Raw genomic sequence first — 114,004 nt, forward strand, 5'->3', positions numbered from 1 at the left:
CACCGATGTAGGAGGCCGTCACGCGGGCGATGCGGCCGGCCGCCAGCAGGATGCCGAGGCCGCCGCCGTCCACCCCGCAGTTGTTCGACACCACGCCGATCCCCGTCACGCCGGTGGTGTAGAGGGCCTGGATCAGGACGTTGGGGATGCCGCCGAGCCCGAAGCCGCCGACCGCGAACGACGCGCCGTCCGACACGCCGGCCAGCGCCTCCTCCGCGGTCGCGACCACTTTGTCTCTCCGCACGACGCTCCATTCATCGGGAGTGTTCGCATAGTGAACTTTAGTTCACTATTATGATGTCGAGTATGCGTACGTGACCGCGCCCGTGTCAAAGGAGGGCCGATGGAGCCTGCGGGGACCCTCGAACGCGGCCTGGCCGTGCTTCGGGCGCTGACGGCTGATGCCGCCGGGCGCTCGCGCCCCATGCGGGTGCGCGCCACCGACCTCGTACGCGCCACCGGCCTGGCTAGGTCCACGGTCGACCGCGTGCTGGCCACGCTGGTCCACCTCGGCTACGTCCGCGCGGAGGGGCGCGACCTGCTGCCCGCGCCGCGCCTGATGGAGCTGGGCGAGGCGTACCTCGCCTGCGGCGGCCTGCGCGACCCCCTCGCGCCGCCGGCCGAGCGGCTCGCCGAGGAGCTGGACGAGTCCGTGTCGCTGGCCGTCCCGGACGGCGACGGGGTGCGCTTCATCGGCCAGTTCACCCGCCGGCGCACCATGTCGGTCGCCTTCCGGGTCGGCGACCTGCTGCCCGCCGACCGCTGCGCGGCGGGCCTGGCCCTGCGCGACCCCGCCGCGCCGTGGGCCGAGGACGACCAGCTCATCGAGCCGGGCCTGGTCGCGGTCGCGGTGCCCGTACGCGACCCGCAGGGGGAGGCGGTCTGCGCGGTGAGCGTCGTCAGCCACACCAGCCGGCACACCGCCGCCAGCCTGCGCGACTACGCGCTGCCCCGGCTGCGCGAGGCGGTCGCGGCCATGGAGGCGGCCCTGACCGAGCCGGCGCCCCGGCCCCCTCTGGCACCCGCCCCCGCGGACCCTTCTCGCGCCGCAAAGGACGAGTTGGGCGCGGGATACCTGCAGTCGCTGGCCCGAGGTCTCGCTGTGCTGGTGGCGCTCGGCTCGGCCCGCGGCGGGCTGAGCCTGGCCGACGCCGCCAAGATCACCGGGCTCCCGCGCGCCACCGTGCGGCGATCGTTGCAGGTCCTGGCGCGGCTGGGCTACGTGGCCTGCGACGACTCCCGCTTCGCCGTGCTCCCCAAGGCGATGGAGCTGGGCTACGCCGCCCTGTCCGAGCGCACGTTCGGCGAGGTCGTCCAGCCGCACCTGGCCGACCTGGTGGCCCGCGTTCACGAGTCCGCCTCGGTCGGGGTGCTGTCGGGCGACGACGTCCTGTACGTGGCCCGCGTGCCCACCGTGAGCATCATGACCGTCAACATCACGGTCGGCACCCGCTTCCCCGCGTACGCCACCTCGATGGGCCGGGTGCTCCTGGCCGACCAGCCCGAAGAACGGCTGGCCGCCATCGCGCCCGAGCCGCTGACCCGCCACACCATCACGGCGCCCGACCGGCTGCGGGCCGCCGTCCGGCAGGCCGCCGAGGACGGCTACGCGCTGGTCGACCAGGAGCTGGAGGAGGGGGTCCGGTCCATCGCGGTGCCGGTCCGGGGCCGGGACGGGCGGGTGGTCGCGGCCGTCAACGTCGCCACCCACGCCAGCCGGGCCACCCGCGCCGACCTGCTCCGCGACGTCCTGCCCGCGCTGGCCGAGACGGCCGCCAAAATGTCCGCCGACCTGCGGCACGTCCCCGTGACGCCCTGGACGACTTAGGACGTACCCGTCTGGTGACGGCGGCGGCCGGGTGCCGGGCCGGGACAGGACGGCGTTCGGCCGGGAACGGACGGTCCGGCTGGGGGGTGCTGTCAGCCCCTGCCAGTGAGCGCGTTCACCGGGTTCGATGGATCGCGAAAGGTGCGAATGGCGCGCCATTGACGAAGTCGTTGTCGGCCTGCGCGAGTGTCGATGCGAGAAACAGCAAGGAGAACGGTCATGCGGCAAGTGGTGATGCACACCGCCGGAGACGTCCGCGTGGAGGAGCGCGAGGATCCGAGGATCGTCGAGCCCACGGACGCGATCATCCGGTTGACGGCGACGTGTATCTGCGGGTCGGACCTGTGGCCGTACCGTGGCGTCGAACCCGCTGACCACCAGGTGATGGGGCACGAGTACGTCGGCGTCGTCGAGGAGATCGGCGCGGACGTGAAGAACGTCAAGGTCGGCGATTTCGTGGTCGGGTCGTTCGTCATCTCCGACAACACGTGCGAGATCTGCCGGTCCGGCTACCAGTCCCAGTGCGTGCATGGCTCCTTCGTGGCGCAGACGATCGGTACCCAGTCCGAGCGGGCTCGCATCCCCCACGCGGACGGCACGCTTGTTCCCACACCGGGGCAGCCGGATCCGGAGCTGATCCCCTCGCTGCTGGCCGCCTCCGACGTGCTCGGCACCGGCTGGTTCGGCGCCGTCGCCGCCGAGGCTGGCCCCGGCAAGACCGTTGCCGTCGTGGGTGACGGGGCGGTCGGCCTGATGGGTGTCCTGGCCGCCAAGCAGCTCGGCGCGGAGCGGATCATCGCGATGTCCCGCCACCCCGAGCGGCAGGAGCTCGCCCGGTTCTACGGCGCGACCGACATCGTCACCGAGCGGGGCGACGAAGGCGTGGCGAAGATCAAGGAGTTGACGAACGGGCTCGGCGCCCACAGCGTGATCGAGGCGGTCGGCACGCAGGAGTCCACCATGCAGGCGATCGGTGCGACCCGTCCCGGCGGGCACATGGGCTTCGTCGGGGTGAACTACGACGTCGCGATTCCCGGCATCGACCTGTTCTTCGCCGGCATCCACGTCCACGGCGGGCCTGCCCCGGTTCGCCGGTTCCTGCCCGAGCTGATCCAGCTCATCTGGGACCGCAAGATCGATCCTGGCAAGGTCTTCGACCTCACCCTTCCGCTGGAGGACGCCGCGGAGGGCTACACGGCGATGGACGAGCGTCGGGCCATCAAGGTCTTGCTGACCGTCTGAGGCGCGGTTGTGGCGGACGGCACCGCAGCGCCGACCAGGTCAGGCGACAGGTCTACGGTGGAGGATATGAGCAGGAAGGACGAGGTGCGGGAGTTCCTGATCTCCCGCCGGGCGCACGTGACCCTCGAACAGGCGGGACTGCCCGACTTCGGCGGCGAACGGCGCGTGCCCGGCCTGCGCCGCGAAGAGGTCGCCATGCTCGCCGGTGTCAGCGTCGACTACTACACCCAGCTCGAACGCGGCAAGATCCGCGGCGCCTCCGAGAGCGTGCTCAACGCCGTCGCGCGAGCGCTGCAACTCAACGACGTCGAACGCGAATACCTGTTCGACCTGGCCCGCCCCACCCCGACGACACCGGCCGCGCGCAGCCGGCGGCGGGCCAGGGCGTCGGTGCGGGCCTCGGTGCACCGGGTCCTCGGCAAGCTGGCCGTGCCCGCGGTCGTGGTCAACGCGCAGCAGGACCTCATCGCCGCGAACCTCATGGGCCGCGCGCTGTTCGCCCCGCACTTCGAGGCCGAGGAGCCGAACCTGGCCCGCTTCATCTTCCTCGACCCTCGCGCTCGAGATTTCTACGTCGACTGGCCCCTTGCCCGCAGTATGACCGCCGCGATGCTGCGACTCGAAGCCGGACGCGACCCGCTCAACCAGGAGCTCACCGCACTCATCGGAGAGCTCTCCACGCTCAGCCCACAGTTCCGCGCGGATTGGGCCGAGCGGGACGTGCACGAGCACCGCACCGGCCGGAAGGTCTACCGCCACCCCGAAGTCGGCGAGATCGACGTCACCTTCGACGTGTTCGAACTGCCCGGCGAGCCGGGCCTGTCCATCTGCGCCTACAGCGTCGAAGAGGGCTCACCGTTCGCTGACAGGTTCGCCCTCCTGTCCAGCTGGGCCGCCACCCAGGGGTTCGGGAGCCGGCAGCGCGTGACCGCGGCCCACGGTGAGGAACCGGCAGACAGCGCGGAACCGGCCGGTCATGCAGGCGCGAGAGGACTGACATGGCACTGATTCTGGTAACCGGGGCATCCACCGGGCTCGGGCGCGACACGGCGAACGCGCTGGCCGACGGCGGGCACGACGTGGTCATCCACGTCCGCAACCGGGCCCGTCTCACCGGCGCGGATGACACCGCCCGGTGGAAAGACGTCGTCATCGGGGATCTCGCCGAGCTGGCCGAGATCCACGACGTTGCCCGGCAAGCCCGCAGGTCCGGCCGCTTCGACGCCGTCATCCACAACGCCGGCACCATGCGGTCTCCCGAAGCGGGCATCGTCAACACCGTCGCGCCGTACATGCTGACAGTCCTGATGGACAAACCAGGCAAGCTCATCTACCTCAGCAGCTCCATGCACCGAAGCGGTTCCACCGACCTGCGCCGGCTGGCCACCGGCACCGCTTCCTACAGCGACAGCAAGCTGTGGGTCACCACGCTCGCGCAGGCGGTCGCGACGCGGTGGGAGGGAACCTCGAGCCATGCGGTCGACCCCGGGTGGGTCCCCACACGCATGGGCGGCGCCGGCGCACCGGATGACCTGGCAGCCGGACACCAGACACAAGTGTGGCTCGCCACCCACCATGACGTGCGCCCGGGCACCGGCGGCTACTGGCATCACCGGCAGGTGCAGACGCCACACCCCGCGTCGCAGGACGAAGACTTCCAAGATCGCCTCATTCGCGCCTTGGAGAGCCACACGGGCGTCCCACTCGTCTGACCGCGGACCCCGCCGCACCAGGGCCGGAGCGGGTCACCTCGGGCACCCGCGTTATGGAGCGATCGGCTCACCCGCGGCCGGCTTCGGCTTGCTGATCTGTCCTTCGGCGTCGACCACGACCACCTCGACTCCCTCAGCCGAGAACGGGGCCAGCGCGTCCTCCGAGGCTCCGGCGTCGGTCACCAGCGTCCAGGGCCGGGGGAGCCGGACCCAGGCGTGGAACGGACGTCGTCCGAGCTTGGCCGCATGCGCCAGCACGTAGGTCCTGTGGGAACTGCGCGCCATGAGCTCCTTGAGCCGGGTCTGCTGGAGGTCGGCCTCGCAGATCCCGCGGTCGGCGGTGACTCCGTCAGCCCCGAGAAAGACGCGGTCGAACGACATCCGCTCCAGGGCGGTCTCGGTGACGGGGCCGACGAATCCCTGGCTGAGGTGGCGCAGCCTGCCGCCGAGACACTCCACATGGAGGCCCTCGACGTCGTCGAGCTCTTTCAGCACCGTCAGGCTCGTGGTGGCGATCAGGAGCTGGGTGCTGGAGCGCAGTTCGTGAGCCAGCGCCGCGACGGTCGAGCCGGCGTCGAGCAACACGGACTCCCCGGCTCCGATCTGCTGCGCCGCCCACCGGGCGATTCCGCGCTTGGCCTCGAAGGCGTCACCGAAGCGCTGGCGCAACGAGTCCTCGGGGTGCGCGACGACGGCCATCGCACCGCCGTACGTGCGGGCCAGCAGCCCCTGCGCGGTCAGCCGGGCGAGGTCACGCCGGATGGTCGAGGACGTCACGTCGAACGTCGAGGACAGCTCCTCGACGCTGGCCAGACCACTGGTCGTGGCCAGACGCACGATCTCGGCGCGCCGACGCTCAGAGTTACTGGACAACGCTCCTCCTTCTCGGCTTGTCGTTCAACGCCCCGGGGTCAGACGGCCGGGCTGGGAGACATCTGGGCGGCCTGCCGCAGCGCCTCGATCATGCTACCGACCTCGGCGAGGCCCTTCCCGGCGATGTCGAAGGCGGTTCCGTGGTCCACGGACGTGCGGATGACGGGCAGGCCCACGGTGATGTTCACCCCGGCCTCGATGCCGAGGATCTTCACCGGGCCGTGGCCCTGGTCGTGGTACATCGCCACGATGAGGTCGTAGTCTCCGCGCCCCGCGACGAAGAACGCCGTGTCGGCGGGCAGCGGTCCCTGCACGTCGATGCCGTCGGCCTTCAGGACCTCGATGGCGGGAACGATCTTCTCGGCCTCCTCCCCGTACCCGAACAGGCCGTTCTCCCCGGCGTGCGGATTGATGCCGCACACGCCGATGCGCGGGTTGTCGATCCCGGCCCGCCGCAGCGCCTCGTGGCCGCGGCGAACGGTCCGTTCCACCAGGCCGGGTTCGATCTTCGCGATCGCGTCGATCAGCCCGATGTGCGTGGTGACGTGGATGACCCGGATCTTCGGTGAGGACAACATCATGGACACCTCGTCGATCCCGGTCAGGTGCGCGAGGAGCTCGGTGTGTCCCGGGAAGATGTGGCCGCCCGCGTGCAGGGCCTCCTTGTTCAGCGGTGCCGTGCAGATCGCCTGCACCTCCCCGGCCATCGCCAGTCCGCTGGCGACGCGTACGTAGTGGTACGCGGCCGCCCCCGCCACGGGGGAGACCTTCCCCCAGGGCAGATCCTCCGGCAGCAGCGCGAGGTCGATGACATTGACGCGTCCCGGCTCGAACACGGCATCGGCCACGGTGTCGACCGCCACGATCTCGGTGTCGATCCCGAGGATGTCGGCCGCCTGGCGCAGCCGTACGGCGTCGCCGATGACGACGGGACGGCAGAGCTCGGCGACGTGGGGGTCTTGGAGGGCGCCGACGATGACTTCCGGGCCTACGCCGGCTCCGTCACCCATGGTGACGGCGATGATCGGGGTGGCCGCGGTGCGCGGCTGTGCGCCGACGGCGGCGGTGGTGATGCTCACTTGGGGACCTTTCGCTTGGTTCTGGGGAGGGGCGGGGTCGAGGGTTGCGAGGGAGCGCGCGGCCAGGGCCCTGACGATCTCGACGAGCGAGTCGGCTCCCCCGAAGCTGCCCGGGCGGGTGACCACGGAACGGCCGTCGGGCGTCCGGGAGTGGACGGCTCCCGGGTGCACCTGTCCGACCGGTGTCAGTTCCCGCACCTGAAGGGCGTCAAGGACGCGCCGGGCGGTCTCGCCGCCGGTCAGCACGAGGTCCACCGTCCGCGGGGACGCGCGCACCGCGTCCGCGACGACCTCGGCCAGCCGCCGCGCGATGTCACGCGAGGCCGCCGGCAGGACGGCGCCGGCGGAGTCGAGGAAGGCCACGACCGCCCGCTCGCCGATCGGGATGCGGGGGAGGGGGTCCCGTCCGGAGGGTGTGCCGAGGAGCGCCGTCAAGGGTAGGGCCACGGGTACGGCTCCCGCCTCGACCAGTCGGCGGACCTGCTCGGCCGCGACCGGCTCGGCGCTGCCCACCACGACGAGCGGCGCCGGGCGGGCCACGTCGCCGTGCCGCGCGGTATGCGCAGGGACGGGCTCATGCTCCTCGATGGCTATCTGCTCGGTGGTCGTCTGCTCGGTGGCCGTGCCGAGACTCCGCAGATGACGCCCGAGCGCGTCGGCGAGTCCGCCGGATCCGACCAGCCGCACCGACGGCACGGCCAGCGCGGCACGCAGCACGGCGTCCAGATCGGCATCCGTCTCGGCGTCGCACAGCGCGATGTGCGAATCTTCGGCGCAGGAGGCGATCGCGCCGGAAAGGCGATCCGATCGCACGGTCGCGAGGTCCAGCACGCGGGCCGGAAGCGGCGCCAGGGCCGCCTCGACCGACGCCGGAGGGGAGACGCCGTCCACCGCCCAGGCGTTCGCACGGTGGAGGGCCACACCGGCCAGGTAAAGCACGCCGCCGCGTACCACCCGATCCAGGCCGGGCAGGGCAGGGGCGACGACGACGCCGGCCCCAGGCGCCATGAGCGCGGCCACCTCCGCCGCGACGTTGCCGCGCAGCAGAGAGTCGATCTTCTTGAAGACCAGCCGCGGACGCCCGGCCGAGGCCAGGGCGACCGCGGAACGCACCGCCGCGGTGGCCTCGGCGGGATGCCGGTGCCGGGAGTCGGTGTCGACCACCAGGATGTCGGCGGGGTCGCACTCGTCCCGCACGGCCTGGTGCGTGAGAACAATCCTCGTGCGTGTTCCGCGCATAACTATTCGCGCTGCCGACTCGGCCGCGCCCGAGAGGTCGTCGGCCACGATGAGGACATCGTGCGCGGCCGTGCTTCTCCTGGGCGTCAAGGAATCCCCCGATGTGTTCGATCTATGCACCTCAGACAGGCTTTCACTATCCCTGCGAACCCTCATGCGCGATCCGCTCCGGAGTGAGGCGTGCACGTCGGCGCAGCCTTCGTCTTGACTGGATGATGTCACAGCTTGCACAAAATGCGCTAGAGCTCTTGCGCGAAGCGCGCATGCGTGTAATGGTGCAGCAACGTCGTTGTGACGTGGGAAACATCCGGTCCTGGCAGGCGGCCGCTGAGAAGCGCACCGCTGAGGACGGTCCAGAAAGCGAGAAGCCCAGTGACTCATCTCGGAAGCGGCCCCCAGTACTCCCGACGAAGTCTTCTCCGTCTCGGTGCTCTCACCGGCGCGGCCATGACGTTGAGTCCCCTCGCCGCCTGCGCGGGACCGGGGCCCGTCCCCGGCGCCGGCTCTGGTGCCGGTTCCACCGCCGGTCCTGGCCTCACGCTGGCGCTCAACCGCTCGCTCGTGTCGCTGGACAACAAGCTCAACCAGTTCGATGCCGCCGTCAGCGTCCAGCGCGGCGTCCGCCAGGCGCTGACCTTCATCGATCCGAAGCTCACCGTGCAGCACGTCCTGGCCGAGAAGTTCGAGCTGACGGCTCCCACCGAGTGGACGGTCAAGCTGCGGGACGGCATCCGCTACTCTGACGGCAGCCCGGTCAAGGTCGAAGACGTCTCAACGGCCCTGCAGATGTACCAGAAGGTCCCCGGATCGTTCCTGGCCGGCCTGTTCCCCGAATGGCCGACGGTCACCCCCGTCGACGCGAGCACCTTCAAGCTCGTGACCGAGAACCCGGTGCCGACCCTCGACTACCTGATGGCGAACATCCTGATCACCCCCGCCGCCGCGAACAAGGCGGAGGAACTTCAGGGCGGCATCGGCTCGGGCCCCTACGTCGTCACCTCCGCGAACCGGGGCACCGGCGAGTACACGCTGCAGGTCAACGACAAGTACTGGGGCCCCGCGCCCGGGATCAAGACCGTACAGGTCAGGTTCCTCCCGGAGGAGGCCAACCGCGTCGTCGCCCTGCGCAGCGGCGAGGTCGACGTGATCGACGCGATCTCCCCCGATGCGATCAGCCAGCTCTCCGGTCTCGGCGACGTGGAGATCCAGCAGGTGCCGAGCACCCGCATCACGCAGCTCTTCTACAACTTCCGCAAGCCCTCCGGGCACCCCCTCGCCGACGCGCGCGTGCGCGAGGCGCTCAGCTACGCCATCAACGGCCCCTCCCTGATCAAGGACGTCTTCGCCGATTCGGTGACCCAGGCCCGGGGCGTGGTGGCCGACACCCTGACCGGGGCGGTGCAGACCGGCGAGTACGTCTACGACCCGCAGAAGGCCAAGCAGATGCTCGAGGCCGCCGGGGTGAAGGATCTCAAGATCAAGATCATCTGGGAGACCGGGGAGTTCGCCAACGACACGAGCGTCATGGAGGCCGTGGTGGAGATGCTCAAGGCGGTCGGCGTGCAGGCCGAGCTCCAGCAGTTCCAGCCGGGCGGCGACATCTCCAAGTGGCGGCAGGGCCGGGGCGGCGACTGGGATGTCCTCGGCAACGGCTACCCCGGCCCGACCGGGCTGGCGCTGACTCCGCTGCAGGGCATGTTCGCCGGCACGAAGGAGAAGGAGGCCACCCGGGACACCTACCACGGCTACGTGTTCCCCAAGATCACCGAGATGCTCCAGAAGGCCTCCCGGGAAACCGACAAGACGGCCCGGGACGCCCTGCTCGCCACCACCCAGAAGGAGATCTGGAACACGTGGCCCTGCATGTGGGCCTTCGTCCCCAAGACCGTCATCGCCCGGCGCAAGCGGGTGCAGAACGTACTGCTCAGTCCCACCAACTCCTACGACCTGGCATCTGTCCGGCTGAATGGATGACTCGTGGTCCGATATGTCGCCCAACGTGTCGGGCAGAGCCTGCTGGCGATCTTCCTGACCGTCTCCACAGTCTTCGTCCTCGTACGGCTGGCGCCAGGGGATCCGGCCGCCGCCTACGCCAGCCCCCTGGCCACCACGGCGGAGCTCGAACGCATCCGCGTCCAGTTCGGCCTGGACAAACCGCTGCTACAGCAGTACGGAATCTTCGTTCGTGACCTGTTCAGCGGCAACCTCGGCACGTCCTTCTCCTTCCAGGCCCCCGCCCTGGACGTCGTCCTCAGCCGGATGCCGTACACCGTCATGCTCGCGGTGTCCTCCATCCTGTTCGCCGCGGTCGTGGCCATCCCGCTCGGCGTCTGGATGGCGCGGCACGCCGACACCGCCCGCGAGCTGGGGGCCAACGTGGCCATGATCGCCGGCCAGTCGATGCCGGAGTTCTGGAGCGGCATCATGCTCCTGACCATCTTCGCGGTGCTCGTCCCCGTGCTGCCGGCATCCGGTTTCACCAGCTGGGGCGGCCTGGTGCTGCCGACCTTGACGGTCGGCATCCTGCAGATCGCGCTGATCTCCCGCCTGGTGCGCCGGGAGATGGGGACCGGCTTCGCGGCTCCCTACCTGACGATCGCCCGCTCCCGCGGCATCTCCGAGCGCGGCCTGACCTGGCGCTACGCCATGGGCAACTCGGCCGTCCCGGTGGTGACCGCGCTCGGCACCCGGTTCGCCGCCATGCTCAACGGCGTGGTGGTGGTCGAGGTCGTCTTCGCCTGGCCGGGTGTCGGATCGCTCGTCGTGCGCGCGCTGGAAACCAGGGACTATCCGCTGATCCAGGCGACCGTCCTGGTCACGGCCATCCTGACGGTGGCCGTCCAACTCCTCATCGATCTGGCCTACCCGCTGCTCGACCCGCGGGTACGACTCGGGAAGGCGGTGGCCTCATGACCGCCATGGAGGCCGGCCCCGCCGACGGCTTCAGGGACCAGGACGTCCCGGAGCCCCCCGCGCGGCCCAGCGCGGTGACCGCCAAGGATCTCGCGCGATCCGCGGCGGTCCGCCGCCGCAAGGGCGCGCGGCTGAAGCTGTGGATCGGCTCGGTGTGCGTGGCCCTGGTCGTCGTGCCCGTCGTCCTGGCCAACGTGCTGCCGATCCCCGGGCCGGAGGAGCAGAGCCTCGGCCTGCGCCGCCTGCCACCGCTGACCGGCGGGCACCTGTTCGGAACCGACCAGCTCGGCAGGGACCTTCTCTCCCGGGTCCTGCACGGTGGCCAGGTCTCGCTCACCGTCGGGGTGCTGGCCATCGTCGTGTCCGGCATCATCGGCCTCATCGCCGGCGCCGCGGCCGGATTCTTCGGCGGCTGGGTCGACACCGTGGTCTCCCGCCTGCTGGAAGCCCAGCTCTCGCTGCCTCTGCTGTTGATGCTGCTGCTGGTCGTCGCGCTCTTCGGCCCCTCCATCCCGGTCATCACCTTCGTGATCGCGATCGCGCAGTGGCCGGAGGTGGCTCGCCTGACCCGTTCCCTGGTGCTCGTCGAGCGGGAGAAACCCTATGTGGCCGCGGCCCGGGTGCTCGGCCTGCGCCGCGTCACCACCCTGCTCCGGCACGTGCTGCCCAACGTCGTCAAGCAGGCCACACTCGTGATCCTGCTGCTGCTGGCCCAGGCCGTGCTGCTGGAGAGCGCGCTGAGCTACCTGGGCGCCGGTCCGCAGCGCCCGTTCGCCACCTGGGGCCGCATCATCTCCGACGGCCAGGACTACATCACGACGTCGTGGTGGCTGGTCACGCTGCCCGGACTGGTCATCGTGCTGCTCGTCGTCGGAGTCAACCTGCTCGGAGACGGGCTCCGGGACCGCGTACGCAGGCGGAAAGGGAAGGTGAGCCGAGCATGACAGCCGAGTTCGACGAGGCTGATCGTCCCCTGCTGGAGGTCGAGGACCTGCAGATCGAGCTGATCACCGAAGCCGGTATCGTCCGCGCGGTCGACGGCGTCAGCTTCCTCATCCGCCAGGGCGAAACCGTGACGATCATCGGTGAGTCCGGATCCGGCAAGTCCACCACGGCCATGGGCATTCTGCGGCTGCTCCCGCCGGAGCTGGCGGTCCTGTCCGGCAGAGCCCGCTTCCAGGGCGTCGACGTCGTCGCCGACCCGCGCGCGGCGCGCAAGGTACGCGGGCGTACCGTCTCCCTCATCCCGCAGGATCCGATGACGGCGCTCAGTCCCGTCCACACCATCGGGCAGCAGCTCCGTGAGGCCGTTCGGCTGCGGCACCGCGGCCTGTCCAAGTCGGAGACCATCGCGCGATCCGTCGACCTGCTGGCCAAGATGCACATCCCCGATCCGGAGTCCCAGCTCCGCAAATATCCGCATCAGCTGTCAGGCGGCATGCTGCAGCGCGTGCTCATCGCGCTCGCGCTCGCCGGGTCGCCCGTACTGCTCGTCGCCGACGAACCGACCTCCGCCCTGGACGTCACCGTCCAGGCAGGCATCCTCGACCTGCTGCTCGAAGTGCAGGAGAACACCGGCATCGGCATCCTCATGATCACTCACGACATCGGCGTGGCCCGGCTCGTCTCCGACCGCATCCATGTCATGAAGGACGGGCGATTCGTCGAGTCCGGCGAGGCCGAACAGATCGTCGACGCGCCGGGCAACCCGTACACCAGGAAATTGCTGACGGCGGTCCCGCGGCTCGGCCCGTGGGACGAGGACGGTGAGTCGCCGGAAGCGCCCCTCGACGACGGGTCGCCCGCCGACCCGGTGGCACTGGGAGAATCCCGATGACCGATGACGCGTTCCTCGAGGTCGACGGCCTCGTCGTGGACTATCCCGTCGCGCACGGCTTGTTCCGCGCGGTCGACGACGTCAGCTTCACCGTCCGGCAGGGCGGCACCCTGGCCATCGTGGGGGAGTCGGGCTGCGGCAAGTCCACGATCGCCCGGTCGATCGTACGGCTGGTCAAGCCCACCGCGGGCCGCATCGTGGTGGGCGGCACTGACATCGCGGGGCTGAGTGAGAAACAGCTGCGCCCGATGCGCACCCGGGTACAGATGATCTTCCAGGACCCGTACGGATCGCTCGACCCGCACCTGTCGGCGGAGGAGATCGTCGCGGAACCGCTGCGGGTGCGCGGAATGCGTGACAGACGCGCACGGGCCAAGGAGGCGGCCAGGCTCATCGACCAGGTGGGCCTGCCCGCCACGGCCCTCGAGCGCCGCCCGCCGGAGTTCTCCGGCGGCCAGCGCCAGCGCATCGGCATCGCCAGGGCCCTGGCTTCGCGACCCGATCTGCTGGTCTGCGACGAGGCGACGAGCGCTCTGGACGTGTCCGTCCAGGCGCAGGTCCTCGCCCTGCTGATGAAGATCCAGGCCGAGACCGGTCTCACCTATGTCGTGATCTCCCACAACCTCGGTGTGGTCAGGGAGATCAGCGAGGACATCATCGTCATGAGCAAAGGGCGCCTGGTCGAGTCCGGCCCGACCCGGAAGGTGCTGGCCGCGCCGGCCCACCCCTACACCCGCGCCCTCCGCAGGGCCGCGCTGGACCCGTCCGCCATACGCGGGCGCAAGCCGCGCGATCTGGTGCGGGCCCCGTCCGCCAATCAGTCCGCCAAGCAGTCCCCCGGGACACCCGTTCAGCGAGGAACCGACCGATGACACCTTCCGTACCGGCGGCGACACCGGCGGCGACACCGTCCGGGGCGCGCATCGGGCTGTCCAGGCTGGTGCTGGGCACCATGACGTTCGGCGACACGGCCGACGCGAAAGAGGCCGCGCGCATGCTGGACGCGGCGCTCGACGCCGGCATCACCGGGGTGGACACCGCGAACGTCTACGCGGGCGGCGCGACCGAGTCCATCCTGGGACCGCTGCTCGCCACCCGGCGCGACCGGGTCGTCCTCGCCACCAAGGCCGGCATGCCCCATCCGGACGCGGGCGATGACGCGCCGTTGTCCGCCAAGGCGTTGCGGGCGAGCCTCGAAGGCAGCCTGCGCCGCCTGCGGGTCGACCACGTCGACCTGTTCTACCTGCACCAGCCCGACCGCCGCACGCCGCCGGCCGAGACGCTCGGCGCCGTCGCCGAGTTCGTCGCCGAGGGCAAGATCGGCGCGCTCGGCGTCTCCAACTACGCGGCCTGGCAGATCGCCGAGCTCAACCACACCGCCGACGCCGTCGGCGCGCCGCGCCCGGTCGTCGCCCAGCAGCTCTACAACCTCCTGGCCCGCAGGGTGGAGGAGGAATACCTGGAGTTCGCGCAGAGCACCGGCCTGACGACCATGGTCTACAACCCGCTCGGCGGGGGCCTGCTCACCGGCCGGCACACCTTCGAGCAGGACCCTTCCGCCGGCCGCTTCGGCGACTCCAAGCTCGCCCCCATGTACCGGCAGCGGTACTGGAACCCGGTGCTGTTCGAGGCCGTCACCGCGCTCGGTGAGATCGCCGCGCAGTCGGGCACCCCCCTCGTCGAGTTGTCTCTGCGGTGGCTGCTCCATCGCGACGGCGTGGGGGCCCTCCTGCTCGGCGGTTCCAAGGTCGAACACCTCCGCGCGAACATCGCGACCGCCGCGGCGGGACCCCTTCCCGAGGACGTCGTGGCAGCCTGTGACCGCGTGGGCGCGGCGCTGCGCGGCCCCATGCCCGCCTACAACCGATGAGAGCCGACCACCGAGGAGAAGGCCAGCCGTGAGCATCACCGACTTCACCGCCAGGATCCGCGCCCGGCAACCCGCACTGGGCTACTGGTCCGTGCTCGATTCGCCCGTGTCCACCGAGCGCATAGCGCGCCTCGGATACGACTACGTGTGCCTGGACGCCCAGCACGGACTGCTGGGCTACTCGGGGTTGCTGAGCGGCCTGACCGCGATCGACGCGGGCGGCGTGTCCGCGGGCCTGGTCAGAGTCGAGGCGAACAACCCCGCCCCCATCGGCCGTGCCCTCGACGCGGGCGCCGCAGGCGTCATCGTGCCTCTCATCGACACCGCCGAGGACGCCGCGGCCGCTGTCTCCGCGACCCGCTATCCACCGAAAGGGCGCCGCTCGTACGGCCCGATGCGCTCCGCGCTCCGCATCGGACCGCGCCCCGCGGACAGCGACGCCACCGTGCTGGTCCTCGCCATGATCGAGACGGCACAGGGGCTGGCGAACGTCGAAGCGATCTGCGCCACCCCCGACCTGGACGGCGTCTACGTCGGCCCGTCCGATCTGTGCCTGGCCCTGGGCGGCGCCTTCCCCGGCGACCCCGCGATCGCCTCCCAGTTCGAGGACGCGCTGGTCACGGTGCGTGAAGCCGCCAGGTCCGCCGGTATCGCCGCCGGCATTCACACCCCCGACGGCGGGACGGCCGCCAAGCGCCTGGCCGAGGGATACACCTTCGCCACCATCGCCTGCGACCTCGTCCACCTCGAACAGGCCGCGAAGTCCCACCTGACCGACGCCCGAGCCCAGTCTCGCCAAGGAGAGCAGTGAGCCAGTCCCCGACCTCCGTCCCCGATCACCTGCCCATGGACGGCCTGATCCGGGTTCGCGACGACGATCCGGACCGCCATGACGCGTACCTGATCGCGCCCGCCGTGCAGAACCACGCGGCCAACCTCATGTCGCTGCACGACGGTGATCTCGGCTGCGTGTGGTTCGGCGGCACGCAGGAAGGCGTCTCGGACATCTCCATCTGGTTCTCCCGGCTGCAGAAGGGCGCGGACACCTGGTCCACGCCCACGCGGCTGTCCGACGACATGACTCGTTCCGAGCAGAACCCGGTCCTGTTCCCCACGCCCGCCGGAGAGCTGTGGCTGCTGTACACCGCCCAGCACGCCGGCAACCAGGACACCGCCGAAGTCCGCCGTCGCATCTCCCGAGACGACGGTCAGACCTGGGGGCCTGTGCACACCCTCTTCCCCGCCACGAGCCGCGGCGGCGTCTTCGTCCGGCAGCCCGTGCTCGTGCTGCCCTCCGGCCGATGGCTCCTGCCCGTCTTCAACTGCGTCACCACGCCGGGCAGGCGCTGGGTCGGCGACCGTGACACCAGCTCCCTCATGATCTCCGACGACGAGGGACGAACCTGGCGCGAACAGCTCGTCCCCGACAGCACCGGCTGCGTCCACATGAACGTCCACCTCCTGGCCGACGGCACGCTGCTCGCGCTGTTCCGCAGCCGCTGGGCGGATTCGATCCACGCCAGCCGGTCGGAGGACGAGGGCGTGACCTGGAGCGCTCCCGCCGCCACCGAACTGCCCAACAACAACTCCTCCATCCAGTACGTCACACTGCGTGACGGCCGGCTCGCGCTGGTGTTCAACGCCAGCAGCGCGGCCGACGCCACCGAGCGGCGAGTCTCCCTGTACGACGAGATCGATGACGAGGGCCTCGCCGCGACCCCGGCGACCCCGGTCGACGAAGAGCCGGCACCAGCCGGGAGCGATGAGCGGACCGCGTTCTGGGGCGCTCCGCGCGCGCCCATGACCCTCGCGCTGTCCGACGATGGTGGGCGCACGTGGCCGATCCGCCGCGATCTGGAGGTGGGCGACGGCTACTGCCTGACCAACAACTCCCGCGAGGGTCTCAACCGGGAGTACTCCTACCCGTCCATCCAGGAAACCGCCGACGGCGACCTGCACATCGCCTTCACCTACCACCGCCGCGTCATCAAGTACGTACAGGTACGACCCGAGTGGGCCGCCCGCGCCGCGGGCGTCTGACGTGTCGACGGACACCACGCCAGACCGCCACGCCGCGGAGCAGCCGCAGCACGCGGTGGTGACCGGGGCCAGCTCCGGCATCGGCCAGGCCATCGCCGCACGCCTGCTCCGCGAGGGCTGGAAAGTCACCGGGATGAGCCGTACCCGCCCTCCGGAGCACCGCCAGGACAGCCCGGCCTGCTCGTGGATCCAGGCCGACCTGACCGACCTCGACCAGTTGGCCGACGCGTCGGCCGCGGTGGGCACCGTCGACGCCGTCGTTCACGCGGCGGGCCTGCAACGCTCCGCACCGCTCGGACGCCTCTCGGCACCGGACGGCGCCCTCATGTGGCGCGTCCACGTCGAGGCCGCGAGCGTTCTGGTGAACGCCCTCGCCGGCGCGATCCGCCCGGGTGGCCGCGTCGTGCTGATCGGAAGCCGCACGATGGCGGGCGCGGTGGGCAAGAGCCAGTACGCGGCGACCAAGGCCGCGCTCGTGGGCCTGTCCCGTTCCTGGGCCATGGAACTGGCCCCGCGTGGCATCACCGTCAACGTGGTCGCCCCCGGCCCGACGGACACCCCCATGCTGCGGGACCCCGGACGGGCCGCCACGCCGCCACGGGTCCCGCCGCTGGGCCGGTTCATCAGACCCGAGGAGGTCGCGGGACTGACGGCCTTCCTCCTCGGCCCGGAAGGAGGCGCGGTCACCGGCCAGCACCTGGTGATGTGCGGCGGCGCGTCCCTGTGAGCCGGCGGCTCCGTCTCCTGGGCTAGCGGCTCCGTCTCCTGGCCTAGCGGACCTCCACCTCCGTGATGCGGGTGTAGTCGTTGGCGCCGTTCGAGGCCAGGGCGACGATGCGGACCGCGTCCGCCGTGACCGCGGTGAAGTCCGAGCGCACGCTGCCCGCGGTGTTGCCGCGGACCTGCGCGACCGTCTGCCACTGGCCGTTCAGCCCCGCCTGGACGTCCCAGTCGCGCAGCCCGACGCTCGAGGACGGGTAGCGCTCGGTGTTCAGGGTGTAGAGGTCGACGCGGGAGATCTGCTTGGGGCCGCCCAGCGCGATCGACACCGTGTCCGGCCAGGCCCTGGCCGTGGCGTCGTTCCAGCCGTTGCCCCCGGCCCAGCCGTTCGAGCCGGCGTCGCCGTCGGCAATGCTGCACGGCGGGTAGTTCGCGTTGGTGTGCTGGGACGAGGCGGTGACGGGACGGCGCAGGGCGAGATTGCCGCCGTTGTCGAGCTGGTCCAGGGTGACGACCTGGACGGGGACCGACAGGGTGCGGTCCGGCGTCTTGAGGCGCAGCGCGTACTCGCCCTCCGGCGTGGCGGGCGGCACGGCGATCAGCAGCTTCGCGCCGAGCTCGTAGCCGGGCGGCAGGTAGCTGGTCAGCATCGAGCGGGAGGCGGACAGCGGCGCTGTCATCTCGACCGACATGGTCGCGTACGACGGCTTCCTGGCGTCGCTGCGCATGCCGATCTCGAGCTTGGCCGGGCAGGCCGGGTCCACGCCGAGCGGGGCCACGACCCGGTCGGCGCCCGCGATGGGGGTCAGCCTGCCGGTGCCCTTGGAGGTGCCCGATCTGACGGTGAGCGACGGGTTCGACGGGGGCTCGGAGGGATCCTGTGCATAGGCGGCGGCCGGGGCGGTCAGGACGACGGCGGAGGCGGCCAGCGCGGCGGTGAGGAGTCGCATGATCGGTCCTTCCTGTCAGAGCGCGTGCAGGCCGGGCACGCCGTCGAGGGTCACGAGGCTGGCCCTGGTGGAGACCGGCGCGCCGGGCCGGTCCACGTACGGCACCACCTTGAAGTCCGCCCGCCACTGGCTCCTGGTGACCTCGCAGGAGACGTAGCCGCGCTGGTAGCTGGAGAAGCGGAGATGCGGGTTGACCGGGTCGGTGCCGCCGGCCGGCAGGCCGGTGTTCGGGTTGCCGTTGCCGCCGCTGCTGACGGAGGTCCCGACGAACTCCACGCCGACAGTCTGCGAGGAGGGGTCGTCGAAGTTCGCCTTGAGCTCCCCGGCCAGGTTGTAGTGGATGTCGCCGGTCAGCACGACGGGGTTGCTGACCTGCCGCTCCACCATGCCGTTCAGCACGCGGTCCTTGGCGGCCTTGTAGCCGTCCCAGAGATCCATGCTGAGCTTCTGCGCGGGCCCGGCGTCGTAGTCGAGCTGGATCATGGCGATCTGCTGGGCCAGCACGTTCCACTTGGCGCGGGACTCGCCCAGGCCGTCGAGCAGCCACTTCTCCTGCTCGGCCCCGAGCATCTGGCGGGCCGGGTCGAGCCGCTCGGCGCAGTCGATCTGCTGCCCGTCGCCGCAGACCTGGTCGTCGCGGTACTGGCGGGTGTCCAGCACGTTGAACTCGGCCAGGTCGCCGAAGGAGAACCTGCGGTAGATCCGGGCGTCGGGCCCCTGTACGGCGGGCACTCTGATGGGCATGTTCTCCCAGTACGCGCGGAAGGCGTTGGCGCGGATCACCAGGTAGTCCTGCTCGGACACCTCGCCGCCGGGGCCGAAGCGGCCCGCCCAGTTGTCGAGCACCTCGTGGTCGTCCCAGGTGACGATCCACGGCGCCGCCTGGTGCGCGGCCTGCAGGTCGGGGTCGCTCTTGTAGAGGCCGTACTGGACGCGGTAGCGGTCGAGCGTGTCGCACTGCACCCGGAACTGCTCGGGCACCGGCGTGTTGCGGTTCCCGCCGGAAGGCACGATGCCGTACTCGTAGATGTAGTCCCCGAGGTGGAAGACGACGTCGGGACGCTCCTCGGCGAGGTGGCGGTAGGCGGCGTAGTAGCCGTCCTGCCACGACGCGCACGAGGCGAAGGCCAGGTGCAGCGACTCGGGGCTGCTGCGCGGCGCGGGCGCCGTCCTGGTCCTGCCGACCGGGCTGAGCTCGCCGCCGGTGCGGAAGCGGTAGAAGTAGTCGCGGCCGGGGCGCAGCCCCTTCGCGTCCACGTGGACCGAGTGGCCGTACTCGGGGGTGGCCCACGTGGAGCCGTACCCCGCGCGCCGGGTGAACGCCTCGTCCTCGGCGATCTCCCACTCGACCTTGATGTTGTTGTACGGCAGCCCGCCCAGCGGTTCGAGCGGCCTGACCGCCAGCCGGGTCCAGAGGATCACCCGGTCGGGCAGCGGATCGCCGGAGGCGACGCCGAGCTGGAAGGGGTAGTCGCCGCTCACCGTGGCGGCTGCGGTCCACGGGTCGGCGAGGTCGGTGCTGAACGCCAGGGCTAATGCGCTCAGACCGAGGAACGAACGGCGCGTGTGCATGCTGCTTCCTCAGATGGGGGGCGAAAGCCCTCACTTTGTAGCAAGCAGGCAAGCTTGTAACAAGACTGAAGTTAAAAATCACACACAAACGTGTTACAACTGGGCGACCTCGACCCGCCGGTGCCGGTCGCGCAGGCGCTGCAGCATCTCGGCGGGGGCGTTGGCGTCGACCACGATGACGTCGAAGTCATCGAGCGGCGCGACCCGGTGCAGCGCCACCCTGGCCAGCTTCGAGCCGTCCACGGCCAGGATCCGGCGGGTGCCCGAGCCCAGCATCGCCCGCTTGACCAGCACGATCTCCTGCTCCTGGTGGAAGGCGTACTGGTCGGAGACCGCGGAGGTGGAGACCACGACCACGTCCGTGCTGACCGCCTCGACCGCGTCCACGCAGCCCAGTCCGAGGAAAGAGTCGTGTGTGGCATGGTACTCACCGCCGAGCGCGATGAGCCGGATGTCGGGGGTGGCCGCGAGCAGCCTGATCGCCTCCAGGAAGTTCGTCAGCACGGTCAGCGGCGCGAGCTCGCCCAGGTGGCGGGCCACGGCCAGGGCCGTGGTGGAGTCGTCGAGCATCACGGAGCTGCCCGGCTCGATGAGCCCGGCCACCACCCTGGCGATCGCGTCCTTCTCCGCGGTGTGCGCCGTGAGCCGGTAGGCGATGTTGCTCTCCCAGACGTTGGAGGCCTGGGCGGTGGCGCCGCCGCGAACCTTGCGCACCATGCCCTGGCGCTCCAGTTCGTCGAGGTCGCGGTGCACGGTCATCACGCTCACGTCGAAGCTCTCCGCGAGCTCCGTCACCGTGGCCGAGCCACGCCGCACGATGTGCTCGGCCATGTCCCGCCACCGAGCGGACTTACCGGAGGTGTGCTGCCGCGAATTCACCCTGAGCCCTCACCCTTGCCTGGACGGTTGCGGATCCTACTCTTGACACTCTTCTCGGGCGACTCGTACTCTCCCGACATCCCTCATTTTTAACAAAATCGGCTGTTAACTTAACAGGCCCGTCATTAAAACGTTCGTATCGGCTCCCCCAGCGCCGGGCGAGGAGACATGACATGACCGATCTGCGTGACGCCCGACTGAGCCGGGTCCAGTTCTTCCGCATGATGGGTGGCCTCGCCGTGGCCGCGGCCGCCACCGCCTGCTCGACCAAGCCCGAGACCACCGCCACCACGGGTGGAGGGACCGCCGCCGCCGGGGTCGACCTGAAGTTCCTCGGCGTGGCCGACCAGAAGGCGCCGATGGACGCGCTGCTCGCCGCCTACCAGAAGGTGAAGCCGGAGGTGCGGCTCACCGCCTCCTTCGCCCCCACCGACCAGGTGCAGACCTCGGTCCGCACCCAGCTCGGCGCGGGCAACGCCCCCGACCTGCACGTGGTCTACCCGGGCAACGGCAGCGCGATGTCCATGAGCCAGATCGCCAAGGCCGGGCTGCTGGCCGACCTGTCCTCCCAGGCGTGGACGCAGACGATCCCCGCCGGGTTCAAGCCCGCCTTCCAGCTCGACGGCAAGACCTACATCTACTCCGCCGGCTCGTCGGTCATCGGCGCCGTCTACAACAAGAAGGCGTTCGAGAAGGCCGGCGTGGAAGCGCCGCCCACCACGTGGACGGAGTTCCTCGCGGTCTGCGACAAGCTGAAGAAGGCCGGCATCACGCCGATCGCGCTGGGCGCGCAGACGCCGTGGGTCACCCAGCTGATTACGTACGCGCTGGTGCCCTCCACCGTCTACGCCAAGGACCCGACGTTCGACGACAAGCAGCTCGCCGGGCAGACCTCCTTCGCCCAGTCGGGCTGGCGCCAGGCCATGGAGATGTACCTGGAGCTGCAGAAGCGCGGCTTCTTCAACGACAAGCCGAACGGCACCACGTTCGAACAGCAGATCTCCATGGTGGCCACCGGCAAGGCCGGCATGGCGATCCAGGTGTCGGCCGTGCTGCCCGACTTCCGCAAGGCGGCCTCCTCGCCCGACGACCTGTCGATGTTCCCCGTGCCGGGCGCGGACGACGCCAACCAGGTGTGGATCCCCGCCGGCGTGGTCGTCGGCCTCGGCGCCAGCGCCAAGGGCCAGCACGTCGAGGAGGCCAAGGCGTTCATCGACTTCCTCGGCAAGCAGGAGAGCATCAACGCCTGGGCCAAGGCCATCGCCGCCATCCCGCTCACCCAGGACTCCTCCTCGACCATCGACCCGGCCGTCCAGTCGTTCCTGCCGTTCACCAAGGACCGGGCGGTGCCGTTCATGGACCAGCGCTGGCCCAACGCCGAGGTGCAGCCGGTGCACTTCGCGGTGATCCAGGAGCTGCTGGCCGGCAAGTCGACCATCGACGAGGCACTGAAGAAGATGGACGAGGCGTACAAGAAGTGACTTCCCTGACTGTCCAGCGGCGCTCGGCCGTCTCGCGGCGCAGGCGGCGCTTCAGCGCCAACTCGCCGTCCTGGCTGTTCGCCGCGCCCGCCCTCGTCGTCTACGCGCTGGTCGTGCTCTACCCGGCCGCGGCCGGCGTGGTGTACGCCTTCACGGACTGGAGCGGCATCGGCCAGGACATGTCCTTCGTCGGCCTGGCCAACTTCGGCGCGCTCCTGGGCGACGAGCAGGCCATGGGCTCGATCGGCAACACGCTGCTGCTCACCGTGGCCATCGTGGCCGTCCAGAACGGCGTCGGCCTGCTGCTGGCCCTGGGCGTCAACGCCAAGCTGAAGAGCCGGGCGCTGCTGCGGGTGATCTTCTTCGCGCCCGTGGTCGTCAGCCCGGTCATGGTGGCGTTCCTGTGGAAGTACGTCTACAACCCCGACCCGTCGGCGGGCCTGAACGGGCTGCTCGGCCTGAGCGTGGACTGGCTGGGCGACCCGTCGGTGGCGCTGTGGTCGATCGCCGGCATGGTCGTGTGGCAGTACGCCGGATACTCCATGGTCATCTTCCTGGCCGGACTCGAAGGCGTGCCGAAGGAGCTGCACGAGGCGGCCATGATCGACGGGGCGGGCACCTTCCAGCGCTTCCGCTACGTCACCTGGCCGCTGCTGGCCCCCGCCGTGACGATCAACCTCATGCTCTCCACGATCGGCGGGCTCAAGCTCTTCGACCAGATCTTCGCCGCCACCAACGGCGGCCCCGGCTACGCCACGGAGACCCTGTCCACGGTGCTCTACAAGCAGGCGTTCGTGTTCGGCAAGTTCGGCTACAGCACCGCGATCGCGCTGGTGCTCGCCCTGTTCGTGGCGGCCGTCTCCCTCGTCCAGGTCTACTACCTGCGCAACCGGGAGGTGTCCGCATGAGAAGGACGTTCCTGCTGGAGATCGTGATGATCGCGGCGGCGGTGGCGTTCCTGTTCCCCGTCTACACGCTGATCTCGCTGTCGCTGAAGGACCCGGCGCAGATCTCCCAGACGCCGCTGGCGCTGCCCGACCCGCCCACGCTGGACAACTTCGGCAAGGCGTGGTCGGCCGCCGCGCTCGGCCCGTCCCTGGTCAACAGCACGGTGATCACCGTGGCCAGCCTGGTCCTGCTGATCGCGCTCGGCTCGTTCGCCTCCTACTTCCTGGCCCGCGTGCACAGCAGGCTCGGTTACGGCCTGTACATCCTCTTCCTGCTGGGCATCGTGCTGCCGTTCCAGCTCGGCATGATCCCGCTCTACGAGCTGGTGACCGACCTGGGGCTGATCGGCACGCACGCCGGGATGATCCTCTTCTACACCGGCATCCAGCTGCCCTTCACGGTCTTCCTCTACACCGGCTTCATCCGCGCGCTGCCCCGCGAGTACGCCAGCGCCGCCCAGATCGACGGCGCCTCCCACCTGACGGCGTTCACCCGGGTGGTCTTCCCGCTGCTGCGGCCCATCACCGGCACCGTGCTGATCCTCAACGCCGTCTTCATCTGGAACGACTTCTTCACCCCGCTGCTCTACCTGGGCGGCTCCGGGTTCGAGACGGTCCCGGTCAGCGTCTTCGCCTTCGTCGGCCAGTACGTCTCCGACCACGGCCTGGTCTTCGCCGGGCTCGTCCTCGGGGCGCTGCCGATCGTGCTGGTCTTCCTGGTGCTGCAGCGTTACGTCATCAAGGGCTTCTCCAGCGGGCTCAAGGGATGACCGTCTTCGACGTGCTCCGCGAGCCGCCACGGGAGTTCTCCCCGGCGGCCATCTGGTGGTGGAGCGGCGAGCCGCTGCGCCGCGACCGGCTGCGCTGGCAGATGGAGCGGCTCGTCGCCGGGGGAGTGCGCAACCTCGTCATCCTCAACCTGGCGCCGTCGGGGCCGCTGTTCGGCTCCGACGCCGACGACCCGCCGTTCCTGTCGGAGGCGTGGTGGGAGCTGCTGGACGGCGTCTGCGCCGACGCCTGCGAGCTGGGCGCGTACCTGTGGTTCTACGACCAGCTCGGCTTCTCCGGCGCCGACCTGCAGGCCCGTCTCGTCCAGGAACGCCCGGAGTTCGCCGGGCAATGGCTGGCCCCCGACGGGACGGTCTCGACGCGCGGCTTCGACTACCTGTCCCGCGAGGCGTGCGCGGTGCTGCTCGACCGGGTGCACGGCGAGTTCGAGCGGCGGGTCGGCCACTGGTTCGGCACGGTGATCGCCGGGTCGTTCCAGGACGAGCTGCCGACCGTGCCCACCTGGTCGGCGACGTTCGCCGAGGAGTACGCGGCCCGGCGCGGCCGGCCCTTCACCCTCGACGCGCCCGACTGGCACGCGTACCAGCAGACCCGGGCCGAGCTGGCCGAGGAGGCGTTCTTCCGGCCGCTGGCCGCCTGGCACGAGCGCCACGGCCTGCTCAACGGCTGCGACCAGCAGGACCCGGCCCGCGCCGGGCATCCCGTGGACGGGGTCCGGCTCTACGCCGACTACGCGCGTACCCATCGCTGGTTCGGCGCGCCCGGCTCCGACCACCACGGCGACGCGCGCCTGCACTCCTCCCTCGCCCACCTGTACGGCCGGCCGCGCACCTGGATCGAGGCGTTCCACTCCAGCGGCTGGGGCGGCACCCTGGAGGAGACCTTCGACTGGCTGCTGCCCTGGTTGCGCGCCGGTGCCAACCTTTACAACCCGCACGCCGTCTACTACACGACCCGGCGCGGCTGGTGGGAGTGGGCGCCGCCGTCCACCGACTGGCGCCAACCCTACTGGCGGCACCACCGGGTCTTCGCGGACGCGGTGACCCGCCTGTGCGCGGCCCTGTCCCTGGGCCGCCACGCCTGCGACGTCGCGGTGCTCCTGCCCACCGCGACGTCGCAGGCCGGAACCGGGCTGGACGGCGTCGGCGCGCAGGCCGCGCGGGCGCAGGAGGTCTACCGGGAGCTCGTGGGCGACATGGCGTGGTTCGCGACCGTGCCGGGGGCGCTCGACCGGCTCGGCCTCGACGCCGACGTGATCGACGAGGACTCGGTGCGGCGCGCGGACGTGCGCGACGGGCGGCTGGCCGTCTCCACCGAGGCGTACCGGGCCGTCGTGCTGCCCGCCGTGACCGTGCTCGACGAGGACGTGGCCGCGCGGCTGAAGGAGTTCGCCGCCGGCGGCGGGCTGCTGGTCGCGGTGGGGGCGGTCCCCGACGGGCTCCCGGCCGTGTCCGTGGAGAGCGCCGAAGGGATCGGGGCGGCGCTGGCCGGGCTCGAACGGCGGGTCGAGGCGCCGGTGCCGCCGCTGGTACGCGAGATCGGGGAGACCACGCTGGTGTTCCTGACCGCCGCGTTCCCCATGGCCAGCAGGATCGGCGTGGGACGGCCCGAGGAGCGCGGCGTCGAGCTGGGCTGGCTGGACGCCGCCATCGACTTCGACCCGTCCCGGTACGCCCGCGAGATGCGGGTGAAGGTGCGGGGCGTCTCGGGGACGCCGCTGCTGGCGAGCCCGTTCGGCGGGGAGCCCCGGGCGCTGCCGTGCACCACGGACGGGGACGCGCTGGAGGTCGTCGTGCCCTTCGACGACGGGCCCGCCGCACTGCTGATCTTCGACGGGACCTCCCGGGTCCCGGAACCGCGCCCGAGCTTCCCGCATGAGGTGGAGCTGGGCGAGGAGTGGGACGTCGAGCTCGTGCCGACGCTGGACGACACCTGGTCGGACTTCGGCAGCCGCGCCGTCGTCGAACGCTGGACGCTGCGCACGCCGGACGGCGAGCCGGTGCACGTCACGTTCGAGCCCAGGGGCGAGCAGCGGGTCGGGGCCGGGCCGTGGACGCCGTCGGTGTGGTCGCCGTCGCGCGGGCTGCGCAAGGACCCGATCCACCGGGAGACCCTCGGCCCCAAGGGGCACGTGCCCGTGGAGTTCCTGGCGTTCGGGACGGTCGGGGCGGGGGAGGAGGCCCGCTTCCGCAGCCTGCTCACCGTGCCCGCCGACATGCCCGAGGACGGCCGGCTGGCGATCGGGGCGGGCGCGGCCAAGACCGCCTGGCTGGACGGAGAAGAGCTGCCGCTGGACGACTCCGGATACGCGGCGGTCTCGCGCGCGCCGCTCGCGCCCGGCACGTACCTCCTGGAGCTGCGGTTCGTCCCCGACGAGGAGCTCGACCTGCGGGCGTACGCCTGCCTGGTCGCCGACCCCCGCGACGCCGCTCTGCCCGAGTGGATCGGCGGGGCCATGGAGACCACCGTGCACGTCGGCGAACCGCCGTACGAGCTGCTGCAGGTGGCCTCGACCTCGTACTGCCGGGTGCTGGTGAACGGGGCGGAAGCGGGCAGGCAGGGCGGGTTCGACCCGTACGAGGAGGCGGACATCCCCCGGGTGCGCCGCTACGACGTGTCCGGCCTGCTCCGGCCGGGCGGCAACACGATCAGCGTGGAGTCGGACGGCTGGGTGCTGGTGGACGGGCTCGCGGTCTCCGGTCCCGGCTGGCCGTCGCGGCCCCGCGTACGGCGGCGCCAGCAGGGCGACCCCGCCGCGCTCCACCTGCGGCCCCGGCCGCATCCGCTGCCCGAGGCGGGCTGGCTCGACGGGCGCGCGAGCGCGCTGCCCGCCGGGTTCGCGGTCCCGGGCGGGCAGGTCCCGGGCGGGCGCCCCGGCCGTCTCCTCCTGGACCCGCCGCCCGGCGTGACCGGCATCGAGGTGGACGCGACGGGTCCCGTACGGATCCACGGAACGGAGCTGGAGGTCACCGGGTCGCTCACCGGCCCGGTCCGCTTCACCTGCGGACCCGGCCGGATGCGGCTCGGCGACTGGGAGGAACGCGGCCTGTCCGGCTACAGCGGCGGTGTCCGCTACCGCACCACGATCACCGCCGCCGCCGGGCCCGGCGTGCTCGACCTCGGCAGGGTGCGCGGCACGGCCGAGGCCACCGTGAACGGCCGGCCCTGCGGGATCCGGGTGTGCTCCCCCTACACCTTCGACGTCCGGCTGGACGAGGGCGAGAACACGATCGAGATCCTCGTCCTCGGCACCCTGGGGCCGTTCATGGACGAGGCCAGCCCCACCCACTTCGTCTTCCCCGGCCAGCGCAGCACCGGCCTGTTCGGCCCCGTCCGCCTGCGCACGCCCTGACAGCGTGCTGCCAGGGTTTTGCCAGGACGGCCGGGGACCGTGAGGTCATGGACATCCGACTCGGAGTGGTACGAGGCCTCCAGTACGGCCTCGTCGAAAAGCCCGACACGTTCGCCCCGCAGGCCAGGGAGCTGGGCGCCGGGCTGGTGCGCGTGTTCTTCTACTGGTCGCAGCTCGAACCCGAGCCCGGCCGCCACGACTGGTCGGCGGTGGACGCCGTGCTCGACCAGTTCGACGACGACACCGAGCTCTGGTTCACGCTCGGCGCGGCCTCGCCGTGGGGCTCGACCCGCTCCACCGACCTGCTGCCCGCCTCGCCGCCGCTCGACCCGGCCGCCTACGCGGCGACGCTGCGCGCCCTCGTGACGCACTGCCGGGGCCGCGTGCGCTACTGGCAGTGCGAGAACGAGCCCTGCATCCCCCTGTTCTGGGCCGGCACGGCCGCCGACTACGTGGCCCACCTCGCCACCTTCCACCAGGCGGTCAAGAGCGCCGACCCGGACGCCGCCGTGGTGCTGGGCGGCTGCCCGCCCGGCGTCTTCTCCGCCTCGGACGAGCCCGACGCCGAACGGGACTTCTTCCTCCAGGTCATCGAGGAGGGCCGGGACGCCTACGACGTCTTCGACGTCCACCTGTACGGGGACCCGTACGTGATCCCCCGCGCGATCGACGACGTGCGCGCGGCCGTGGGGGACAAGCCGATCGTGGCCGGCGAGTACAACGGGCCGCTGCCGACGCAGTACCCCGAGGTGTTCGAGCACCTGGCGGAGGTGATCGAGGCCGGGGGCATGCAGCCGTGGCACCGCCTGACCGTCGAGGACCTCCACGAAGGGCGGCTCACCACCGAACCGGTGCGCGCCGCCATGAAACGGCTCTACGACCGGATGGCGGAGCTGCCGCCCACGCTCCAGATGTTCATGACCGGCTGCCCGCCGGAGCTCGAGGCCGAGCGGCACCGGATCAACGCCGACGACATCGTCATCAGGAACATGCTGGCCCTGTCGTCCGGCCTCCGGCTGACCGTCTGCTGGCAGCTCGGCCCCGACATGCCGGCGCCGCCCGATCCGTACAACCTCCTCCAGCTGATGTTCTCGAAGTTCCAGCTCATGGCCTTCGAGGGCGACACGATGTCCGTGCGCCACCCGTGCGCGGACGCGTTCGCCGAGCTGTCGTCGCGGCTGGCGGGCGCGACGGACGTGCGCCGCGTGGAGGTGCCGGAGCGCCCGGACGCCCACGTCTTCGAGCTGGTCGGCACGGGGGTGGAGGTGGCCTGGCTGCGCCCCTCGTCCCCCGAGCCGCCGGCTCTGGTCTGGAACGGCACGGTCCTGGACGCCCGGCCTCAGTTCACGTACGCCCACAGGTCGTAGGTGGGGTACTGCGGGTTCTGCGGCTGGGTGGTGCTGCACCACCAGGTGCTCCACCGGCCGTTCTGCTGGCCGGACTGGCCGAACGAGATGCAGATGTCGTAGGGCAGACTGGAGTAGACCTTCTGCAGGGTCAGGTCCGCGTGCGCGGGTGCGGCCACGGCAACGGCGGGCACCAGGGCGGTGGCGGCGAGCAGTGACAGGGCGGCGAGTCGGTGACGCACCAGGTCTCCCATCTCGAAGGGGGCGGATCACCGTAAATTGCACGACGTGGTGATCCGCCGCCGCAACGGCGTCGCCCCCGCCCTTCCGGCGACCAGCGCGAATGCCCGTCACCGCGGTGAAATTTTCAGCGGGCGTCCGGCGGCCTCGCACCCGGCGCGGCTCAGCCGGCGAACAGGTAGTTGCGCCGGTGCGTGCTCACCCGGTCCGCCCGGTTCCAGCGGCCCCGGTGCCAGACGTGCATCCGGTACCCGCGCGCGATCAGTGAGCCCGCCACCTCGGCGGAGTCCCTGCCGTACCTGCCGAGGTGGCGGTCCTCGATCTCCAGCAGCAGAGCGGGCCGGTGCTGCTCGATGGTCCACTCCGCGCCCTTCAGCACCTCCGTCTCGCACCCCTCGACGTCCATCTTGATGAAGTCGACGCGAGGGATCTCCCGCAGCTCGCACACGCGGTCCACGGTGTACACGGGGACCTCGAGCGTCCTGGTGGCGGCGAAGGGGCCGGGATGCTTCAACCCCTCCTCCAGGTGCGCCCAGCCGTGGACGGGCAGGCCGAACCGGTACGGCAGCCGCAGCCGTCGGTATCCGGTGGACGAGCTCAGCGCGGCGTTGGTCACCCGCACGTTGCGGGCCCCGCTCGCCCGCCGCCCGGCCTCCAGGATCCGGTACGGCACCGGCAGCGGCTCGAAGCTGTGCACCTGCCCGGCCGGCCCGGCGAGCCTGGCCAGCGGGTAGGTGTACATCCCGTAGGCGGCCCCGATGTCGAAGCAGACCGCGCCCGGCCGGACGAACTCGGCCAGGCCCCGCAGTTCCGGCTCGCTGAGCGACACCGCCGCCCCCGCCCGCAGCATCGCGGCCACGGCTTCCACTCTCCTCATGCCGGTGACGGTAGAGACGGGGTGGGGAGCGGCGAATCCCTCTCAGGAGCGCAGTCGCGAGCCCCGGCGTGCCGCCGGAGAGGGATTGCCGGGTACGACCAGACCGCTCTCGTAGGCGAGCATCACCGCCTGCGCCCGATCGCGCAGGCCCAGTTTGGTGAAGATCCGGCCGACGTGCGACTTCACGGTCTCCTCCGCGATCGTCAGCTCTCCGGCGATCTCGGCGTTGGCCAGCCCGGCCGCCACCAGCCTGAGCACGTCCAGCTCGCGCGGGGTCAGCGCGTTCAGCCGCAGCGCCTCCCGCTCGTCGATGGGCTGCCGGGTCGCGAACTCCTCGATGAGCCTGCGGGTGACGGAGGGCGCGAGCAGCGCCTCGCCGGCGGCGATCACGCGTACGGCGGTGATGAGGTCGGCCGGCGGCGCGTCCTTGAGCAGGAAGCCGCTGGCCCCGCCACGCAGCGCGGCGTAGACGTAGTCGTCGATGTCGAAGGTGGTGAGGATGAGCACCTTCGGGCCGCCGCCCGCTCCGGCGATGCGCCGGGTGGCCTCCAGACCGTCGAGGTGGGGCATGCGCACGTCCATGAGCACGACATCCGGTCGCAGATCGCGCGCCGCCGTCACCGCCTCCAGGCCGTCCGCGGCCTCTCCCACCACCTGCAGGTCGGGCTGCGCGGAGATCAGGGCCGCGAACCCGGCCCTGATCATCGCCTGGTCGTCGGCGACCAGCACCGTGATCATCCAGCGCCTCCTTCGGCGACGTCGCGGAACGTTCGTCTTCGCCCTGCGGCGACCTCGTGGTTCACCCGGCCGCCTGCCGCGGCAGCCGCGCTCGTACGGTGAAGCCGCCCGCGTCGGTCGAGGCCGCCGTGAGGTCGCCGCCGAGCACCGCCACGCGCTCGCGCATCCCGATCAACCCGAGTCGCGAGCCTGGCTGCGTCGTGCCGGACACGTGCCGGGGAGGCTCGTTGTCCACGGCGAGCGACACCGCGTCCGCCTCGGTGCGGACGGACACGGTGGTCCTGGCTCCGGGCGCGTGCCGTACGACGTTGCTCAGCGCCTCCTGGATGATCCGGTAGACGGTGACGGACTCCACGGGAGAGAGTGACGGAGCGGGGCCGGAGACGGTGAGCTGGACGGGCACGCCCGCCCGGCGCACCGATTCGGCCAGTGCGCCGAGATCCTCCAGCCCGGGCTGCGGCACGGTCCCCGGTCCGTCGTCCGAGCCCCGCAGCGCGCCGAGCAGGTGCCGCATGTCGCGCAGGGACTCGCGGGCGGCCGCGTTGATGGCCGCGAACTCCTCCGCGACCTCCTCGCTCACTCCGCCGCCGATCCGGTAGGGCGCGCTGGCGGCCTGTACGGCGATCACTGACATGTGGTGGGCCACCACGTCGTGCAGTTCCCTGGCGATCCGCGCCCGTTCCTCGAGGATCCGGCGCCGCCCCAGCTCGTCGGCGACGCGTAAGGTGGCCAGCCGCCCCATGCGCCTCGCGTGGCCGAGGACCACGGCCAGCAGCAGGGCCAGTGTCCAGGCCAGTAGCCCTCTGGACAAGCGGTCCGGCGCCATGTCCTGCGGCACGCTCATGGCGACCCCGGCCGCGAGCGTGATGGCGACGGCGATGATCGTCACGCGCCGTGCCGATGACAGCGCCAGCACGTACATGACGGGGAGCTGGGCCAGCGTGTGATCGAGCAGCCACGGCTGCGGCACGATCGAGCTGTGCAGCGCCAGCCCGAGGCCGGTGATCAGAGGCATGGCGACCACCATGGCCGCCCAGGCGGGCAGCGGCCGGTACCACGCCATGAGCACGGGTCCGGCGAGCAGGACCGCGGCCGGGACGGAGAGCACCCCGAACCCGGCGCTCACGGCGTAGAACGGCACGTTGAAGATCAGGACCGCCGCGGCCATCGCGGCGAACGTCAGGCGGCGGAGCATCGGCCGGCCTGTACCCGGCGCCGGAGGCACCCGGACGTGCCACGCCTCCCTGAGCACCCCCATGAATCCCACCTTATGGGCTGCAGGCGGGCGAAGCCGTGGCCGCGGTTCCGCCCGCCTGGGGCTCAGAACTCCACGCCGCCGGCGATCGGCGGGTTGAGCCGGGCGAAACCCTCCTGACGCCGGTACGGGAAGTAGGGGTACGCCGCCGTGGTCGCGCTCGCCGCGTCCAGCCGGGCCACCTGGTCCGGCGCCAGCTCCCAGCCGATCGCCCCCAGGTTCTCCTGGAGCTGCGACTCGTCGCGGGCGCCGACGATGACCGAGGAGACGGTCGGGCGCCGGAGCAGCCAGTTCAGCGCGACCTGGGGGACCGACCTGCCGGTCTCCGCGGCGATCTCGTCCAGGGCGTCCACCACCGCGTACAGCAGCTCGTCGGCCACCGGCGGTCCGAAGGCGGCGGTCCTGTGCAGCCGGCTGCCCTCGGGAAGAGGCCGGCCCCGGCGGATGCGGCCGGTGAGGCGGCCCCAGCCGAGCGGGCTCCACACCACCGCGCCGACGCCCTGGTCGTGGCCGAGCGGCATCAGCTCCCACTCGTAGTCGCGCCCGACCAGGGAGTAGTAGACCTGGTGCGCCACGTAGCGCGGGTAGCCGTACCGCTCGGCGGTCGCCAGCGACTTCATGAGCTGCCAGCCGGAGAAGTTGGAGACGCCCACGTAGCGCAGCTTGCCCGCCCTGACCAGGTCGTCGAGCGTGGACAGCACCTCCTCCACCGGGGTCGCCGCGTCGAAGGCGTGCAGCTGGAACAGGTCGATGTGGCCGGTGCCGAGGCGGCGCAGCGCGTCGTCGACCGCCTTGATCAGGCGGTGCCGGGAGGTCCCCGCGTCACCGGGGCCATCGCCCATGGGCAGCCCGGCCTTGGTGGAGATGAGCGCCCGGTCGCGCCGTCCCTTGAGCGCCTGGCCCAGCACCTCCTCGGACGCGCCGTCGGAGTAGACGTCGGCCGTGTCGAACATCGTCACCCCCGCGTCGAGGCAGATGTCCACCAGCCGCCGGGCCTGCGCCACGTCGGTGTCGCCCCACGCGCCGAACAGCTCGCCCTTCCCGGCGAACGTGCCGGCGCCGAAGCTCAACGTCGGGACCTTGAGCCCGGACGCCCCCAACTGCCGATATTCCATGAAAAATCACTCCTTAATGGGTCTGTCGTCCCCTTAAGGTAGCACGCTAACGGGAAAGCTGTTTCATTATGAGTGGCGGCGCCGGTGGAAGGAGAGGGAGGCGAGGCAGAGCAGCACGGCCCACACCGCGCAGTAGCCACCGAAGAGAGCGCCGCCGCGCTCGGCGAACAGGGCGCCGGCGGTCATGCCGATCGCGCCCGCCGCGGCCATCGCCGCGCACGACCACAGCAGCGCCGCCAGCGTCCGGCGCGGCAGCGGCCGCCGGAAAGGAATGAGGGAGGCCAGCACGACGGCGGCCATGAGCAGGCCGGCGGCGGCGTTGGCCCACTGGGCCCGCGCGACCTCGCCGGGCCCGTACTCCAGATAGGTCTCCGGGGCCACGCGCGGGCCGCCGGTCACGCCGATGCGCTCGGCGAAGGCGAAGTGAATCTTGGACGCGACGTAGAGCAGCGTCCAGGAGGCCGCTGCCCAGACGGCCCATCGGCCGGTCCAGGTGATCATGTCACGATCGTGCCGGTCGCCCGGGCAGCGGCGGATCCCCGTGACGAGCGAGCGCCCTCACTCTCACGGGGGAGACGGCTCCTTACGCCTCGATACCGGCCTCCTTGGCGGCGCGGTCGATGGCGGCCAGCTCGTCGTCGGAGAAGTCGAGCCGGTCGACGGCGGCCACGTTCGCCTCGAGCTGCTCGGGGCTGGAGGCGCCGACCAGCACCGACGTGACGCGCGGGTCCCTGAGCGCCCAGGCCAGGGAGAGCTGCGCCACCGTCTGCCCGCGGGAGGCGGCCAGCTCCGACAGCGACCGCACGAACGCCAGCACCTCGGGCGTCACCCGGTCAGGGGTGAGGAAGCGCGCCTCGGCGGCCCGCGAGTCGGCGGGGATGCCGTCGAGGTAGCGGTCGGTGAGCAGGCCCTGGGCCAGCGGCGAGTAGACCACGCAGCCGACGCCCTCCTGCTCCAGCACGCCCAGCAGGCCGTGCTCGATCTTCCGGTTGAGCAGTGAGTACGACGGCTGGTGGATCAGCAGCGGCGTGCCCAGCTCGCGCAGCAGCCGGGCGGCCTGCGCCGTGCGCTCGGGCGAGAAGTTCGACACGCCCACGTAGAGAGTGCGTCCCGTGCGGACCATGTAGTCCAGCGTGGCGACCTGCTCCTCCAGCGGCGTCTCCTCGTCGTCGCGGTGCAGGTAGAAGATGTCCACGAAGTCGAGGCCGAGCCGGGCCAGCGAGCGGTCGAGCGTGGCGAGCAGGTGCTTGCGCGAGTTGCCCTTGCCGTACGGGCCGTCCCACATGGGGTTGCTGCCCTTGGTGGTGACGACCACCTCGTCACGCAGCGACCGCGGCAGGAGCCGGTTGAACGTCGCCTCGGCGGCGCCGAACGGCGGGCCGTAACGGTCGGCGATGTCGAAGTGGGTGATGCCGAGGTCGAGCGCCTTGTTGAAGATGGCGCGCTGGCTGTCGAGGGATTTACCCCCGCCGAAGTTGTGCCAAAGGCCGAGCGACACGGCGGGGAGGAGGAGACCGCTGCGGCCGCACCTTCTGTACGGCTGGCGTTCGTAGTCCAAGGATTACCTTCCTGCGATTCCGGTGAGCGTGACGCCCCGGATGAACGTCTTCTGCGCCAGGAAAAAGATGACGAGGATGGGCAGCATCGACACTAGCGCGACGGCCATCATCTGGTTGTACTGGGTCACATACTGACCGTTGAACATGCCGAGCCCCTGGGCGAGGGTGATCTTCTCCATCGAGCGCAGGTAGATGGAGTTCTCCAGATACTGGTTCCAGTTGCCCACGAAGGAGAACAGGCAGATCGCCGCGATGGCCGGCTTGGCCAGCGGCAGCATGACGCTCCACAGGATGCGCAGCTCCGAGGCCCCGTCGATGCGGGCCGCGTCGATGAGCTCCTGCGGGATCGTGGTGAAGAACTGGCGCAGCAGGAAGATGTACAGCGCGACGCCGAAGAACTCCGGCACGACGAGCGGCAGATACGTGTCGACCCAGCCGAGCTTGGAGAACATCACGAACTTCGGCACCAGCGTGATCTCGCGCGGGATCATCATGGTCGCCAGCAGCGCCGCGAACATGAAGCCCGCCGCCCGCGCCCGCAGCCGGGCGAACGCGTACGCCGGCAGGATGCACGAGACGAGGTTGCCCGCCATGGACAGCGCGGTGATCACGATCGTGTTCATCAGGAACCTGGTGAACGGCAGCGACCCGGACCAGCCCTTGGCGTAGTTGTCGAAGTTGAAGGAGTCGGGCAGCCACTGCGGCGGGAAGGCCAGGTTCTCGGCGTCCGACTTGAGCGAGGTCGTCACCATCCACAGGAACGGCAGCAGGAACACCGCCGAGCTGATGGCCAGCAGGATGTACGCGCCGGAGCGCCGGATCCGTCTGACGCGCTCGGCCTGCTCCGAGCTCAAGGGCTTGCCGCCCGTGCGGGGGGAGCGCGCGGGTTTCACCGCGGTCTCGACGAGCATCGGCGACCTCACTTGAACTCGTAGTGCACCCAGCGCCTGGCCAGGCCGAACTGGATCGCGGTCACGGCGATGACCAGCACGAACATCGCCCACGACAGCGTGGCCGCGTACCCCATGTCGAAGTAGACGAACGCGTGCCGGTAGATGTAGAGCCCCAGCACCATCGTGGCGTTGCCGGGCCCGCCCTCGGTCATGACCAGGATGAGCACGTAGCTCTGCAGCGCCGCGATGAACCCGGTCACCACGTTGAAGAAGATGACCGGCGACATCATCGGCACGGTCACGCTCCAGAAGCGGCGCCACCACCCCGCCCCGTCGATCTCGGCGGCCTCGTAGAGCGTCTTCGGGATGCCCTGCAGCCCGGCCAGGTAGATGACGATCGTGTTGCCCGCGCCCCACACGCTCATCAGCACGAGCCCGGGGATGGCCCACTCCTGCGAGGCCAGCCAGCCCGGCCCCTCGATGCCGACCGACGCCAGCACCTTGTTGATCAGGCCGTAGTCGGGGTGCAGGATGTTCAGCCACAGCAGCGCCGTGGCCAGGCCCGACACCACCGACGGCAGGTACATCACGGTGCGGAACAGCCCCTGGAAGCGCAGCGGCTGGTTGAGCAGCAGCGCCAGCAGGAATGTGAACGACACGCCGAGCGCCACCGAGCCGAGGCCGTACTGCACGGTGTTCTCGATCGACTCCCAGAACTCGGGGTCGTTGAGCATGCGCTCGTAGTTGGCGAGCCCCACCCACGTCGGCGGCTTCAGCAGGTTCCAGTCCATGAAGCTCAGCACGACGGCGCCCAGGATCGGGCCCGCGCTGAAGAGCACGAACCCGATCACCCACGGCGAGACGAACAGGTGGAAGCGCCGCGCCTCGCGGCGCGCCAGCGTGCTGCGGGCGCTGACGGCGGTCATGCGATCTTGTTCTCGACCAGTACGGGCGTGACCTTGTCGGCGATCTCCTTCAGCGCGTCGTCCACGCTGACCTTGCCGAGCATCGCGCGCTCCCAGATGGGCTTGGCCGTGTCGACGACCTTCTTGTTGGCCGGCAGTCGCAGCACGCCGTCGTCGGAGGCGTAGTCGGCCAGGACCTCCTTGACCAGCTTCGCCGTCTCGTCGGGGATGCCGACCGCCTTGGCGTTGGCGTCCCAGGCGGACTGCCGGGCGGGCGCGGTGATCTGGCGGAACTTGTAGCCGGAGGACGACAGGAACTCGTGCATGTAGATCCAGGCGGCGTCCTTGTTCTGCGAGGAGGCCGTCATCACCAGCGCGCTGCCCACGGCCGGGGTGAAGCGGCCGGCCGGGCCCTTGGGGATGTGCGTGGCGCCCCACTTGAACGCCGTCTGCTTGGACAGCTCCAGCATCAGCCAGGCGCCGTTGATGAGCATGGCCGCGTGGCCGGTCTTGAACGGGTCGACCTTCTCCAGCAGTTGCAGCTCGGCCAGGCTGGGCACCGCCTTGTCCTTGACCAGCAGGTCCAGCCAGCGGCCCATGGCCTCCCTGGCCTTGGGCTCGTTGATCATCACCTTCGACTCGGCGGCGTCGAGGAAGCGGCCGCCGAACGGCATCAGGAAGACGGCGCCGAGGTCGGGACCCGGGGTCGGCATGGGGGAGAAGCCGTAGATCTTCTCCGCGCCCGACCCGCTGGTCATCTTCTTCGCCGTCTCGAAGAGCTTGTCGAACGTCCAGCTCTCGTCCGGGTGGTCGATCCCGGCCTTGTCGAACAGGTCCTTGTTGTAGAAGAGCAGCTTGGGCGCCATGTCGGTGGGCAGGCCGTACAGCTTGCCGTCGCGTTTGAAGTAGCCGAGCCCGCTCTGCGGGATGTCGTCCATGTCGAACTCGGGCGTCTTGGCGATGTACTCGTCCACCGGATGCAGCACCTGGTTGGAGATGAGGTTCTGCGTCCAGGAGTAGTGGTTGTAGAGCACGTCGGGCAGCGTGCCGCCGGCGGCCTGCGTCATGTACTTCGTCAGGAACTGGTCGAAGGGCGACGACTCGCGCTTGATCTCGATGTTCGGGTGGCGCTTCTTGAAGAAGAAGTCGAACTGGGCGTTGCGCACCTCGGTGACCGCGTCCGTGGTCATCGCCACCGTGATCGTCACCTTGGACGCCGGGTCGGCCACGTCCGTCTTCGGCCACGTCAGCGAGTTGTTGAGCTGCTCGGCCGCCTCGAACGGCCAGGCGTCGCTGCCCGGCCGGTTGGGGTCGATCAGCTGCGCCCCGGACTTGACCGGTGCCGCGGCCTGCTTCTGCTGCCTGGTGTCCGCGCAGGCGGACAGCACGGGCGCCGTCGCGGCCGCCACCGCCAGGGCCAGCATCTGGCGACGGTTCATCTCCATGGTGGGCCTCTCAAAGGAAGAGCTCGATAGAGGTCGGATGTATCAGCGCGTTGATGAGCTGGACCTGTGGCAGTCCGTGAGGCATGGCCGTACCGTAGACCCGGTAATTAACTTCGTCAAGAATTGAATTGAAAGCGCTTGCAACCTAGGCTCTAGCGCACTGTGAGGAGATCCGGACGCCTTGACCGGCGGCCGTGCCAGGTGTGGGGACGGCTGGTGAGCCGCGATCGACTCCTCCTATCTCTTCCTTTTCCCTGGAGGGCACGTGCCAAGCTGGACGTTCAGTGACGAGGACCTGGAAGCGGGGCTGACCCTCTCCACCGAGGGCGTGCTCACGCTGGAGGTGCGCCACCGCGAGCGGACGGTGCTGGAGCCGTCCAGGCTGGGCATCAGGACCGCCCATGCCGACCTGAGCAAGGGGCTCACCCTGTCCGGGATGTCCGAGCGGCGGGTCGAGGAGACCTACCGGACGGTCACCGGCAAGCGGCGCGAGCACGGCTACGAGGCCGGCGAGTGGACGCTGTCGTTCACCAAGGACGGGCACCGGCTCGACGTGCAGGTCCGCGTCGGCGGGCACGGCGTGGCCTATCGGTACGTGGTGCCGTGGACGGGCCCGGTCACCGTCGTGGAGGAGGCCTCCGAGTACGTCCTGCCGCCCGAGGCCCGCGCGGTGCTGCTCCCGTACGAGAACGGCCGCTGCGACTACGAGGAGATCCACCGGCACGGCACCGTCGCCGACGCCGAGCCCATCCTGTACGGCTACCCCTCGCTCTTCGAGACCGGTGGCTCCTGGATGTTCGTGACCGAGTCGAACCTGGACAGCGGCTACGCCGGCTCCCGCCTGCTCCTCGACGGCAACACGTTCCGGCTCGACCTGCCCGACCCGTACGTGACCGCCGCCAGCCCGCTCACCACCCCCTGGCGCACGATGATCGTCGGCGACCTGGCCACGATCGTGGAGAGCGACCTGGTCACCAGCCTCGCGGAGCCGTCCAGGGTCGAGGACACCTCCTGGATCAAGCCCGGGGCCGCCGCCTGGTCGTGGTGGTCCGACGGGCCCTCGACGCGCGACCTCGACGCCCAGAAGCGCTGGACCGACTTCGCCGCCGCGAACGGCTGGCCGTACCTGCTGGCCGACGCGGGCTGGAACAAGGAATGGATGCCCGAGCTGATCGCCTACGCCAAGGAGAAGGGCGTCGGCGTCTGGCTCTGGTCGCACTGGCAGCACGTGGACACCGAGCTGGAGCACCGCGAGAAGCTCGCGCTCTGGAAGGAGTGGGGCGCGGTCGGCGTGAAGATCGACTTCACCGAGTCCGACGGCCAGGACCGGATGCGCTGGTTCGACGCCATCCTGGCCGCCACCGCCCGGCTCGAGCTCATGGTGGTCTTCCACGGCGGCACGATCCCGCGCGGCACCGAGCGGACGTGGCCGCAGTTCATGACCGCCGAAGCCGTCAAGGGCGCCGAGTGGATCAAGCCGAAGCCTGGCAAGCAGCCGCTCTACCAGCCCGTCCACTACCTGTCGCTGGCCTTCACCCGCAACGTGCAGGGCCCGATGGACTTCACGCCGTGCACGTTCACCGGCGTGCGCACGATCTCGGCCGGGTTCGAGCTCGCGCTGTCGGTGATCTTCGAGTCCGGCGTCCAGCACTTCGCCGACGGCATCGAGGCCTACGAAGCCCGGCCGGAGGCCCTGCGGTTGCTGTCGGCCGTCCCCATCGCGTGGGACGAGACGCGGCTGCTGTCCGGCGACCCCGCCGACCACATCCTGCTGGCCAGGAGGAACGGCGGCGAATGGTACGTCGGCGCGGGCGTGTCGGGCGAGGCCCGCACGCTCACCGTGCCGCTCGACTTCCTCGACCAGGGGGAATGGGCGGCCGAGATCTACCGGGACGCCCCAGGCGACCGGATCCTCGCCGAGACGGTCACCGTCTCCGCCGGGGGCAAGCTCGACCTCGCCGTTCCCCCCAACGGCGGGTTCACGCTTCACCTGAGGAGAGAGGTCTCATGAACAAGCGCATCGGCGGCGTCTTAGCCGCCCTGGTGGTCACCGCCGCCGCAGCACTGCCCGCCGCCACTCCCGCCGCGGCGGCCGCCTGGACGCTGCGCTGGAGCCCGGATCCGGCGGACGACACCGTCGCAGAGGCGTTCGAGGGCATCGAGGACGACCGCGCCGACTCGCACTCCGGCGTCACGCACATCTACGTCTCCGGCGGCGCGTACCGCTTCGACATGCACACCCAGGACCGCGACGGCGACGACCGCCAGCGCAACGAGGTCAAGGGCATGCGGACCGGCGGCAGCTCGTACCTCAAGATCCTTGAGAACGAGACCTGGCGCATCAGCTACCAGATGTACATCCCGACCTCGCTGGACGCGACCAGCAGCTTCACCCACATCGCGCAGATGAAGGTGCCCGGCTCCGGCGCGCCGCTCTACACGATGTCGCTGCCGATCTCGGGCGGCACCCCCAAGATCAACGTCCGCTACTGGGACGAGGCCGAGCAGACCCACGAGGTCGGCAACACCAACCTGGAGCCGATCCAGGGCAAGTGGGTGGACACGACGTTCGAGTTCAAGGCCTCCGACAGCGGCTACCTGCGCTGGACGCTCAAGGACGGCTCCACCACGCTCGTCGACAAGCGCCTGGACAACACCGACCTGTGGCGGGGCGACGACGAGTACCTGCGGCCCAAGTGGGGCATCTACCGCAGCATCAACAGCTCCGGCCTGCAGAACACCTACCTCCTGGTCCGCAACCTGCAGGCCTACCAGCTCACCGGCGGCGGCAGCACCGACCCGTCCGCGTACGAGGCCGAGCAGGGCTCCTTCAGCGGCACCGCCCGCACCGCGTCCTGCTCCGGCTGCTCGGGCGGCACCAAGGTCGGCTGGATCGGCGGCGGCTCCGGCAACGCGGTCACGCTGAACGTGCAGTCCTCCTCCGCCGGCGCCCGGCAGCTGACGGTGCACGGGCTGGTGAGCGGTACGCGCAGTTTCCAGGTCAGCGTGAACGGTGGCTCCGCCCAGACCGTCTCGCTGACCGGCACGGACTGGAGCACGCCCGTCTCCACGACGGTCCCGGTGCAGCTCGCCGCGGGCGCCAACAGCGTCCGCTTCTTCAACGACGGCGCCAGCGCGCCCGACCTCGACAGGGTGACGATTCAGTGAGAAGGCACCTGGTGGGAGCCCTGGCGGCGATGGCGCTGCTCCTGCAGACGGCCCCGGCCCACGCCGTCGCCGCAGCGTCTCCCGGTGGGGCTCCCCGATGGGAGACCCGGTGGAACCCCAGCCCGTGGCGCGACGGCGTCAACGCGTTCGAGGCCCTGGAGGACGACCGGCGCGGCTCCCATCCCGAGGGCCTGCCGCACGTACGCGCGGAGAAGGGTGTGTGGCGGTTCGACGCGCACCTGGAGGACCGCGACGGCTCCGACCGCATGCGCAACGAGGTACGCGGCATGCGGGCCGCCGACGGCAGCCCGTTGGAGATCCGCAAGGACGAGACCTGGCGGATCACGTACCAGATGTACATTCCGGACACGCTGGACGCGACCACGAACTTCACCCACATCTGGCAGCTGAAGAACTCCGACGTCGGCACGCCGATCGCGCAGATCTCGCTGCCGGTCGTGAACGGCGTGCAGAAGATCGCGGCCCGCTACTGGACGCTGGAGGACAACAAGTCGCACGACTTCGCCACGGCCGACCTGGAGCCGATCCAGAACAAGTGGGTCACGACGACCATCGAGTTCAAGTCCGGCGACGCCGGATATATGCGGTGGGTGCTGCGTGACGGCCCGAAGAACGGCTCGCGGACGATCGTGGACCAGAAGGTCGAGAACATCGACCTGTGGTGGACGCAGGAGCAGTACAACCGGCCCAAGTGGGGCATCTACCGCAGCATCAAGAGCGCCGGGCTGCAGGAGACGTACCTGCTGGTCAAGGATCTGAAGGCGGAGCAGCTCGGGCCCGCGACGCCGCCGGTGAAGCTGCCGCCGCCGGACCGCGGCCCGGGGACGTACGAGGCCGAGCGGGCCGGCAACGTCTTCGAGGGCGCCGCCGAGCCCGCCTACTGCGCCGTCTGCTCCGGCGGGCGGAAGGTCATCCTCGTCGGCGGCAACGTCTACGACTACACCGTGGTCAGGGGCGTGCTGTCGGAGACCGCCGGGACCCGGCAGCTGACCGTGCACGCGCTGGTGGACGGCTCCCAGACGTTCTCGGTCAGCGTCAACGGCGGCGACGCGATCCAGGTGCCGATGACCGGCACCAAGGACACGGTGACCACCACGACGGTGCCGGTGGACCTGGTGGCCGGGGTCAACACGATCCGGTTCTTCGGTCTCACCGCCCGCGGGCCCGAGCTCGACAAGATCGTCATCAGATAGGTGGACCATGGCACATGACCTCAGCAGGCGGGCCGTGCTCGCGGCGGGCGGCGCGCTGGCGCTGTCCGCCGCGGGAGCGGTCTCCGCGAGCGCTTCGACGATCTGGCAGTCCCGCCTGGTGCGTTACGACCGGCAGGGGCGGCTGGCGTACGAGCAGGACGCGGAGGGCAACCGCATCCCCGACTTCAGCCATGCCGGCTACCGCAACGGCGAGCGGCCGATCCCGCACGTGCCTGTCGTCAAGACGATCCGCCCGATCGAGGGCGACAACACCGCCCATATCCAGGCGGCGCTCGACGAGGTGGCCGCGCTGCCCCGCGCGCGGCGCGGCGCCCTGCTCCTGCTGCCCGGCCTCTATCCGGTGGCGGGCACCCTGTACGTACGGGCGAGCGGCACGGTCCTGCGCGGCTCCGGCGACGGCGAGGACCCGGCCGGCAACACGATCATCAAGGCCACCGGGAACAACCCGAAGGACCGCGACGTGATCGTGGCCGGCGGCGCGGCGGGCGGCGGCTGGACGGGCGAGGTGCCCGGCACCCGCACCGACATCACCACCGACTTCGTGCAGGTGGGCGCGCGCGAGTTCGCGGTGGCCGACGCGGGCTCGCTGCGGCCCGGCGACAACATCGTGATCACCCATCCCTGCACCGAGGAGTGGCTGAAGGCCATCGACTACGGCGGCCACGACGTGGGACCGGCGTGGAAGGTGGGCGAGCACCCCCTCATCTACAACCGGTACGTACGCGAAGTTTCCGGAAATGTCGTGAAAATCGATGTCCCGGTCTTCAACCACCTCAACCGCGCCCTGTCCCCGTCCTTCCTCTACAAGTGGGACCGGGCCGGGCTGGTCACCCAGGTGGGCGTGGAGCGGCTGCGCGTCGACATCGAGTACCAGGGGGACCCGGAGCAGGACGAGGACCACGCCTACAACGCGATCGTCCTGCTGCGCACCGAGGACTCGTGGGTGCGCGACTGCACGATGCTCCACTTCACCCAGGCCGGGGTCGCCACCCAGGAGACCACCCGCGCCACGGTCGAGAACTGCCGGGCCGTCGACCCGGTCAGCATCGTGACGGGGAGCAGGCGCTACAACTTCAACACCTACGTCTACTCGCAGCAGGTGCTCTTCCGCGACTGCTACGCGTACAAGGCCAGGCACGCGTTCGTCTCCAACGGCCACAGCACGGTGTCGGGCGTGGTGTTCCTGCGCGGCACCTCGGAGTACGCGCTCAACTCCAGCGAGGGCCACCGCCGGTGGTCGCAGGCCCTGCTGTTCGACGGCCACAAGGACGTCGACCCGCACTACGACTACACGCTCGGGCTGTACAACCGCGGCCGGTACGGCACCTCGCACGGGTGGTCGGCGGCCCACTCGGTGGCGTGGAACTGCGACGTGTCGACCAGCAGGCTCATCGTGCAGAAACCGCCGACCGCCCAGAACTACGCGATCGGCTGCCAGGGCACGATCACCGGCGACGGGCCGTTCGCGCAGCCGGTCGGGTACATCGAGGGCGCCAACCAGCCCGGCCTCCTGCCGCCCTCGCTCTACCAGGCCCAGCTGCTGGACCGGCTGCGCCGGTAACGCGGACCAGGCGCAGCCGCCGACTGTCCGGGCGCTAGGGCGGCTGCGCCTACAACCTGACCCGCTAGCGGGTCAGTCGGAGCAGGCCACCCACGGGGACGTTGACCTGGGCGATGCCGGGGCGCAGGGGCAGGTTGCCCTCGGTGACGGTGCGGCCGCGGCAGTCGAGGATCGTGGCGTGGGCCGTACCCGAGTCGGGCACCCGCAGCAGCACGTCGGTGGAGGCGTCGCCGTTGGCCAGCCAGAGCGTGCCGGTGGCGGGCGCGGCCACCGGCATCGGCGCGTACCGGGCCGTGATCACCGTGTCGCCCGAGTGGGCCGTGACCTGCGGGTAGCCCAGGTCGGGCCGCGCGGGCTCGAAGGAGCCGCGCTGCAGCACCTCGGCGTGCTCCCGGAAGAAGCCCAGCCAGAACCGCAGCACCTCGCGCTGCTCAGGCGTCTGCGCGGTCAGGTCCACCGAGATCTGCGGCACCGAGAAGAGCACGTTGACGAGCTGCGTGGCGACGTGCTCGGGCCGCTCGTCCGGGTGCCACATCAGCATGTCCGCGTGCACGGCCAGGGGTCCCGCGATCAGCCGCAGGTCCACCGTGCGCTGCCGGTTGTGCGCCGGGCTGAGCGGGCAGTCGGAGGCGCGCACCATCGTGGCGTACGGCCACAGACCCGGGCTCACGTACGGCTGCCGCAGCTCGACCAGGCAGTCACGCGGCAGCTGCGCCAGGAGCCGGCGCACGCCCTCGTTCACCGTCCGGCAGTCGGCCTCGGGGCCGGGCTCGGGCGGGTCCTCCACGGCGAACTGGTCGATGAAGTCGATCTTGAGGCCGTCCATGCCCCACTCCGTGACCGCCCGGGTGAGGTGGCCGGCGATCAGGTCGCGGACGTGCGGGTAGCGGGGGTCGACGACGGCGGCGTTCATGTGCTCCTTGTACGCCAGCGTGTACCCCCGCACCTGCTCCCAGAGCGCCGTGTGGCGGCCGACGAACGGCAGGGCGTACCAGAGCAGGTAGGCCAGTCCCGCGCCCCGCACCTTGGCCACGTGTCCCGAAATATCGGGGAATGTGGTGGGGGATGGCTCCCACTCGCCGACATAGCCGTACCCGCGCCCCCGGTCGTCGCTGTGCCAGCCGTCGTCCACGATGATCGCCTCGCAGCCCAGCTCGGCCGCCGGCCCCGCCTGCCGCTCCACGCTCTCGGCGCTGACGTGCTGCTGCATGGCGTACCAGGTCGAGTACGCGGGCATCCGCGCCGCCCGCGGCACGTCGGCGACCGGGCCGTGCAGCGCGCGCCACCAGTCCGCCACCTCCGCCAGCGTGGTCGCGAAGTGCCGCCGGGTGAGGTCGAGCCGCAGCACGAGCCCCGTGTCCGGCTCGGCCTCGTGCTCCACCCAGAACCCGAACTCGCCGGTCTCCTCCACCACCCCGGTACGCGTCCGCACGGGCCTGACCACCTCGCCCGCGGCGTAGGCGCACAGCGCCACGTCACCGGCGCCCACCAGGCAGCCGACGGGCGCGTTCTTCTCCAGCGCCGCCACGCGGGGACGGCGCCAGAACGGCGGCAGCCCCCGGTGCTCGCCGCCGTCGGCGGCCCAGAACGCGGTCGCGTCCACGCACGGCACCCGCCAGGCCACCCGCACGTCCGCGGTCCGGTCGGGGACGACGCGCAGCTCCAGGACGCCCGGGGACGGCTCGGCGGCCGTGCAGGTGAGCACGGCCGCCGCCGAGCACTCGAACGCGAGCCCCGCGGCCTCGATCCGCACCTCCTCCGGCTGCTCGAACGCTCGATCGTGCGGCTGCCAAATGCCGGGCGCTGCGGTCACTCAGTCTCCCTGGAGCGCGAAGTGCTGCTGGATGGCGACCGCGGCGGCGCCGCGGGCCCACTGCTCGAACGATCGCGGGCGCAGCAGCAGGCGGCAGTCGGCGGCCGCGCCGAACGCCTGGGCCGCGAACGACCGGTTGAGCTGCTCCTCGAACAGCCCGTACGAGGCCAGCCCCGGCACGTCCCCGGTCACGATGATCCGCTCGGGCCCGAACAGGTTGGCCATCGCGGCCATGGCCAGCCCGATGGCGTGCCCCGCGCGGGCGAACACCTCGCGCACCGCCGGATCGCCCGCGTGGGCGGCGTCGATGGCCGCGTCCACGGTCAGCGACGCGTCGCCGGACGCCGCGCGCGCGGCCGCCAGCAGGGGCGCCGTGCCGGCGATGGCCTCGACGCAGCCGCGCCCGCCGCAGTGGCACTCGGGCTCGTCACCCCCGACGGGGATGTGGCCGATCTCCCCGGCCACCCCGTGCGCGCCGGCCACCACCCGGTCGTTGACCACCAGCCCGCACCCTATCCCAACCCCCACCGTGACCAGCGCGAACGACGACGTGCCCACCCCGTCGCCGAACCACTGCTCGGCCACGGTGAGCGACTTGACGTCGTTGTCGATCGTGACGACCAGGCCCGTGGCCTCGGCGGCCAGCCGCGCCAGCGGCACCTGGTGCCACTGCAGGAAAGGGGAGTAGCGCACCACCCCGTGGGCCTTGTCGACGTCGCCCGACACGGCCAGGCCCAGCGCGTGGCAGCGCTCGCCGTAGGCCGGGTCGGTGGCCAGCAGCTCGGCGACCAGCTCGGCCAGCGCCGAGACCACACCCTCGGCCGACGTCGTGGCCAGCGGGCGGTGCGCCGAGACCAGCGGCTGCGCGCGCAGGTCGGTGACCACGCCGATGAGCTCCTCGTGGGTGATCTTCACCCCGCAGAAGAACTCCCGCTCCGGCCTGATGGAGAGCGGGCTGGCCGGGCGGCCCGCACCCGGCGCCGTGCGCTCGGTGGCCTCCAGCTCCTCCAGGTAGCCCGCCTCGATGAACGGCCGGGCGGCCTTGGTGACGGCGGCGGACGACAGCCCGCTCCGCCTGGCGATCTCCACCCGGGAGACCGGCCCCTGCGTCAGCACCATGGTGAACACGGTCGCCGCCGCGGGGGTCGAGGTGAGCCGAGGGTGCATGAGTGCGATAGTAGCAGTAATTAACTTCGTCAAGAATTGAATTCGAGCGGGGTCGTGCCTAGGCTCCGGGGCATGCGATCGGTGACTTTCGACGCCTCCAGCCGCAGGTGGCTGCTGCGTACCCCGGGCACGAGCTACGTCGTGGCCCTCGCGGACGACGACGCCCCCCGCTGCCTGCACTGGGGCCCCGCGCTGACCGCCGAGCAGGCCGCCAGCCTCCCCGGCCCCACCACGTCCGGGGCCAGCAGCTTCGACAGCACGGCGGGCGAGGAGGAGCTGGTCTCCGAGGTGGGGGCACGGTTCGAGACGCCGTCGCTGCAGGTCGTCCTCCCGGGCGGCGACCGGGGGATCGAGTGGCGGCACGACGGCCACGACATTGACAGGGGCCACCTGACGCTGCGCTTCTCCGACCGCCGCCATCCGCTCCTGGTCGAGCTGCACTACCGGGTGCACGAGGACAGCGACGTGATCGAGCGCTGGACCGTGCTGCGGCCGCGGGTGCCGGTGACCGTGCTGCGGTGCGACTCGGCGGCCTGGAGCGTTCCGGCGCTGGAGGGCTACCGGCTCAGCCACGTCACGGGCGGCTGGAGCTCGGAGCACGCGCTGGGCCGTACCGAGCTGGCCGTGGGGGAGACGACGCTGACCAGCAGGCGCGGGGTGACCAGCCACCACGCGAACCCCTGGCTCATGATCGACGGCGGCGACGCGGGCGAGCGGTACGGCGAGGTGTGGAGCTGCGCGCTGGCCTGGAGCGGGAGCTGGCGCGTCACGCTCACGCGGACGCCCTCCGGGCGGGCGAGCTGGACCGGCGGGTTCGGCCACGAGGGCCTCACCTGGCGGCTGGAGCCGGGCGAGGAGTGGGTGACGCCGGTGTTCGCCGGCGTGTACGCGCCCGACGGGTTCGGCGAGGCCAGCCGGCGCTGGCACGACCACATCGCCAGGCACGTGCTGCCCCGGCCGGACGAGCCGCGCCCGGTCGTCTACAACGCCTGGGAGGCCGTCGGGTTCGACGTGAACGAGGCCAACCAGCGCGACCTCGCCCGGCTGGCCGCCCGGGCGGGCGTGGAGCTGTTCGTGATGGACGACGCCTGGTTCGGCGGGCGCACCGGCGACAGCGCGGGGCTCGGCGACTGGTGGGTCAACGAGGAGCGCTTCCCCGACGGGCTGAGCCCGCTCATCGACGAGGTGCACCGGCTCGGCATGCGCTTCGGCCTGTGGGTCGAGCCCGAGATGGTCAACCCCGACAGCGACCTCTACCGCGCCAACCCCGACTGGGTCCTGCACATGCCGGGCCGCTCCCGCACGCTGCTGCGCAACCAGCTCGTGCTGAACTTCGCCCGGCCGGACGTCGCCGACTGGGCGCACAAATGGCTGCACAAGCTGGTCTCCGAGCACGCCGTCGACTTCCTGAAGTGGGACTTCAACCGCGCCTTCACCGAGGCGGGCCGGCCCGGCGACCCGGACCAGGACCGGCTCTGGATCGACCACGTCAGGGCCGTCTACTCGATCATGGACCGGCTCCGCGCCGACCACCCGCACCTGCGCATCGAGGCGTGCGCGGGCGGCGGCGGCCGTACCGACCTGGGCATCCTGGCCCGCACCGACCAGGTGTGGGCCTCCGACAACACCGACGCCCACGACCGCATCGCGATCCAGCGCGGATTCAGCCAGGTGTACCCGGCCCGGGCCATGGCCGCCTGGGTCACCGACAGCCCGAACCCGCTCACCGGGCGGGCGGTCCCGCTCCGCTTCCGCTTCCACGTGGCCATGGCCGGGGCGCTCGGGCTCGGCGGCGACCTCGCCCGCTGGAGCGAGGCCGAGCTGTCCGAGGCGGCCGAGCTGGTGGCCGTCTACAAGGACATCCGGCCCGTCGTGCAGTTCGGGCGGTTGTGGCGGCTTCCGTACGGAGTGCAGTACGTGCACGGGGACCGGGTGGTGGTGCTCGCCTGGCACGGGCCCGTCGCGTTCGGCACGCCGATCGCCCCGCTCCGCCTGGCCGGGCTCGACCCGGACGGCCGCTACCGGGACGAGGACACCGGCGCGGTGCACCACGGCGCGGTGCTGATGTCCCGCGGCCTGCCGCCGCTGACGCCCGGGGGCGGCTACACCAGCGCCCTCCTGCGCCTGCGCGCCTGCTGACCCGTCGGATCACTGGGCCGGATCACCGGGTGACCTCCCGCCGCAGCTCCTCGAGGGACTCCTCCATCAGGCGCGGGAGCCGGTCGCCGTGCGCGAGCGCGGCGGACAGGACGCAGGAGACGACCACGGTCGTGTCGCTGTAGACCATCGACACGGCCCCTCCGCCGGTGTCGTACGTGGGCGGGACGGCGAAGCAGCCGTCCAGGGGCAGGTTCACCCCGATGACGCTCACCGTCATCCGGCCCGGGAACGCCTTCGGCACGAGCCACCTGAGCAGCCGGAACACCACCGCCGGGGCCTTGACGGGATAGCGGTCGCGCCGGTAGACGGCCATCCGCTCGAAGCTCGTCTGCTCCATGACCCCGCGCAGCCGCTCGCGCGCCGCGGGCTCGGCGCAGGGCAGGACGACCGGCATGGTGGTCGCGCCGTTGCCCAGGCCACCGTCGCGCAGGCGGCCGTTCAGGTTGAGCGGGAAGGAGACGGTCGTGCCCCGGCGGCCCGCCTTCCGCCAGTGGGCCGGGTTCCAGGCCCGCAGGGCGCCGGCCAGCACGGCCAGGCCGACCTGCGGGACGCTCGCGCCGGTCGCGGCGGCGATCTCGCGGAAGGCGGCGAGGTCGAGCCGCAGGAAGAACGTCCGCGCCCCCGACCTGCCGGTCCTGCCCGGGGGCGGTCTGAGCCGCGCCGACGGGGCCGCCAGCCGGGCCGCCGTGGCGAGCAGCCGTATCCGGGCCATGGCCGGCGCCCGCACCGCCACGTTCGGATCGGGCGCCGGGACGGTCCTGCCCAGCAGCACGGCCCGCGTCGCGATCCGGGCCGCCCCCACGCCGTCCTGGAAGGCGTGGTGCACGCGGTAGCACAGGATGTGCTCGTCCGCGGCGTACCCGTGCACGACCATCAGGCTCCACAGCGGGTGCTCGGGCAGCAGCCGGTTCTCCCTGACGGCGTCCACCACGGCCGCGCCCACGTCACGACCCGGCGCCACCCGGTACTCCACGACGTGGCAGGCCGGGTCGAAGGCGGGATCCGGCTCCCACTCCTCGCGGGCCAGCCGGTAGGTCAGGACCGGCGCCCGCGCGGCCGCCTCGGCGACCCGCCGCCGCAACTCCCAGGAGTCGGGGGCCGGGCCGGGCATCCGCGCCGCGAGGGCGATGTGCAGCCGGTGGTCTCGGGCCGAGCCGACCTCGCCGAGAAAGAGCCGGTCCGACCCGGTCAGCGGTACGGCCCCAGCAGCTCGCATGACCGGGCTAACCGGCCGTTTGCCGCGCGAGGTACGAACGGTGCGCCAGCCGGGCGACGTCGCCGACCGTCATCTCCATCGTGAAGTCGGAGGGGTCGATGTCCAGCCCGTGGCCGCCCAGCGCCGCCCGCAGTTCGAGCACGCTCATGCTGTCGGACTCGAGATCGTCCACGAACGTCGTCTGCGGGGTGACGGCCGCCGGGTCGACGACGTAGATCTCGGCGCAGTACTGGCGTACGAGCCGCAGGATGTCTTCCTCGGACAAGAGTCCTCGCCTCTCCGTCGGGGGTCTGTCGGGGGTCCCAGCATGTCGCCGCGTGGGAGGCCGGGGCGGCGCCGGAGTCCTCGTGTCCGGTCAAGAACGGCCCTGGACTAGTCGATCAGCGGGCCGAGCCGGGTCGCGACGTCCGCTCCGGCCTTGAGGGCGGCCCGGCAGCCTGGGACGGGGCGCGCCATGGTCACCCGCCGATGGTAGGAAAGGGCACCCGCCCGATGCCTCGTGCAACGCCGGGAGCAGGTAGAACGGGGGTGTGCGATTCGGCGTGCGGCAGTTTGAACTGTCCCTGATGCACCGGATGCGCGATCTCAACCCCGCGCGGGTCGAGGACGCGCTCCGGGTCATGGGCGCGACCAGGGCGGAGCTGCGGGCCGCGCACGCCCAGTGGACGAGGATGCTCCACTCGCCGAGGGCGCCGAAGACGCTCCGGCCGCTGCTCGGCCGCCCCGTGTACGAGGGCACGACCGCCGTGGGCAGCCTGACCTGCGGCGTGTCCCGCTGGGCCCTGCCGTCCTGGCCCGGCCTGGAGTTCGAGGTCCTGTACGGGCCCGGCGGCGAGACGTGGAACCAGTGGTTCGTCCGCCCCGGTGACCCCAGGACGCTGTCCTTCGCCGAGCTGGCGCCCTGGAGCTGCGTGGTCGCCGACGTCGCCGCGAGCTTCCCCGGCGCCGTCCATCAGGAGGGCCAGGCCCCGCAGCACTGGGCGGTCGACTTCGCCCACGGCGGCGCCACCTACCGCGCCCGGTTCGTCTACGGCCTCTGCCAGCGGATCGACGCCCGGTAGCCCGCCGCCTCCTCTTCAGAGATCATCGGCTGGGAGGCTTCGATGATCTCTGAAGAAAAGGTGACGAACATGCTCCGCGCCCTCGCCGTATCGGTGGCCGCCGGGATCCTCTCGCTCGGGGGATCGCCTCCGGCTCAGGCGGCGATCACCTGCCTGCCGGAAACGCCTGTCTGCCAGGAAGTCCGCGGGGTGCCCGGCGACCGCTTCTACTGGTTCGAGATCCAGCCCGCGCCGGCCACGGCCGTCTTCACCTTCATTGTGAACGATGTCCTGACCCCCGGCTCTCTGACGACGTCCACCTCCGGCACGGCGCTCGAAGGGGACTTCCGGCCCGCTGCGGTGCTGGTCAGCGGAGACGAGGTATGCATGCGCGTCAGCACCCTGAGCGGCGAGTTCTGCGCCACCACGCCGTAGCCCGGACAGTTCTTTACTGGTCTGTACAAAATCCGCTAGCCTCCTCCCATGGGCAGGCCACGGGAGTTCAGTGATCGGGCGGTCGTCGACGCCGCGATGGAGGTCTTCTGGGAGAAGGGGTACGAGGCGACCTCCACCCAGGACCTGTGCGAGCGCACCGGGCTCGGCCGCGGCAGCCTCTACAACGCCTTCGGCAGCAAGCACCGCCTCTACGAGGAGGCGATCCGCCGCTACGCCGAGACCAAGGCCGAGGCGCAACTGGCGATGCTGGCCGAGCCCGGGTCGGTGCGCGCCCGGCTCAGGGACCTCATGCTCGGCGTGATCGACGCCGACATGGCGGACCCGGGCCGGCGCGGCTGCCTGGCGCTCAACGCCGCCACCGAGGCCGGCGGGCGCACCGAGGCGGTCGCGGGGCTGGTGCGGCGGCAGTTCACCGACCTGGAGCAGGCGCTCCAGCGGCTGGTCGAGATCGGCCAGAGCACGGGCGAGCTGTCGTCGGACCGGTCGCCGCGGCAGGTGGCGCGGGCGTTCCAGAGCGCCTACTACGGCCTGCGCGTGCTCGCCAAGGTCACCGACGATCGGGCCGCCCTCCTCGACGTCGTCGACGGGGCCGTCGCCGCCCTGTAGCAGCCCCGGCCGCGGTTCATGGAGCCGCGGCCTTTTTGCCGCCCTAGTTCTGTACTGATCTGTAAAGAAAGAGAGCGAAGATCGATGAGGCTCAGTGTGCCCTCGCTGATGTGGTGCGTGTTCGGGATAACGACCGGCGAGTTCGTCATCGCCGGCATCCTCCCGGGCATCGCCACCGACCTGGCCGTCTCGATCCCGGCCGCCGGGCTGCTGGTGACGGCGTACGCCATCGGGATGATCGTCGGCGGGCCCGTGCTGACGGCCCTCACCGCCCGCTTCCCGCGCAAGCCGCTCATCCTGGTGCTGCTCGGGATCACGATCGCCGGGAACCTGGCCTCCGCGCTCGCCCCCGCGTACGGCGTGCTCTTCGCGGCCCGGGTCGTCACGTCGCTGGTGACGTCCACGTTCTTCGCCAACGCGATCGTCATCGCGGTCTCCACCGCCGCGCCGGGCAAGCAGGCGTCCACCGTCTCCAAGCTCGTCTTCGGCATGAACCTGTCGATGATCCTGGGCGCGCCGATCGGCACGTTCATCGGGAACGCCCACGGCTGGCGGGCCACGTTCCTGGTGGTCGCGGCGTGCTGCGCGGCCGGGTTCGCGCTGGTCGCGCGGTTGGTGCCGGACGTGCGCGAGCCGTCCGGCGGGGGCTCGGCCGTGAGCGAGCTGCGCGTCTTCCGCGACCGGGACGTGCGGCTCGCCATCGCGGTCACGGCCGTGGGCAACGCGGGGCTGCTCATGGTGTTCACCTTCTTCGCGCCCCTGGTCACGGACGTCAGCGGCTTCGCCGGAGGCGCGGTGGCGGCCCTGCTGCTGGTGTACGGGGTGGGCGCGGCCGTGGGCAACTTTCTCGGCGGCCGGCTGTCGGACCGGGCGCCGATGGCCGCGCAGCTCGGGCTGCTGGGTGTGCTCGCGGCGGTGCTCGTCCTCATGTGGGCCGGGAGCGGCAGCACGGCGGTGACGGCGGTCATGGTGTTCGTGCTGGGCGCGGCGGGGTTCGCGGTCATCCCCGGCATGCAGGCGCGCGTGCTGGCCACCGCCTCGGCGGCGCCCACCCTGGCGATGGCGGTGAACGCCTCCGCCTACCAGCTGGCCGCCGCGTTCGCCGCCTGGCTCGGCGGGCGCGTCATCGACGGCGGGCTCGGGCTGCGCTCCCTCTACGTCGTGGCCGCCGTGGTCACGGTGGCGGGCATCGCGGTCAGCTCGTACGCCTGGCGTCGCTCCCGCGTACCGGCCTGACCCCCGCGAAGGCGGCGTGGACGGCGTCGGCGATCTGGCGCTGGATCGGGTCGGCCTCCGGCCCGAACAGCAGGTCGTCCACCCGGGACACCGCGCCTGTGGCCGCCTCGAGCATGCGCGCGCCTTCGGGCGTCAGCTCGATCGTCGACGCCGACCCGGCGCGGGCCGTGCTGTCGCGCGCCAGCCCCGCCGCGACCAGCGCCTTCACCGCGGTGTGCACGCTCTGGACCGTCGTCCCCGACATCCGCGCCAGCTCGCTGAACGACACCCCGGGCACGCCGGATATGTGACCGAGCAGGCCCAGCCGGCTGACCGTGAGGTCGAGCGGGGCCAGGGCGGCGGCCAGCTCGGTCTCGATGCGGCGCGCCAGCGTGAGCAGGACGATCGAGGGGCTGGTCACGGGCGGACCGGGGCGATCGGCGTTCTCGGTGGTCACCCCACCAGTCTCCCGCACCCGCGCGGCCACGGCTGCGAGCGCACCCGCAGGAGTGGGAATCACTCGGAGGGACGGCACGGGGCGGACGCGCGGGAGAGTGCGATGACCGATTCGGCGATGGTGCGGTTCTACCAGGACAACGGCTACCTGCTGGTCAAAGGGCTGCTCGGCGCGGCGGAGGCGCGGGCGTACCGGGAGGAGTGTCACGCGGTGCTCGCGCGGCTGCGCCCGACGGACCCCACGTGGGGGAGCGCGCGGGAGATCGGCGGGGCGGGGACCGAGCTGCGGCACTGCCACGACGCGCAGTTCCACTCGGCCGCCTTCGCCCGGCTCATGGTGGATCCGCGCTTCACCGACGTCGCCGCGGCCCTGATGGGCTCGGAGAACGTGCAGCTCCACCACACCAAGATCTTCGTCAAGCCCGCCGAGAAGGGCTCGCCGTTCCCCATGCACCAGGACGCCGCGCACTTCCCGCACACCCGCCACACCATGGGTGCGGCGATCTTCCACTTCGACGCCGCGCCCGAGGAGAAGGGGTGCGTGCGCGTCGTGCCGGGCAGCCACCGCTACGGGCCGCTCCCGCACCTCGAGGCGGGCGGGTGGCACCTGCCGCTCGCGGAGTGGCCGCTGGAGGCCGCGGTCCCGGTCGAGGCGGAGGCCGGGGACGTGCTGTTCCTCAGCTATCTCACCGTGCACGGGTCCGGGGTCAACCGGGCGGACGAGGCGCGTACGACCCTGCTCATCCAGTACCGCGACCCCGAGGACCAGCCCGCCGACGACGTCCACCGTTCCCCGGGCCAGGGCATGATGCTCCGCGGGATCGACCCGACGGGATCGTGACCATTCCGTTATCGACCTCTCGTATCGAGGCGGGGGCGCCGCTCTCGTACGCCACAGAGGGAAGAACGGAGACGGTGAGATGAGCATCGACTACATCCGCGAACCAGCTGCATCGGGCGGCTCCGAACGATTCGGGCCGCCCTGGCAGGGCATCACGCTTCCCCGCGAGATCCTGGACCGGCACGGCGCCAGGATCCTCGACCCCTGGGGCGTCCCCCTCGACCCGGGCGAGCGCCGCCCCGACTCCACGGTCTACCGTTCGGACGTGCTGCTCTTCCCCGGGCAGGCGCTCCGCTCCGACGAGGTGGTCTCCTGGATCAACCGGGCGCTGTCCGGGATCCGGCTGGAGCTCTCGCCGGTCAGCGTCAGGCACGCCCGCGAGCGGGATTACGGGCGCGAGACCGTCTGGCTGCCCGGCGTGCTGGAGATCCAGAAGGAGGCGCAGGACGTCGACGTCGACGCCTGGCGCGCCCTCCGCGTCGTGCGCAGGGCGCTGCGCGCCGAGTCCGACGGGTGGCCGTTCAAGGCGGTGCTCGCCACGATCTCGCTGGACCACCTGTTTGTGGGCTCGGCCACGAGCGGCATCGGCTCGCTCAGCCTGGGCGGCGAGCCCGCCACCAGCGGCCACGCCGTGATCGAGGAGCCGCAGACGAGCGCCCGGCCAGGGTATGGACGCGTGCCCGTGACCGTGGTGGCGGGGCCGCCGCGCCGCAGGTCGCTCGCCCAGCTCGGCGGGCGCAGGATCACGGTGGTCACGCTGGACACCGGCGTGACGGAGCACCCCTGGTTCAGGCCGGTGACCGACCCCGACGCCTTCCTCACCGTCGATCCGGCCGGGCAGCAGCTCATCGAGGACTCCCACCCCGCCTACCAGGGCCGCGACGTCGCCAAGCTCGTCGGCTACGAGGACCTCGGCGAGCTGCCCAACCCGCTCATCGGCGTACTGAACTCCCACACCGGGCACGGCCTCATGCTCGCCGGCCTCGTCGCGCAGATCGCGCCGGACGCCCGCGTGCTCATGTACAAGGTCATGCACAGCGACGGCGTGGTCCCCCTCGAGGCCGTGCACGCGGCGCTCGACCGGCTGCTGGCGCTCATGGCCTCCGGCACCGCCGTGGACGTGCTGTGCTGCTCCTTCGGCGGCTTCTCCGAGGCGGGCGACCCGGCCATGCAGGCGCTGTTCGACAAGGTCAACCAGCTGCGGGCGCGCGGCGTCATCGTGGTCAACGCCGCCGGCAACTACGCCACGACCAGGCCGTTCTACCTCGCCGCGCTGTCCGAGACGGCCGTGCCCGGCCCGCCGCTGGCACCCATGCTGGGCGTCGCCGCCAAGAACCCCGACAGCACGATCGCCATCTTCAGCAACGAGCACCCCGCCGTCCGGTGGCGCGCTCCGGGCGCGATGGTGGTCAGCACGTTCCCGCCGAAGTTCAGCGGCGCCCAGAACGCGATGCTCACCACGGGCGAGCGCGCCTCGCTCGACTGCGACGCCGTGGGGCCGTTCTGCGGCTGGAGCGGTACGTCGTTCGCCGCCCCGATCGTCGCCGGCACCATCGCCGCCGAGCTCACCAAGACCCTCGGCCAGGTCGGCGTCGATCCCGTCCAGCGGGCCAGGCAGGTCGTCGACGCGATGGTCGACGACAAGGCCGTGCGGCCGGAAATCGTCCCTATCTGATGACCGGCGACCCCGCACTCGAACGCGCGCCCGCTCCCGGCCGGCGCCGCGACCGGCTGGCCGCCCTGCTGGTCGAGGCCCGGGAGGGCAAGAGCGGCGCGCTGGACGCCATCGTCGCCGAGCTGACGCCCGTGCTCTGGCACACCGCCAGGAACCAGGGCCTCAGCCCGCAGGCGGCCGAGGACGTCGTCCAGACGACCTGGCTGATCCTGCTGCGCCACCTGCACACCATCTCGGCGCCGGGCGCGCTGATCGAATGGCTCGTCACCACCGCCCGGCGCGAGGCGTGGCGGGTCAGCGCCTCCTCGCGCAAGGACGACCTGCCGGGCGACGACGCGTTCGAGGAGCTGCCCGACCCCGTGCTGACGCCGGACGAGCTCCTCGTGCACGACGAGCGGCGGCGCGCGCTCTGGCAGGCCGTCGAGAGCCTGCCCCAACGGTGCGCCGAGCTGCTCAGGATCATCGCCTTCGTGCCTCGTCCGCACTACGACGCCGTGGCCGCCGCTCTGGGCATGCCGATGGGCAGCATCGGACCCACGCGCGGCCGGTGCTTCGCGAAGCTACGCCGCCTGCTCGCGAAGGACCCCGATTGGAGCCCCCGATGAACACGGCCGACGGGACCGACCCTCCCCCCTTCACCGCCGAGGACCAGCTCCTCGTCGAGGACATCGCCGACGTCTACCGCACCGTCGACCCGGTCCCCGCCACGCTGGTCGAACGCCTGCAGTTCGCCCTGGCCCTCGAATCCCCCGAGCTGGACTTCGAGATCCTCCGCCCGCAGGAGGAGGCCCCGCTGCCGGCGGACGTCCGGGGCGGTGAGGACAGCCGTACGATCACCTTCGACAGCGAGGTCCTCACGATCATGATCAGCGTGACCGCGCGGGACGAGGACGCCGTGCGCGTGGACGGCTGGCTCGCGCCGCCGGGCGACCACCTGGTCGAGCTGCGCACCGGCGAGGGCCCGCGCACGGTCAGGGCCGACGACCAGGGCCGCTTCGTCCTGGACGCGGTGCCGCGTGGCCTGTCGCAACTCGTGGTGCGCCAGGGACTGGACGATCCGGCGCGGGCGACGATACTGGCGGTGACGCCCTCACTCATTCTCTGACCACCGCGAGGCGCGATTGCGGGACAGCGGGCGTGCAGCGTCGCTCCGGGAGCGAGTGGAACGCCTGCACCGGCTCAGCGTCGAGGCGACCGACGACGGCCGCCCGGCCCTGGCCGCCCGCAGACTCCGCCGGGCCCTCACCCTGCTCGAATCGGCGACTGCCGTCGGTTCCGCGGCCGAGGACCGCGACGGGTCTGCCGGCCTGGTCGCCCGGGTGCTCACCAGCCTCGCGCACGCCGAGGCCGAGCAGGGGCGGACCGAGCTCGGGATGGAGCTGCTCGACCGGGCCCAGCGCCGCGCGCCACCGGCCGAGCTGGCCATCGTGCACGCCCAGCGCGGCCTGATGCACCTGCGCATGGGCGCCGGCACCGAGGCGCTCCGGGAGCTGGACATCGCCGCGCCCCTGCTCGCCGACGGCGACCGGGTCGAGCTGGCCAGGGTGCTGCTCAACCGGTCGGTCATCCACCTCATGGCCGGCCGGATCCGCCTGGCCAGGGACGACGCGCGCCGCAGCGCGCAGCTCGCGCACGCCCACGGGCACGAGGTGATCGCCGCCAAGGCGCTGCACAACGACGGCTACTGCGACCTGCTGCTCGGCGACGTGCCGGCGGCGCTGGCCGTGTTCGCCCGCGTGGACCGGCTCTACGAGGACGTCAACCCCGGCTTCCGCCCGGTGCTCGCGCTCGACCGCGCCAGGGCGCTGCTGGCGGTCGGCCTGACGGACGAGGCGGGGCGCGTGCTCGACCGGGCCATCGACGGGTTCCGCAGGCAGCGCCTGATGCAGGACTACGCCGAGGCGGAGCTGGCCCGGGCGCAGTGCGCGCTCGACGCGGGCCGGTTCGCCGAGGCGCGCGCCCGGGCGCGGCGCGCGGAGACGCACTTCGGGCGCCGGGGGAGCACGGCGTGGGCGCTGCGCGCGGCACTCATGCGCCTGCGCGGCGAGGAGGCGGGCGCGGCGGGGCGGGTGGCCAGGCGGGCGGCGGAGCTGTCGGCGGGGTTCGCGGCGTTCGACATGGCGGACGACGCTGAGCTGGCCCGGCTGGTCTCGGTCAGGGCCCTGATCGCCGCCGGCCGCCTCCCCGAACCAACAGCCGCCGCGTCGGGAGGGGGTGCGGGGTCGCGGAGGGCGTCGTTGGAGGTGCGGCTGATGCGGCATCTCGCCGCCGCCGAGCTCGCGGGCGCGCACGGGGAGCGGGGCCTGGCGCTGCGCCGGGTGCGAGCCGGGCTGGCGCTCGTGCACTCGCACCGCGGCCGGCTGGGCAGCCTCGACCTGCTGACCGGCGTCGCCGCGCTCGGCGCGGACCTGGCCGCGTACGGGCTCACCACGGCGCTGGCCGGCGGGTCGGCCAGGCAGGTGTTCGCCTGGTCGGAGCGGTGCAGGGCGCAGGCGTTCCGCCACCGGCCGACGCGCGCCCCCGAGGACCCCGCGACCGCCGAGGCGCTGGCCGAGCTGCGCCAGCTCGCCGAGCGGATGCGCGCCGACGAGGCCGCGGGACGCCGGCGGCCCGGGCTGCGCAGGCGCTGCCTGGAGCTGGAGCAGGTGATCAGGGAACGCGGCTGGCAGCTCCCCGGCGTCGGCCCCGGCCTGGCCCCCGCTCCCGTCGGCGCGGTCGAGGAGGCGCTGGCGGCCGGCGACGATGCCATGGTCAGCCTGCTCAACGTCGGGGGCAGGCTGCTGGCGCTGGTGCTCGTGCGCGGCCGGTGCCACCTGTACGAGCTCAGCGCGTACGAACCGGTCGCCGAGGCCGCCCGCCGACTGGCCGGAGACCTCAACGCGCAGGCCGGACGCACCCTGCGACCCGCGCTAAGAGAGGTGATCGAGGCGTCCGTCCGGCGGCAGCTGGCGACCATCACCGACGCGGTCATGGCGCCCCTGCGGCAGGTGTTGTCCGGCGCGCGGGGGATCGTCGTCATCCCGACGATGGGCCTGTCCGCCGTGCCCTGGGGCCTGCTGCCCGACCTGCGCGGCCGCCCCCTGGTGGTGGCGCCGTCCGCGCTGGTGTGGCTGTCGGCCGGGCGCGGGCGGGCGCCGTACGGGCCCGACGGCCCGCCCGTCCTGGTCGCCGGACCCGGCCTGGACCACGCCGAGACGGAGGTCGGGCGGCTCGCGGCCGTGCACCCCAAGGCGCGCCGGCTCAGCGGCGGGCTGGCCACCGTGTCGGCCACGCTGGAGGCGCTGGACGGCGCGTCCCTCGCCCATTTCGCCGCGCACGGGCACCACGAGCGCGAGAACGTGTTCTTTTCCCGCCTGGACCTGGCCGACGGGCCGCTCATGGCGTACGACCTGCAGCGGCTCGGCAGGGCTCCCGGGCACGTCGTCCTGTCGGCGTGCGACGTGGGCCAGGCGGTGGTGCGGGCGGGGGACGAGCTGCTCGGCTTCACCGCGGCGCTGCTCCATCTGGGCACGTCCACCGTCATCTCCAGCCCCACCCGGGTGCCGGACCACGTCGCCGAGGCGGTCATGACGGCCTACCACCGGGGCGTGGCCGAGGGCGCGGCCCCGGCCGACGCGCTGGCGGCCGCGTCGGCGGGGGAGCCCGCCGCCACGTTCATGTGCTTCGGCGCCGGCTGATCATGGGAGGTTCGGCCGGGCAGCCGGAGCCCGCCCGGGTGGAGCGTTCCTAGGAGGCCAGGGCGGCGGTGATGGCACCCTCGACCGTGTCGTGCACGGGCACGTGGGCGATGACGCCGGTCAACTCGAAGAGCCGGGCGGGCATGCGCTGGACGGCGGCCAGGTGGACCGCGCCGCCGTCCTTGAGGCAGTTGGTGGCGCAGGTCAGCAGCACGTGCAGACCCGAGCTGTCCATGAACGGCACCTCCGACAGGTCGAACACCAGCCTCCCCGCGGGCGCCGGCTGGACCTGCGCGATGTACGCCTCGAGCTGGGCGCGGTTGGCGGCGTCCATCTCACCGATCACGGCGATCACGGTCACGCCGGGCAGTTGCTGGTGCGCCAGCCTCAGTCGCGGCATCTATGCCTTCACCGCTCTCGCCCGGCTTAAGTTGACCATCAATGAAGGATAATGCGCCGGAGACGTTGGCGATATCCCGGTTTTTCTTCAGTGACCGTGACCGTGACCGTGGCCGTGGCCGACGAACGCCGCGGCCGGTCGGCCCGGCGGCACCAGCCCCAGCGAGACGGCCGCCGCGACCACCGCGACGACGGCGCACAGCGTGAGCCCCGCGACGAAACCTCCGACGCCTCCCGCCGAGCCGGGTGCGAGGCTCGACGCGGCGACCGTCGAGACGGCGGCCACGCCGATCGAGCCGCCGAGCTCGTGGAAGGTGTTGATGACGCCGGACGCCACGCCGTTCTCGCCGGGCGGGATGTTCGCCATGGTCGTCGTGGTGGCCGTCACGAACGCCGGCCCGATGCCCAGCGCCGCCAGGACGAAGCCCGGAAGCAGCGTGGTGTACGCGCTCGCGTCCGGTGAGATGCGCGTCATCAGCGCCGCCCCCGCCGCGGTCAGCACGAAGGACGCCACCGCCACCGGCCGCCCGCCGATCCTGCCGATGAGATGCCCGCCGAGCTGCGCCCCGATGGTGATCGCGATCGCCACGGGCAGGAAGAGCAGGCCCGTCTCCAGCGCGCTGAACTTCAGCACGTGCTGGAGGTAGAGCGAGCTGAGGAAGAACAGCCCCAGCATCAGCCCCGTCGCCATCAGCATGACGAACGTCCCCGAGATCACCGGCCGCCTGGCCAGGGTCTCGGCGCGCATCAGCGGTGACCGTACCGACCGCTCGACCACCACGAACAGGACGTACAGCAGCACCGACCCGGCCAGCGGCAGCACCGTGCCCGCCGCGCCCCAGCCGGCGTCGCCCGCCGTCACCAGCCCGTAGATCAGCAGCGCCGTCGCCAGCGTGACCACCAGCGCGCCGGGCACGTCGACCCGCTCGCCCCGCCCGCGCGCGGGCGGCACCAGGGCGGGCACGGCCGCCAGCACCACCAGCCCGATGGGGACGTTGACGAAGAACACCCACGACCATCCCGGCCCGGCGGTCAGCACGCCGCCGACCAGCACGCCCAGGGCCGCTCCGGTGCCGCCGATGGCCGCCCAGACGCCGAGCGCCCGGCCGCGCCGCTCACCCGTGAAGGTGGTGGTGATCACGGCCAGCGCGGCGGGGGAGAGCAGCGACGCGCCGACCCCCTGCAGCGCCCGCCCGGCGATGAGCGCGGCGCCGCTGCCGGCCAGCCCGCACAGCAGCGAGGCCGCCGTGAACAGCCCCAGGCCCGCCAGGAGCGTGCGGCGCGCGCCCAGCGCGTCCGCGAGCCGCCCGCCGAGCACCATCAGCCCGCCGAAGCAGAGCGTGTACGTGGTCACGACCCAGGTGAGGGACTCGCGGTCGAGCGCGAGGTCCACGCCGATGGTCGGCAAGGCGACCTGTACGACCGTGATGTCCACGATCAGCATGAACTGGGCCAGGCACAGCAGCACCAGCACACCCCATCCGCCGGTGCGTCGCCCGGCGGGAGCCGTATCAAGGCTCATCGGATACCCTCCTTAACTTGAACACTGATGTTCAAGTTAGCACGCATGAACCATACGTGGGTAGGGCATGCTGAGGGCCCGCGGGAGCCCGCGGTCAGGGCCGGTAGGGTTACGGCCGGGTGGGGGCGAGCAGCGAGAGCATCGTCCTGGTCAGCACCAGCTCGACCTCCTCGGGCGCGAGCCGCCCCGCCTCACGCTCCTGCGCGGCGGCGTGGATGATCGAGAAGAACGTCGTCACCAGCCACCCCGACGGCAGGTCCGTACGGAACTCGCCCGTGCGCTGCCCGCGCACGATGAGCCGCTCCACCCGCCGCAGCGGCCTTTCGTGGTGCTCCCTGATCCGCTCCGTGGCCAGCACCCGGTCGGCGGCCAGGAACAGCCGGCGGTGCCGGTCGAGCACCTCCCACGACGAGCGCAGCAGCCGCGCCATGGCCTCGGGCGCGGGGGCCGTGTCGAGCGAGTCGTCCGCCAGCACCGCGTCCGCCACCTCGACCGCGTGGTCGAGCACCGCGTCCACGAGCGCCTCCCGCGACGGGAAGTGGCCGTACAGCGTCACCCTGCCCACCCCGGCGGCCTTGGCGACGTCCGCCACGCTGGCCGTGGGGTCGGCGCTGAGCAACCTGGTGCCTGCTTCGAGGATCGCGGCGATGTTGCGCTCGGCGTCCGCGCGCCGGGCGGGTACGGGCTGTCGTGCCGCGGTCTTGGCCATGCGACCAGCCTACGACGCCGCGCGGGTCACAGCTCCAGCACGTGGTCCAGCAGCGACTGCAGCGTGACCGCCCCCACCAGCCGGCCCCCGTCGACCACGGCCACCAGCGGGCTGCGCGTGCGCGCCATCAACGCCGCCAGCTCCAGCACGGTCGCCTTCAGGTCGGCGACCGGCAGCTCCTTCGGCTGCTCGGGCAGGCACTCCCGCACGGTCCTGCCCCCGAGCCGCCGCAGGAACAGGTCGGCGTGGGCCTCGTCCACCACCCGGGCCAGCGCCGGGTCGTCCTGGCAGTAGGCGGGCACCGCCAGCCGCAGCACCTGGGTGCCGGGCAGGATGCTGAGGGGGCGCCCGTCCGGGTCGACGAGGATGAGCCCCGGCAGGTCCTGCTCCGCCAGGAGCTTCGCGGCTTCCAGCGCCGGGGTGTCCAGAGTGACCGTCGGGAAGTCGACGGCGAGATCGCGTGCGCGCATCAGTGGCCTCCGGCGCCCAGCCTACGTCGCCCCCACCGCCGCCGGGTCGTCAAGGGCGCGTGGGGTTCGCGTCAAGGACGCGTAAATGCGCCGGCGTCACCCGGGCCTGTTACGGTAGTGCGCGGTGCGCCGGGAAGTCTGGTCGGCTGGGATTTCGGCTGGGGTTCGACGGGGGGAGGCGCTCTCGATGCGTGACCTGTGTGGCGGGGCCAGGTGATGAGCATGATGCCGTCGTTCTTGACCCGTTTCCGGCATCCGGCGCAGGTCGTGGCCGCCGGGTTCGTGCTGGCCATCGGGATCGGCACCGTGCTGCTGACCCTCCCGATCGCCACCACCGAGCGCGCGCCCGCCGACTGGGTCGTGGCCCTGTTCACCGCCACCTCGGCCGTCTGCGTCACCGGGCTGGTGATCGTGGACACCGAGTCGCACTGGTCGGTGTTCGGGGAGGTGGTGATCGCGGGGCTCGTGCAGGTGGGCGGGCTGGGGATCATGACGATGGCCACCCTGTTCACCCTGCTCGTCTCCGGCCGGCTCGGGCTGCGGGCCAGGATCGCGGCGCAGGCGGAGACCAAGACGCTGAGCATGAGCGACGTGCGCCGCGTCGTGCGCAAGGTGGTCCTGTTCAGCCTCGTGTGCGAGGTCGTCGCCGCCGTCGTGCTCACCGCCCGGTTCGCCATCGGGTACGGCGAGCCGCTGGCCCGGGCCGCCTACCTGGGCGCCTTCCACGCGGTCACGGCCTTCAACAACGCCGGGTTCGCGCTCTGGCCGGACAACCTCATGCGGTTCGTCGCCGACCCGTGGATCTGCCTGACCATCGCGCTCGCGGTCATCGTCGGCGGGCTCGGCTTCCCCGTGGTGTTCGAGCTGGCCCGCTCCTGGCGCCACCCGCGCAAGTGGAGCGTGCTGACCAGGGTCACCGTGGGCGTGAGCGTCACCCTGCTGGTGCTGGGCACCCTGGTCTTCCTGATGACCGAGTGGCGCAACCCCCGCACGCTGGGCGCGCTCGACGATCCCGGCAAGCTGCTGGCCGCGTTCTTCGCCGCGGTCATGCCGCGCTCGGCCGGGTTCAACACCCTGGACATCTCCCAGATGTACCCGTCGAGCTGGCTGGCCACCGACGTGCTGATGTTCATCGGCGGCGGCAGCGCGGGCACGGCGGGCGGGCTCAAGGTGACCACGTTCGGGCTGCTGGCGTTCGTCGTCTGGGCCGAGGTGCGCGGCGAGAGCCGGGTCAACATCGGCCATCGCAGGCTCCCCGAGGCCACGCAGCGCCAGGCCGTCACGATCACGGTGCTGGGCGTCACGCTGGTCGCCGCGTCCACGTACGTGCTGCTCGCGCTCACCCCGCACGGCCTGGACCAGGTGCTGTTCGAGGTGGTCGCGGCGTTCGGCACGGCGGGGCTGAGCACCGGCATCACCCCGAGCCTGGGCATGGCCGGTCACCTGCTGCTGACGGTGCTGATGTTCATCGGCAGGATCGGCCCGCTCACCATGGGCTCCGCGCTGGCGCTCAACCAGCGCTCCCGACATTACGAGCTACCCGAGGAGCGAGTCATCGTTGGCTGACAACAACCCCGTCGTGGTCATCGGCCTCGGCCGGTTCGGCACGTCGCTGGCGCTGGAGCTGACCCGGCGCGGCACCGAGGTCCTGGCCATCGACCACCGGCCCAAGGTCACGCAGAGCCTGGCCGGGCGGATCACGCAGATCGCGACCGCGGACGCCACCGACATGGAGGCGCTGCGCCAGCTCGGCGTGCCCGACTTCTACCAGGCGGTGGTGGCCGTCGGCGGCGACATCGAGGCCAGCATCCTCACCACGTCGCTGCTGGTCGAGCTGGAGATCAACGACATCTGGGCCAAGGCGATCAGCACCCAGCACGGCCGGATCCTGAGCCGCATCGGCGCCCACCACGTCGTCTTCCCCGAGCACGACATGGGGGAGCGGGTGGCCCACCTGGTGAGCGGGCGCATGCTCGACTACATGCAGGTGGACGAGGACTTCGCGCTGGCCAAGACCACCCCGCCCAAGGAATACGTCGGCGTCCCCCTCGGCCGCTCCAACCTGCGCCGCAAGTACGGCGTCACCATCGTGGCGGTCAAGGCGCCGGGCGAGGAGTTCACCTACGCCACCGCCGAGACCGAGCTGTCCTACGGCGACGTCGTCCTCGTCTCCGGCCGGACCGAGCAGGTCGAGCGCTTCGCCGAGCTGCCCTAGCGGAGCCGGCCGAAGAACTCGCGCAGGTCCGTCACCAGCAGGTACGGGGTCTCCAGCGCCGCGAAGTGGCCCCCGCGGCCGAACTCCGTCCAGCGCACCACGTTGTGCACCCGATCGGCCAGCGGGCGCACCGAGAAGTCCGTCGGGAAGACGGCCGCCGCGGTGGGCACCGTGCCCCGCTCCTTGGGCGCCCACGCGCTGAAGTCGTTGAACCGCTCGTAGTACGTGTGCGCCGTCGACCCCGCCGTCTGCGTGAACCAGTAGATGCTGACGTCGGTGAGGATCCGGTCGCGGTCCACGGCGTCCTCGGGCAGCTTCGCCTCGGGATCCGTCCAGTCCTTGAACTTCTCCACGATCCAGGCGAGCTGCCCGGCCGGCGAGTCGTGCAGCGCGGCGGCGATGGTCTGCGGCCGGGTGCCGTGCAGCTGCATGTACGCCCCGAGCTTGTCCTGCCACTCCCGCATCCCGGCCATCCGTGCCTGCTCGGCCTCGTTCAGCGAGCCCATCACGGCCGGGTCGGGGAAGGTGAGCAGCCCGTTGACGTGCACGCCGATGACGTGGTCCGGCGCGGCCCGGCCCATCAGGGGAGCGATGAAGGCGCTCACGTCGCCGCCCTGGACGCCGTACCGCTCGTACCCGATCCGGGACATCAGCTCCACGAGCGCGGCCGCCGTGCGGCCGTCCGTCCAGCCGGCGCCGGGCAGCGGGCCGGAGAAGCCGTAGCCGGGCAGCGACGGGATGACCAGGTGGAAGGCGTCCTCGGCGGCGCCGCCGTGCGCGACCGGGTCGGTGAGCGGGCCGATGACGTCGAGGAACTCGACGACCGAGCCGGGCCAGCCGTGCAGGAGCAGCAGCGGGGTGGCGTCCGGCTCGGCGGAGCGGACGTGCAGGAAGTGCACGTCCGCGCCGCCGACCGTGGTCGTGAACTGCGGGTACGCGTTCAGCGCCGCCTCCTGGGCGCGCCAGTCGAAGCCGTCGGCCCAGTACGCGGCCAGGTCGCGCAGGTAGCTGGTGGGCACGCCGCGCTCCCAGCCGGTGCCGGGCAGCTCGGGGGCCCAGCGCGTACGCCGGAGGCGGTCGCGCAGGTCGTCGAGGTCGGCCTGCGGGATGTCGATGCGATAGGGGGCGATGCCGTTGTTCGTCATGTCCGCGACAGTAGAAGGGATTGGTGACAGGTTCTGGCACCGATGTCCGGCAGAATCATCCTCATGTTGGAGACCTCGGCGCGGCTGCTCCGCCTGCTGTCCCTGCTCCAGTCGCGCATGGATTGGAGCGGCGCCGAGCTGGCCGAACGGCTGGAGGTCGGCCTGCGCACCGTGCGGCGCGACATCGAGCGGCTGCGCGAGCTCGGCTATCCCGTGGACGCCACCCCCGGCGTGGCCGGCGGCTACCGGCTCGGCGTGGGCGCCGCGCTGCCGCCGCTGCTGCTGGACGACGAGGAGGCGGTGGCCGTGGCGATCAGCCTGCGTACGGCCGCGACCGGCAGCGTCGCCGGGCTGGAGGAGGTCGCGCTGCGGGCGCTGGCCAAACTCCACCAGGTGCTGCCGTCGCGGCTGCGGCACCGGGTGAGCGCGTTCCAGGCGGCGACGGTGCCGCTGGCGGGCGCAGCGGCCCCGGAGGTGAACGCCGACGTGCTGGCCGGGCTCGCCGCCGCCTGCCGCGACCACCGGCGCCTGCGGCTGCGCTACCGGGGGCGGGACGGCGTCACGGCGCGCGAGGTGGAGCCGCACCGGCTCGTGCACACGCCGCGCCGCTGGTACCTGCTGGCGTGGGACGTGGCCAAGGAGGACTGGCGGACGTTCCGGGTGGACCGGATCGAGGATCCCCCGGGGGAGCCGGGAGCCCGGTTCACGCCGCGTGCGGTGCCCCAGGAGGACGCGGCCGCGTACGTCTCGCGCGCCATCACCTCCGCGCCCTACCGCTACCGGGCGCGCATCCTCTTCCACGCGCCCATGGAGACGGTCGCGCCGCGCACCTCGCCGGGGGCCGGGCGGCTGGCGGCGGTGGACGCGCGCACGTGCCTGTTCGAGGCCGGCTCCAACTCGCTGGAGGAGCTGGCGATCCACGTCGCGGCCAAGGGCTTCGACTTCGAGGTGCTCGACCCGCCCGAGCTGGTGCCGGTGCTGCGCGAGGTCGCCGACCGCCTCATGAGAGCAGGCTCGCGAGCGTAAGGTATGGGGACATGTCCGACGAACTTCCCATGACCGTGGACGAGGCCATCGCCGCCGAGCGATCCGGCCGGCACGTCAAATATCTGTACTTCTGGGGCCACCAGCCCGCCCGCGACGGCGGCGTCGGACCGGGCTGCCTCAGCCAGTGGTGGCCGGTCACCTTCACGGAGGACGGCCACACGTACGCCTCGGCCGAGCACTACATGATGGCGCACAAGGCGTGGCTGTTCGGCGACGGGGAGAGCGCGGACAAGATCCTCGAGGCCGGCCACCCGGGCGAGGCCAAGGCGCTGGGCCGGACCGTACGGGGCTTCGACGAGCCCACGTGGGACACCCACCGCTTCGGCATCGTGGTGCGCGGCAACGTCGCCAAGTTCGGGGCGCACGACGACCTGGCGGAGTTCCTGCTCGGCACGTCAGGCCGGGTCCTGGTGGAGGCGAGCCCGCTGGACCGGGTGTGGGGCATCGGGCTGGCGGCCTCGGACGAGCGGGCCGCGTCACCGGCCGCGTGGCAGGGCCCCAACCTGCTCGGCTTCGCGCTGATGGCCGCCCGCGACACCCTGCGCGCCCGCCGTCAGGAGGGGAACCGCAGGTAGCCGGGCGGCACGTGGTCGGCCAGCCACACCCCGTTGGCGCTGACCCGGAACTCGTGCCCGCCGGCGTGCATCGCCCCGGCCGCGACCACCAGCACCACGGGCACGCCCCGCCGGGCCCCCACCCGCGTCGCCGTCTCCCGGTCGGGCGACAGGTGCACGTGGTGCCGGTTCATGGGCCGCAGCCCCTCCTCCTTGATCGCCGCCAGGAACCGGCCCACGGTGCCGTGGTAGAGCACCTCGGGCGGCCGCACGGCGGGCAGGTCGAGATCCACCGGCACCGAGTGCCCCTGGCTCGCCCGGATCCGGCCGTCCTCGATCGCGTAGCGCCGCTTGTCGTTGGCCTCGACGACCTTCCACAGCTCCGCGGCGGTGATCGGGAACCCGTGCTCGGCCGCCGCCCGCAGCAGGGTGTCCACCGGCACCCACCCGTTCGGGTCCAGCGTGAGGCCGATGCGCCCCGGGTCGTGCCGCAGGTGCCTGGCCAGATATTTGGAAACGCGTATCAAGCGTCGTTCGTCCATCACCGCCATGATCCCGCGCCCGTCAACCGGGTTTCGACGTGGCTGTCCCCGGGTGTCGCAGCCCGCCTGCGACGTCCCGCAAAGTTACCTTTGACCTGGGGGAACTCCTTGCCGGGGGAAGGACAGGACAGACATGAGCCACACCGACGACTTCGTGCTGGACGTCACCAGGATCCGTGACCAGGTGCGCCAGAAGATGGACGAAGGTCCGATCACCGGCACCTTCGGGCACGACCCGCAGAAGGTCATCAACATCCTCAACGACGTCATCGCGACCGAGGTGGTGTGCTGGCTCAGGTACACCAGGCACGCCATCTCGGCCAAGGGGATCGACCGGGCGCAGGTGTCGGCGGAGTTCACCGAGCATGCCCAGGAGGAGCTGCAGCACGCGCTGCGCGCCGCCGAACGCGTGAGCCAGCTCGGCGGGGAGCCCGACTTCGACCCCGCCAGCCTCGTGCAGCGCTCTCACACCGACTACCAGGTCCCCGCCGACACCGACCTGCGCGGCCTGCTGGAGGCGAACCTCTGGGCCGAGCGCATCGTCATCTCCACCTACCAGGAGATCATCCGCTGGCTGGGCGAGGGCGATCCGACGACCCGGCGGCTCATGGAGTCGATCCTCGAAGAGGAAGAAGAGCACGCCGACGACCTCACCGATCTGCTCGGCGTCTAGGGCCGGGCGGCGGACGATGGCGGGCGAAGCTATGGACAGCCTGATCAGAACACCGGCCGCGCGCCCGCGCCGGCCGTTCGAGATCGACGTGGAGCCGCTGCAGCGGCGGCTGGAGGAGACGGTCGACGGCGAGATCCGGTTCGACACCGGCAGCCGCGCCGCCTACGCGCGGGACGCCTCCAACTACCGGCAGGTGCCCATCGGCGTCGTGGTGCCCTACACGCTCGACGCCGGAGTGGCTGCAGTGGCCGCGTGCCGCTCCCGCGACGTGCCGGTGCTGTCGCGGGGCGGTGGCACCAGCCTGGCCGGGCAGTGCTGCAACGTGGCCGTGGTGATCGACTGGTCCAAGCACTGTGGCTCGGTCGAGTCCGTGGACGTCACGGGCAGGCGGATCACGGTGCAGGCCGGCGCGGTGCTGGACGCGGTGAACCACGTGCTGGAGCCGGAGGGCCTGATGGTCGGGCCCCGGCCGTCCAGCCATCCGACCTGCACCATCGGCGGCATGATCGGCAACAACTCGTGCGGGGCGTCCGCGCAGGCGTACGGGAAGATGTCGGAGTCGGTGCTGCGGCTGGAGATCCTCACCTACGACGGCGTGCGCATGTGGGTCGGCCCGACCGACGACGACGAGTACGCTAGGATCCAGGCCGAGGGCGGGCGGCCGGCCCAGCTCTACCGGCAGCTGCGCGAGCTGCGCGACGACACCATGGAGCTGGTGCGCACCCGCTTCCCCAAGCTGGAGCGGCGCATCTCCGGCTACAACCTCGACCAGCTCCTGCCCGAGAACGGCTTCAACCTGGCCCGCGCCCTCGTCGGGAGCGAGGGCACGCTGGTGACCGTGCTGCGCGCCGAGCTGGCCGTGGTGCCGAGGCCGGCCGCGCGGTCGCTGGCGGTGCTCGGCTTCGAGGACATCTTCGCGGCGGCCGACGCCGTCCCCGCCGTGGCCGGGCACCAGCCGCTGGCGCTGGAGGCCATGGACGACCGGATGTGCCGGCTCGCCCGCCAGGAGCGCCCCGACGATCTCGCGCTCCGCGACCTGCCGGAGGGGCGGGGGTGGCTGCTGGTGCAGTTCGGCGGCGACACCGCCGAGGAGGCGCTCGAACGGGCGCACGGGCTGATGCGCGACGTGGGGCAGCACGCGACCCACACCTTCCTCGGCGACCCGGCCAAGGAGGACGAGCTGTGGCGCTGGCGCGAGGCCAGCCTGGGCGTGGAGGCGTACCCGCCGGAGGGGCGGGAGACGTACGAGGGCTGGTCGGACGCGGCCGTGCCGCCCGAGCGGCTGGGCACGTACCTGCGCGACTACGAGCAACTGCTGCGCCGCCACGGCTACGCGGACTCGGCGCTGTACGGGCACTTCGGACAGGGATGCGTGCACGGGAGGCTCCCGCTCGACCTGCACACCGACGACGGGATCGCCCGATTCCGGGCGTTCGCGGAGGAGGCGGCCGACCTGGTGGCCGCCTTCGGCGGCTCGCTGTCGGGGGAGCACGGCGACGGGCAGGCGCTGGCCGAGCTGCTGCCGCGCATGTACGGCGACGAGGTGGTGGAGGCGTTCGGCCGGTTCAAGGCCGTCTTCGACCCGCGCAACCGGATGAACCCCGGCAAGGTCGTCCATCCCAACCGCCTCGACCAGGACCTCGCCCAGCGGCACTTCTACCCGCTGGAGCCCCGGCAGAAGTCCTTCGACTACCAGGGCGACCACGGCCGGTTCGGGCACGCCGCCACCCGGTGCGTCGGGATCGGCAAGTGCCGCCAGGACACCTTCGAGGGCGGGGTGATGTGCCCTAGCTACCGGGTGACGCGCGAGGAGGAGCACTCCACGCGGGGACGGGCCCGGCTGCTGGGGGAGATGGTGCGCGGCGAGCTGATCACGGACGGCTGGCGCTCGGCCGCCGTGCGCGACGCGCTCGACCTGTGCCTGGCCTGCAAGGGCTGCCGGTCCGAGTGCCCGGTGAACGTCGACATGGCCACGTACAAGGCCGAGTTCCTGTCCCACCACTACCGGCGCCGGATCCGGCCCCGCGAGCACTACTCCATGGGCTGGATGCCGATGTGGGCGGCGCTCGCCTCCGCCATGCCCGGCCCGCTCAACGCCCTGGCGCACACGCCGGGCCTGTCGCGGCTGGTCAAGGCCGTCGCGGGGGTCGCGGCCGAGCGGGAGCTGCCCCGCTTCGCGAACGAGCGCTTCACCGACTGGTTCAAGCGGCGGGGCCCGGCGCGGCCCGGCACGCGGGGCAAGGTCGTGCTGTGGGCGGACACGTTCATGAACAACTTCGACCCGCACATCGGGCAGGCGGCGGTGAGCGTGCTGGAGGCGGCCGGGTTCGAGGTGCACGTGCCACCGGTGGCGCTGTGCTGCGGGCTGACCTGGATCTCCACGGGACAGCTCGGGGTCGCGCAGCGGGTGCTGGCCCGCAGCGTGCGCGCGCTGCGGCCGTGGGCGGAGTCCGGGATCCCGGTGGTGGGGCTGGAGCCGAGCTGCACCGCCGTGTTCCGCGCCGACGGGCCGGAGCTGCTGAACACGCCGGACACGCGGCTGCTGTCGGAGCGCACGCTGACGCTCGCCGAGCTGCTGGAGTCGCGGGCGCCCGACTGGCGCCCTGCCTCCCCGGGCGGGGAGGCGGTGGCGCAGGTGCACTGCCACCAGAGCGCCATCATGGGGTACGACGCCGACCGCGCCGTTCTCGACCGCTTCGGCATCCGCACGGAGGTCCTGGACGCGGGCTGCTGCGGCCTGGCCGGGAACTTCGGGTTCGAACGCTCGCACTACGACGTCTCGGTGGCCTGCGCGGAGGAGTCCGTCTGGCCCGCCGTCCGGGCGGCGGGCCCTGACCAGGCGATCCTCGCGGACGGCTTCTCCTGCCGCACCCAGATCGCCGCCTCCCGCACCGGCCGCCAGGCCCGCCACCTGGCCGAGCTCCTGGCCACGTCGCTGTCGCGCCCGGAACGCGGCTGAGCCACCCTTCCGTGGTGCTTCCTGCGGGCAGAGCGAGTACGCCGCCCGCGGGAAGCACAACGGAAGCAATCCGGTAGCGCTTTGCGCAACGGTCGGGTCCGTCCTGAAAGATCCTTTCACCTCTTCCTCATACGAGGTCACGTCGAATGTCCACATTCTTACGCTGGGCGCCAGTCCGTACCAGAACGCTGGCGGCGCTGGCTCTGCTCACCGTCCTGGGCTCGCTGCTCTCCGCGCCCGCCGCGTCCGCCAGCGCGGCGGGCGCGCCGATGCTGCCCCTGTTCGTCCGCAGGGCGAGCGACGGTCACCTGCTCGCCTACGAGCCCAAGGGCACCGGCGGCCTCCAGACCCCCGTCGACCTCGGCGGCGGCTTCTCCGCGGCGACCGCGATCATGCGCGCCACCACCTCGGAGAACGGCACCGGCAACGACCTGTTCTTCCGCCTGGGCGGCGAGCTCTACTACACCGCCGAACGCGGCACCTCGACCATGCCGGTCGCCTCGACCATGGACCAGTACAACCTGATCATGACCCCGGGCAACCTGGGCAGCAGCGCCTCGCCCGAGATCATCGCGCGGGATGCGGCCGGCGCCCTGTGGCTGTACCCGGGCCGCTCCGACGGCGGGCTCGCCGCGCGCGTGCAGGCCGGGACCGCCGGCTGGAACGGCATGGACGCCCTGGCCGGATACGGCGACTACACCGGTGACGGCAAGAACGACCTGCTGGCCAGGACCACCGCCGGCACCCTCTACATCTATCCGGGAACGGGCGGCGTCACCGAGAACCAGATCCTGGGCGCCCGCGTCAGCGCGGGCACCGGCTGGGACGCCTACACCGCGCTGGTCTCGACCGGCGACAACAACGGGGACGGCAAGGCCGACCTGATCGCCCGCGACTCCGCCGGCGCGCTCTGGCTGTTCAAGGGCACCGGCGTCGCCTCGGCCCCCTTCGCGGCCAAGGAGAAGATCGGCAACGCGGGCTGGAACGCCTTCAACGCCTTCTTCTGAGCGCACCCGTCCCCGTAACCAACGGCTGAAAGCTGACCATGTTCACCACCACATCTCGGCACCCTTTATCGGGCCCTTTATCGGGATGGCTTCGCGCTGCCGCCGCGACCCTCGCCTCCATCACCGTCCTCTCCGCGCAGGTCGTGCCCCTGCCGGGCGTAGGGCCGGCGGCCGCCTACGCCGCCGAGTACGACCTCGCGCACGCCGCGTCGGTGCGCGCGGCCCAGTGCCTGCTCACCACCGCACAACGCAGGGGCGGCCAGGACCTCAAATCCGTCGCCCGCGCCGGGCTGGGCGGCACCGACGACGTCCTGCTGCGCAACGCCGCCGACGACTACTGGGCCGACCCGCCGACCCCGCTGCACGCCGCCTTCGACAAGGACGAGGAGCGGACCGGGGCCAAGCTGGACGAGCTCAACGACCGGCACTACGTCTGGGAGGGGTCGCTCGCCGTCCCGCCCCCGAAGGGTTACACGGACGTCCAGTTCCAGCGGATCGACCAGAAGGACAACCCGTTCACCAAAGTGGGCCTGTCCACCTGGATCTCCAACCAGTACTGGCAGCACGAGGACGACTTCTACGCCGATCAGACCCCGCGGGCCGCCAAGGAGTCCGTGGACGCGGTCAACAAGATCGCCGAGGAGCGATACCCCGCCGGCGGCGAGGACGAGGAGGGGCGGCAGGCGTGGAAGGACCTGACCGCCGACCACCCCATGTACGCCGACGACGCGCGGGCCTTCCTGGAGCGCGGCGGCTTCCCGACCGGCGCGCCCGATCCGGACAGCATGGAGTTCCGGGTCGACGTCGAGAACCTCAAGGCCCGCTACGCCTCCTGCACCACCGCCAACCCGCCGGACCCGCACGAGGTGCTGAGCACCGAGTTCGCCGCCGCCTCGCAGGAATGGCAGCAGGAGGTCGACGGCCAGCGCGCCCAGCGTGACACCATCCTCAACGAGGAGGCCGGGGCCGCCGCCGACCTCCAGGTCGCCTCCCAGGCCCTGGGCGAGGCGCTGGGCCAGTCGATCATCGCCAGCCGGCTGACCGAATGGCAGGCGTACTGGCTCAAGCAGTCGCCGGACGACCTGTCCTACCCGAGCGCGGCGGAGTTCGCCAAGGTCAAGAACGACATCGTCAAGGCCCAGGCCATGGCTCTGGGCCGGGTGTTCGTCGCCTCGCGGGCCGCGCAGTCGGCCCAGCGGCACGCCACCGCCGCCGTCACGGCCCAGCAGGCCGCGTACGCGATCGCCGACGCCGCCGGGCTGCCACGGGGGCGCGGCCTGCTCTACGGACAGCAGGCCGTCTAGGTAGCCCGCGCCTCGGCCGCCGCCACGCAGGCCGTTTCCAAGGCCACCGAGACCGCGGGCAACGCCACCCGCGCCTCGGCCGCCGACAGCAAGACGCTGATGGCGCTGGCCGAGACGCAGGCGCACGCCTCGCGGGCGGAGTTCCGGCGGATGGCCGCCGAGGAGGCCGCCGCGCAGGCCAAGGCCGCCGCCGACGGCGCCGCGGCGCAGGCGGCTCTCGCGGCCGAGAACGCGACCAAGGCCAAGAACGCCCAGGCCAGGGCTGAGGCCGCCGAGCAGACGGCGAAGGCGGCGGCCGACGACGCCCGCGCCAAGCGGGAGATCGCCGAGTCCGAGCGCGACAACGCGGAGCGGCAGAAGAACATCGCCGCCGAGCAGCGCGCCAACGCCGCCGCCGCCGAGGCCAGGGCCGTGAGCGAACGCGCCAACGCCGCCAACGCGCTGAGCGCCGCCCAGGGCGCCGGCGCCACGGCGGCCGACAAGAAGGAAGTGGCGCTGGAGGCCGAGCGTAAGGCGGCCGCGGCCCGTACCACCGCCCTGGAGGCCGAGAGCACCCGGGACACCCTGCAGGCCAAGGCATCCGCCCGCGAGGCGTACGCCGCGGCCGCCGAGGGCACCGACGCCGCCGAGGGGGCCAGGACCGCCGCCACCCAGGCGCGTTCCGCGGCCGACCGGGCGACCACCGCCGCGACCAACGCCCGCGCCGCCGCCGACCAGGCCACCGCGGCCGCGTCCGCCGCCCGAGAGGCGGCCACGCGGGCCGAGGCCTCCGCGGCCCGGGCCAGGTCCGCCTCCGACGCGGCCCAGCGCGACGTGACGATCACCAACGCGGCGGTCAAGAAGGCCCACGCCGCGGCGGCCGACGCCATCAAGGCGTCGTGGGACGCGTCCATCAACGTCCGTGACGCCGAGCAGTACGCGGAGACCGCCATGGCCAACGCGGTACGGGCCAAGATGGACGCCGTCGTCGCCCGCAAGGAGGCCGACGCCGCGCACGTCAGCGCGGTCAAGACCGCCGGGTTCGCCTACGCCACCGCCCAGGCGGCGCTCGCCGCCCGCGACTCGTCCGTCCAGGTGATCAAGCCGGCCAACGACGCCATCGAGCTCGGCTCCCCGTACAAGGAGACCGACGCCTCGGCGGGCCTGGCCGTGCTGACCGCGCAGGCGTCCAAGACGCTGGCCGCCCAGCAGGCCGCCGTCGCCCAGGCCAAGGCCACCCAGGCGAAGAAGGCCGCCGCCGAGGCCGCGGCGCTGGCGGCCCAGGCCGACGCCGACGCCAAGGCGGCCGCCATCGCGGCGGCCGACGCGGCGGATTCCGCGGCCAAGGCCGTGGCCTCCCTCGCCCAGGCGCGGGCCTCGGCGGACGAGGCGGCAGCGGCGGCCAAGGCGGCGGTGAAGGCCGAGGCCAACACCGTCGAGTACGACCGCCGCGCCACCGCAGACGCCGCGGCCGCCGACAAGGCCGCCACCGCCGCCGAAGGCTACGCCGGCGACGCCCGCGACTCGGCCGACGAGGCCGAACGGGACGCCGCATCGGCCCGCGACGCCGCCAGCGCCGCGGAACAGGACGCCGCCACCGCCCGCGACGTCGCCTCCAAGGCGGAAGCGGACGCGACCGCCGCGGAGGAAGCCGCCAAGAACGCGCGGCAGAGCGCCGAGGAGGCGCAGGCCGCGGCGATCAGGGCCGAGGCGCAGGCCCGCCAGCAGACCCGGGACACCCAGCGCATCGCCACCTGGGACGGCGGCTTCGCGCTGACGGAGGTGGCGACCGACCTGACCGTGGACTCCTGGAACGGGTCGTGCACCACCGGCTGGGGCGGCGACGGGACCTGCGACATCGACATCCCGCTGCACATCCACGGGACGGTGTACTACAACCTCGCGACGTGCCAGATGACGAGCGCGACCGAAGCGGAGTGCACCCGCTACAACCTGCTCGTCAAGGACGTCGACTTCATCGAGCACCGCACGCTGCACATGGACGTGCGGAAGGTGATCCAGGAGTCGTTCAACAACCTGGTGCACGCCGTGCTCGGCGACTTCATCGACTGCGCCAACTTCAAGGCCTCGGGCTGTGCCTGGGTGGCCGGCGAGATCCTGGGCCCGGTGGTCATCGGCAAGATCGCGAAGAGCGTGTTCGCCTTCCGGAACTCCATCCGCACGGGAGTCGGCGCCGAGGAGGCCGTGGCGGGCCTGGAGGCCGAGGCCGGCCTCGACCAGGCGACCGTGCTCGGGCTCGAAGCGCAGGCGGTGCGCGAGCTCGAGGCGCTCGAGGGCGCCAAGGTCTCGCTCGGCAGCCTCAGAGCCGAGTTCGTGGAGTTGGTACGCCGCAGGGCGCTAGGTTGGGACGCGGCGCAGAAGGGATTCAGGAGAGCCGAGATGGAAACCGCACTCCGCATCGAGTCCGAGCGCGGCGTGCGGCTCAGCCGGTCCAACGGCACGAGCGAGGACTGGTTCGACCAGTACGGGCGGTCCTACGACGCGGTGGGCAGCGGTCTCACCTCGGAGTTCTTCGAGCGGAGCTGGCCGAGCCTGCAGGGCCAGATTCAGTCGCATCTGGGGAAGGCGCAGTTCGTGCCGGTCGACGTCTCTCTGCTCTCGTCCGCCCAGATCGCGACGGTGAAGGCGTTCATCGAACCGCTGGGACGCAACGTCTTCATCGTGGGTGGCTGATGGCGAACGACATCTTCGTCTCCGACGAGTACGCATGGACCGCGTCGTTCGGGGTGTTCGAGTGGGTGGTCGAATTCCTGCTGGAAACCATCGAGGACGCGGCCACCAGAGAGCACCTCTCGCTGGTCCTCAGCGCCGGTCTCGGAAGCGTCGACCTGAGAGGGCTGCCGGACGCCGGGCGCGCGCAGATCCTGCGAGCCCTGCGCGGGCCGCTGGTGCCGGCGGCCGAGTCGAGCCTCGCGCTCACCCAGCCCGAAGGTGCTCGGCGTTTCACCATCGGCCATGTCAAGGTCCTGGCCCTCATGGCCGAGGACGTGGCCGGCTCCGCCGGCGGAAAGGGAGCCACCTGAGCTGAGACCGGGGGCCGTCCTCGTCCCGGACGAGGGCGGCCGCCGGGCCGGCCGTCCAGGGCTAGCTTTCCAGGGCGGAGGCCAGGCGGCGGGCCAGGCCGGTGTTGCGCCGGTGGCCGATCCGGTGGACGGCCAGCTCCAGCGCCTCCCGCTGGCCCACCAGCACCACCCACGCCTTCGCCCTGGTCACCAGCGTGTAGAGGAGCTTGCGGCGCAGCATGATCCCGCCCGACTCGGCCACGACGGGCGCCACCACGAACGGGTATTCGCTGCCCTGCGACCGGTGCACGCTGATCGCGTAGGCGTGGGTCAGGTCGTCGAGCTCGTCGAAGCCGTAGCGCACCCGCTCACCGTCGTCGGTCAGGATCTCGATCGTGCGCTCCTCCTGCACGACCGCCGTCACCGTGGCGGTCTCGCCGTTGAAGACGCCCTTGTCGTAGTTGTTGCGGATCGGCATGACCCGGTCGCCCACCCGGAACACCGACGCGCCCGACCAGTGCTCCGGCTTGTCGTCGGCGGCCGGGTTGAGCTGGTCCTGGATCAGGCGGCCGAGCGCGGTGGCGCCCGTCTCGCCCTTGCGCATCGGGCACAGCACCTGCACCTGGTCGGGCTCGACGTTCTGCTTGCGCGGGATCGCCACCATCGCCAGGTGGGCCACCCGCCGCGCCACCTGGGCGGGATCGTCGAGCTCCTCGAACCAGAACCCGCCGCCGGCCGTCCTGACCGGGAGCCGGCCGGCGCGGATGCGGTGGGCGGCGTCGATGATGCCGCTGCCGCCCGCCTGCCGGAAGACGTGGGTGAGCTGGACCCGCGGGACCGCCTCGACGCGCAGCAGGTCGGCGAGCACGTCGCCGGGCCCGATGCTGGGCAGCTGGTCGCCGTCGCCGATGAGCAGCAGATGGCTCCCGGACGGCACGGCGGCGGTCAGCCGGGTGGCCAGGTGGAGGTCGAGCATGGACGCCTCGTCCACCACGATCAGGTCGGCCTGCGACGGCGTCTCGTCGAACAGCGTCTCCGGGTCGGGATCGGGCTGGCGGGCGAGCATCCGGTGGATGGTCATCGCCGGCAGCCCGGTCAGCTCCGACAGGCGCTTGGCCGCCTTGCCCGTGGGCGCGGTGAGCGTGACCGTGCCGCCCGCCGCCCTGACCGTGGTCGCGATGGCCTTCACCGTGTGGCTCTTGCCGCACCCGGGACCGCCCGTGATGATGGAGACGGTGCTGGTCAGAGCCATGTTGACGGCGGCCTGCTGGTCCTCGTGGAGCCCGGGGTCGTCGGGGAAGGCGCGCAGGGGGAGCGTCGAGCGGGCCCGCATGAGCCGGGCGATCTGCTCGGTCAGCGCCGCCTCCCGGCCATGCACGTGCTTGGCGTACGCCACCGCCTGGCCCGGCTGGCCCGGCGCGGCCTCCACGACCACCCGGCGGTCGGCCACGAGCGCGTCGATCATCGGGCGCACCAGCTCCTGGTCCTGCTCGATCAGCTCCGCCGTCTCCCGCACCAGCGCGGGCACCGGCACGAAGCAGTGGCCGTCGCGGCTGCCCGCCGCCTCCAGCCGGTCGAGCAGCGCCGCCTTGACCCGCTGCGGGCTGCGCTCGGGCACCCCCGACTGCAGCGCGATCTTGTCGGCGATCCGGAACGCGATCCCCCGCACCCGCCCGATCAGCCGGTAGGGGTCCGTGGCCAGCACCTCGTCGGCGTCCTGCCCGAACACCTGGTAGATCTTGGCCGCCAGCAGCGGGCTGACCCCCAGCCCCTGCAGGGTCACCATCAGCGCGGCGATCGCCTTCTGCTCCTGCCACGCCTGGACGATCTGCCCCTGCCGCAGCGGCCCGATGTTGACGACCTCGGTGAGCCGCTCGGGCTCGCTGTCGATCACCTTGAGCGTGGCCTCGCCGAAGTGGTCGACGATCGCGTACGCCAGGCGCGGCCCGATGCCCCTGATCAGCCCCGACCCCAGGTAGATCCGGATGGCCCGGACCGACGAGGGCACGATGCGCTCGCAGCCGCTGACCGCGAAGCGTCGCCCGTAGCGGGGATGGCGGCCCCACTCGCCGAAGATCCGCAGCGTCTCGCCGGGCTGCGCCCCCGCCAGCGCCCGCCCGGTGGCCACGAAGTCGGGCTCGCCGTCGGCGCTCATGCGCGCGACGGTGTATTCGTCCTCCCGGACGTAGACGAGCTGCTCGACCGACGCCTCCACACCGCAGATCCAACCACCTGGCACCGACAAGGTCACATGGCGGTCGGGTATGTCGCAGGTTCGGCGTCGCCCCACGGCTCGCCGTGCAGCGGGTGCAGCGCCCTGGTCTCGTCCAGCCAGATGAAGGCGTCGTAGCGGCCGCCCACCACCGTGGGCACGTAGTTGCCCCTGAGCTCCCGCTCGGGGTGGTACACGACGCCGACCGCCCGGTGCCCCATCGGCTCGTCGTACCAGGCGGGCCTGGACCACTTGGGCGGGACCACGAACAGCACCTCGGGCTCGACGACGGCCTCGTGCAGCAGCGCCTCCAGCGACGCGGGCCGCGCCGGCGGCACCCGCATGACGTGGTGCTGCGAGCCCCAGGCGGTCGCGGCCACCACGGACCCGCGGTGGGTGCCGAACCCCACCAGCACCGCGTCGTCGCCGTACCGCTCCCGGGCCAGCTGCCCGAGGTTGGTCATGCCCGCGGCGGCCATGTCCGTGGCGCGGGCGTCGCCCACGTGGGTGTTGTGCGCCCACACCACGCCCTTGGCGTCGGAGAAGTCCGCGAGCCGGGCCATGGTGTCGGCCATGTGGACGTCCCTGACGTTCCAGGACTCGGGGCCGCCGCGCATCATGGAGCGGTAGTAGCGCTCGGCCCCGGCCACGACCTCGGCGTTCTGGCGCGCGCTGAAGCCCTGCTCGTCGCCGGGCGCCGCGCGGACCACGGCCTGGAGCAGTTGCACGACCTCGTCCTCGCAGCCCTCCGGGACCAGCCGGGTGGCCAGGCCGTACTGCTGCGGGTCGTGGCCGTAGGACTCGAAGCAGTACAACGCGTCGATGACCGGCTCCATCTCGTGCGGCAGCCGGGCGGCGGCGTAGCGGCGCACGGCGCGCAGCGAGTCCCACAGGCTGTAGACGTCCAGGCCGTGGAAGCCGCAGCGCTCCTCGCGCGGCAGCGCGGCGTTGTAGCGCCGCAGCCACCGGCAGAACTGCACGACCTCCTCGTTGGCCCACATGAACGTCGGCCAGCGCTCGAACGTGTAGAGGGCCTCGAAGGGATCGGTGTCGCCGGTCACGGCCCGATGCACCCGTTCGCAGTCGGGCCAGTCGCCCTCGACCCCGACGAAACCGAATCCCTTCTCGGCGATCAGCCGGCGGGTCAGCTCCGCCCGCCAGGTGTAGAAGTCATGCGTCCCGTGGCTGGCCTCGCCGATCAGCACGAACCTCGCCTCGCCCACGCGTTCCATCAGCGGGTCGAGGTCCCCCGGGCCGGTCAGCGGCAGCGCCGAGCGGCGTACCTCGTCGAGAACCGTCATTCGTCCTCCTCCGCGAGCACGCGCAGGCATTCGCGGGCCAGCTGGAGCTCCTCGCGCACCTGCACCACCATGACGGGGACGGCCGCGTCGTACGCGCTGACCGACCCGTCGTCGTGGCGGTTGCCGAGCGAGGGAGGCTCGATGCCGAGCAGCCCGAGGCGGGCGCAGACGGCCTCGCGCACCTCGGGCTGGTCCCAGCCGATCTCCCCGGTGAACACCAGCGCGTCGATCCGCCGCAGCGAGGTGGCCGCGGCGGCGATCTCCCTGGCCACCCGGTGGCTGAACACCTCCAGCGCCAGCTCCGCGGCCGAGTCGCCCTCCCGCGCGGCCGCCACCAGCTCGCGCGTGTCCCCCGAGAAGCCGCCCGACAGCCCCAGCAGGCCGGAGCGGCGCTCCAGCCCCTCGCTCAGCTCATCCACCGTGAGATGGCCCGGCCCCAGCAGCCACATCAGCATCCCGGGATCCACGCTGCCCGAGCGCCGGGACATGGGCAGCCCCTCCAGCGGGGTGAAGCCCATCGAGGTGTCCAGGCTGCGCCCGCCCGACACCGCGCACACCGAGCAGCCGCCGCCCAGGTGCGTCAGCACGAGGTCCAGCTCCGCCGGCGGCCGGCCGAGCAGCTCGGCCGCCCGGTCGGCCGCCCACGCGTACGACAGGCCGTGGAAGCCGTAGCGGCGCAGCCCGTACTTCTCCCGCCAGGACAGCGGCAGCGCGTAGACCGCGGCCTCCTCCGGCAGGCCGGCATGGAAGGCGGTGTCCGGGCAGAGCACGTGTGGCAGGGCCGGCAGCTCCGCGCGGGCCGCGTCCAGCAGGGCCAGCGCCGGCGGCAGGTGCAGCGGCGCCAGGCTCGTCAGGCCCCGCAGCCCGTCGGCCGTCTCGTCGTCGGCCACGGTCGGGGTGCGGACGAGATCGCCGCCGTGCACGAGGCGGTGCGCCACGGCGCGGATGTCGCGCCCGAAATGCCCGCCGAGGAACGACGACAGCTCCCTCCTGGCCGAGCCGGGGTCGACGGCGCGCTCGGTGCGCACGCAGTCCAGCACGCAACCGCCCTCCACCAGGTCCAGGCGGAGGCTCGACGACCCGGCGTTGACAGTGAGTATCGCCGCCGACTCCGTCACCTGCTCGTCGATCGACACGCCCATGCCCGCTCGGCTACCCCTCATCCCAGGCGCAAAACGGACACCGCGCTTTACCGCCCTCAGAGATTGCCCCGTCTGGAGGTCGGGTAGTCGTGCGCCATGGACATCACCCTGAAGGTGAACGGATCGTCACATTCTGTGCACGTGGACCCTCGGATGTCGCTGCTCGACCTGCTCCGCGAACGGCTGGGGCTGATCGGCGCCAAGAAGGGCTGCGACCACGGCCAGTGCGGGGCCTGCACGGTGCTGATCGACGGGCGGCGGGCCAACTCCTGCCTGGCGCTGGCGGTGGCGATGGACGGCTCGGAGATCGTCACCGTCGAAGGGCTGATGGAGGGTGACGAGCTGCATCCGCTGCAGGCCGCGTTCATCGAGCACGACGCCTTCCAGTGCGGCTACTGCACGCCGGGGCAGCTCTGCTCGGCGGTGGGGATGCTGGGCGAGCAGGGCCCGAGCGCGATCACCGGCGATCTCCGCGAGGACCCCGGCCTGACGCCGGAGGAGATCAGGGAGCGCATGAGCGGCAACCTGTGCCGCTGCGGCGCCTACGTCAACATCGTCAGCGCCATCGCCGAGGTCGCGCCGTGAAACTCTTCGAATACACCAGGGCGGGCAGCGCGGCGGACGCGGTGCGCAGGTTCGGGCCGGGCGCCATGTACCTGGGCGGCGGCACCAACCTGGTGGACCTCATGCGGCTGGGCGTGGCCGAGCCGGACCGCCTGGTGGACGTCGGCAAGCTGCCGCTCGACGCCATCGAGCAGACCGGCGACCGGCTCCGCGTCGGCGCCGCCGTGCGCAACAGCGATCTGGCGCTCCACCCCCTGGTGCGCTCCCGCTACCCGATGCTGGCCCGGGCGGTGCTGTCCGGCGCCTCCGGCCAGGTGCGCAACATGGCCACGGTGGCCGGCAACCTGCTGCAGCGCACCCGCTGCCCGTACTTCCAGGACGTGACCCGGCCGTGCAACAAGCGCGAGCCCGGCTCCGGCTGCCCGGCCATCGAGGGCGACCACACGAACCTGGCGATCCTCGGCACCTCGCACGCCTGCGTGGCCACCCATCCGTCGGACATGGCGGTCGCGCTGGCCGCGCTGGAGGCCGAGGTGCACGTCACCGGCCAGGGCGGTGACAAGATCGTCCCGATGCCGGGGCTGCACCGGCTGCCGGCCGACGCGCCCGAGCGGGACACCGTGCTGGAGCCGGGTGACCTGATCACCGCCGTGGAGCTGCCCGCGCCGCCGCCGGGCGCCTCGCTCTACCGCAAGGTACGCGAGCGGGCGTCGTTCGCCTTCGCGCTCGTGTCCATCGCCGCCGTGCTCGACGTCCGCGACGGCACCGTCACCGGCTGCCGCATCGCGCTCGGCGGCGTGGCCCACGCGCCGTGGCGGGCCGAACGCGCCGAGCAGGTCCTCGTCGGCGGCCCGCCGACCGGTGAGGCGTTCCGCACCGCCGCCGAGGCCGAGCTGGAACAGGCCCGTCCGCTCCCGCGCAACGACTTCAAGGTACCGCTGACCCGCAATCTGATCGTCCGCACGCTTGAGGAGCTGACGCCGTGAACCGCGTCGAGGGCCGCGTCAAAGTCGCCGGGCTGGCCACGTACGCCGCCGAATACCCGGTCGAGGGAGTCACCTACGCCTATCCCGTGCAGTCGCGGATCGCCAAGGGCCGCATCAGGCGCATCGACGTCCGTGACGCGCTCGCCATGCCCGGCGTGCTGGCCGTGCTGTCCAGCGAGGACCCGCCCCAGTTGGGCCCGGCCGCCGAGGGTGAGCTGGCGCTCTTCCAGAGCAGGGAGATCGCCTACCGCGGCCAGTTCGTGGCAGCCGCCGTGGCCGACACCTACGAGAACGCCCGCGCCGCCGCCGACGCGATCGTCGTCGAGTACGAGCAGGACATCCACGACGTGGCCCTGCGCGCCGACCACCCCAACCTGTACCAGCCGGAGACCGTCAACCCCGGCTTCCCGTCCGACACCGTGAAGGGCGACGTCGAAGCCGGGCTCAACGCGGCCGAGACCGTCATCGACGTGACCTACACGACCCCCGTCCTGCACAACAACCCGATGGAGCCGCACGCCGCCCTGGCGCTGTGGGACGGCGAGGGCAGGCTGCTGGTGTACGACACCACGCAGGGCACGTCCGCGAGCCGCGACCTCCTCGCCCAGAGCCTCGGCGTGTCCAGTGAGCAGGTGCGGGTGGTGTCCCGGCACGTCGGCGGCGGCTTCGGCTCGAAGGGCACCTCCAGGCCCCAGGCCGTGCTGGCCGCCCTGGCCGCCAGGGCCGTCGGCCGGCCCGTCAAGATCGTGCTGACCAGGCAGCAGATGTTCGACGTCACCGGCTACCGCACGCCCACGATCCAGCGGCTGCGGCTCGGCGCGGACGCCGACGGCCGGCTCACGGCGCTGGAGCACGTGGCCTACGAGCAGAGCTCGACGCTGGTGGAGTTCGCCGAGCAGACCACGACCCCGACCCGCGTCATGTACGCCACGCCCGCGCTGCGCACGGCCCACCGGCTGGTCCGGCTGGACGTCGCCACCCCGTCGTGGATGCGCGCCCCCGGCGAGTGCCCCGGCATGTACGCACTGGAGTCCGCCATGGACGAGCTGGCCTACGCCGCCGGCATCGACCCGATCGAGCTGCGCGTCCGCAACGAGCCGGAGACGGAGCCGGACAGCGGCCTGCCGTTCAGCTCCCGCAACCTGGTCGCCTGCCTGCGCGAGGGCGCCCGCCGCTTCGGCTGGGACCGGCGCGACCCCGAGCCCGGGCGCCACCAGGAGGGCGAGTGGCTGGTCGGCACCGGCGTGGCCTCCTCCACCTACCCGGCCAGGCGCAGCCCGTCGAAGGCCGTCGTCACCATGCGGGAGGGCGACTTCCTCGTCCAGGTGGCCGCCGCCGACATCGGCACGGGCGCGCGTACCGCGCTGGCCGGGATCGCGGCCGGCGTGCTGGGCGTCGCGCCCGACCGGGTGCACGTCGAGCTGGGCGACAGCGACCTGCCGGAGGCCCCGCTCGCGGGCGGCTCCATGGGCACGGCCTCGTGGGGTTCGGCGGTCGTGCGCGCCTGCGAGCACCTCAAGGTGAACGGCACGGTGGGCCGCGCCGACACCACCGAGGAGGTCGCGCGGGACGCGGAGCTGGCCAGGCACGCGTTCGGCGCCCAGTTCGCCGAGGTGCGGGTCAACTCCGTGACGGGCGAGGTACGCGTGTCGCGCCTGCTCGGCGTCTTCGCCGCCGGGCACATCCTGGACCCGGAGCTGGCCAGGTCGCAGTTCATCGGGGGCATGACGATGGGCATGGGGATGGCGTTGATGGAGGAGACGTACACCGACGAGGAGTTCGGCGGCTTCCTCCGGCGCGACCTGGCCCAGTACCACGTGCCCGCCTGCGCCGACGTGGAGCGGATCGAGGCGGTCTGGCTGGACGAGGAGGACGACGACCTCAACCCCATGGGCAGCAAGGGCATCGGCGAGATCGGCATCGTCGGCACGGCCGCCGCCGTCGGCAACGCCGTGCACCACGCCATCGGCCACCGCGTGCGCGATCTGCCCATCACCCCGGCCAAGATCCTGCGGGCGAGGTTTTAGCGCGTCCCGCCAAGGAAGGAGAAGTCTTTCGTGCCGGAGGCGGGAGGCGGCGTGAAGAACGAGTCGGATCAGGAGCGCGCGGACCGGAACTTCGTGGAGCTCTTACAGGGCGCGCGCGTGGCGGTGACCGGGGTGCAGGTGCTGTTCGCGTTCCTGCTCACGGTGCCCTTCTCGGTCGGTTTCGGCAGGCTGGACCCGCCCGACCGGTGGCTGTTCTACCTGGCGCTGGTCAGCGCGGCGGTCGCGTCCATCTGCTACATCGCGCCGACCGCCCAGCACCGCGTGCTGTTCCGGCAGGGGCGCAAGGAGACCCTGGTACGGCGCTCCAACCTCTACGGCATCGTCGGCGCGCTCGCGCTGGCCGTGTCCATGGCGACGGCCACCATGCTCGTGATCGACTACCTGTTCGGCCCCGCGCTGGGCTGGACCACCGGCGGGATCCTGGCCGCGCTGGCCCTGTGGACCTGGTTCGGCCAGGCGGCGCTCAACCGCTCGGACGATCAGTCCTCCGACGGGAGCTCGGTGTCGTCGTCCGCGCGCTCGCGCGAGTAGGCGCCCCTCGCCACCATGTACGCCGCGACCGACACGGTGATCACCTGAGAGATGCCCGCCAGCAGCAGCGGCCCGGCGTTCGCCCAGGTGGGCCGGTGCAGCCACATGGCCAGCAGCACCAGCAGCACGCCGAGCACCTGCGGTTTGGTGCCCGCGTGCATGCGGTCCAGCGTGGTGCGGAACCGGACGAGCCCGGCCCCGGCCGACAGCGCCAGCGTCGCGCCCAGCAGCAGGCAGGCCGCCGCCGCAATGTCGAGCCAGCTCATCGGGACCTCCCCGAGAAGAAGCGGGCCAGCGACACGGACCCGACGAACCCCAGCAGCGACAGCACCAGCAGGATCGGCAGGTCCGAATAGTCGTCCCTGACCACGGCGAACGCCCCGACGCCGCACATGCACAGCGACGTCATCACGTCGACCGCGACCGCCCGGTCCAGCATCGTGGGACCGCGCGCCACCCGGTAGAGCGTGGCCGCCGCGGCGCATCCGAGCAGCCCCAGCGTCACGAGGTACACCACGGTCACGGCAGCTCCTCCCGGTCCCGCCGGGTGCCGAACGCCGCCACGATGCGCGACTCCAGCCCGGCCACGTCCGCCCGCACCGCCTCGGTGACGTCTCCCGGACGCCCCAGCACGTGCAGGTCCAGCTCGCGCTCCTCGGGGTAGGCCTCCACGACGAGACTGCCGGGCACGGTCGACAGCGCGACCATGATCATCACGGTCATGGACTCCGACGACGTGCGCAGCCGTACCCGGACGATCTGGGTGGGCGGCACGCCGGGCCGCACCACCCAGACCACCACCCGCACGGTCGAGACCACCAGGTCCCGGCCGAACCAGAGCAGGAAGTCCACCAGCGCCACCGGATGGACCCTGATGCCCGGGTCGAGGACGGGCAGCGGAAGCAGCCACGTCACCACCAGCGCGACCGCCAGCCCGCCCAGCACGTTGCCGGCCGAAAGCTCGCCCCACAACGTCACCCACACCACCGCCAGCCAGGCGATCAGTGCCAGCCGCGGCTTCACGGCCGCCCTCCGAGGACGGCCGTGACGTACGGCTCGCGGGCCATCAGCTCGGCGGCGGCCCGGTGCGTGAACGCCGACAGCGGCCCGGCCAGCACCGTGAACGACAGCCCCATCGCGACCAGCGCCGCCACCGCCGCCGTCAGCGTCCCCGGGACGGCCGTCGTGGTGACGGTCGGGTCCTCGCCGGTGTACTCCTCGCTCTCCACGACCGTGCCCGCCCGCACGGCCCGCGGGCCCCGCCAGAACGCCTTGCTCCACGTCTGGGCCACGGCGTACAGGGTGAGCAGGCTCGTCACCAGGCCCCCGGCCACGAGGGCGACGGGCAGCGGGCGGCCGTCGGCCAGGCCCGCCTGCACCAGCATCAGCTTGCCGAGGAAGCCGGACATGGGCGGGATGCCCGACAGGTTCATGGCGGGCACGAAGAACAGCACGGCCAGCAGCGGCGCGGTCGTCATCAGGCCGCCGAGCCCGTTCACCGAGGTGGTGCCGGTGCGCCGCTCCACCAGCCCGGTCACCAGGAACAGGGTCGTCTGCACGGTGATGTGGTGCACCACGTAGAAGATCGCCCCGGCCAGCCCGGCCAGCGTGGACAGGCCGACGCCGAACACCATGTAGCCGATGTGGCTGACCAGCGTGAACGAGAGCATGCGCTTGAGGTCGGTCTGCGCGACCGCGCCCAGCACGCCCGTCAGCATCGTGGCCAGCGCCACCCACATGAGCAGCGTCGACACCGGCCCGCCCGGGAACAGCAGCGCCTCCAGACGGATGATCGAGTAGACGCCGACCTTGGTCAGCAGGCCGGCGAACACGGCCGTGGCCGGGGCGGGCGCGGTGGGATAGGAGTCCGGCAGCCAGGCCGACATGGGGAAGATCGCCGCCTTGATGCCGAACGCCAGCAGCAGCGTCAGCTCCACCAGCAGCGCCACCTGCACGGGCAACGTGGCGAACCGCTCGGCGAGCTGCGCCATCGACAGCGTCCCCGTGGCCGCGTACGTGACTCCCAGCGCGATCAGGAACAACATCGACGAGGCCAGGGCCATCAGCGTGTACGTGGCGCCCGCCCGGATCCTGGACTCGGTGCCGCCGAAGGTGAGCAGCACGTACGAGCCGCTCAGCAGCAGCTCGAACGCCACGTACAGGTTGAACAGGTCACCCGACAGGAACGCGTCCGCCACCCCGGCCACCATGACCAGGAACGCCGGATGGAAGATCGCCATGGGGGCGTCGTGCTCCTGCGCGGCGTAGGCGTTGGCGACCGAGTACACCATGACGCAGAACGTCACCGCCGACGACACCAGCAGCACCAGCGTGGACAGGCGGTCGGCCACCAGGCAGATGCCGACGGGCGCCGGCCAGCCGCCCAGCTCGGTGACCAGCGGGCCGCGGGTGTCGGCGGCGACCAGCAGCAGCGCCGAGACGACGACCGAGATGGCGAGCGTGACCAGGCTGATGAGCGACTGCAGCCGGCGCAGCCGCCCGCCGATCGCCAGCTTCACGCCGGCGGCCAGGAGCGGCAGCAGCACGGGCACGCAGATCAGCCTCTCCACCGGGATCAACCCTCGCCTTCCGGCTCGGGCACGCGGCTCTCCACGGTCAGACCTCGCCTTCCGGTCCGGGCACGCGGCTCTCCACGGTCAGACCTCGCCTTCCGGTCCGGGCACGCGGCTCCTCATGGTCAGTCCTCGCCTTCCAGCTCGGGGTCCTGCGCGAGGGCCTGGCGTTCCCGCTCCTCCCTGATGGCCGCCCGCATCTGCCTGCGCGCCTCCCGCTGCCGTGCCTTGAGCTTTCTCCGCATCGCCCGTTCCCTGGCCGCCTGCTCCTCCCGCCCCCGCGTGTGCTGCTCGCGCAGCTGCTCGATGCGCTCGGCGTTGTCCAGGGCGGCCGCGTCCTCGCGCCGCCCCGCCTCCTCGAAGCGCAGGTGCACCTCCTCCTCGGTCAGCCCCTCCTGCCGCCGCTCGTGCATCCACCGTTCGAGCTCGTCGTGCACCCTGGAGATGCGCTGCTCCAGGTCGGCCTCCTGCAGCCGCTCGCGCTCGGCCTGCTCGGCCGCGAGCTTGGCCAGCTCGGCGCGCTGCTCGGCGACCAGCCGCCGGTAGGCGTCCCGCCGGGCGCGCACGGCGTCGCTCAGCTCGCCGCGCCGGGCGCGCAGCCGTACGCGGCGGTCCTCGGTGTCGTCCTGGACCTCGTCGCTCCCGGACAGCTGCCACGACCGGTGCGCCAGGGCCAGCAGGAACGCCGTCACCCCCAGGGTGATCACGATCGCGGTGAGCACCATGGCCTGCGGCAGCGGGTCGGCCCGCCCGCGGACGTCCACGAAGGGCGGGCCGCCCGGGTCGCCGCCCGCGGTGACGATCAGCAGGTTGACGCCGTTGCCCAGGAGGACGACGCCGGCCAGCACCCGTACCAGGCTCCGCTCCAGCAGGAGCGTGACCCCGGTGGCGACCATCGCGAAGCAGGCCAGGAAGGGCAGCAGGGTGACGGTCACATGCTCTCCTGCCGGTCCAGCTCGGCGCCGAGGGAGCGCAGGATGTCCTGGACCATGCCGACGACGGACACGTACACGCCGAGGTCGAACAGCAGCCCCGTGGACACGTGCAGGTGCCCGGCCAGGGGCACGTTCACGTCCAGGGTCAGCAGGTCGAGTGCCGCCCGCCCGAGCAGCAGCCCGATCAGCGCCGTGCCCGCCGACAGCGTGAGCCCGGCGCCCATGAGCACCCCGGCGTGCACCGGGAGAGCGGCGGCCAGCTCGTTCCGCCCGCCCGCCAGGTAGCGCACGGTGATCGCGAGCCCGGCCACGATGCCGCCGGCGAACCCGCCGCCGACCTCGCTGTGCCCGATGAACAGCAGGAACACCGAGAGCACCAGGACCGTGTGGAACGTCAGCCGGGCCACCACCTCGAACGCCAGCGCCCGCTGCCCGCGCGGCAGCGTGGCCGACAGCCAGCGGGTGCGCTCGGCGGGCGGCCCTGCGACCGGCTCGATGTGGTACGACCTGCGCCGCAGGAACACCAGGCTCGTCACGCCCAGGGTCAGCACGACGAGCACCGTGCTCTCGCCCATGGTGTCCCAGGCGCGCAGGTCGACGATGAGGGCGCTGACGATGTTCCTGGCGCCGGCCTGCGCGGCGGCCGCCTCCAGGTGCGCGCCGACCGGCTCGGCGGTCCGCGCGCCCATCGCGAGCATGCCCGCGCCGGTGGCCACCACCCCCACGGCCAGCCCGAGCGCCATCCTGAACGGGAACGGCAGCCGCCCCCTGACCGGGCCGAGCGGCAGCCGCCGCAGCACCAGCGCGAACATGACCAGGCTCACCGTCTCGGCCAGGAACTGGGTGAGCGCCAGGTCGGGCGAGCCGTGCGCCAGGAACAGCAGCGCCGTGCCGTACCCGGTGAGGCCGACGACCAGGGCCAGCAGGATGAACGCGCGGGCGAACAACGCCAGCACGGCCGCCGCCACCGTCAGGACGGCGACGACGGGCTGCTCGGGGCGCTGCCAGAGGACGACGGGCACGCCGAGGTGGGGCGGGCCGCCGGAGGCGAGGGAGAACACGCCGACGCCGACCGCGGCCAGCAGGGTGAGCGTCAGGTAGTCGGGCACGGACCCGCGCTGGATGAAGCCGGTGAGCTGGATGGCGAAGCGGTCGAGCCGCTGCACGAGCGCCCAGAAGACCTGCCCGGAATCGACCACGTGCAGCGCCGCCCCCGCCCTGGCCACCGGCTCCCTGGCCAGGAACAGCGCCACCCCGGCCGCCACCGACACCGCCGACAGCAGGAGCGGCTGGGTGAAGCCACCCCACGCCGCCAGATGGACGTCATGCCCCTTAATGCGAAATGTTCCGATATATCCAGAAAAGGCGGTGGCGAACCATCCGGCGAACGGCGTCAGGACCAGCCCGAGCAGCGACAGCAGCGCGGCAGGTCCCGTCATGGCCGCGGGCATGCGATGCGTCTGCCGCGCCGCCACCCCCGGCTTGTCGCAGAACGCACCCCACAGGAACCGCAGCGTGTACGCCGCCGTCAACGCCGACCCGGCCACCACGCCCGCCGGCACGACGGGCGCGCCCATGAGCGCCTCCAGCGCGGCCTCCTTGCCCGCGAACCCCGCCAGCGGCGGCAGCCCCGCCATCGACGCCCCCGCCAGCACCGCGACCCCGCACACCCACGGCATCGACCGGCCGACCCCGCTCAGCTCGCGCAGGTCGCGGGTGCCCGCCGCGTGATCGACGATGCCCACCACCAGGAACAGCGCGGCCTTGAACAGCGCGTGCGCCAGCAGCATGCCCGCGCCGGCCAGCGCCGCGCCTCCGTTGCCGGAGCCGAACAGCACCGTGAGGAAGCCGAGCTGGCCGACCGTGCCGTAGGCGAGCAGCCGCTTGAGATCCGTCTCGCGCAGCGCCCGCCACCCGCCCAGCACCATCGTGACCAGGCCGAGCGGCACCGCCACCGCCCGCCAGACCGTCAGGTCCCCGAGCGCGGGGCCGAGCCTGGCCAGCAGGTACACGCCGGCCTTCACCATGGCGGCCGCGTGCAGGTAGGCCGAGACGGGGGTGGGGGCGGCCATGGCGGCCGGCAGCCACATGCTGAACGGGAAGATCGCCGACTTCGACAGCGCGCCGGCCAGGATGAGCACGACGGCGACGGGGCCCGCGTGGGGCGGGTGCGCGACGATGTCCGAGACGCGGTATGTGCCCGCGGCCTGCCCGAGCAGGACGAACCCCGCCAGCATGGCCAGGCCGCCGAACGTGGTGACCATCAGCGCCTTCATGGCGGCCTGCCTGCTCAGCCTGCTCTCGGGGTCGTACCCGATGAGCAGGTAGGAGAAGACGGTGGTCAGCTCCCAGAAGACGTACAGCAGGAGCAGGTTGTCGGCCGCCACCAGCCCCAGCATCGACCCGGCGAAGCCCGTCATGAAGCAGCCGTAGCGCCCGAGCCCCTTGTCGTCCCGGCTGAAGTAGCGGGAGCTGTAGATCATGACCAGTGCGCCCACGCCGGTGACCAGCGACATCATCAGCACGGCCAACGCGTCGGCGCGGAAGGACAGCTCCAGCCCCAGCACGGGCGCCCAGGCCGCGCTCTCCCGCGGAGGCAGCCACAGCAGGACGGCGAGGAAGGCGATGCCCGGAGGAAGGGCGAGCACAGCCAGGGACGTGCGCCTGACCAGCCACGGAGCGCACACCGCCGCCACCGCGTGCAGGACCAGCAGCGACTCCATGGGCTCCTCGGGAGGGACTTTTCCGGCTACGTCCGCCAATCTCTCCCGGCACGGCATGCGCGCCCCGCAGGCGCGGCCGTGGTTGACCCGAACGACACCAGTCCCACACCGTGGTGTGGGACTGGAGGAACAGCGAACTCAGGCTTTGGCGGAGCAGGCGCCGGGCCGCGGCGGGACGACCGTGATCAGGTAGCGGTCGATCTGCTTCTCCACGCAGCTCGAACCGCCGCTGTACGCGGTGTGCCCGTCGGCGTCGTTGGTCAGCAGCACGCCCTTCGACAGCTGCGACGCCAGCGCCTTCGCCAGGCCGTACGGCGTGGCCGGGTCGCGGGTCGTGCCCACCACCACGATCGGCGGCGAGCCCTGGGCCCGCACCTTCTTGGCGAACCTGGTGCCCTTGACCGGCCAGTACGGGCAGCGCGACTCGGGGTGGTCGAGGCAGTTGATCGCCATGAGCGCCTCGTACCGGTTGTCGTAGCTGCCGTCGGCCCGCCGGCCGTTGTAGTCGTCGGCGAGCAGCAGCAGCTTCGTGCCGTCGCCCTTGAACGCGTCCGCCAGCGCGACCCGCAGCGTCGGCCAGTAGGCCACCGCGTAGAGGGCGTTCATGACGCCGGTCCGCGCGACGGCCTCGCTGACCTGCCGGCCGTCGTAGGTGTTGCGCAGCGGCGCCTGGTCGGCCCGCTTGTACAGCGCGTCCAGCCGCTTCCAGGCCGCGCTGACGGAGTGCTTCTTGAACGGGCAGTCCTTGGCCTTGAAGCAGTCGCGCATGAACGACTCGGTCGCCACCTGGAAGCCCTTGGCCTGTGACCGGGCGAACTCGATGCCGGTCTGGTTCGGGTTCTCGGCGCCGTCGAGCACCATGGCGCGGATCCTCGTGGGGAACAGGTCGGCGTACCTGGCGCCGAGGTAGGTGCCGTACGACCAGCCGAGGTACGTCAGCCGCCGCTCGCCCAGCGCGGCCCGCATCACGTCCATGTCCCTGGCGGCCTCGCCGGTGCCGACGTGCGCGAGGAGCTGCTTGCCCGCGTTCTTCGCGCAGGCGCCGGCGAACGCCTTGGCCCACTGCTTGGCCTGCTTGACCTCGGTGCGGTTGTCGGGCGTCGGGTCGGTGGCGAAGAGCGCGTCGAGGCCCAGCGTGCCGAGGCAGCGCACGGGAGCCGAGGCGCCCACGCCGCGCGGGTCGAAGCTGACCACGTCGAACCGCTGCCTGAGAGAAGGGGACACCATGGTCTTTGCGGCCTTCAACGAATCGACGCCGGAGATGCCCGGGCCGCCGAAGTTGAGCACGATCGACCCGATCTTCTTTCCGGTGGCGCGCAACCGGACCAGGCTGATCTTGATCTGCCTGCCGCCGGGCTTCGAATAGTCGAGCGGGACCCGCAATTTCCCGCATTCATATCCGTTGCCACAGGAGGACCAGGCCACCCGCTGACCGTAATAAGCGTCGAGCCCGCCGGGCCCGGTTGCCCGCGCCGGCCCGCCGAGACCGGCGGCGGCGATCAAGCCTGCGATGGCGGGCGAAATGATGGTGATTAGACGTCGCATGAATAGAACGTGAATGTGAAAGCTTGCGGCGGCCTTTAAGGGCGCTGGAATAGATCGTCTGCAAGCGTGAATTCGGGGCTCGCCCATGCGCCGCCCTCGACAAGGTAATCGGATGGTAGTGCTCGGGCGCCGAATCGCGCCGATCCCGTGTCAGGCGCGGGGACGTGTCGTACCGAACCCCGCCATCCCGGCCCCCGTTCCCATGCGCGCGCCGTGCCCTCGGTGATCCTCGCGCAAACCGGGGCCGGGTCATGAGGGCTTCCCGCTACGGTTGCGCGCGTGGAAATCGTGCGGCGAGGGGAGCGGGGCGATGGCTGAGCCGCCACGGGTGCCGCCGGAGATGTTCCGGTTCGCCACCACCGACCGGGCAGACCTGAACACCGCGGTCCTCTACGCCTTCGGCGAGGCCGGCGAGCGGCTGGAGACGGCGCTCACCGTGGAGGCGGCGCGGGAGCGGCTGCGGGCGGTGGGCTGGTACGCGCCGGTCGGCGAGCAGGAGCTGACCGCGACGCTCAAGCAGCTCGCGGGGTGGGGGCTGCTCGACGTCATCTTCAACCACGCCGGGAGCTTCGCCACCGCCGAGGAGTACGAGCGCAAGAACCTGCAGTACTCGCTGACCAGGCGCGGCGAGGCGGCCTTCGCCGGCGTACGGCATGCGATGGCGGTGCTGGCCTCCGCCGGCGCGCTGCAGACCGCGGTGCTCGACGCCATCGCCGACCGGCTGGGGGAGCTGGAGTCGCTGCTGCGCGACCCGGACCCCGGGCGCAACCGGCGGATCTTCGCGAGCCTGCGGGAGCTCGAAGGCCACCTCGACGGGCTGCGCGACAACACCAGGCAGTTCAACGGCGAGCTGCAGCGGCTGCTGCGCGTCGAGGGGACCGACCTCACCACGTTCCACGAGGTCAAGGGGGCCACCGTGGCCTACCTGCAGGAGTTCGTGAGCAATCTGGAGCAGCGCGGCGACGCCATCGCCGCCGCCCTGCGCGGGGTGGCCGGGCACGGGGTCGCCGTGCTGCACGCGCGGGCGCTCGACGGGGCCGACCTGCCGGAGGCGCCGGGCACGGATCACGTCACCCCGTGGCTGGCGGCGCGGGCGGCCAGGTGGGAGGGCCTGTGCCAGTGGTTCGCGCCCGAAGAAGGGCCGGATCACCTGGGGGAGCCGCGGATCCGCCGGCTCCATGACGTGGCGCGGCAGGCCATCGTGTCGCTGCTCCAGGTGCTCGACCGGATCACCGACTCCCGCCGCCGCTCCTCCAGCGCCGCCGCCGACTTCCGTACGCTGGCCCGCTGGTTCGCCGGCGCCCCGAGCGAGGACGACGCCCACCGGCTGTGGGACGCGGCGTTCGGGCTGGGCCCCGCCCGGCACGCGCACCTGGGGCACGCGGACGCGGAGCTGATCCCGGCCGGGGTGCCGTGGCGGGAGGCCGAGCCCGTGGAGGTGTCGGCGCTGCTGCGCTCGCGCGGGCGCACCGAGCGGATGGGCCGCACGGGCAAGGTGCGCGACGTCATCGCCCTGCGGGCCGAGCGCCAGGAACGGGCAGGGAAGGAGCGGGCCGAACTGGAGGCCGCCTGGTCGGCGCTGGCCACCACCGGCGCGACCCGGCTGTCGCAGCTGGGGGAGCTCGACCACGACACGTTCGGACGCCTGCTCGACCTGCTCGGCAGGGCCCTGGCCGAGCGGCCCGACTCGACCGGGTTCCGGCGGGCCGTGACCTCGGACGGGCGGGTGGAGATCGTGCTGCGGGCCCCGGAGGACGGCGCGGTGGCGGTGCTGCGTACGTCGGACGGCTGGTTCCGCGGCCCCGACTACCTCATCGACGTGCGCTCCCTAGGGCTCGCCCGCGTGGGCGGCTCCCCCGCCTACCACGAGCAGGCGGCGGGCGCATGAGCAGCCTGGCCAACCAGCTCGTCAGAGCCGAGAAGGAGGAGATCGCGCGGGCGATCAGGACCCTGCTCGGCCGGCCGCTCGTGTCCCTGCACGACGACGCCGCCGCCTTCGACCTGATCAGGAAACGGCGGCAGCCGCTGATCCAGTGGTTCGACTACTTCTGCGGCTGGCGGCTCGTGGTGGAGCCGCGCCAGGGGTACGCCCGCCTCGTCAAGGTCAGATCCGAGGCGAGCGCCACCCGGCCCGCCCGGCGCCGCCGCACCACCAGGGCCCCGTTCGACCGCCGCCGCTACACGCTGCTCTGCCTCTGCGCCGCCGAGCTGCTCACCTCGCCGGTCACCACGATCGGCATGCTCGCCCAGCGCGTGGTCCAGGCCGCCGCCGTGGAGGCGGGGGTGCCCGCGTTCGACCCGGTCAGGAGCGAGGAACGGGCCGCGTTCGTGGACGCGCTCAAACAGCTGGAGCACTACGGCGCGATCACGGCCATGGACGGCGCGACCGACTCCTACCTCGACGACGAGGACGCCAAGGTGCTCTACCGCGTCGACACCACCCGCGTGATCAGGCTCCTCGCCGCCCCGGTGCCCCCGTCCCGCATCGCCGCCGAGGGCGACGACCCGATGGGCCGGGTGCTCGGCACGCTCACCGCCGAGCCCCGCTACGGCGGCGACGAGCCGACCGAGACCCAGCGCAACCTGTGGGCCAGGCACTCCCTCATGCGCCGCCTCCTCGACGAGCCCGTCGTCTACCGCGACGAGCTGACCCCCGAGCAGTCGGCCTACGCCGCCTCGCTCACCGGCCGCCGGATCATCCGCCGCGCCGCGGAGGAGGCCGGGTTCGTGCTGGAGGAACGGTCCGAGGGCTTCCTGCTCATCGATGCCGACGCCACCGCCACGGACACCAAGTTCCCCGACGACGGAAGCCACGCCAAGGTGGCCGCCCTGCTCCTGCTCGACCTGCTCGTCTCCGCCGGCCCCGTCCGGGCCGCCCGGGTCGACGCCGAGGCCACGGAGCTGCTGCGCCGCTTCCCGCAGTGGGCCAAGGCGTACCAGTCCGACGGCGGCGGGCCGCGGCTGGCCGCCGACGCGCTGGAGGTGCTCGAACTGTTCGGGCTGGCCCGCCGTACGGGTGACCGGGTCGCCGCCCTGCCTGCCGCGGCCCGCTACCGGGTCGATCGCGGCACGGCCGTCCAGGAGGATTCATGACAGTCACGGAGCTCACCGCCGCACTCACCGCCGGCACGCGTGCCGCGCAGGGCATGGACGCCCGCTGGGTGCCCGTACGCGCGGGGATCCTGAACGTGTGGCGCTACTACGACGAGGTGTTCGAGTTCCACCGGGGCAGGCTGCTGCTGCGCGGGCCCAACGGCAGCGGCAAGTCCAAGGTGCTGGAGCTGCTGCTCCCGTACGTGCTCGACGCCAGCCTCAAGCCGAGCAGGCTGTCCACGTTCGGCGGCACCGAGCGCACCATGCACTGGAACCTCATGGGCGACGGCGCCACCGGCACCACCCGGGTCGGCTACGTGTGGCTGGAGTTCCGGCACGCCGACGGGCGCTGGTTCACGTGCGGCGCCCGGCTCCAGGCCACCGTCCACACCAAGAACGTCACCGCCGCGTACTTCACGACCGAGGCCCGCGTCGATGCTCCCGACGGCATCCGGCTCACCGGCGAAGGCGGCCAGCCCCTGACCAAGGCCCAGCTCGCCGAGGAGCTCGGCACGTCGGGCCAGGTCCACGAGTCCGCCGACGCCTACCGCGCCGTCGTGCGCCAGACGCTCTACCGGGCGCTCAACGAGCAGCGCTACGACTCGCTCCTCACCGCCCTGCGCCAGCTGCGCACCCCCAAACTCTCCGAACGCCTCGACCCGGGCCTGCTGTCCGACCTGCTGTCGAGCGCCCTGCCGCCGCTCGGCGAGGGGGAGATCCACGAGATCGCCGAGGGGTTCGAGCGGCTCGACCGGCAGCGCGAGGAGCTGCGCCTGCTCGACCGCGACGTCGAGGAGGCCGACCGGCTGGCGGGCCGCCAGCGCGGCTACGCGCAGCGCGTCCTGCGCGCCGCCGCGGCCGCGGTGACGTCCGCGGGCCACACCCTCGACTCGCTGGCAGCCGAGGCCAAGGCCAAGCGCGAGGCGCTCAAGGAGGTCGAGGGCGAGCTGAACGCCACGACCGTGCGGCTCGGGGAGGAGGAGGCGCAGGAGCTGGCGCTGGCGGCGCAGATCGACGGGCTCAAGGAGGGCGAGGCGTACCGGGCGGGCTCCGAGCTGCACCGGCTCCGCATGGAGGCGCAGGCCGCCCACGAGACGGCCGCCCTGCTCCGCGATCAGGCGGGGGCGGCGGCCCGCTCGGCCGCCGCCAAGCAGGAGCTGTCGGCGCTGGCCGAGGCCGCCGCCCGCACCGCCGCCGCGCTGTCGGAACGTTCCAGGACGGAGGCCCGCCACGCGGCCGAACGCGCGGGGCTGCTGGCCGCCCACGAGGAGTCCGACCGGGCCGGATCCGGCACGGATCCGGACGAGGGTGATCAGGCCGTTCGCGCCGCCGACGGGGCCGGCGCCGTGCACCGGGCTCGGGAGCTGCTGCGGGCCGCCGTCACCAGCCGCGCCGCCCAGATCCGGGAGGTACGCGCCGGAGCCGTCGAGCACCAGGAGGCCATCAACCGCCGCACCGCGGCCGAGCAGGACCGCGACCGCGCGCGCGACGACCTCGCCGCCGCCCAGGCCGCCCACGACGCGGCCGAGAGCCTGCGCGACGAGCGGGCCGCCAACCTGGCCGCCGCCCTGTCCGAATGGGCGGCCGGCTGCGCGCAGCTCAAGCTCGACGCGGACGAGCCGGCGGGCCTGGCGGAGCGGTTCGAGCAGGCCGACGAGCTGGTGGGCACCGCGCGTACGGCGGCGGCCGTGAAGCTGGCCGCCCGCGAGCAGCACCTGACCGGCCTGCGCGACAAGCTGCTGGCCGAGCGCGGTGAGCTGATCCGCGAACGCGAACGCCTCAACGACCGGACCGTTCTCGACCCGCGCGCCACGCACGCCCGCGACATGGCCGCCAGGAAGGGACGCCCGGGGGCCCCGCTGTGGCGGGCGGTGGCGTTCAGGTCGGGCCTCGACCCCGTCGCCCAGGCGGGCGTGGAGGCGGCGCTGGAGGCGGCGGGCCTGCTGGACCTGTGGCTGCGCCCGGACGGCGGGTTCGACGCGGGGGAGCACGACGGGTTCGCGGTGGCCGCGCTGGCCAAACCCGCGCCCGGCTACAGCCTGGCCCACGTGCTGCTCACGGAGGCGGACTCCCCGGTCAAGGCCGACACGGTGCTGGCGGGCATCGCGTTCGCGCCCAGCGCGATCGGCGTCGACCACCCCGCAGTCGTCGGCGCCGACGGCACCTGGCGGCTCGGACCCGCCGCGGGCCGCTGGGTCAAGCCCGAACCCTCCTACATCGGCGCCACCGCCCGCGAGCGTGCCAGGCGCCGCCGCGTCGCCGAGCTGGACGACCGGCTCGGCGAGCTCGCGGGCACGGTCGCCGAGTGCGACCACCTGCTCGCCGTGGTCGACGCCGACCGCGACACGCTGGCCGCCGAGCTGCGGCGCCGGCCCGCCCGGCGGCCGTACGCGGACGCGCTCGACGCGCTCGACGGGGCGGTGAAGAAGGTCGCGCTCCTCGAGGACCAGCTCAGGGCCTACGAGCAGCGCCTGCACGACCGGGAGAAGGAGGTCGGCAGGACGCTGCGGCGGCTCACCGAGCTGGCGGCCGGCCACGCTTTGCCCACCGCGCCGCCCGCGCTCGACAACCTCGAAGAGGCCCTGCGCACCGCCGAGACGACCGGCACCGCCTGGCACGACCGGCGCGCCGACGCCCGCGCCGCCGCGGAGCGCGCCCAGCACGCCGCCGAGACCGCCGGCGAATACCAGGACCTCGCCGTCAGGGCCGTCGAACGCGCCGAGGACGCCGCGGCGGGCGCCGTCACGCTGGCGGAGAAGCTCGCGGCCGTCGAGTCCACGGTCGGCGCCGAGCACCTGCGGGTGCTGGAGCGGCTCCAGGAGACGCAGGCCGCGTACCAGACCTGCCGCCGCCTCATCCGCTCGGTCAACGACGACCTGGCCCGCATGCACGCCCGGCTCGGCGAGCTCAGGGGCGAGCTGGGCACGGCCGAGGAGAAGCACGCCGAGGCGGGGCGGGTGCGGGACGAGGTGTCCGAACGCTTCCGCGGCCTGACGGCCGGGCACCTGGCGGTGGACGCGCGGGCGACGGTCGAGCTGGCGCGCGACGCCGGGGTGCGGGCCGTGCTGGTCTCGGCCAGGGACGTCGCCGAGCAGCTCGCGGCGGTGCCGTACGAGCAGAAGAACGTCAAGGAGGCGGAGGCGCGGCTGCTGGACGCCTTCCACCATGCCAGGGAGATCCTCGCCGACCGCGCGGACCTGGAGCTGACGCCCGACGAGGACGTCCAGCTGCTGACCGCCACCGTCGCCGGCGTCCGGGCGGGGGCCGCCGCCCTCAGCGAGGCGCTGCGCAAGGAGCGCGACGAGCGGCGCTCGGACATCACGGAGGCGGAGCGGGACCTGTTCGACCGGACGCTGGCCGGCGACACGCGGCGGCACCTCGCCGACCGGATCAGGCAGGCGACCGCGCTGGTGGAGGGCATGAACCAGCGCCTCGAACGCGTCCGCACCGCCTCCCGGGTGGCCGTCCGCCTGGTGTGGCAGGTCGATCCCACGCAGTCGCCCGGCACCCGGGCCGCCCGCGACCTGCTGCTGCGCGACCCGGCCGGGCTGGACGAGGCCGACAGGGAGGCCCTGTACGTCTTCTTCAGGGACCGGGTGGAGGAGGCGCGGGCCGACAACTCGTCGGCGAGCTGGGAGGACCAGCTCATGAAGGTGCTCGACTACACGGCCTGGCACCGGTTCGTGGTCAGGCTGGACCGCGGCGACGGGCAGGGCTGGCAGGACCTCACCAGGAAGCTGCACGGGGCGCTGTCCGGCGGGGAGAAGGCGATCGCGCTGCACCTGCCGCTGTTCGCCGCCGTGGCCGCGCACTACCAGAGCGACCCGGGCTGTCCCCGGTTCATCCTGCTGGACGAGGTGTTCGTGGGGGTGGACAGGACGAACCGGGGGCAGGTGTTCGACCTGCTGGTGAACCTGGGGCTGGACCTGGTGCTCACCTCCGACCACGAGTGGTGCGAGTACCGCGAGCTCGACGGGATCGCCGTCCACCAGCTCATCACCGGCGACGGGGACGACGCGGTGACGACCGCCCGCTTCGTCTGGAACGGCTACCGTACGGTCCCGACGGAATGATCACACGGTCCAGGGCGGGTTGGCGCCCGCGACCGAGCACGTCAGTGCCGCCACCCTTACCGCGAACTCGGCCGCCTCCACCGCCGTCCCGAGATCCAGGTCGTCCAGGCGGCCCCCCAGGAGGTCCTTGGCGGCGAGGCTGTGCAGGAGGCCCGCCGTGAAGGAGTCGCCCGCGCCGACCGTGTCCACCACGTTCACCTCCGGCGCCGGCACCGACGCGCGCTCGCCGTCCAGGGACACCAGCGCGCCCGCCGCGCCCCTCGTGACGACGATCAGCCGGGCGCCGGCGGCGTGCCAGGTGTCGCAGGCGCGCTCCATCGGCACGCCGGGCAGCAGGAAGTCGAGGTCGTCCGCGCTGAGCTTGAGGATGTCGGTCCACTCGCACCAGCGCGACACCGGGTAGTCGGCCAGGGAGGCGAGGCTGGGGCGGACGTTCGGGTCGATCGAGATCGTGGCGCGCCCGGCGGCCTCCCGCGCGAAGGCCTCCACCGCCGTCCGGCCCGGCTCCCTGGCCAGGGCGAGCGATCCGGTGTGCAGGCAGGCGACCGGGCCGAGGCGGTCCAGGTCCAGCTCGTACGGGGTCCACTGCCAGTCGGCGGTGCCGTCGGCGTAGAAGGTGTACTCGGCCTGACCGCCGGCGTCGAGGGCGGCGACGGCGAGCGTGCTGGGCTCCTTGGCGTCGACGGAGGCCGAGAGGTCCACGCCCGAGGAGGCGAGGTGGCGGCGGAACAGCTCGCCGAACACGTCGCCGGAGACGCGGCCGAGGAAGCGCGTGGGGGTCCCGAGCCGGGCCAGCGCCACCGCCGTGTTCGCGGGCCCGCCGCCCGGCAGCACCCGCAACCCCAGCTCCATCGCCTCCCCGCCGTGCTCGGCCGGCCCGGATATGAGGGGGTGGTCGCCGGGGGAGCGGGTGGTGAAGCCGTCGGCGACGCACTCGCCCAGGACAGCGATCATCGAGCCTGCCTTTCAGGCACGTTGCCGATTTGTTACGGCATGGGGGCATTGACGTTTCTCGGATGGGAGTCCATCATCGCAGCACAGCGGATGTCAACGTTGACATATGTCAACGATGACATCGGGTCCCCCCTGATAGGAACCGCCCATGAATGCAAAGATTTCGGCCGGACTCCTGGTCACCGCCCTTCTCGTCACCGGATGTGGCGGCGGGGGCGGGGGCGCCGGGCAGAGCTCATCCGCGACGCCCAAGGTCGGCCTCATCACCAAGACCGAGACGAACCCGTTCTTCGTGAAGATGAAGGAGGGCGCCCAGAAGTCGGCCCAGGCCAACGGCATGGAGCTGATGACCGCCGCCGGCAAGTTCGACGGCGACAACGCCTCCCAGATCACGGCCATCGAGAACATGGTCGCCGCCGGCGTGAAGGGCATCCTCATCACGCCGAGCGACACCAAGGCCATCGTGCCCGCCGTCAAGAAGGCCCGCGACGCGGGCGTGCTCGTCATCGCGCTGGACACGCCGACGGACCCGCAGGACGCCACGGACGCGCTGTTCGCCACCGACAACCTCAAGGCCGGCGAGCTGATCGGCCAGTACGCCAAGGCCGCCATGGCCGGCAAGCCCGCCAAGATCGCCACCCTCGACCTGGCCCCCGGCATCACCGTCGGCCAGCTCAGGCACGACGGCTTCCTGAAGGGGTACGGGATCGCGGAGGGCGACCCGTCCGTCGTCTGCTCCCAGGACACCAGGGGCGACCAGGCCAAGGGCCAGACCGCCATGGAGAACTGCCTGCAGAAGGCCCCCGACATCAACCTCGTCTACACGATCAACGAGCCCGCGGCGCTGGGCGCGTACACGGCGCTGAAGGCCAAGGGCCGCGAGAAGGACGTGCTGATCGTCTCCGTGGACGGCGGCTGCACCGGCACCAAGGCCGTGAAGTCGGGCGAGATCGCCGCCACGAGCCAGCAGTACCCGCTGAAGATGGCCGAGGACGGCGTCAAGGCGGTGTCGGAGTTCGCCAAGACCGGCAAGAAGGCCTCCGGCTACACCGACACCGGCGTCACCCTGATCACCGACAAGTCCGTATCCGGCGTCGAGGCCAAGGACACGGCCTTCGGCCTGGCCAACTGCTGGGGCTGACATGGCCGTCATGGAAGCGACGCTGCCGCGCCGCCTGATCTCCACACCCGTCGCGGGCCCGCTGGCCGCGCTCGTCCTGGCCTGCGTGTTCTTCGCGCTCAGGACCGACCAGTTCTTCACCGGCCCGAACTTCTCGCTGATCATCCAGCAGGTCATGGTGGTCGGCACGCTGGCCATCGGCCAGACGCTGATCATCCTGACCGCGGGCATCGACCTGTCCAACGGCGCGATCATGGCGTTCGGCGGGATCGTGATGACCAAGCTGGCCGTGGACAGCGGCCTGCCGCCGGTCCTCGCGATCGCCGGCGGGCTCGCCGTCTGCTCGCTGTTCGGGCTGGTCAACGGGTTGCTGGTGACACGGATCTCGTTGCCGCCGTTCATCGTGACGCTCGGCATGCTGAACGTGGTCTTCGCCCTGACCCACATCTACTCCAACGAGCAGACGGTCACGGACCTGCCGCCGGTGCTGACGTTCCTCGGCCAGACGTTCCAGGTCGGGCAGACGAACGTCACCTACGGCTCGCTGCTGACGATCCTGCTGTTCCTGCTGTTCGCGTACCTGCTCGGCTCCACGGCGTGGGGCCGCCACGTGTACGCGCTCGGCAACAGCCCCGAGGTGGCCCGCCTGACCGGCATCAGGACGAGCCGGCTGACCATCGGCGTCTACACGCTGGCCGGCTTCGTGTACGGCATCGCCGCCCTGCTGCTGGTCTCGCGTACCGGAGTGGGCGACCCGCAGGCCGGCCAGACCGACAACCTGGACAGCATCACCGCGGTCGTCCTGGGCGGGACGAGCCTGTTCGGCGGCCGTGGACTGGTGATCGGCACGCTGGTCGGAGCGCTCATCGTGGGGGTGTTCCGCAACGGGCTGCAGCTGATGGGCGTACCGTCGATCTATCAGACGCTCATCACCGGCATCCTGGTGATCCTCGCCGTCGCGGTCGACCAGCTCTCCCGCAGGAGGAACCGATGACGACCCCCGTGCTCCAGGCCCGCGGCCTGGTCAAGCGGTACGGCCACGTGACCGCGCTCGACGGCGCCGACTTCGAGCTGATGCCCGGTGAGGTGCTCGCCGTCATCGGCGACAACGGCGCCGGCAAGACCAGCCTCATCAAGGCGCTCACGGGCGCGCTCCAGCCCGACACCGGCGAGATCCTGCTCGACGGCAAGCCGGTGCGCTTCCGCGACCCGCTGGAGGCGCGCCGCCAGGGAATCGAGACCGTCTACCAGGACCTCGCGGTGGCGGCCTCGCTCGACATCGCCACGAACATGTTCCTCGGCCGCGAGATCCGCAAGCCCGGCATCCTCGGCAGCGTCTTCCGCATGCTCGACAAGAAGCGCATGCGCGAGGAGTCCGCCCGGCACATGGCCGAGCTCAAGATCGGGCTGCGCTCGCTCACCCAGCCGGTCGAGTCGCTGTCCGGCGGCCAGCGGCAGGGTGTGGCCGTGGCCAGGGCGGTGGCGTGGGCCACGCACGTCGTGGTCATGGACGAGCCCACCGCCGCGCTCGGCGTCAAGGAGTCCGGCCAGGTGCTCGACATGATCAAACGGGTCCGCGACGGGGGCACGCCGGTCGTGCTGATCAGCCACAACATGCCGCACGTGTTCGAGATCGCCGACCGCATCCACGTCCAGCGCCTCGGCCGCCGGGTCGCCCAGATCAAGCCGGGCGACCACAGCATGGCCGAGGTGGTGGCCATCATGACCGGCGCCCTCCAGGTCTCGGAAGGCAAGGCGGTGGTGGCGGACCAGGGCGCGGCGGAGGCTATCGGGTTGACCTGATGAGCGGCCACTAACATGGGCGCAATGCGGCGTCCGACGATGACAGATGTGGCGCGTGAGGTCGGCGTCACGGCGAAGACGGTCTCGCGGGTGCTCAACGACGACGGCCCGGTCGCCGTCGAGACCCGCGAGCGCGTCATGGAGGCCGTCAGGAAGCTGGGCTACCAGCCCAACCTGATGGCCCGCAACATGCGGGTCGGCGCGCGCGACGCCGCGATCGGCCTGGTCATCCCCGAGATGGGCAACCCGTTCTTCGGCACGGTCGCGGGCGGCATCGAGAGCGCCGTCCGCGCCCGCGGCCTCACCCTCATCGTCGGCAACTCCAGCGAGACCGCCGACCTGGAGCAGTCGCTGATCGCGACGTTCCTGGCCCGCAGGGTGAGCGCGCTCATGGTGGTCCCCTCGGCCACCAGCGACCACCGCCACCTGCGCAACGAACGCGTGGCCGGCCTGCCCATCGTCTTCCTCGACCGGCCGGCCGTCGGCCTGACCGCCGACAGCGTGGTCAGCGCCAACCGGGAGGGCGCCAGGGCCGGCGTCGCCCACCTGATCGCCCACGGCCACCGCAGGATCGGCTTCGTCGGCGACGTGCCCGCCGCCCTCTACACGCGCCGCGAGCGCTTCCAGGGTTATCGCGACGCGCTCGAAGGCGCGGGGCTGCCGTTCGACCGGGGCCTGGTGGAGACGGGTCACGACCAGGAGGCCGCGGCCCGGGCCACGATGCGGCTGTTAGCCCTCGATGATCCGCCGACCGCCCTGTTCGCGGGCAACAACCTGGCCTCCACGGGCGCGGTGGTGGCGCTGTCACGGGCCCGCCGCAGGGACGTGGCGCTGGTGGGCTTCGACGACCTGCCCCTGGCCGAGTGCCTGGACCCGCCGCTGACGGTCGTGGCCCAGGACCCGGCGCGGATGGGGGCCGCGGCGGCCGAGCAGGTGCTGGCGCGGCTGGACGGCGACCGCTCCAAGGCCCGCAGGACGCTGGTGCCCACCCGGCTGGTCGTCCGGGGCTCGGGCGAGCTGCCCGCCCCCAGGTAGCTAGCGGGGGTAGGCGCCGCCGTCCAGGCTGAGGACCTGGCTGGTCAGATAGCCGTTGCGGAGGACGGCCAGGGCCAGGTCGGCGACCTCCTCCGGCCGCCCGAAGCGGCCGACCGGGAGGTGGCTCGGGCTCGCCGTGGCCGGGAGCATCGCGGTGTCCTCGATCAGGGCGGGCGCCAGGGCGTTGACCGTCACGCCGTGCGAGGCCACGCGGGCGGCCAGGAAGTGGAGCATGCCGTGCAGGGCCGCCTTGGACGCGGCGTAGTGCGGGCCGACGATGCCGCCGGTGAAGGCCGCGATCGACGACATGAACAGCACCCGCCCGAACCCCCGCGCCGCCATCCCCGGCAGCGACTGCTGCGCCAGCAGGAACGGCGCGCGCAGGTTGACCGCCATCGTGCGGTCCCACGTCACCGCGTCCACCGCCGTGTACTCCTGCTGGATGGCATAACCCGCGTTGGAGATCAGCAGGTCGACGGGGCCGAGCGCGTCGGCCGTGGCACGCAGCAGGGCGACCGGGACCTGCGGGTCGGCCAGGTCGCCCGGGAGCGCGATCGCGTCCACGCCGGCGGCCCGCGCCCGCGCCACCAGGTCGTCGGCGTGCTCGGAGCGGGTGCCGTACGTGAAGGCGGTCCTGACTCCCGCGGCGATGAGACGGCGCCCGATCGCCTGCCCGATGCCGCCCGACGCGCCGGTCAGCAGTGCCACGCGGCCAGTGAGTTGGGTCATGTCACCCAATCTTCCCCGTGACTGAGGCGTTGACGGCACGTTGGAATGGGGCGTTTCCGTACGTCTTCCACTGTGTGCTCATGCGTAACTCGCGGTCCACCTGGGCGGTCTACGGTGCGCGCATGAGAATGCGCAGGTTACTCGCGAGTGTGCTGGCCGGAGTCGTCGCCGGCGGTACCGTCGCGGTCGTGCTGACCCAGACGACTCCCGCCACGGCCGAGCGCCGCGGCCAGGCACCCATCGTGATCGGCCACCGGGGCGCGAGCGCCCACCGGCCCGAGCACACGCTCCTGTCGTACGAGACCGCCATCGCCATGGGCGCCGACTACATCGAGCCCGACCTCGTCTCGACCAAGGATCACGTGCTGGTCGCCAGGCACGAGAACGAGATCTCCGGGACGACCGACGTGTCCGCGCACCCGGAGTTCGCCGACCGGCGCACCACCAAGACCGTGGACGGCCGGCCGATCACCGGCTGGTTCACCGAGGACTTCACGCTGGCCGAGCTGAAGACGCTGCGCGCCAAGGAGCGCGTCCCCGACCTGCGGCCGGACAACACTGCGTTCGACGGGCTGCCGGAGATCCCCACGTTCGAGGAGGTCGTGAAGCTGGCGCAGGAGCACGGCGTCGGCGTCTACCCCGAGACCAAGCACCCGACGTACTTCGACTCCATCGGCCTGTCGCTGGAGGAGCCGCTGCTGGACGTGCTCAACCGGTATCGCGTGCGCAAGGCGTACATCCAGTCCTTCGAGACCGCGAACCTGCGCGAGCTGCGCGGCAAGACCCGCCTGCCGCTGATCCAGCTGATCACGTTCGGGGGCGCGCCGTACGACTGGGTCGCCTCCGGGAGCACCCGCACGTACGACGACATGGTCAAGCCGGACGGGCTGCGCGAGGTGGCCTCGTACGCGAACGGGATCGGGGTGGACACCCGGCGCGTGGTGCCCCAGGACGCCTCGGGCAAGACCCTCGAACCGACCACGCTGGTCGCCGACGCGCACCGGCGCCGGCTGGACGTGCACGTCTGGACGGTACGGAACGAGAACTCGCAGCTGCCCGCCGACTACCGGCTCGGCAACCCGGCCAGCCCCGTCTACCCCCGGGCCACCGGGAACGTGATGGGGTGGCTGTCGAAGCTGATCGACCTGGGCATCGACGGCGCCTTCTGCGACGACCCCGCCATGGGCAGGGCCGTGGTGAGCGGACGGCAGGCGTAGGGACTCGTGGGGCGTCGGCCCTATTCCCCACCGAATCAGTGGGTACATTGGTCCGGTGAGGAACGACCAGCACGGCCTGGCGATGACCGGGGCCGGCGCCGCCGCGGCGCGGCACTACGACCGCGCGATCGACGAACTGCTGCACCTGCGGGTGGAGGTCGCCACCGAGACCAAGGCGGCGCTAGCCGAGTCGCCCGGCTTCCCGATGGGCAACGTCCTGAGCGCGTACCTCGGGCTGCTCACCACCGAGGTCGATGACGCGCGGAAGGCGCGGGCGCGGTTCGGGGCGTTCCGGGACAGGATCGACGAGTCGTCGCTGCTGCCCCGCGAGCGCGCCCACGTGGCGGCCGTGCAGGCGCTGCTCGACGGCGACTGGCTGACGTGCGGGCGGCTGCTCGGCGAGATCACCGTGGAGCACCCGCGCGACGCCCTGGCGCTGGCGGCCGGGCACCAGGTCGACTTCTTCACCGGCGACGCGCGCTCGCTGCGCGACCGGATCGGCGGGGCCTTGAACGCCTGGTGGGAGGACGACCCGCACTTCGGCCACGTGCTGGGGATGTACGCCTTCGGCCTGGAGGAGGCGGGGCACTACGACCGGTCGGAGGAGGCCGGGCTGCGGGCGGTCGAGCTGAACGCGCGCGACGTGTGGGGCATTCACGCGGTCGTGCACACGTACGAGATGCAGGGGCGGTTCGGGGAGGGGCTGCGTTACTTCGATGCGCGGGTCCCGGACTGGTCCACCGGAACGTTCTTCAACATCCACAACTGGTGGCACTACTGCCTTTTCGCGCTGGAGTCCGGTGACGAGGCGCGGGCGCTGGCGATCTACGACTCGGTGCTCGCGGGCGGGGAGACCTGCATGGAGCTGCTGGACGCCGCCGCCCTGCTCTGGCGGCTTCACCTGGAGGGCTCCGAGCAGCACGAGCGCTGGCGCGCTCTGGCCGACGCGTGGCCGGTCAGGGTGGCCGAGCCGTTCTACGCCTTCAACGACATGCACGCGGTCATGTCGTACGTGGGCGCCGGGCGGGTCGGGGAGGCGGAGAAGCTGATCGCGACGCGCGAGGCGTACGTGCTGGAGCCGCGTCCGGGCGTCACCAACCGGGACATGACGCTCCGGGTGGGCCTGCCGGTGTGCCGCTCGCTGGTGGCCTTCGGGCGGGGCGACTACGACGCGGTCGTGGACCTGCTCTATCCGATCAGGCACCGGGTGAACGAGTTCGGCGGCAGCCACGCGCAGCGGGACGCCGTACAGAAGACCCTGCTGGAGGCGGCCCTGCGGGCGGGGCGGCGGGATGTCGCGCGGGTGCTGGTGAGCGAGCGCGTCAACGTCCGGCCGTGCAGCCCGTACAACTGGCTCAAGCAGGCCGCCCTCGCCGATGAGCTGGGCGAACGGGGCGCCGCCGCGGCCGCCCGCCTGCGCGCCGGCGAGCTGTCCCGCAACGGCGGCCTGCGTGTCGGCGATCCGGCCTCGGACGGCGGCCGGTCCTAGCTGCGGAACTGTCGGAGCCGGCGGGTAGTGTTTCCGGCCATGGAACGGCAACTCACCCTGATGGTCGTACACGCACACCCCGACGACGAGTGCCTCAGCACCGGCGGCATCTTGGCACGCTACTCCGACGAGGGCATCCGCACGGTCCTGGTCACCTGCACCAACGGTGAGCAGGGTGACGGCCAGGGCGGCGTGAAGCCGGGCGAGGACGGCCACGACGACGCGGCGGTGGCCGAGCAGCGGCTTGCTGAGCTGCGCGAGTCGGTGTCCCACCTGGGCATCGACCACCTGGAGCTGCTCGGCTACCGTGACTCCGGCATGGAGGGCTGGGACGCCAACGCCCACCCCGACGCGTTCGCCAACGTGCCGGTCGAGACGGCCGCCGCCAAGCTGGCCGCGTTGATGGAGCACTACCGGCCCCAGGTGGTGGTGACCTATGACGAGACCGGCGGTGGCGGCTACGGCCATCCCGACCACGTCCAGGCCCACCGCGTCACGGTGGCGGCCGTTGAGCAGACCGGCATTCCCGACAAGTTCTATTACACGGCCATGCCTCGGTCCGGCATCAAGCAGATGTTCGAGATGATGCGGGCCAGCGGGGTCGATCTCGGCGACTTCCAGCCGTCCGACGACTTCGGCACCCCCGACGAGCGGGTCACCAGCGTCGTCGACATCGCGCCGTTCGTCGAGCGCAAGCTCAAGGCGCTCAGGGCGCACGAGAGCCAGGGCGAGAACATCTTCCTGCTCCGCATGCCCGAGGAGGTGCAGCAGCAGGCGTTCTCGCGCGAGGCGTTCGAGCGGAAGCTGTGCAAGGTGGACGCGCCCGATCATGAGGAGGACCTGTTCGCAGGACTGCGTGACGACTAGCCTCCAGAACATTATTCTGAGCCCTATGGGCACCCTCGTCAGTTATCAGCTCAAGGACTCCGTCGCCACCATCACCATGGACGACGGCAAAGTGAACGCGGTCTCGGTCCAGATGCTGACCGAGCTCGGCGCCGCCCTCGACCGGGCGGCCGCCGACTCGGCGGTCGTGCTGCTGGAGGGCCGGGAGGGGGTCTTCTCGGCCGGGTTCGACCTGAAGGCGCTCGCGGCGGGCGGCGACGGGGCCCTGGCGATGGTGCGGGGTGGGTTCGAGCTGGCGGAGCGGCTGCTGTCGTTCCCGACGCCGGTGGTGGCCGCCTGCACGGGGCACGCGGTGGCGATGGGCGCGTTCCTGCTGCTGTCGGCCGACTACCGGGTGGGCGCGGCCGGGCCGTACCGGCTGGTGGCCAACGAGGTGGCGCTGGGCATCACGATGCCGTACGCGGCGGTCGAGATCCTCCGGCAGCGGCTCACGCCCGCGTGCTTCACGCGGGCGGTGCTGCTGGCCGAGACGTTCTCGCCCGACGACGGCGTGGCGGCCGGGTTCCTGGACCGGGTGGTGGAGCCGGCCCGGGTGTCCGACGTGGCCCGCGAGACGGCCGAGGCGCTGACCGGCCTGAACATGAGGGCGCATGCGGCTACGAAGGCGCGGGCGCGGCGGCGGACGCTGGAGGCGATGCGGGCCGGGATCGCGGAGGAGCTGGGCCCGGGGGCGAGCTGGCCGCCGGCGTAACGGGACGCTCTTGTTTGCGGGGCCTTTGCCTGCCGGGTGGCCCAGTGGGGTGATCAGCGCGCGGCCTCGGAAGTGACGGCGCGGCCGAGGAAGGCGAGGAGCCGCTGGTGAGCGCTGGCGTCGGCCGGGGCGGGCAGTGCGGGGCCGAACATGCCCGGCCGGCGGAAGGCGTCGAAGTCCATGCCGCGCATGACCGCCAGCAGTTCCTCGCAGGAGCGCTGGTCGACGAGGTGCTCCTGGCGGGTGGCGAGTGCCAGGTCGGCGCCGTGCACGAGCACCTCGGTGAGGTGGATGAGCGCCGCCATCGGCCCGGGTACGGTGCCGAACCCCAGACGCACGCTCGTCTCCAGGGCCCCGGGCCGGTGCCAGGCCGCGCGGTCGAGGTCGGCCGCGACGGCGAAGGCCCCCTGCGGATCGGTGCCCAGCCAGTCGGACTCGTGATCGGCCCCCGCCTCGGTCCCGGTGAGCTCGGCGGCGAAGATCCGCATGCCGCCCACCAGGTGGTTGAGCTCGGTGCGTACGTCCCACTCCGGGCACGGCGTGCCGGCTCCGAGCCGGTCGGGCCCGATTCCCTTGACGATGGCGGCCGTCATGTCGATGGCCCGGTCGATCTGGTCGATGACGCTGCTCATGTCGTTCTCCAAGGGATGTGGGGGCGTACCGTCTCGCTCTAAAGCAGGCTGCGACTGCGTTAAAGCGCAATCTAGAGCCGCAGAAGCCGCAAACGCAAGTCTTAACTGCGTTAAGGTGGCGGCATGGAGGAAGAGCGACAGGCGGCCCGCCGGCCCGGTGGTCGCAGCGCCCGCGTCCGGGCAGCGGTGCACCAGGCCGTCACCGACCTCATCGCCGAACGCGGCTACGGGAACTTCACGGTCGGCGAGGTCGCGGCCCGCGCCGGCGTGGCCGACACCAGCGTCTACCGCCGTTGGGGCAACCTCGAGGCCCTGCTCATGGATGTGGCGATCACCTGGCTGACCACGCAGTCGCCGATCCCCGACACCGGCAGCCTGGCGGGCGACCTGCGCGCCTACGCCGCCAACGTGGCCCGCGACGTCACCGGCCCCGACGGGCCGGCGGTGCTGCGCCTGGTCATCGCCCTGTCCACGGCGGGACAGGACGGCCTGCGGGCGCGCGACGCGTTCCTCGCCGAACGCTCCCGCCAACTCCAGGTCATGCTCGACCGGGCCCGGGACCGGGGCGAAGACCCGCCGGACGTCCTGGACGTCCTCGACCACATCCTGGCCCCGATGTACATCCGGATCCTGTTCGGAGCGGGCCCGCTCACCCCCGGCTACGCCGGCACGCTGGTCGACCGCCTCCTGTCCCACAAGTGATGATTCCTACAGGTGCGTGCGGGGCGTGCACGGCGAGGTAGCCGGCCCGGCCGCCGGCCACGGACGGGCTCACCCCGTACGGCGCGCAGAGCGCCAGCTTGGCGACCCGGTCCGGCTGGTCGAGCGCCACCCGCAGGGCGATCCCCCCGCCGAGGGACAGCCCGGCGATGGCGACCGGGCCGGTGGTGCACGTGTCGAGGAACTCCCGGAGCCAGGCCGCGTACCCGATCAAGGTGGGCTCGGTCGTCCCCAGCGGGGTGCCGCCGAAACCGGGCAGGTCGGGTGCGGTCACCCGGGCGTGCGCGGCGAGCGCCGTCCAGACCGGCTCCCAGGTGAGGCGGGCGCTGTCCAGCCCGCCGCCGTGAAGGAGCACCAGTTCGGGGCCGTCGCCCGCTCTGTAGGCCCGGACGAGCGAACCGGACACCGTGCACACCATCTCGTCATGCCGCATCGGGCAATCCTGCCCGGGACGCCGCCGGCTCGCATCCGCGACTTCACCGGTCCGGCATCGGCGGGCCCCGCCAGACAGGCGTCCGCGCGCGAACCGCACCAGGGCACGTAGCGGCGGGCGCGGCCCGGCTCAGCAGGGCCTGCCTGCCGTTCTTCAGGTCCGGCGAAGGAGCGCGGACGCCGCCTCGACGCTCGCGACGACGTCGAGCCGGCCCCAGCGGACAGGCCAGGAGAAGCGGCGGTCGACGGTCCAGGCCAGGACGGCGTCGAGGCCGCCCGGGGAGTTCAGGCGGTCCTCGTCGGCGATCACCAGGGCCGCGGCAGGGCCGACGGCGGGGTCGGCGATGGCGCACCACGAGGAGTCCGCCAGGGGAAAGGCGTCCGACCGGAACATCCCGTGCAAGGTCGCGTAATCGTCGTCGAGCGGACTCCGTTCACTGTCGAAGTAACGGCCGAACGCGAAGTCGCCCAGCACGGCACCGGTGAAGGCGCCGACGAAGCGGAGCGTCTGCGCGCCGATCAGCGCGAGCACCCCGTCCGCGCCCCACAGCACCGCCTCTGTCCCGTCCGGCGCCTCGATCGACCCGACCCGGGCCGGTTCGTCGCCCAGCGACCACACCTCCGCCCGCCCGTCCGCGGTCAGGCACGCGCCGAAGTCCCCGGCGCTCTCCCAGGCCCAGGGGCGCTCCTGGCCGTCGTAGAAGTACCGGCCGACGCGCCTCGTGGTGGCGATGGGCAGGTGGTACTGGTGGCGGCCGTGCGCGTCGTGAACGTCGACACCGCCGCCGTCCTCCACCACGACCGCCAGCCGGGCCTCGGCCCCGCGCATGCCCCAGTGCAGCGACCCCTCGGCCTGGGCCACGGGGTCGCCCACCGGCCGCCCGGTGTCGGCGTCGAAGACGGTCAGCCGGCGCGGGCGGCCCGGCGTCAGCGCGGCGGCGTACCGGTCGTCCGGGCTCCACGCGACCGGGCCGGCGGTCAGCGCCAGCCAGCGCATCCGCCCGCCCGGGAGATCGACCA

At 72.1% G+C, this 114,004-nt stretch carries 100 protein-coding genes (2 of these 100 only partly in view); 58 read left to right on the top strand and 42 right to left on the bottom strand.

What is annotated here, in order from left to right:
- Positions 1-244, bottom strand: the 5' portion of a protein-coding gene (locus tag ACIHFD_RS11350; RefSeq protein WP_397366698.1) for a CoA transferase subunit A. It extends 506 nt beyond the left edge of the window; 244 of the gene's 750 nt are visible here — the first part of the coding sequence; its start codon is at positions 242-244; its stop codon lies off the left edge, out of view.
- A 99-nt stretch (positions 245-343) separates the two neighbouring features.
- Between ACIHFD_RS11350 and ACIHFD_RS11355 the strand changes: the two genes are divergently transcribed.
- The 4 genes from ACIHFD_RS11355 to ACIHFD_RS11370 all read left to right on the top strand — a co-directional run bounded on the left by ACIHFD_RS11355 (position 344) and on the right by ACIHFD_RS11370 (position 4,782).
- Complete coding sequence (locus tag ACIHFD_RS11355; RefSeq protein WP_397366699.1) at positions 344-1,828, top strand: IclR family transcriptional regulator C-terminal domain-containing protein; 1,485 nt, start codon at positions 344-346, stop codon at positions 1,826-1,828.
- Positions 1,829-2,047: 219 nt separating this feature from the next.
- Positions 2,048-3,070, top strand: coding sequence for a zinc-dependent alcohol dehydrogenase family protein (locus tag ACIHFD_RS11360; RefSeq protein ID WP_397366700.1), 1,023 nt, complete (start codon positions 2,048-2,050; stop codon positions 3,068-3,070).
- A 66-nt stretch (positions 3,071-3,136) separates the two neighbouring features.
- Positions 3,137-4,078 (top strand): helix-turn-helix domain-containing protein, encoded by a 942-nt coding sequence (locus ACIHFD_RS11365; protein ID WP_397366701.1) that lies wholly within the window; start codon positions 3,137-3,139, stop codon positions 4,076-4,078.
- Entirely contained in the window at positions 4,069-4,782 is a 714-nt protein-coding gene (locus ACIHFD_RS11370; RefSeq protein ID WP_397366702.1) for an SDR family NAD(P)-dependent oxidoreductase, read from the top strand. The genes ACIHFD_RS11365 and ACIHFD_RS11370 overlap by 10 nt, the downstream gene beginning before the upstream one ends.
- 51 nt (positions 4,783-4,833) lie before the next feature.
- Here ACIHFD_RS11370 and ACIHFD_RS11375 read toward each other — a convergent pair whose 3' ends face one another.
- Positions 4,834-5,655 carry a DeoR/GlpR family DNA-binding transcription regulator gene (locus ACIHFD_RS11375; RefSeq protein ID WP_397366703.1) on the bottom strand — a complete coding sequence of 274 codons (822 nt, stop codon included), beginning with the start codon at positions 5,653-5,655 and terminating at the stop codon, positions 4,834-4,836.
- A gap of 38 nt (positions 5,656-5,693) precedes the next feature.
- A complete protein-coding gene (pdxA, locus tag ACIHFD_RS11380) occupies positions 5,694-8,063 on the bottom strand; it encodes a 4-hydroxythreonine-4-phosphate dehydrogenase PdxA (RefSeq protein WP_397366704.1) in 2,370 nt (789 codons plus the stop codon).
- Positions 8,064-8,420: 357 nt separating this feature from the next.
- Here pdxA and ACIHFD_RS11385 point away from each other — a divergent pair, with 357 nt between their 5' ends.
- Genes ACIHFD_RS11385 through ACIHFD_RS11425 form a run of 9 tightly spaced genes read left to right on the top strand, consistent with a single transcriptional unit; the run spans position 8,421 to position 17,360 of the window.
- Positions 8,421-9,947 (top strand): ABC transporter substrate-binding protein, encoded by a 1,527-nt coding sequence (locus tag ACIHFD_RS11385; protein ID WP_397366705.1) that lies wholly within the window; start codon positions 8,421-8,423, stop codon positions 9,945-9,947.
- 3 nt (positions 9,948-9,950) lie between these two features.
- Positions 9,951-10,886 carry an ABC transporter permease gene (locus ACIHFD_RS11390; RefSeq protein WP_397366706.1) on the top strand — a complete coding sequence of 312 codons (936 nt, stop codon included), beginning with the start codon at positions 9,951-9,953 and terminating at the stop codon, positions 10,884-10,886.
- The gene (locus ACIHFD_RS11395) at positions 10,883-11,830 is read left to right on the top strand and encodes an ABC transporter permease (RefSeq protein WP_397366707.1); all 948 of its coding nucleotides are present in this window, start codon (positions 10,883-10,885) and stop codon (positions 11,828-11,830) included. The genes ACIHFD_RS11390 and ACIHFD_RS11395 overlap by 4 nt, the downstream gene beginning before the upstream one ends.
- Entirely contained in the window at positions 11,827-12,723 is an 897-nt protein-coding gene (locus tag ACIHFD_RS11400) for an ABC transporter ATP-binding protein (protein ID WP_397366708.1), read from the top strand. Before ACIHFD_RS11395 ends, ACIHFD_RS11400 begins: the two co-directional genes overlap by 4 nt.
- Positions 12,720-13,595, top strand: coding sequence for an ATP-binding cassette domain-containing protein (locus ACIHFD_RS11405; protein WP_397366709.1), 876 nt, complete (start codon positions 12,720-12,722; stop codon positions 13,593-13,595). Before ACIHFD_RS11400 ends, ACIHFD_RS11405 begins: the two co-directional genes overlap by 4 nt.
- Entirely contained in the window at positions 13,592-14,593 is a 1,002-nt protein-coding gene (locus ACIHFD_RS11410; protein WP_397366710.1) for an aldo/keto reductase, read from the top strand. The genes ACIHFD_RS11405 and ACIHFD_RS11410 overlap by 4 nt, the downstream gene beginning before the upstream one ends.
- Positions 14,594-14,621: 28 nt before the next feature.
- Positions 14,622-15,404 (top strand): HpcH/HpaI aldolase/citrate lyase family protein, encoded by a 783-nt coding sequence (locus ACIHFD_RS11415; RefSeq protein WP_397366711.1) that lies wholly within the window; start codon positions 14,622-14,624, stop codon positions 15,402-15,404.
- Entirely contained in the window at positions 15,401-16,633 is a 1,233-nt protein-coding gene (locus ACIHFD_RS11420; protein WP_397366713.1) for an exo-alpha-sialidase, read from the top strand. The genes ACIHFD_RS11415 and ACIHFD_RS11420 overlap by 4 nt, the downstream gene beginning before the upstream one ends.
- Before the next feature lies 1 nt (position 16,634).
- The gene (locus tag ACIHFD_RS11425; protein ID WP_397366715.1) at positions 16,635-17,360 is read left to right on the top strand and encodes an SDR family NAD(P)-dependent oxidoreductase; all 726 of its coding nucleotides are present in this window, start codon (positions 16,635-16,637) and stop codon (positions 17,358-17,360) included.
- 43 nt (positions 17,361-17,403) lie between these two features.
- On the opposite strand, the gene ACIHFD_RS11430 is transcribed toward ACIHFD_RS11425, so the two are convergent.
- The 3 genes from ACIHFD_RS11430 to ACIHFD_RS11440 all read right to left on the bottom strand — a co-directional run bounded on the left by ACIHFD_RS11430 (position 17,404) and on the right by ACIHFD_RS11440 (position 20,706).
- Positions 17,404-18,303, bottom strand: a complete 900-nt coding sequence (locus ACIHFD_RS11430) for a discoidin domain-containing protein (protein ID WP_397366716.1) — start codon at positions 18,301-18,303, stop codon at positions 17,404-17,406.
- A gap of 15 nt (positions 18,304-18,318) precedes the next feature.
- Positions 18,319-19,875 (bottom strand): alkaline phosphatase D family protein, encoded by a 1,557-nt coding sequence (locus tag ACIHFD_RS11435; RefSeq protein ID WP_397366718.1) that lies wholly within the window; start codon positions 19,873-19,875, stop codon positions 18,319-18,321.
- A 93-nt stretch (positions 19,876-19,968) separates the two neighbouring features.
- The gene (locus ACIHFD_RS11440; RefSeq protein WP_363974768.1) at positions 19,969-20,706 is read right to left on the bottom strand and encodes a DeoR/GlpR family DNA-binding transcription regulator; all 738 of its coding nucleotides are present in this window, start codon (positions 20,704-20,706) and stop codon (positions 19,969-19,971) included.
- Positions 20,707-20,927: 221 nt separating this feature from the next.
- On the opposite strand from ACIHFD_RS11440, the gene ACIHFD_RS11445 reads away from it, so the two are divergent.
- The 5 genes from ACIHFD_RS11445 to ACIHFD_RS11465 are packed head-to-tail and all read left to right on the top strand — an operon-like array spanning position 20,928 to position 28,690.
- Positions 20,928-22,235 carry an extracellular solute-binding protein gene (locus ACIHFD_RS11445; protein WP_350727692.1) on the top strand — a complete coding sequence of 436 codons (1,308 nt, stop codon included), beginning with the start codon at positions 20,928-20,930 and terminating at the stop codon, positions 22,233-22,235.
- Entirely contained in the window at positions 22,232-23,143 is a 912-nt protein-coding gene (locus tag ACIHFD_RS11450; RefSeq protein WP_192792926.1) for a carbohydrate ABC transporter permease, read from the top strand. Before ACIHFD_RS11445 ends, ACIHFD_RS11450 begins: the two co-directional genes overlap by 4 nt.
- A complete protein-coding gene (locus ACIHFD_RS11455; RefSeq protein ID WP_350727693.1) occupies positions 23,140-23,952 on the top strand; it encodes a carbohydrate ABC transporter permease in 813 nt (270 codons plus the stop codon). The genes ACIHFD_RS11450 and ACIHFD_RS11455 overlap by 4 nt, the downstream gene beginning before the upstream one ends.
- Entirely contained in the window at positions 23,949-27,323 is a 3,375-nt protein-coding gene (locus tag ACIHFD_RS11460; protein WP_397366721.1) for a hypothetical protein, read from the top strand. Before ACIHFD_RS11455 ends, ACIHFD_RS11460 begins: the two co-directional genes overlap by 4 nt.
- Positions 27,324-27,370: 47 nt before the next feature.
- The gene (locus tag ACIHFD_RS11465; RefSeq protein ID WP_397366722.1) at positions 27,371-28,690 is read left to right on the top strand and encodes a hypothetical protein; all 1,320 of its coding nucleotides are present in this window, start codon (positions 27,371-27,373) and stop codon (positions 28,688-28,690) included.
- On the opposite strand, the gene ACIHFD_RS11470 is transcribed toward ACIHFD_RS11465, so the two are convergent.
- The 10 genes from ACIHFD_RS11470 to ACIHFD_RS11515 all read right to left on the bottom strand — a co-directional run bounded on the left by ACIHFD_RS11470 (position 28,663) and on the right by ACIHFD_RS11515 (position 37,690).
- On the bottom strand, positions 28,663-28,911 hold the full coding sequence (locus ACIHFD_RS11470; RefSeq protein ID WP_355195657.1) for a hypothetical protein: 249 nt from the start codon (positions 28,909-28,911) through the stop codon (positions 28,663-28,665). The genes ACIHFD_RS11465 and ACIHFD_RS11470 overlap by 28 nt on opposite strands.
- 161 nt (positions 28,912-29,072) lie before the next feature.
- On the bottom strand, positions 29,073-29,786 hold the full coding sequence (locus ACIHFD_RS11475) for an FkbM family methyltransferase (protein WP_397366723.1): 714 nt from the start codon (positions 29,784-29,786) through the stop codon (positions 29,073-29,075).
- 42 nt (positions 29,787-29,828) lie between these two features.
- The gene (locus ACIHFD_RS11480) at positions 29,829-30,524 is read right to left on the bottom strand and encodes a response regulator (RefSeq protein WP_397366724.1); all 696 of its coding nucleotides are present in this window, start codon (positions 30,522-30,524) and stop codon (positions 29,829-29,831) included.
- A gap of 61 nt (positions 30,525-30,585) precedes the next feature.
- Positions 30,586-31,782 (bottom strand): sensor histidine kinase, encoded by a 1,197-nt coding sequence (locus ACIHFD_RS11485; RefSeq protein ID WP_397366726.1) that lies wholly within the window; start codon positions 31,780-31,782, stop codon positions 30,586-30,588.
- Between the two features lie 62 nt (positions 31,783-31,844).
- Positions 31,845-32,894 (bottom strand): aldo/keto reductase, encoded by a 1,050-nt coding sequence (locus tag ACIHFD_RS11490; protein WP_397366727.1) that lies wholly within the window; start codon positions 32,892-32,894, stop codon positions 31,845-31,847.
- Positions 32,895-32,960: 66 nt separating this feature from the next.
- Entirely contained in the window at positions 32,961-33,395 is a 435-nt protein-coding gene (locus ACIHFD_RS11495) for a hypothetical protein (RefSeq protein WP_397366728.1), read from the bottom strand.
- 82 nt (positions 33,396-33,477) lie between these two features.
- The gene (locus tag ACIHFD_RS11500; RefSeq protein WP_350727702.1) at positions 33,478-34,452 is read right to left on the bottom strand and encodes an aldo/keto reductase; all 975 of its coding nucleotides are present in this window, start codon (positions 34,450-34,452) and stop codon (positions 33,478-33,480) included.
- A 3-nt stretch (positions 34,453-34,455) separates the two neighbouring features.
- Complete coding sequence (locus tag ACIHFD_RS11505) at positions 34,456-35,364, bottom strand: carbohydrate ABC transporter permease (RefSeq protein ID WP_364249223.1); 909 nt, start codon at positions 35,362-35,364, stop codon at positions 34,456-34,458.
- Between the two features lie 8 nt (positions 35,365-35,372).
- Complete coding sequence (locus tag ACIHFD_RS11510) at positions 35,373-36,272, bottom strand: sugar ABC transporter permease (protein ID WP_350727704.1); 900 nt, start codon at positions 36,270-36,272, stop codon at positions 35,373-35,375.
- The gene (locus ACIHFD_RS11515) at positions 36,269-37,690 is read right to left on the bottom strand and encodes an ABC transporter substrate-binding protein (RefSeq protein WP_397366729.1); all 1,422 of its coding nucleotides are present in this window, start codon (positions 37,688-37,690) and stop codon (positions 36,269-36,271) included. The genes ACIHFD_RS11510 and ACIHFD_RS11515 overlap by 4 nt, the downstream gene beginning before the upstream one ends.
- A gap of 271 nt (positions 37,691-37,961) precedes the next feature.
- Between ACIHFD_RS11515 and ACIHFD_RS11520 the strand changes: the two genes are divergently transcribed.
- Genes ACIHFD_RS11520 through ACIHFD_RS11535 form a run of 4 tightly spaced genes read left to right on the top strand, consistent with a single transcriptional unit; the run spans position 37,962 to position 43,660 of the window.
- A complete protein-coding gene (locus ACIHFD_RS11520) occupies positions 37,962-39,707 on the top strand; it encodes a glycoside hydrolase family 97 catalytic domain-containing protein (protein ID WP_397366730.1) in 1,746 nt (581 codons plus the stop codon).
- Positions 39,704-40,864, top strand: a complete 1,161-nt coding sequence (locus ACIHFD_RS11525) for a CBM35 domain-containing protein (RefSeq protein WP_397366731.1) — start codon at positions 39,704-39,706, stop codon at positions 40,862-40,864. The genes ACIHFD_RS11520 and ACIHFD_RS11525 overlap by 4 nt, the downstream gene beginning before the upstream one ends.
- Entirely contained in the window at positions 40,861-42,078 is a 1,218-nt protein-coding gene (locus ACIHFD_RS11530; protein ID WP_397366732.1) for a hypothetical protein, read from the top strand. The genes ACIHFD_RS11525 and ACIHFD_RS11530 overlap by 4 nt, the downstream gene beginning before the upstream one ends.
- Positions 42,079-42,085: 7 nt before the next feature.
- Positions 42,086-43,660: a hypothetical protein gene (locus ACIHFD_RS11535; protein WP_397366733.1), complete on the top strand. Its 1,575-nt coding sequence runs from the start codon at positions 42,086-42,088 to the stop codon at positions 43,658-43,660.
- 64 nt (positions 43,661-43,724) lie between these two features.
- Here the strand turns inward: ACIHFD_RS11535 and ACIHFD_RS11540 are convergent, their stop codons facing one another.
- Both ACIHFD_RS11540 and ACIHFD_RS11545 read right to left on the bottom strand, forming a co-directional pair.
- A complete protein-coding gene (locus tag ACIHFD_RS11540; protein WP_397366734.1) occupies positions 43,725-45,473 on the bottom strand; it encodes a glycoside hydrolase family 36 protein in 1,749 nt (582 codons plus the stop codon).
- Positions 45,474-46,640, bottom strand: a complete 1,167-nt coding sequence (locus ACIHFD_RS11545; protein ID WP_397366735.1) for an ROK family protein — start codon at positions 46,638-46,640, stop codon at positions 45,474-45,476. It lies immediately after the preceding gene.
- A 72-nt stretch (positions 46,641-46,712) separates the two neighbouring features.
- Here ACIHFD_RS11545 and ACIHFD_RS11550 point away from each other — a divergent pair, with 72 nt between their 5' ends.
- Positions 46,713-48,779: an alpha-galactosidase gene (locus ACIHFD_RS11550; protein ID WP_397366736.1), complete on the top strand. Its 2,067-nt coding sequence runs from the start codon at positions 46,713-46,715 to the stop codon at positions 48,777-48,779.
- A 22-nt stretch (positions 48,780-48,801) separates the two neighbouring features.
- Here the strand turns inward: ACIHFD_RS11550 and ACIHFD_RS11555 are convergent, their stop codons facing one another.
- Positions 48,802-50,016: a wax ester/triacylglycerol synthase domain-containing protein gene (locus ACIHFD_RS11555; RefSeq protein WP_397366737.1), complete on the bottom strand. Its 1,215-nt coding sequence runs from the start codon at positions 50,014-50,016 to the stop codon at positions 48,802-48,804.
- A 7-nt stretch (positions 50,017-50,023) separates the two neighbouring features.
- Positions 50,024-50,281, bottom strand: a complete 258-nt coding sequence (locus ACIHFD_RS11560; RefSeq protein WP_394491627.1) for an acyl carrier protein — start codon at positions 50,279-50,281, stop codon at positions 50,024-50,026.
- A gap of 277 nt (positions 50,282-50,558) precedes the next feature.
- Between ACIHFD_RS11560 and ACIHFD_RS11565 the strand changes: the two genes are divergently transcribed.
- The 4 genes from ACIHFD_RS11565 to ACIHFD_RS11580 all read left to right on the top strand — a co-directional run bounded on the left by ACIHFD_RS11565 (position 50,559) and on the right by ACIHFD_RS11580 (position 53,354).
- On the top strand, positions 50,559-51,077 hold the full coding sequence (locus tag ACIHFD_RS11565; protein WP_397366738.1) for a hypothetical protein: 519 nt from the start codon (positions 50,559-50,561) through the stop codon (positions 51,075-51,077).
- 42 nt (positions 51,078-51,119) lie between these two features.
- Complete coding sequence (locus ACIHFD_RS11570; protein ID WP_397366739.1) at positions 51,120-51,491, top strand: hypothetical protein; 372 nt, start codon at positions 51,120-51,122, stop codon at positions 51,489-51,491.
- A 48-nt stretch (positions 51,492-51,539) separates the two neighbouring features.
- Positions 51,540-52,118: a TetR/AcrR family transcriptional regulator gene (locus ACIHFD_RS11575; protein WP_397366740.1), complete on the top strand. Its 579-nt coding sequence runs from the start codon at positions 51,540-51,542 to the stop codon at positions 52,116-52,118.
- A gap of 84 nt (positions 52,119-52,202) precedes the next feature.
- Positions 52,203-53,354, top strand: a complete 1,152-nt coding sequence (locus ACIHFD_RS11580; protein WP_397366741.1) for an MFS transporter — start codon at positions 52,203-52,205, stop codon at positions 53,352-53,354.
- Here the strand turns inward: ACIHFD_RS11580 and ACIHFD_RS11585 are convergent.
- Complete coding sequence (locus ACIHFD_RS11585; protein ID WP_397366742.1) at positions 53,314-53,790, bottom strand: MarR family winged helix-turn-helix transcriptional regulator; 477 nt, start codon at positions 53,788-53,790, stop codon at positions 53,314-53,316. The two genes, ACIHFD_RS11580 and ACIHFD_RS11585, sit on opposite strands and share 41 nt — an antisense overlap.
- A 102-nt stretch (positions 53,791-53,892) precedes the next feature.
- Here ACIHFD_RS11585 and ACIHFD_RS11590 point away from each other — a divergent pair, with 102 nt between their 5' ends.
- The 5 genes from ACIHFD_RS11590 (at position 53,893) to ACIHFD_RS11610 (ending at position 59,982) form a co-directional block, all read left to right on the top strand.
- Positions 53,893-54,630, top strand: coding sequence for a phytanoyl-CoA dioxygenase family protein (locus tag ACIHFD_RS11590; protein ID WP_397366743.1), 738 nt, complete (start codon positions 53,893-53,895; stop codon positions 54,628-54,630).
- A gap of 79 nt (positions 54,631-54,709) precedes the next feature.
- Entirely contained in the window at positions 54,710-56,305 is a 1,596-nt protein-coding gene (locus ACIHFD_RS11595; RefSeq protein WP_397366744.1) for a S8 family peptidase, read from the top strand.
- On the top strand, positions 56,305-56,910 hold the full coding sequence (locus ACIHFD_RS11600; protein WP_397366746.1) for an RNA polymerase sigma factor: 606 nt from the start codon (positions 56,305-56,307) through the stop codon (positions 56,908-56,910). Before ACIHFD_RS11595 ends, ACIHFD_RS11600 begins: the two co-directional genes overlap by 1 nt.
- The gene (locus ACIHFD_RS11605) at positions 56,907-57,410 is read left to right on the top strand and encodes a hypothetical protein (RefSeq protein ID WP_397366747.1); all 504 of its coding nucleotides are present in this window, start codon (positions 56,907-56,909) and stop codon (positions 57,408-57,410) included. Before ACIHFD_RS11600 ends, ACIHFD_RS11605 begins: the two co-directional genes overlap by 4 nt.
- Positions 57,411-57,465: 55 nt before the next feature.
- Positions 57,466-59,982, top strand: a complete 2,517-nt coding sequence (locus ACIHFD_RS11610; RefSeq protein ID WP_397366749.1) for a CHAT domain-containing protein — start codon at positions 57,466-57,468, stop codon at positions 59,980-59,982.
- 49 nt (positions 59,983-60,031) lie between these two features.
- Here the strand turns inward: ACIHFD_RS11610 and ACIHFD_RS11615 are convergent, their stop codons facing one another.
- The 4 genes from ACIHFD_RS11615 to ACIHFD_RS11630 all read right to left on the bottom strand — a co-directional run bounded on the left by ACIHFD_RS11615 (position 60,032) and on the right by ACIHFD_RS11630 (position 63,082).
- Entirely contained in the window at positions 60,032-60,382 is a 351-nt protein-coding gene (locus ACIHFD_RS11615) for an STAS domain-containing protein (protein WP_363974675.1), read from the bottom strand.
- Positions 60,383-60,469: 87 nt separating this feature from the next.
- Positions 60,470-61,903, bottom strand: coding sequence for an MFS transporter (locus tag ACIHFD_RS11620; RefSeq protein ID WP_397366750.1), 1,434 nt, complete (start codon positions 61,901-61,903; stop codon positions 60,470-60,472).
- Positions 61,904-62,012: 109 nt separating this feature from the next.
- On the bottom strand, positions 62,013-62,612 hold the full coding sequence (locus tag ACIHFD_RS11625) for a TetR/AcrR family transcriptional regulator (RefSeq protein ID WP_397366751.1): 600 nt from the start codon (positions 62,610-62,612) through the stop codon (positions 62,013-62,015).
- A 26-nt stretch (positions 62,613-62,638) separates the two neighbouring features.
- The gene (locus ACIHFD_RS11630) at positions 62,639-63,082 is read right to left on the bottom strand and encodes a CBS domain-containing protein (protein WP_350727734.1); all 444 of its coding nucleotides are present in this window, start codon (positions 63,080-63,082) and stop codon (positions 62,639-62,641) included.
- A gap of 225 nt (positions 63,083-63,307) precedes the next feature.
- Here ACIHFD_RS11630 and ACIHFD_RS11635 point away from each other — a divergent pair, with 225 nt between their 5' ends.
- A complete protein-coding gene (locus ACIHFD_RS11635; RefSeq protein ID WP_397366964.1) occupies positions 63,308-64,648 on the top strand; it encodes a TrkH family potassium uptake protein in 1,341 nt (446 codons plus the stop codon).
- Complete coding sequence (locus ACIHFD_RS11640; protein WP_397366752.1) at positions 64,641-65,297, top strand: potassium channel family protein; 657 nt, start codon at positions 64,641-64,643, stop codon at positions 65,295-65,297. Before ACIHFD_RS11635 ends, ACIHFD_RS11640 begins: the two co-directional genes overlap by 8 nt.
- On the opposite strand, the gene ACIHFD_RS11645 is transcribed toward ACIHFD_RS11640, so the two are convergent.
- Positions 65,294-66,442, bottom strand: a complete 1,149-nt coding sequence (locus ACIHFD_RS11645) for an epoxide hydrolase family protein (protein ID WP_397366753.1) — start codon at positions 66,440-66,442, stop codon at positions 65,294-65,296. The genes ACIHFD_RS11640 and ACIHFD_RS11645 overlap by 4 nt on opposite strands.
- 63 nt (positions 66,443-66,505) lie before the next feature.
- Here ACIHFD_RS11645 and ACIHFD_RS11650 point away from each other — a divergent pair, with 63 nt between their 5' ends.
- Positions 66,506-67,468 carry a helix-turn-helix transcriptional regulator gene (locus ACIHFD_RS11650; protein ID WP_397366754.1) on the top strand — a complete coding sequence of 321 codons (963 nt, stop codon included), beginning with the start codon at positions 66,506-66,508 and terminating at the stop codon, positions 67,466-67,468.
- Positions 67,469-67,479: 11 nt separating this feature from the next.
- A complete protein-coding gene (locus ACIHFD_RS11655) occupies positions 67,480-68,064 on the top strand; it encodes an NADAR family protein (protein ID WP_397366755.1) in 585 nt (194 codons plus the stop codon).
- Here ACIHFD_RS11655 and ACIHFD_RS11660 read toward each other — a convergent pair.
- A complete protein-coding gene (locus ACIHFD_RS11660) occupies positions 68,043-68,585 on the bottom strand; it encodes an RNA 2'-phosphotransferase (RefSeq protein WP_350727740.1) in 543 nt (180 codons plus the stop codon). The two genes, ACIHFD_RS11655 and ACIHFD_RS11660, sit on opposite strands and share 22 nt — an antisense overlap.
- Positions 68,586-68,718: 133 nt before the next feature.
- On the opposite strand from ACIHFD_RS11660, the gene ACIHFD_RS11665 reads away from it, so the two are divergent.
- From ACIHFD_RS11665 to ACIHFD_RS11690, 6 genes are all read left to right on the top strand, one after another.
- A complete protein-coding gene (locus ACIHFD_RS11665; protein ID WP_397366756.1) occupies positions 68,719-69,258 on the top strand; it encodes a DUF892 family protein in 540 nt (179 codons plus the stop codon).
- Positions 69,259-69,289: 31 nt separating this feature from the next.
- Positions 69,290-72,217 carry an FAD-binding and (Fe-S)-binding domain-containing protein gene (locus tag ACIHFD_RS11670; protein ID WP_397366757.1) on the top strand — a complete coding sequence of 976 codons (2,928 nt, stop codon included), beginning with the start codon at positions 69,290-69,292 and terminating at the stop codon, positions 72,215-72,217.
- Positions 72,218-72,363: 146 nt separating this feature from the next.
- Entirely contained in the window at positions 72,364-73,224 is an 861-nt protein-coding gene (locus ACIHFD_RS11675) for an FG-GAP-like repeat-containing protein (protein WP_397366758.1), read from the top strand.
- A 143-nt stretch (positions 73,225-73,367) separates the two neighbouring features.
- Positions 73,368-74,528: a hypothetical protein gene (locus ACIHFD_RS11680; RefSeq protein WP_397366759.1), complete on the top strand. Its 1,161-nt coding sequence runs from the start codon at positions 73,368-73,370 to the stop codon at positions 74,526-74,528.
- 99 nt (positions 74,529-74,627) lie between these two features.
- Positions 74,628-77,201: a hypothetical protein gene (locus ACIHFD_RS11685; protein WP_397366760.1), complete on the top strand. Its 2,574-nt coding sequence runs from the start codon at positions 74,628-74,630 to the stop codon at positions 77,199-77,201.
- Positions 77,201-77,551 carry a hypothetical protein gene (locus ACIHFD_RS11690; RefSeq protein WP_397366761.1) on the top strand — a complete coding sequence of 117 codons (351 nt, stop codon included), beginning with the start codon at positions 77,201-77,203 and terminating at the stop codon, positions 77,549-77,551. The genes ACIHFD_RS11685 and ACIHFD_RS11690 overlap by 1 nt, the downstream gene beginning before the upstream one ends.
- A gap of 61 nt (positions 77,552-77,612) precedes the next feature.
- Here the strand turns inward: ACIHFD_RS11690 and ACIHFD_RS11695 are convergent, their stop codons facing one another.
- Genes ACIHFD_RS11695 through ACIHFD_RS11705 form a run of 3 tightly spaced genes read right to left on the bottom strand, consistent with a single transcriptional unit; the run spans position 77,613 to position 82,185 of the window.
- On the bottom strand, positions 77,613-79,745 hold the full coding sequence (locus ACIHFD_RS11695) for an ATP-dependent RecD-like DNA helicase (RefSeq protein ID WP_397366762.1): 2,133 nt from the start codon (positions 79,743-79,745) through the stop codon (positions 77,613-77,615).
- Between the two features lie 32 nt (positions 79,746-79,777).
- Complete coding sequence (locus tag ACIHFD_RS11700; RefSeq protein WP_397366763.1) at positions 79,778-81,043, bottom strand: erythromycin esterase family protein; 1,266 nt, start codon at positions 81,041-81,043, stop codon at positions 79,778-79,780.
- Positions 81,040-82,185: an acetate/propionate family kinase gene (locus tag ACIHFD_RS11705; RefSeq protein ID WP_397366764.1), complete on the bottom strand. Its 1,146-nt coding sequence runs from the start codon at positions 82,183-82,185 to the stop codon at positions 81,040-81,042. Before ACIHFD_RS11705 ends, ACIHFD_RS11700 begins: the two co-directional genes overlap by 4 nt.
- Before the next feature lie 96 nt (positions 82,186-82,281).
- Between ACIHFD_RS11705 and ACIHFD_RS11710 the strand changes: the two genes are divergently transcribed.
- From ACIHFD_RS11710 to ACIHFD_RS11725, 4 genes are read left to right on the top strand one after another with little or no spacing between them, the layout of a single operon-like run.
- Positions 82,282-82,770, top strand: coding sequence for a 2Fe-2S iron-sulfur cluster-binding protein (locus ACIHFD_RS11710; protein WP_350727750.1), 489 nt, complete (start codon positions 82,282-82,284; stop codon positions 82,768-82,770).
- A complete protein-coding gene (locus ACIHFD_RS11715; protein ID WP_397366765.1) occupies positions 82,767-83,735 on the top strand; it encodes an FAD binding domain-containing protein in 969 nt (322 codons plus the stop codon). Before ACIHFD_RS11710 ends, ACIHFD_RS11715 begins: the two co-directional genes overlap by 4 nt.
- A complete protein-coding gene (locus tag ACIHFD_RS11720; RefSeq protein WP_397366766.1) occupies positions 83,732-85,762 on the top strand; it encodes a xanthine dehydrogenase family protein molybdopterin-binding subunit in 2,031 nt (676 codons plus the stop codon). Before ACIHFD_RS11715 ends, ACIHFD_RS11720 begins: the two co-directional genes overlap by 4 nt.
- 30 nt (positions 85,763-85,792) lie before the next feature.
- Positions 85,793-86,314, top strand: coding sequence for a DUF6328 family protein (locus ACIHFD_RS11725; protein ID WP_397366767.1), 522 nt, complete (start codon positions 85,793-85,795; stop codon positions 86,312-86,314).
- On the opposite strand, the gene ACIHFD_RS11730 is transcribed toward ACIHFD_RS11725, so the two are convergent.
- The 7 genes from ACIHFD_RS11730 to ACIHFD_RS11760 all read right to left on the bottom strand — a co-directional run bounded on the left by ACIHFD_RS11730 (position 86,263) and on the right by ACIHFD_RS11760 (position 94,090).
- The gene (locus ACIHFD_RS11730; protein ID WP_397366768.1) at positions 86,263-86,580 is read right to left on the bottom strand and encodes a cation:proton antiporter; all 318 of its coding nucleotides are present in this window, start codon (positions 86,578-86,580) and stop codon (positions 86,263-86,265) included. The genes ACIHFD_RS11725 and ACIHFD_RS11730 overlap by 52 nt on opposite strands.
- On the bottom strand, positions 86,577-86,837 hold the full coding sequence (locus tag ACIHFD_RS11735) for a monovalent cation/H+ antiporter complex subunit F (protein ID WP_185074016.1): 261 nt from the start codon (positions 86,835-86,837) through the stop codon (positions 86,577-86,579). The genes ACIHFD_RS11730 and ACIHFD_RS11735 overlap by 4 nt, the downstream gene beginning before the upstream one ends.
- Positions 86,834-87,337 carry a Na+/H+ antiporter subunit E gene (locus ACIHFD_RS11740; protein ID WP_397366769.1) on the bottom strand — a complete coding sequence of 168 codons (504 nt, stop codon included), beginning with the start codon at positions 87,335-87,337 and terminating at the stop codon, positions 86,834-86,836. Before ACIHFD_RS11740 ends, ACIHFD_RS11735 begins: the two co-directional genes overlap by 4 nt.
- Positions 87,334-88,884, bottom strand: a complete 1,551-nt coding sequence (locus ACIHFD_RS11745; protein ID WP_397366771.1) for a Na+/H+ antiporter subunit D — start codon at positions 88,882-88,884, stop codon at positions 87,334-87,336. Before ACIHFD_RS11745 ends, ACIHFD_RS11740 begins: the two co-directional genes overlap by 4 nt.
- A 128-nt stretch (positions 88,885-89,012) precedes the next feature.
- A complete protein-coding gene (locus tag ACIHFD_RS11750; RefSeq protein WP_363974616.1) occupies positions 89,013-89,822 on the bottom strand; it encodes a Na(+)/H(+) antiporter subunit C in 810 nt (269 codons plus the stop codon).
- Positions 89,819-92,545 carry a Na+/H+ antiporter subunit A gene (locus ACIHFD_RS11755; protein ID WP_397366772.1) on the bottom strand — a complete coding sequence of 909 codons (2,727 nt, stop codon included), beginning with the start codon at positions 92,543-92,545 and terminating at the stop codon, positions 89,819-89,821. The genes ACIHFD_RS11750 and ACIHFD_RS11755 overlap by 4 nt, the downstream gene beginning before the upstream one ends.
- A gap of 138 nt (positions 92,546-92,683) precedes the next feature.
- Positions 92,684-94,090: an alpha/beta hydrolase gene (locus ACIHFD_RS11760; protein WP_397366773.1), complete on the bottom strand. Its 1,407-nt coding sequence runs from the start codon at positions 94,088-94,090 to the stop codon at positions 92,684-92,686.
- A gap of 310 nt (positions 94,091-94,400) precedes the next feature.
- On the opposite strand from ACIHFD_RS11760, the gene ACIHFD_RS11765 reads away from it, so the two are divergent.
- Genes ACIHFD_RS11765 through ACIHFD_RS11775 form a run of 3 tightly spaced genes read left to right on the top strand, consistent with a single transcriptional unit; the run spans position 94,401 to position 101,256 of the window.
- Complete coding sequence (locus ACIHFD_RS11765; protein ID WP_397366774.1) at positions 94,401-95,978, top strand: TIGR02677 family protein; 1,578 nt, start codon at positions 94,401-94,403, stop codon at positions 95,976-95,978.
- On the top strand, positions 95,975-97,183 hold the full coding sequence (locus ACIHFD_RS11770) for a TIGR02678 family protein (protein ID WP_397366775.1): 1,209 nt from the start codon (positions 95,975-95,977) through the stop codon (positions 97,181-97,183). The genes ACIHFD_RS11765 and ACIHFD_RS11770 overlap by 4 nt, the downstream gene beginning before the upstream one ends.
- Positions 97,180-101,256: a TIGR02680 family protein gene (locus tag ACIHFD_RS11775; RefSeq protein ID WP_397366776.1), complete on the top strand. Its 4,077-nt coding sequence runs from the start codon at positions 97,180-97,182 to the stop codon at positions 101,254-101,256. The genes ACIHFD_RS11770 and ACIHFD_RS11775 overlap by 4 nt, the downstream gene beginning before the upstream one ends.
- On the opposite strand, the gene ACIHFD_RS11780 is transcribed toward ACIHFD_RS11775, so the two are convergent.
- Entirely contained in the window at positions 101,257-102,210 is a 954-nt protein-coding gene (locus ACIHFD_RS11780) for a carbohydrate kinase (protein WP_397366777.1), read from the bottom strand. It lies immediately after the preceding gene.
- A 148-nt stretch (positions 102,211-102,358) separates the two neighbouring features.
- Here ACIHFD_RS11780 and ACIHFD_RS11785 point away from each other — a divergent pair, with 148 nt between their 5' ends.
- Genes ACIHFD_RS11785 through ACIHFD_RS11800 form a run of 4 tightly spaced genes read left to right on the top strand, consistent with a single transcriptional unit; the run spans position 102,359 to position 106,168 of the window.
- On the top strand, positions 102,359-103,351 hold the full coding sequence (locus ACIHFD_RS11785; RefSeq protein ID WP_355195768.1) for a sugar ABC transporter substrate-binding protein: 993 nt from the start codon (positions 102,359-102,361) through the stop codon (positions 103,349-103,351).
- A gap of 10 nt (positions 103,352-103,361) precedes the next feature.
- The gene (locus tag ACIHFD_RS11790; RefSeq protein WP_397366778.1) at positions 103,362-104,324 is read left to right on the top strand and encodes an ABC transporter permease; all 963 of its coding nucleotides are present in this window, start codon (positions 103,362-103,364) and stop codon (positions 104,322-104,324) included.
- Positions 104,321-105,133, top strand: a complete 813-nt coding sequence (locus tag ACIHFD_RS11795; protein WP_397366779.1) for an ATP-binding cassette domain-containing protein — start codon at positions 104,321-104,323, stop codon at positions 105,131-105,133. Before ACIHFD_RS11790 ends, ACIHFD_RS11795 begins: the two co-directional genes overlap by 4 nt.
- A 24-nt stretch (positions 105,134-105,157) precedes the next feature.
- Positions 105,158-106,168 (top strand): LacI family DNA-binding transcriptional regulator, encoded by a 1,011-nt coding sequence (locus tag ACIHFD_RS11800; protein WP_397366780.1) that lies wholly within the window; start codon positions 105,158-105,160, stop codon positions 106,166-106,168.
- On the opposite strand, the gene ACIHFD_RS11805 is transcribed toward ACIHFD_RS11800, so the two are convergent.
- Complete coding sequence (locus ACIHFD_RS11805) at positions 106,169-106,897, bottom strand: SDR family NAD(P)-dependent oxidoreductase (RefSeq protein WP_355195771.1); 729 nt, start codon at positions 106,895-106,897, stop codon at positions 106,169-106,171.
- Positions 106,898-107,019: 122 nt separating this feature from the next.
- Here ACIHFD_RS11805 and ACIHFD_RS11810 point away from each other — a divergent pair, with 122 nt between their 5' ends.
- From ACIHFD_RS11810 to ACIHFD_RS11825, 4 genes are read left to right on the top strand one after another with little or no spacing between them, the layout of a single operon-like run.
- The gene (locus ACIHFD_RS11810; RefSeq protein WP_397366781.1) at positions 107,020-108,114 is read left to right on the top strand and encodes a glycerophosphodiester phosphodiesterase; all 1,095 of its coding nucleotides are present in this window, start codon (positions 107,020-107,022) and stop codon (positions 108,112-108,114) included.
- Between the two features lie 55 nt (positions 108,115-108,169).
- Positions 108,170-109,603: a tetratricopeptide repeat protein gene (locus tag ACIHFD_RS11815; protein ID WP_397366782.1), complete on the top strand. Its 1,434-nt coding sequence runs from the start codon at positions 108,170-108,172 to the stop codon at positions 109,601-109,603.
- A 39-nt stretch (positions 109,604-109,642) separates the two neighbouring features.
- Positions 109,643-110,470, top strand: coding sequence for a PIG-L family deacetylase (locus ACIHFD_RS11820; protein WP_397366783.1), 828 nt, complete (start codon positions 109,643-109,645; stop codon positions 110,468-110,470).
- Between the two features lie 25 nt (positions 110,471-110,495).
- On the top strand, positions 110,496-111,200 hold the full coding sequence (locus tag ACIHFD_RS11825) for a crotonase/enoyl-CoA hydratase family protein (RefSeq protein WP_364249350.1): 705 nt from the start codon (positions 110,496-110,498) through the stop codon (positions 111,198-111,200).
- A 53-nt stretch (positions 111,201-111,253) separates the two neighbouring features.
- Here the strand turns inward: ACIHFD_RS11825 and ACIHFD_RS11830 are convergent, their stop codons facing one another.
- Positions 111,254-111,832 carry a TIGR03086 family metal-binding protein gene (locus tag ACIHFD_RS11830; RefSeq protein WP_397366784.1) on the bottom strand — a complete coding sequence of 193 codons (579 nt, stop codon included), beginning with the start codon at positions 111,830-111,832 and terminating at the stop codon, positions 111,254-111,256.
- A gap of 123 nt (positions 111,833-111,955) precedes the next feature.
- Here ACIHFD_RS11830 and ACIHFD_RS11835 point away from each other — a divergent pair, with 123 nt between their 5' ends.
- Positions 111,956-112,534 carry a TetR/AcrR family transcriptional regulator gene (locus tag ACIHFD_RS11835; protein WP_397366785.1) on the top strand — a complete coding sequence of 193 codons (579 nt, stop codon included), beginning with the start codon at positions 111,956-111,958 and terminating at the stop codon, positions 112,532-112,534.
- Here ACIHFD_RS11835 and ACIHFD_RS11840 read toward each other — a convergent pair.
- The gene (locus ACIHFD_RS11840; RefSeq protein WP_397366786.1) at positions 112,482-112,985 is read right to left on the bottom strand and encodes an alpha/beta fold hydrolase; all 504 of its coding nucleotides are present in this window, start codon (positions 112,983-112,985) and stop codon (positions 112,482-112,484) included. The two genes, ACIHFD_RS11835 and ACIHFD_RS11840, sit on opposite strands and share 53 nt — an antisense overlap.
- Positions 112,986-113,138: 153 nt before the next feature.
- Positions 113,139-114,004, bottom strand: the end of a protein-coding gene (locus ACIHFD_RS11845; protein WP_397366787.1) for a hypothetical protein. It continues 1,060 nt past the right edge of the window; the window shows 866 of its 1,926 coding nt (coding positions 1,061-1,926); its start codon lies beyond the right edge, outside the window — the gene reads right to left on this strand; it ends in the stop codon at positions 113,139-113,141.

The organism is Nonomuraea sp. NPDC051941, assembly GCF_044593615.1.

Excerpts from the sequence above, each read along its gene's own strand:
- ACIHFD_RS11355 (WP_397366699.1), top strand. The coding sequence starts at position 344 with ATGGAGCCTGCGGGGACCCTCGAACGCGGCCTGGCCGTGCTTCGGGCG.
- ACIHFD_RS11360 (WP_397366700.1), top strand. The coding sequence starts at position 2,048 with ATGCGGCAAGTGGTGATGCACACCGCCGGAGACGTCCGCGTGGAGGAG.
- ACIHFD_RS11365 (WP_397366701.1), top strand. The coding sequence starts at position 3,137 with ATGAGCAGGAAGGACGAGGTGCGGGAGTTCCTGATCTCCCGCCGGGCG.
- ACIHFD_RS11370 (WP_397366702.1), top strand. The coding sequence starts at position 4,069 with ATGGCACTGATTCTGGTAACCGGGGCATCCACCGGGCTCGGGCGCGAC.
- ACIHFD_RS11385 (WP_397366705.1), top strand. The coding sequence starts at position 8,421 with ATGACGTTGAGTCCCCTCGCCGCCTGCGCGGGACCGGGGCCCGTCCCC.
- ACIHFD_RS11395 (WP_397366707.1), top strand. The coding sequence starts at position 10,883 with ATGACCGCCATGGAGGCCGGCCCCGCCGACGGCTTCAGGGACCAGGAC.
- ACIHFD_RS11400 (WP_397366708.1), top strand. The coding sequence starts at position 11,827 with ATGACAGCCGAGTTCGACGAGGCTGATCGTCCCCTGCTGGAGGTCGAG.
- ACIHFD_RS11405 (WP_397366709.1), top strand. The coding sequence starts at position 12,720 with ATGACCGATGACGCGTTCCTCGAGGTCGACGGCCTCGTCGTGGACTAT.
- ACIHFD_RS11410 (WP_397366710.1), top strand. The coding sequence starts at position 13,592 with ATGACACCTTCCGTACCGGCGGCGACACCGGCGGCGACACCGTCCGGG.
- ACIHFD_RS11430 (WP_397366716.1), bottom strand. The coding sequence starts at position 18,303 with ATGCGACTCCTCACCGCCGCGCTGGCCGCCTCCGCCGTCGTCCTGACC.
- ACIHFD_RS11435 (WP_397366718.1), bottom strand. The coding sequence starts at position 19,875 with ATGCACACGCGCCGTTCGTTCCTCGGTCTGAGCGCATTAGCCCTGGCG.
- ACIHFD_RS11440 (WP_363974768.1), bottom strand. The coding sequence starts at position 20,706 with ATGGCCGAGCACATCGTGCGGCGTGGCTCGGCCACGGTGACGGAGCTC.
- ACIHFD_RS11445 (WP_350727692.1), top strand. The coding sequence starts at position 20,928 with ATGACCGATCTGCGTGACGCCCGACTGAGCCGGGTCCAGTTCTTCCGC.
- ACIHFD_RS11455 (WP_350727693.1), top strand. The coding sequence starts at position 23,140 with ATGAGAAGGACGTTCCTGCTGGAGATCGTGATGATCGCGGCGGCGGTG.
- ACIHFD_RS11460 (WP_397366721.1), top strand. The coding sequence starts at position 23,949 with ATGACCGTCTTCGACGTGCTCCGCGAGCCGCCACGGGAGTTCTCCCCG.
- ACIHFD_RS11465 (WP_397366722.1), top strand. The coding sequence starts at position 27,371 with ATGGACATCCGACTCGGAGTGGTACGAGGCCTCCAGTACGGCCTCGTC.
- ACIHFD_RS11475 (WP_397366723.1), bottom strand. The coding sequence starts at position 29,786 with ATGAGGAGAGTGGAAGCCGTGGCCGCGATGCTGCGGGCGGGGGCGGCG.
- ACIHFD_RS11480 (WP_397366724.1), bottom strand. The coding sequence starts at position 30,524 with ATGATCACGGTGCTGGTCGCCGACGACCAGGCGATGATCAGGGCCGGG.
- ACIHFD_RS11485 (WP_397366726.1), bottom strand. The coding sequence starts at position 31,782 with ATGGGGGTGCTCAGGGAGGCGTGGCACGTCCGGGTGCCTCCGGCGCCG.
- ACIHFD_RS11490 (WP_397366727.1), bottom strand. The coding sequence starts at position 32,894 with ATGGAATATCGGCAGTTGGGGGCGTCCGGGCTCAAGGTCCCGACGTTG.
- ACIHFD_RS11495 (WP_397366728.1), bottom strand. The coding sequence starts at position 33,395 with ATGATCACCTGGACCGGCCGATGGGCCGTCTGGGCAGCGGCCTCCTGG.
- ACIHFD_RS11505 (WP_364249223.1), bottom strand. The coding sequence starts at position 35,364 with ATGCTCGTCGAGACCGCGGTGAAACCCGCGCGCTCCCCCCGCACGGGC.
- ACIHFD_RS11510 (WP_350727704.1), bottom strand. The coding sequence starts at position 36,272 with ATGACCGCCGTCAGCGCCCGCAGCACGCTGGCGCGCCGCGAGGCGCGG.
- ACIHFD_RS11515 (WP_397366729.1), bottom strand. The coding sequence starts at position 37,690 with ATGAACCGTCGCCAGATGCTGGCCCTGGCGGTGGCGGCCGCGACGGCG.
- ACIHFD_RS11525 (WP_397366731.1), top strand. The coding sequence starts at position 39,704 with ATGAACAAGCGCATCGGCGGCGTCTTAGCCGCCCTGGTGGTCACCGCC.
- ACIHFD_RS11535 (WP_397366733.1), top strand. The coding sequence starts at position 42,086 with ATGGCACATGACCTCAGCAGGCGGGCCGTGCTCGCGGCGGGCGGCGCG.
- ACIHFD_RS11545 (WP_397366735.1), bottom strand. The coding sequence starts at position 46,640 with ATGCACCCTCGGCTCACCTCGACCCCCGCGGCGGCGACCGTGTTCACC.
- ACIHFD_RS11550 (WP_397366736.1), top strand. The coding sequence starts at position 46,713 with ATGCGATCGGTGACTTTCGACGCCTCCAGCCGCAGGTGGCTGCTGCGT.
- ACIHFD_RS11555 (WP_397366737.1), bottom strand. The coding sequence starts at position 50,016 with ATGCGAGCTGCTGGGGCCGTACCGCTGACCGGGTCGGACCGGCTCTTT.
- ACIHFD_RS11570 (WP_397366739.1), top strand. The coding sequence starts at position 51,120 with ATGATCTCTGAAGAAAAGGTGACGAACATGCTCCGCGCCCTCGCCGTA.
- ACIHFD_RS11575 (WP_397366740.1), top strand. The coding sequence starts at position 51,540 with ATGGGCAGGCCACGGGAGTTCAGTGATCGGGCGGTCGTCGACGCCGCG.
- ACIHFD_RS11580 (WP_397366741.1), top strand. The coding sequence starts at position 52,203 with ATGAGGCTCAGTGTGCCCTCGCTGATGTGGTGCGTGTTCGGGATAACG.
- ACIHFD_RS11590 (WP_397366743.1), top strand. The coding sequence starts at position 53,893 with ATGACCGATTCGGCGATGGTGCGGTTCTACCAGGACAACGGCTACCTG.
- ACIHFD_RS11595 (WP_397366744.1), top strand. The coding sequence starts at position 54,710 with ATGAGCATCGACTACATCCGCGAACCAGCTGCATCGGGCGGCTCCGAA.
- ACIHFD_RS11600 (WP_397366746.1), top strand. The coding sequence starts at position 56,305 with ATGACCGGCGACCCCGCACTCGAACGCGCGCCCGCTCCCGGCCGGCGC.
- ACIHFD_RS11605 (WP_397366747.1), top strand. The coding sequence starts at position 56,907 with ATGAACACGGCCGACGGGACCGACCCTCCCCCCTTCACCGCCGAGGAC.
- ACIHFD_RS11615 (WP_363974675.1), bottom strand. The coding sequence starts at position 60,382 with ATGCCGCGACTGAGGCTGGCGCACCAGCAACTGCCCGGCGTGACCGTG.
- ACIHFD_RS11620 (WP_397366750.1), bottom strand. The coding sequence starts at position 61,903 with ATGAGCCTTGATACGGCTCCCGCCGGGCGACGCACCGGCGGATGGGGT.
- ACIHFD_RS11625 (WP_397366751.1), bottom strand. The coding sequence starts at position 62,612 with ATGGCCAAGACCGCGGCACGACAGCCCGTACCCGCCCGGCGCGCGGAC.
- ACIHFD_RS11630 (WP_350727734.1), bottom strand. The coding sequence starts at position 63,082 with ATGCGCGCACGCGATCTCGCCGTCGACTTCCCGACGGTCACTCTGGAC.
- ACIHFD_RS11635 (WP_397366964.1), top strand. The coding sequence starts at position 63,308 with ATGCCGTCGTTCTTGACCCGTTTCCGGCATCCGGCGCAGGTCGTGGCC.
- ACIHFD_RS11645 (WP_397366753.1), bottom strand. The coding sequence starts at position 66,442 with ATGACGAACAACGGCATCGCCCCCTATCGCATCGACATCCCGCAGGCC.
- ACIHFD_RS11650 (WP_397366754.1), top strand. The coding sequence starts at position 66,506 with ATGTTGGAGACCTCGGCGCGGCTGCTCCGCCTGCTGTCCCTGCTCCAG.
- ACIHFD_RS11655 (WP_397366755.1), top strand. The coding sequence starts at position 67,480 with ATGTCCGACGAACTTCCCATGACCGTGGACGAGGCCATCGCCGCCGAG.
- ACIHFD_RS11660 (WP_350727740.1), bottom strand. The coding sequence starts at position 68,585 with ATGGACGAACGACGCTTGATACGCGTTTCCAAATATCTGGCCAGGCAC.
- ACIHFD_RS11665 (WP_397366756.1), top strand. The coding sequence starts at position 68,719 with ATGAGCCACACCGACGACTTCGTGCTGGACGTCACCAGGATCCGTGAC.
- ACIHFD_RS11670 (WP_397366757.1), top strand. The coding sequence starts at position 69,290 with ATGGACAGCCTGATCAGAACACCGGCCGCGCGCCCGCGCCGGCCGTTC.
- ACIHFD_RS11675 (WP_397366758.1), top strand. The coding sequence starts at position 72,364 with ATGTCCACATTCTTACGCTGGGCGCCAGTCCGTACCAGAACGCTGGCG.
- ACIHFD_RS11685 (WP_397366760.1), top strand. The coding sequence starts at position 74,628 with ATGGCGCTGGCCGAGACGCAGGCGCACGCCTCGCGGGCGGAGTTCCGG.
- ACIHFD_RS11690 (WP_397366761.1), top strand. The coding sequence starts at position 77,201 with ATGGCGAACGACATCTTCGTCTCCGACGAGTACGCATGGACCGCGTCG.
- ACIHFD_RS11700 (WP_397366763.1), bottom strand. The coding sequence starts at position 81,043 with ATGACGGTTCTCGACGAGGTACGCCGCTCGGCGCTGCCGCTGACCGGC.
- ACIHFD_RS11705 (WP_397366764.1), bottom strand. The coding sequence starts at position 82,185 with ATGGGCGTGTCGATCGACGAGCAGGTGACGGAGTCGGCGGCGATACTC.
- ACIHFD_RS11710 (WP_350727750.1), top strand. The coding sequence starts at position 82,282 with ATGGACATCACCCTGAAGGTGAACGGATCGTCACATTCTGTGCACGTG.
- ACIHFD_RS11730 (WP_397366768.1), bottom strand. The coding sequence starts at position 86,580 with ATGAGCTGGCTCGACATTGCGGCGGCGGCCTGCCTGCTGCTGGGCGCG.
- ACIHFD_RS11755 (WP_397366772.1), bottom strand. The coding sequence starts at position 92,545 with ATGGAGTCGCTGCTGGTCCTGCACGCGGTGGCGGCGGTGTGCGCTCCG.
- ACIHFD_RS11760 (WP_397366773.1), bottom strand. The coding sequence starts at position 94,090 with ATGCGACGTCTAATCACCATCATTTCGCCCGCCATCGCAGGCTTGATC.
- ACIHFD_RS11765 (WP_397366774.1), top strand. The coding sequence starts at position 94,401 with ATGGCTGAGCCGCCACGGGTGCCGCCGGAGATGTTCCGGTTCGCCACC.
- ACIHFD_RS11770 (WP_397366775.1), top strand. The coding sequence starts at position 95,975 with ATGAGCAGCCTGGCCAACCAGCTCGTCAGAGCCGAGAAGGAGGAGATC.
- ACIHFD_RS11775 (WP_397366776.1), top strand. The coding sequence starts at position 97,180 with ATGACAGTCACGGAGCTCACCGCCGCACTCACCGCCGGCACGCGTGCC.
- ACIHFD_RS11780 (WP_397366777.1), bottom strand. The coding sequence starts at position 102,210 with ATGATCGCTGTCCTGGGCGAGTGCGTCGCCGACGGCTTCACCACCCGC.
- ACIHFD_RS11785 (WP_355195768.1), top strand. The coding sequence starts at position 102,359 with ATGAATGCAAAGATTTCGGCCGGACTCCTGGTCACCGCCCTTCTCGTC.
- ACIHFD_RS11790 (WP_397366778.1), top strand. The coding sequence starts at position 103,362 with ATGGAAGCGACGCTGCCGCGCCGCCTGATCTCCACACCCGTCGCGGGC.
- ACIHFD_RS11795 (WP_397366779.1), top strand. The coding sequence starts at position 104,321 with ATGACGACCCCCGTGCTCCAGGCCCGCGGCCTGGTCAAGCGGTACGGC.
- ACIHFD_RS11800 (WP_397366780.1), top strand. The coding sequence starts at position 105,158 with ATGCGGCGTCCGACGATGACAGATGTGGCGCGTGAGGTCGGCGTCACG.
- ACIHFD_RS11805 (WP_355195771.1), bottom strand. The coding sequence starts at position 106,897 with ATGACCCAACTCACTGGCCGCGTGGCACTGCTGACCGGCGCGTCGGGC.
- ACIHFD_RS11810 (WP_397366781.1), top strand. The coding sequence starts at position 107,020 with ATGAGAATGCGCAGGTTACTCGCGAGTGTGCTGGCCGGAGTCGTCGCC.
- ACIHFD_RS11820 (WP_397366783.1), top strand. The coding sequence starts at position 109,643 with ATGGAACGGCAACTCACCCTGATGGTCGTACACGCACACCCCGACGAC.
- ACIHFD_RS11825 (WP_364249350.1), top strand. The coding sequence starts at position 110,496 with ATGGGCACCCTCGTCAGTTATCAGCTCAAGGACTCCGTCGCCACCATC.
- ACIHFD_RS11830 (WP_397366784.1), bottom strand. The coding sequence starts at position 111,832 with ATGAGCAGCGTCATCGACCAGATCGACCGGGCCATCGACATGACGGCC.
- ACIHFD_RS11835 (WP_397366785.1), top strand. The coding sequence starts at position 111,956 with ATGGAGGAAGAGCGACAGGCGGCCCGCCGGCCCGGTGGTCGCAGCGCC.
- ACIHFD_RS11840 (WP_397366786.1), bottom strand. The coding sequence starts at position 112,985 with ATGCGGCATGACGAGATGGTGTGCACGGTGTCCGGTTCGCTCGTCCGG.